Annotated in this window: 110 protein-coding genes, 3 tRNA genes and 1 pseudogene (2 of these 114 only partly in view); 62 read left to right on the top strand and 52 right to left on the bottom strand. The window is 69.6% G+C overall.

From position 1 onward, the window contains the following. From HDC37_RS14985 to HDC37_RS14955, 7 genes are all read left to right on the top strand, one after another. Positions 1 to 1884 carry the 3' portion of an APC family permease gene (locus HDC37_RS14985; protein WP_179561187.1) on the top strand. Its footprint begins 216 nt before the window's first position, so 1884 of the gene's 2100 nt are visible here — the last part of the coding sequence; its start codon lies off the left edge, out of view; its stop codon occupies positions 1882 to 1884. Between the two features lie 244 nt (positions 1885 to 2128). Further along, the gene (kdpF, locus tag HDC37_RS14980) at positions 2129 to 2218 is read left to right on the top strand and encodes a K(+)-transporting ATPase subunit F (protein ID WP_179561186.1); all 90 of its coding nucleotides are present in this window, start codon (positions 2129 to 2131) and stop codon (positions 2216 to 2218) included. After that, positions 2218 to 3900: a potassium-transporting ATPase subunit KdpA gene (gene kdpA / locus HDC37_RS14975; protein ID WP_179561185.1), complete on the top strand. Its 1683-nt coding sequence runs from the start codon at positions 2218 to 2220 to the stop codon at positions 3898 to 3900. The genes kdpF and kdpA overlap by 1 nt, the downstream gene beginning before the upstream one ends. Positions 3901 to 3903: 3 nt before the next feature. Next, a complete protein-coding gene (kdpB, locus tag HDC37_RS14970) occupies positions 3904 to 6066 on the top strand; it encodes a potassium-transporting ATPase subunit KdpB (protein WP_179561184.1) in 2163 nt (720 codons plus the stop codon). Between the two features lie 48 nt (positions 6067 to 6114). Then, entirely contained in the window at positions 6115 to 6729 is a 615-nt protein-coding gene (gene kdpC / locus HDC37_RS14965) for a potassium-transporting ATPase subunit KdpC (RefSeq protein WP_179561183.1), read from the top strand. Between the two features lie 75 nt (positions 6730 to 6804). Continuing rightward, a complete protein-coding gene (locus HDC37_RS14960) occupies positions 6805 to 9360 on the top strand; it encodes a DUF4118 domain-containing protein (protein WP_179561182.1) in 2556 nt (851 codons plus the stop codon). Beyond that, on the top strand, positions 9357 to 10037 hold the full coding sequence (locus tag HDC37_RS14955; RefSeq protein WP_179561181.1) for a response regulator: 681 nt from the start codon (positions 9357 to 9359) through the stop codon (positions 10035 to 10037). Before HDC37_RS14960 ends, HDC37_RS14955 begins: the two co-directional genes overlap by 4 nt. Here the strand turns inward: HDC37_RS14955 and HDC37_RS14950 are convergent. Then, positions 10010 to 10993, bottom strand: coding sequence for a DUF389 domain-containing protein (locus tag HDC37_RS14950; RefSeq protein ID WP_179561180.1), 984 nt, complete (start codon positions 10991 to 10993; stop codon positions 10010 to 10012). The genes HDC37_RS14955 and HDC37_RS14950 overlap by 28 nt on opposite strands. 112 nt (positions 10994 to 11105) lie before the next feature. Between HDC37_RS14950 and HDC37_RS14945 the strand changes: the two genes are divergently transcribed. Beyond that, positions 11106 to 11609 carry a DUF6611 family protein gene (locus HDC37_RS14945; RefSeq protein ID WP_179561179.1) on the top strand — a complete coding sequence of 168 codons (504 nt, stop codon included), beginning with the start codon at positions 11106 to 11108 and terminating at the stop codon, positions 11607 to 11609. Positions 11610 to 11839: 230 nt separating this feature from the next. Beyond that, positions 11840 to 12856 (top strand): magnesium and cobalt transport protein CorA, encoded by a 1017-nt coding sequence (locus HDC37_RS14940; RefSeq protein ID WP_179561178.1) that lies wholly within the window; start codon positions 11840 to 11842, stop codon positions 12854 to 12856. Between the two features lie 279 nt (positions 12857 to 13135). On the opposite strand, the gene HDC37_RS14935 is transcribed toward HDC37_RS14940, so the two are convergent. Further along, complete coding sequence (locus HDC37_RS14935; RefSeq protein ID WP_257021535.1) at positions 13136 to 14548, bottom strand: FAD-binding oxidoreductase; 1413 nt, start codon at positions 14546 to 14548, stop codon at positions 13136 to 13138. A 152-nt stretch (positions 14549 to 14700) separates the two neighbouring features. Here HDC37_RS14935 and HDC37_RS14930 point away from each other — a divergent pair, with 152 nt between their 5' ends. Beyond that, entirely contained in the window at positions 14701 to 15840 is a 1140-nt protein-coding gene (locus HDC37_RS14930; protein ID WP_179561177.1) for a LuxR C-terminal-related transcriptional regulator, read from the top strand. A 23-nt stretch (positions 15841 to 15863) separates the two neighbouring features. Here the strand turns inward: HDC37_RS14930 and HDC37_RS14925 are convergent, their stop codons facing one another. From HDC37_RS14925 to HDC37_RS14915, 3 genes are all read right to left on the bottom strand, one after another. After that, positions 15864 to 16766, bottom strand: coding sequence for a TerC family protein (locus HDC37_RS14925; RefSeq protein ID WP_179561176.1), 903 nt, complete (start codon positions 16764 to 16766; stop codon positions 15864 to 15866). A 73-nt stretch (positions 16767 to 16839) separates the two neighbouring features. Next, the gene (locus HDC37_RS14920) at positions 16840 to 17820 is read right to left on the bottom strand and encodes an SRPBCC family protein (RefSeq protein ID WP_179561175.1); all 981 of its coding nucleotides are present in this window, start codon (positions 17818 to 17820) and stop codon (positions 16840 to 16842) included. A 1-nt stretch (position 17821) separates the two neighbouring features. Beyond that, on the bottom strand, positions 17822 to 18196 hold the full coding sequence (locus HDC37_RS14915) for a metalloregulator ArsR/SmtB family transcription factor (RefSeq protein WP_179561174.1): 375 nt from the start codon (positions 18194 to 18196) through the stop codon (positions 17822 to 17824). 89 nt (positions 18197 to 18285) lie between these two features. On the opposite strand from HDC37_RS14915, the gene HDC37_RS14910 reads away from it, so the two are divergent. The 3 genes from HDC37_RS14910 (at position 18286) to HDC37_RS14900 (ending at position 20168) form a co-directional block, all read left to right on the top strand. Continuing rightward, entirely contained in the window at positions 18286 to 19158 is an 873-nt protein-coding gene (locus HDC37_RS14910; RefSeq protein WP_179561173.1) for a helix-turn-helix domain-containing protein, read from the top strand. 33 nt (positions 19159 to 19191) lie between these two features. Next, entirely contained in the window at positions 19192 to 19626 is a 435-nt protein-coding gene (locus HDC37_RS14905) for a DUF6855 family protein (RefSeq protein WP_179561172.1), read from the top strand. A 161-nt stretch (positions 19627 to 19787) separates the two neighbouring features. Next, entirely contained in the window at positions 19788 to 20168 is a 381-nt protein-coding gene (locus tag HDC37_RS14900) for a DUF1761 domain-containing protein (RefSeq protein WP_179561171.1), read from the top strand. Between the two features lie 63 nt (positions 20169 to 20231). Here HDC37_RS14900 and HDC37_RS14895 read toward each other — a convergent pair whose 3' ends face one another. From HDC37_RS14895 to HDC37_RS14885, 3 genes are all read right to left on the bottom strand, one after another. After that, a complete protein-coding gene (locus tag HDC37_RS14895) occupies positions 20232 to 21125 on the bottom strand; it encodes a DUF808 domain-containing protein (RefSeq protein WP_179561170.1) in 894 nt (297 codons plus the stop codon). A 103-nt stretch (positions 21126 to 21228) separates the two neighbouring features. After that, the gene (locus tag HDC37_RS14890; protein WP_179561169.1) at positions 21229 to 21828 is read right to left on the bottom strand and encodes a TetR/AcrR family transcriptional regulator; all 600 of its coding nucleotides are present in this window, start codon (positions 21826 to 21828) and stop codon (positions 21229 to 21231) included. A gap of 120 nt (positions 21829 to 21948) precedes the next feature. Beyond that, entirely contained in the window at positions 21949 to 22221 is a 273-nt protein-coding gene (locus HDC37_RS14885) for a hypothetical protein (RefSeq protein WP_179561168.1), read from the bottom strand. A 182-nt stretch (positions 22222 to 22403) separates the two neighbouring features. On the opposite strand from HDC37_RS14885, the gene HDC37_RS14880 reads away from it, so the two are divergent. Then, positions 22404 to 23018 (top strand): Atu4866 domain-containing protein, encoded by a 615-nt coding sequence (locus HDC37_RS14880; protein WP_218869844.1) that lies wholly within the window; start codon positions 22404 to 22406, stop codon positions 23016 to 23018. On the opposite strand, the gene HDC37_RS14875 is transcribed toward HDC37_RS14880, so the two are convergent. From HDC37_RS14875 to HDC37_RS14865, 3 genes are read right to left on the bottom strand one after another with little or no spacing between them, the layout of a single operon-like run. Further along, positions 22991 to 23371 carry a VOC family protein gene (locus HDC37_RS14875; RefSeq protein WP_179561166.1) on the bottom strand — a complete coding sequence of 127 codons (381 nt, stop codon included), beginning with the start codon at positions 23369 to 23371 and terminating at the stop codon, positions 22991 to 22993. The two genes, HDC37_RS14880 and HDC37_RS14875, sit on opposite strands and share 28 nt — an antisense overlap. 42 nt (positions 23372 to 23413) lie before the next feature. Further along, on the bottom strand, positions 23414 to 23917 hold the full coding sequence (locus HDC37_RS14870; protein ID WP_179561165.1) for a hypothetical protein: 504 nt from the start codon (positions 23915 to 23917) through the stop codon (positions 23414 to 23416). Then, positions 23914 to 24057 carry a hypothetical protein gene (locus HDC37_RS14865; RefSeq protein ID WP_179561164.1) on the bottom strand — a complete coding sequence of 48 codons (144 nt, stop codon included), beginning with the start codon at positions 24055 to 24057 and terminating at the stop codon, positions 23914 to 23916. The genes HDC37_RS14870 and HDC37_RS14865 overlap by 4 nt, the downstream gene beginning before the upstream one ends. A 170-nt stretch (positions 24058 to 24227) precedes the next feature. Here HDC37_RS14865 and purL point away from each other — a divergent pair, with 170 nt between their 5' ends. After that, positions 24228 to 26558 (top strand): phosphoribosylformylglycinamidine synthase subunit PurL, encoded by a 2331-nt coding sequence (purL, locus tag HDC37_RS14860; RefSeq protein WP_179561163.1) that lies wholly within the window; start codon positions 24228 to 24230, stop codon positions 26556 to 26558. 71 nt (positions 26559 to 26629) lie between these two features. Here the strand turns inward: purL and HDC37_RS14855 are convergent, their stop codons facing one another. Next, a complete protein-coding gene (locus tag HDC37_RS14855; protein ID WP_179561162.1) occupies positions 26630 to 27082 on the bottom strand; it encodes an SRPBCC family protein in 453 nt (150 codons plus the stop codon). Positions 27083 to 27270: 188 nt separating this feature from the next. On the opposite strand from HDC37_RS14855, the gene HDC37_RS17330 reads away from it, so the two are divergent. From HDC37_RS17330 to HDC37_RS14830, 6 genes are all read left to right on the top strand, one after another. Continuing rightward, positions 27271 to 27405, top strand: a complete 135-nt coding sequence (locus HDC37_RS17330) for a hypothetical protein (RefSeq protein ID WP_257021534.1) — start codon at positions 27271 to 27273, stop codon at positions 27403 to 27405. Positions 27406 to 27703: 298 nt separating this feature from the next. Then, entirely contained in the window at positions 27704 to 28720 is a 1017-nt protein-coding gene (locus HDC37_RS14850) for a hypothetical protein (RefSeq protein ID WP_179561161.1), read from the top strand. A 43-nt stretch (positions 28721 to 28763) separates the two neighbouring features. After that, complete coding sequence (locus HDC37_RS14845; RefSeq protein ID WP_374939196.1) at positions 28764 to 29528, top strand: hypothetical protein; 765 nt, start codon at positions 28764 to 28766, stop codon at positions 29526 to 29528. 339 nt (positions 29529 to 29867) lie between these two features. Continuing rightward, complete coding sequence (locus HDC37_RS14840; RefSeq protein WP_179561160.1) at positions 29868 to 30236, top strand: GntR family transcriptional regulator; 369 nt, start codon at positions 29868 to 29870, stop codon at positions 30234 to 30236. A gap of 28 nt (positions 30237 to 30264) precedes the next feature. Next, a complete protein-coding gene (locus tag HDC37_RS14835) occupies positions 30265 to 31185 on the top strand; it encodes an ABC transporter ATP-binding protein (protein ID WP_179561159.1) in 921 nt (306 codons plus the stop codon). Continuing rightward, positions 31182 to 31877 carry a hypothetical protein gene (locus tag HDC37_RS14830; protein WP_179561158.1) on the top strand — a complete coding sequence of 232 codons (696 nt, stop codon included), beginning with the start codon at positions 31182 to 31184 and terminating at the stop codon, positions 31875 to 31877. Before HDC37_RS14835 ends, HDC37_RS14830 begins: the two co-directional genes overlap by 4 nt. Before the next feature lie 37 nt (positions 31878 to 31914). Here the strand turns inward: HDC37_RS14830 and HDC37_RS14825 are convergent, their stop codons facing one another. The 3 genes from HDC37_RS14825 to HDC37_RS14815 form a co-directional block, all read right to left on the bottom strand. Then, positions 31915 to 32160 (bottom strand): DUF3072 domain-containing protein, encoded by a 246-nt coding sequence (locus HDC37_RS14825; RefSeq protein WP_179561157.1) that lies wholly within the window; start codon positions 32158 to 32160, stop codon positions 31915 to 31917. Positions 32161 to 32319: 159 nt separating this feature from the next. Next, complete coding sequence (locus HDC37_RS14820; RefSeq protein WP_179561156.1) at positions 32320 to 33408, bottom strand: ATP-binding protein; 1089 nt, start codon at positions 33406 to 33408, stop codon at positions 32320 to 32322. A gap of 1 nt (position 33409) precedes the next feature. Beyond that, entirely contained in the window at positions 33410 to 33715 is a 306-nt protein-coding gene (locus HDC37_RS14815) for a chorismate mutase (RefSeq protein WP_179561155.1), read from the bottom strand. Positions 33716 to 33800: 85 nt separating this feature from the next. Between HDC37_RS14815 and HDC37_RS14810 the strand changes: the two genes are divergently transcribed. Continuing rightward, on the top strand, positions 33801 to 34949 hold the full coding sequence (locus tag HDC37_RS14810) for an AI-2E family transporter (RefSeq protein ID WP_179561154.1): 1149 nt from the start codon (positions 33801 to 33803) through the stop codon (positions 34947 to 34949). Positions 34950 to 35268: 319 nt separating this feature from the next. On the opposite strand, the gene HDC37_RS17325 is transcribed toward HDC37_RS14810, so the two are convergent. Together HDC37_RS17325 and HDC37_RS14800 are read right to left on the bottom strand one after the other, a co-directional pair. Beyond that, positions 35269 to 36648 (bottom strand): lactonase family protein, encoded by a 1380-nt coding sequence (locus tag HDC37_RS17325; RefSeq protein WP_257021533.1) that lies wholly within the window; start codon positions 36646 to 36648, stop codon positions 35269 to 35271. Then, on the bottom strand, positions 36648 to 37934 hold the full coding sequence (locus HDC37_RS14800; RefSeq protein WP_179561153.1) for an adenylosuccinate synthase: 1287 nt from the start codon (positions 37932 to 37934) through the stop codon (positions 36648 to 36650). Before HDC37_RS14800 ends, HDC37_RS17325 begins: the two co-directional genes overlap by 1 nt. Before the next feature lie 85 nt (positions 37935 to 38019). Here HDC37_RS14800 and HDC37_RS14795 point away from each other — a divergent pair, with 85 nt between their 5' ends. Continuing rightward, on the top strand, positions 38020 to 38781 hold the full coding sequence (locus tag HDC37_RS14795) for a Pr6Pr family membrane protein (RefSeq protein ID WP_179561152.1): 762 nt from the start codon (positions 38020 to 38022) through the stop codon (positions 38779 to 38781). Here HDC37_RS14795 and HDC37_RS14790 read toward each other — a convergent pair. Next, positions 38733 to 39737 (bottom strand): DUF1214 domain-containing protein, encoded by a 1005-nt coding sequence (locus HDC37_RS14790; RefSeq protein ID WP_179561151.1) that lies wholly within the window; start codon positions 39735 to 39737, stop codon positions 38733 to 38735. The two genes, HDC37_RS14795 and HDC37_RS14790, sit on opposite strands and share 49 nt — an antisense overlap. 61 nt (positions 39738 to 39798) lie before the next feature. Here HDC37_RS14790 and argG point away from each other — a divergent pair, with 61 nt between their 5' ends. Together argG and HDC37_RS14780 are read left to right on the top strand one after the other, a co-directional pair. Then, the gene (gene argG / locus HDC37_RS14785) at positions 39799 to 41235 is read left to right on the top strand and encodes an argininosuccinate synthase (protein WP_179561150.1); all 1437 of its coding nucleotides are present in this window, start codon (positions 39799 to 39801) and stop codon (positions 41233 to 41235) included. Positions 41236 to 41337: 102 nt separating this feature from the next. Beyond that, the gene (locus tag HDC37_RS14780) at positions 41338 to 43965 is read left to right on the top strand and encodes a penicillin acylase family protein (RefSeq protein ID WP_179561149.1); all 2628 of its coding nucleotides are present in this window, start codon (positions 41338 to 41340) and stop codon (positions 43963 to 43965) included. A gap of 12 nt (positions 43966 to 43977) precedes the next feature. Here HDC37_RS14780 and mnhG read toward each other — a convergent pair whose 3' ends face one another. The 7 genes from mnhG to HDC37_RS14745 form a co-directional block, all read right to left on the bottom strand. After that, positions 43978 to 44334 (bottom strand): monovalent cation/H(+) antiporter subunit G, encoded by a 357-nt coding sequence (mnhG, locus tag HDC37_RS14775; protein WP_179561148.1) that lies wholly within the window; start codon positions 44332 to 44334, stop codon positions 43978 to 43980. After that, on the bottom strand, positions 44331 to 44603 hold the full coding sequence (locus tag HDC37_RS14770) for a monovalent cation/H+ antiporter complex subunit F (protein ID WP_179561147.1): 273 nt from the start codon (positions 44601 to 44603) through the stop codon (positions 44331 to 44333). Before HDC37_RS14770 ends, mnhG begins: the two co-directional genes overlap by 4 nt. Continuing rightward, a complete protein-coding gene (locus tag HDC37_RS14765) occupies positions 44600 to 45202 on the bottom strand; it encodes a Na+/H+ antiporter subunit E (RefSeq protein WP_179561146.1) in 603 nt (200 codons plus the stop codon). The genes HDC37_RS14770 and HDC37_RS14765 overlap by 4 nt, the downstream gene beginning before the upstream one ends. Beyond that, positions 45199 to 46755 (bottom strand): Na+/H+ antiporter subunit D, encoded by a 1557-nt coding sequence (locus HDC37_RS14760; protein ID WP_179561145.1) that lies wholly within the window; start codon positions 46753 to 46755, stop codon positions 45199 to 45201. The genes HDC37_RS14765 and HDC37_RS14760 overlap by 4 nt, the downstream gene beginning before the upstream one ends. Continuing rightward, complete coding sequence (locus HDC37_RS14755) at positions 46752 to 47321, bottom strand: Na(+)/H(+) antiporter subunit C (RefSeq protein WP_179561144.1); 570 nt, start codon at positions 47319 to 47321, stop codon at positions 46752 to 46754. Before HDC37_RS14755 ends, HDC37_RS14760 begins: the two co-directional genes overlap by 4 nt. Further along, positions 47318 to 50251: a Na+/H+ antiporter subunit A gene (locus tag HDC37_RS14750; protein ID WP_179561143.1), complete on the bottom strand. Its 2934-nt coding sequence runs from the start codon at positions 50249 to 50251 to the stop codon at positions 47318 to 47320. The genes HDC37_RS14755 and HDC37_RS14750 overlap by 4 nt, the downstream gene beginning before the upstream one ends. A gap of 691 nt (positions 50252 to 50942) precedes the next feature. Next, on the bottom strand, positions 50943 to 52007 hold the full coding sequence (locus tag HDC37_RS14745) for a LacI family DNA-binding transcriptional regulator (RefSeq protein WP_179561142.1): 1065 nt from the start codon (positions 52005 to 52007) through the stop codon (positions 50943 to 50945). A 58-nt stretch (positions 52008 to 52065) separates the two neighbouring features. On the opposite strand from HDC37_RS14745, the gene HDC37_RS14740 reads away from it, so the two are divergent. Then, complete coding sequence (locus tag HDC37_RS14740; protein ID WP_179561141.1) at positions 52066 to 53298, top strand: MFS transporter; 1233 nt, start codon at positions 52066 to 52068, stop codon at positions 53296 to 53298. Positions 53299 to 53338: 40 nt separating this feature from the next. Next, positions 53339 to 54034, top strand: coding sequence for an endonuclease NucS (gene nucS, locus HDC37_RS14735; protein ID WP_179561140.1), 696 nt, complete (start codon positions 53339 to 53341; stop codon positions 54032 to 54034). Between the two features lie 27 nt (positions 54035 to 54061). Here nucS and HDC37_RS14730 read toward each other — a convergent pair whose 3' ends face one another. Both HDC37_RS14730 and HDC37_RS14725 read right to left on the bottom strand, forming a co-directional pair. After that, positions 54062 to 54730, bottom strand: a complete 669-nt coding sequence (locus HDC37_RS14730) for a response regulator transcription factor (protein ID WP_308472237.1) — start codon at positions 54728 to 54730, stop codon at positions 54062 to 54064. After that, positions 54727 to 55917: a sensor histidine kinase gene (locus tag HDC37_RS14725; RefSeq protein ID WP_179561138.1), complete on the bottom strand. Its 1191-nt coding sequence runs from the start codon at positions 55915 to 55917 to the stop codon at positions 54727 to 54729. Before HDC37_RS14725 ends, HDC37_RS14730 begins: the two co-directional genes overlap by 4 nt. A gap of 118 nt (positions 55918 to 56035) precedes the next feature. Here HDC37_RS14725 and HDC37_RS14720 point away from each other — a divergent pair, with 118 nt between their 5' ends. Genes HDC37_RS14720 through HDC37_RS14705 form a run of 4 tightly spaced genes read left to right on the top strand, consistent with a single transcriptional unit; the run spans position 56036 to position 61005 of the window. Then, positions 56036 to 56821, top strand: a complete 786-nt coding sequence (locus HDC37_RS14720; RefSeq protein WP_179561137.1) for a GAP family protein — start codon at positions 56036 to 56038, stop codon at positions 56819 to 56821. Positions 56822 to 56864: 43 nt separating this feature from the next. Further along, positions 56865 to 57563 (top strand): HAD hydrolase-like protein, encoded by a 699-nt coding sequence (locus HDC37_RS14715; RefSeq protein WP_179561136.1) that lies wholly within the window; start codon positions 56865 to 56867, stop codon positions 57561 to 57563. Positions 57564 to 57575: 12 nt separating this feature from the next. Further along, a complete protein-coding gene (locus HDC37_RS14710) occupies positions 57576 to 58862 on the top strand; it encodes a hypothetical protein (RefSeq protein ID WP_179561135.1) in 1287 nt (428 codons plus the stop codon). A gap of 31 nt (positions 58863 to 58893) precedes the next feature. After that, positions 58894 to 61005: a bifunctional lysylphosphatidylglycerol flippase/synthetase MprF gene (locus tag HDC37_RS14705; protein ID WP_179561134.1), complete on the top strand. Its 2112-nt coding sequence runs from the start codon at positions 58894 to 58896 to the stop codon at positions 61003 to 61005. 175 nt (positions 61006 to 61180) lie between these two features. Here HDC37_RS14705 and HDC37_RS14700 read toward each other — a convergent pair whose 3' ends face one another. Then, positions 61181 to 61387 carry a cold-shock protein gene (locus HDC37_RS14700; RefSeq protein ID WP_179561133.1) on the bottom strand — a complete coding sequence of 69 codons (207 nt, stop codon included), beginning with the start codon at positions 61385 to 61387 and terminating at the stop codon, positions 61181 to 61183. A gap of 313 nt (positions 61388 to 61700) precedes the next feature. Here HDC37_RS14700 and HDC37_RS14695 point away from each other — a divergent pair, with 313 nt between their 5' ends. From HDC37_RS14695 to HDC37_RS14670, 6 genes are all read left to right on the top strand, one after another. Continuing rightward, positions 61701 to 62369 carry a GntR family transcriptional regulator gene (locus HDC37_RS14695; RefSeq protein WP_179561132.1) on the top strand — a complete coding sequence of 223 codons (669 nt, stop codon included), beginning with the start codon at positions 61701 to 61703 and terminating at the stop codon, positions 62367 to 62369. 9 nt (positions 62370 to 62378) lie between these two features. Beyond that, positions 62379 to 62870: a GNAT family N-acetyltransferase gene (locus HDC37_RS14690; protein WP_179561131.1), complete on the top strand. Its 492-nt coding sequence runs from the start codon at positions 62379 to 62381 to the stop codon at positions 62868 to 62870. 220 nt (positions 62871 to 63090) lie between these two features. Further along, positions 63091 to 63423 (top strand): PadR family transcriptional regulator, encoded by a 333-nt coding sequence (locus HDC37_RS14685; protein WP_179561130.1) that lies wholly within the window; start codon positions 63091 to 63093, stop codon positions 63421 to 63423. After that, positions 63420 to 63785, top strand: coding sequence for a DUF1048 domain-containing protein (locus HDC37_RS14680; protein WP_179561129.1), 366 nt, complete (start codon positions 63420 to 63422; stop codon positions 63783 to 63785). Before HDC37_RS14685 ends, HDC37_RS14680 begins: the two co-directional genes overlap by 4 nt. Continuing rightward, positions 63782 to 64564 carry an ABC transporter ATP-binding protein gene (locus HDC37_RS14675; RefSeq protein WP_374939195.1) on the top strand — a complete coding sequence of 261 codons (783 nt, stop codon included), beginning with the start codon at positions 63782 to 63784 and terminating at the stop codon, positions 64562 to 64564. The genes HDC37_RS14680 and HDC37_RS14675 overlap by 4 nt, the downstream gene beginning before the upstream one ends. Next, positions 64561 to 65322 carry an ABC transporter permease gene (locus HDC37_RS14670; protein ID WP_179561128.1) on the top strand — a complete coding sequence of 254 codons (762 nt, stop codon included), beginning with the start codon at positions 64561 to 64563 and terminating at the stop codon, positions 65320 to 65322. The genes HDC37_RS14675 and HDC37_RS14670 overlap by 4 nt, the downstream gene beginning before the upstream one ends. Here HDC37_RS14670 and HDC37_RS17610 read toward each other — a convergent pair. Continuing rightward, positions 65302 to 65421, bottom strand: a pseudogene (locus HDC37_RS17610) (formaldehyde dehydrogenase, glutathione-independent); the annotation flags it as partial. The gene HDC37_RS14670 and the pseudogene HDC37_RS17610 sit on opposite strands and share 21 nt — an antisense overlap. A gap of 78 nt (positions 65422 to 65499) precedes the next feature. Then, a tRNA-Leu gene (locus tag HDC37_RS14665) sits at positions 65500 to 65583 on the bottom strand. 194 nt (positions 65584 to 65777) lie between these two features. On the opposite strand from HDC37_RS14665, the gene HDC37_RS14660 reads away from it, so the two are divergent. From HDC37_RS14660 to pknB, 7 genes are all read left to right on the top strand, one after another. Then, positions 65778 to 66518, top strand: a complete 741-nt coding sequence (locus tag HDC37_RS14660; protein ID WP_179561127.1) for a DUF3662 and FHA domain-containing protein — start codon at positions 65778 to 65780, stop codon at positions 66516 to 66518. Continuing rightward, positions 66515 to 67066 carry an FHA domain-containing protein gene (locus HDC37_RS14655; RefSeq protein ID WP_179561126.1) on the top strand — a complete coding sequence of 184 codons (552 nt, stop codon included), beginning with the start codon at positions 66515 to 66517 and terminating at the stop codon, positions 67064 to 67066. Before HDC37_RS14660 ends, HDC37_RS14655 begins: the two co-directional genes overlap by 4 nt. Before the next feature lie 17 nt (positions 67067 to 67083). Next, positions 67084 to 68322: a PP2C family serine/threonine-protein phosphatase gene (locus HDC37_RS14650; RefSeq protein WP_179561125.1), complete on the top strand. Its 1239-nt coding sequence runs from the start codon at positions 67084 to 67086 to the stop codon at positions 68320 to 68322. Continuing rightward, on the top strand, positions 68319 to 69725 hold the full coding sequence (locus HDC37_RS14645) for an FtsW/RodA/SpoVE family cell cycle protein (protein ID WP_179561124.1): 1407 nt from the start codon (positions 68319 to 68321) through the stop codon (positions 69723 to 69725). Before HDC37_RS14650 ends, HDC37_RS14645 begins: the two co-directional genes overlap by 4 nt. Before the next feature lie 124 nt (positions 69726 to 69849). Next, entirely contained in the window at positions 69850 to 71307 is a 1458-nt protein-coding gene (locus tag HDC37_RS14640; protein WP_179561123.1) for a penicillin-binding protein 2, read from the top strand. Further along, a complete protein-coding gene (locus HDC37_RS14635) occupies positions 71304 to 73058 on the top strand; it encodes a serine/threonine-protein kinase (RefSeq protein ID WP_179561122.1) in 1755 nt (584 codons plus the stop codon). The genes HDC37_RS14640 and HDC37_RS14635 overlap by 4 nt, the downstream gene beginning before the upstream one ends. A gap of 79 nt (positions 73059 to 73137) precedes the next feature. Further along, positions 73138 to 74838, top strand: a complete 1701-nt coding sequence (gene pknB, locus HDC37_RS14630) for a Stk1 family PASTA domain-containing Ser/Thr kinase (RefSeq protein ID WP_179561121.1) — start codon at positions 73138 to 73140, stop codon at positions 74836 to 74838. 12 nt (positions 74839 to 74850) lie between these two features. Here the strand turns inward: pknB and HDC37_RS14625 are convergent, their stop codons facing one another. The 3 genes from HDC37_RS14625 to HDC37_RS14615 are packed head-to-tail and all read right to left on the bottom strand — an operon-like array spanning position 74851 to position 76489. After that, positions 74851 to 75483 carry a gamma-glutamyl-gamma-aminobutyrate hydrolase family protein gene (locus tag HDC37_RS14625; RefSeq protein ID WP_179561120.1) on the bottom strand — a complete coding sequence of 211 codons (633 nt, stop codon included), beginning with the start codon at positions 75481 to 75483 and terminating at the stop codon, positions 74851 to 74853. Then, positions 75480 to 75635 carry a hypothetical protein gene (locus HDC37_RS14620; RefSeq protein WP_164478133.1) on the bottom strand — a complete coding sequence of 52 codons (156 nt, stop codon included), beginning with the start codon at positions 75633 to 75635 and terminating at the stop codon, positions 75480 to 75482. The genes HDC37_RS14625 and HDC37_RS14620 overlap by 4 nt, the downstream gene beginning before the upstream one ends. Further along, the gene (locus HDC37_RS14615) at positions 75635 to 76489 is read right to left on the bottom strand and encodes a class E sortase (protein ID WP_308472236.1); all 855 of its coding nucleotides are present in this window, start codon (positions 76487 to 76489) and stop codon (positions 75635 to 75637) included. Before HDC37_RS14615 ends, HDC37_RS14620 begins: the two co-directional genes overlap by 1 nt. Before the next feature lie 55 nt (positions 76490 to 76544). Here HDC37_RS14615 and HDC37_RS14610 point away from each other — a divergent pair, with 55 nt between their 5' ends. After that, complete coding sequence (locus tag HDC37_RS14610) at positions 76545 to 76784, top strand: cell division protein CrgA (RefSeq protein ID WP_124292017.1); 240 nt, start codon at positions 76545 to 76547, stop codon at positions 76782 to 76784. Positions 76785 to 76842: 58 nt separating this feature from the next. Here the strand turns inward: HDC37_RS14610 and HDC37_RS14605 are convergent, their stop codons facing one another. Further along, positions 76843 to 77724 carry a rhomboid family intramembrane serine protease gene (locus HDC37_RS14605; protein ID WP_179561119.1) on the bottom strand — a complete coding sequence of 294 codons (882 nt, stop codon included), beginning with the start codon at positions 77722 to 77724 and terminating at the stop codon, positions 76843 to 76845. 23 nt (positions 77725 to 77747) lie between these two features. Then, entirely contained in the window at positions 77748 to 78305 is a 558-nt protein-coding gene (locus tag HDC37_RS14600; RefSeq protein ID WP_179561118.1) for a peptidylprolyl isomerase, read from the bottom strand. Between the two features lie 101 nt (positions 78306 to 78406). Between HDC37_RS14600 and HDC37_RS14595 the strand changes: the two genes are divergently transcribed. Then, a complete protein-coding gene (locus HDC37_RS14595; protein WP_179561117.1) occupies positions 78407 to 78991 on the top strand; it encodes a DNA helicase in 585 nt (194 codons plus the stop codon). Then, positions 78988 to 79467, top strand: coding sequence for a YbaK/EbsC family protein (locus tag HDC37_RS14590; RefSeq protein WP_308472235.1), 480 nt, complete (start codon positions 78988 to 78990; stop codon positions 79465 to 79467). The genes HDC37_RS14595 and HDC37_RS14590 overlap by 4 nt, the downstream gene beginning before the upstream one ends. Here the strand turns inward: HDC37_RS14590 and HDC37_RS14585 are convergent. From HDC37_RS14585 to dnaA, 10 genes are all read right to left on the bottom strand, one after another. After that, positions 79464 to 79922 carry an NUDIX hydrolase gene (locus HDC37_RS14585; protein ID WP_179561115.1) on the bottom strand — a complete coding sequence of 153 codons (459 nt, stop codon included), beginning with the start codon at positions 79920 to 79922 and terminating at the stop codon, positions 79464 to 79466. The two genes, HDC37_RS14590 and HDC37_RS14585, sit on opposite strands and share 4 nt — an antisense overlap. Positions 79923 to 80027: 105 nt before the next feature. After that, a tRNA-Ala gene (locus HDC37_RS14580) sits at positions 80028 to 80100 on the bottom strand. A gap of 10 nt (positions 80101 to 80110) precedes the next feature. Continuing rightward, positions 80111 to 80187, bottom strand: a tRNA-Ile gene (locus HDC37_RS14575). Between the two features lie 69 nt (positions 80188 to 80256). After that, entirely contained in the window at positions 80257 to 80661 is a 405-nt protein-coding gene (locus tag HDC37_RS14570) for a DUF3566 domain-containing protein (protein WP_179561114.1), read from the bottom strand. Then, a complete protein-coding gene (gene gyrA / locus HDC37_RS14565) occupies positions 80658 to 83282 on the bottom strand; it encodes a DNA gyrase subunit A (protein WP_179561113.1) in 2625 nt (874 codons plus the stop codon). The genes HDC37_RS14570 and gyrA overlap by 4 nt, the downstream gene beginning before the upstream one ends. A 61-nt stretch (positions 83283 to 83343) precedes the next feature. Further along, complete coding sequence (gyrB, locus tag HDC37_RS14560; RefSeq protein WP_179561112.1) at positions 83344 to 85392, bottom strand: DNA topoisomerase (ATP-hydrolyzing) subunit B; 2049 nt, start codon at positions 85390 to 85392, stop codon at positions 83344 to 83346. Positions 85393 to 85513: 121 nt separating this feature from the next. Then, positions 85514 to 86011 (bottom strand): DUF721 domain-containing protein, encoded by a 498-nt coding sequence (locus HDC37_RS14555; RefSeq protein ID WP_179561111.1) that lies wholly within the window; start codon positions 86009 to 86011, stop codon positions 85514 to 85516. Continuing rightward, positions 86004 to 87260: a DNA replication/repair protein RecF gene (gene recF / locus HDC37_RS14550; RefSeq protein ID WP_179561110.1), complete on the bottom strand. Its 1257-nt coding sequence runs from the start codon at positions 87258 to 87260 to the stop codon at positions 86004 to 86006. The genes HDC37_RS14555 and recF overlap by 8 nt, the downstream gene beginning before the upstream one ends. A 51-nt stretch (positions 87261 to 87311) precedes the next feature. Beyond that, positions 87312 to 88463, bottom strand: a complete 1152-nt coding sequence (dnaN, locus tag HDC37_RS14545) for a DNA polymerase III subunit beta (protein WP_179561109.1) — start codon at positions 88461 to 88463, stop codon at positions 87312 to 87314. Between the two features lie 472 nt (positions 88464 to 88935). Beyond that, positions 88936 to 90387 (bottom strand): chromosomal replication initiator protein DnaA, encoded by a 1452-nt coding sequence (gene dnaA, locus HDC37_RS14540; RefSeq protein WP_179561108.1) that lies wholly within the window; start codon positions 90385 to 90387, stop codon positions 88936 to 88938. Positions 90388 to 90713: 326 nt separating this feature from the next. Between dnaA and rpmH the strand changes: the two genes are divergently transcribed. The 10 genes from rpmH to HDC37_RS14495 all read left to right on the top strand — a co-directional run bounded on the left by rpmH (position 90714) and on the right by HDC37_RS14495 (position 98335). Next, positions 90714 to 90851 (top strand): 50S ribosomal protein L34, encoded by a 138-nt coding sequence (rpmH, locus tag HDC37_RS14535; RefSeq protein ID WP_124292004.1) that lies wholly within the window; start codon positions 90714 to 90716, stop codon positions 90849 to 90851. Between the two features lie 8 nt (positions 90852 to 90859). Next, positions 90860 to 91198, top strand: coding sequence for a ribonuclease P protein component (gene rnpA / locus HDC37_RS14530; protein ID WP_179561107.1), 339 nt, complete (start codon positions 90860 to 90862; stop codon positions 91196 to 91198). Next, positions 91195 to 91551 (top strand): membrane protein insertion efficiency factor YidD, encoded by a 357-nt coding sequence (yidD, locus tag HDC37_RS14525; protein WP_179561106.1) that lies wholly within the window; start codon positions 91195 to 91197, stop codon positions 91549 to 91551. The genes rnpA and yidD overlap by 4 nt, the downstream gene beginning before the upstream one ends. Positions 91552 to 91559: 8 nt before the next feature. Continuing rightward, positions 91560 to 92606, top strand: a complete 1047-nt coding sequence (gene yidC, locus HDC37_RS14520) for a membrane protein insertase YidC (protein WP_179561105.1) — start codon at positions 91560 to 91562, stop codon at positions 92604 to 92606. Between the two features lie 29 nt (positions 92607 to 92635). Then, on the top strand, positions 92636 to 93145 hold the full coding sequence (locus HDC37_RS17320; protein WP_257021532.1) for a R3H domain-containing nucleic acid-binding protein: 510 nt from the start codon (positions 92636 to 92638) through the stop codon (positions 93143 to 93145). Positions 93146 to 93176: 31 nt separating this feature from the next. Then, positions 93177 to 93809 (top strand): 16S rRNA (guanine(527)-N(7))-methyltransferase RsmG, encoded by a 633-nt coding sequence (gene rsmG / locus HDC37_RS14515; protein ID WP_308472234.1) that lies wholly within the window; start codon positions 93177 to 93179, stop codon positions 93807 to 93809. 239 nt (positions 93810 to 94048) lie between these two features. Further along, positions 94049 to 94336 carry a GIY-YIG nuclease family protein gene (locus HDC37_RS14510; protein WP_218869843.1) on the top strand — a complete coding sequence of 96 codons (288 nt, stop codon included), beginning with the start codon at positions 94049 to 94051 and terminating at the stop codon, positions 94334 to 94336. Positions 94337 to 95899: 1563 nt separating this feature from the next. Continuing rightward, positions 95900 to 96892: a ParA family protein gene (locus HDC37_RS14505; RefSeq protein WP_374939193.1), complete on the top strand. Its 993-nt coding sequence runs from the start codon at positions 95900 to 95902 to the stop codon at positions 96890 to 96892. Beyond that, positions 96892 to 97929 carry a ParB/RepB/Spo0J family partition protein gene (locus HDC37_RS14500; protein WP_179561103.1) on the top strand — a complete coding sequence of 346 codons (1038 nt, stop codon included), beginning with the start codon at positions 96892 to 96894 and terminating at the stop codon, positions 97927 to 97929. Before HDC37_RS14505 ends, HDC37_RS14500 begins: the two co-directional genes overlap by 1 nt. A 58-nt stretch (positions 97930 to 97987) precedes the next feature. Further along, positions 97988 to 98335, top strand: coding sequence for a tryptophan synthase subunit alpha (locus HDC37_RS14495; protein WP_179561102.1), 348 nt, complete (start codon positions 97988 to 97990; stop codon positions 98333 to 98335). 122 nt (positions 98336 to 98457) lie between these two features. Here HDC37_RS14495 and trxA read toward each other — a convergent pair whose 3' ends face one another. From trxA to HDC37_RS14475, 4 genes are all read right to left on the bottom strand, one after another. Beyond that, a complete protein-coding gene (gene trxA / locus HDC37_RS14490; RefSeq protein ID WP_124291993.1) occupies positions 98458 to 98781 on the bottom strand; it encodes a thioredoxin in 324 nt (107 codons plus the stop codon). 94 nt (positions 98782 to 98875) lie between these two features. Beyond that, positions 98876 to 99862: a thioredoxin-disulfide reductase gene (gene trxB, locus HDC37_RS14485; protein ID WP_179561101.1), complete on the bottom strand. Its 987-nt coding sequence runs from the start codon at positions 99860 to 99862 to the stop codon at positions 98876 to 98878. 100 nt (positions 99863 to 99962) lie between these two features. Next, complete coding sequence (gene murJ / locus HDC37_RS14480) at positions 99963 to 101582, bottom strand: murein biosynthesis integral membrane protein MurJ (RefSeq protein ID WP_179561100.1); 1620 nt, start codon at positions 101580 to 101582, stop codon at positions 99963 to 99965. Beyond that, positions 101579 to 103891: a DUF6049 family protein gene (locus HDC37_RS14475; RefSeq protein ID WP_179561099.1), complete on the bottom strand. Its 2313-nt coding sequence runs from the start codon at positions 103889 to 103891 to the stop codon at positions 101579 to 101581. Before HDC37_RS14475 ends, murJ begins: the two co-directional genes overlap by 4 nt. Before the next feature lie 175 nt (positions 103892 to 104066). On the opposite strand from HDC37_RS14475, the gene HDC37_RS14470 reads away from it, so the two are divergent. Both HDC37_RS14470 and HDC37_RS14465 read left to right on the top strand, forming a co-directional pair. Further along, positions 104067 to 105659: a methyltransferase gene (locus tag HDC37_RS14470; RefSeq protein WP_179561098.1), complete on the top strand. Its 1593-nt coding sequence runs from the start codon at positions 104067 to 104069 to the stop codon at positions 105657 to 105659. Between the two features lie 22 nt (positions 105660 to 105681). Beyond that, on the top strand, positions 105682 to 107112 hold the full coding sequence (locus HDC37_RS14465; RefSeq protein ID WP_179561097.1) for a CCA tRNA nucleotidyltransferase: 1431 nt from the start codon (positions 105682 to 105684) through the stop codon (positions 107110 to 107112). 120 nt (positions 107113 to 107232) lie between these two features. Here HDC37_RS14465 and HDC37_RS14460 read toward each other — a convergent pair whose 3' ends face one another. From HDC37_RS14460 to HDC37_RS14450, 3 genes are all read right to left on the bottom strand, one after another. After that, complete coding sequence (locus tag HDC37_RS14460; protein ID WP_179561096.1) at positions 107233 to 108357, bottom strand: DUF998 domain-containing protein; 1125 nt, start codon at positions 108355 to 108357, stop codon at positions 107233 to 107235. Beyond that, positions 108354 to 108710 carry a PadR family transcriptional regulator gene (locus tag HDC37_RS14455; protein ID WP_179561095.1) on the bottom strand — a complete coding sequence of 119 codons (357 nt, stop codon included), beginning with the start codon at positions 108708 to 108710 and terminating at the stop codon, positions 108354 to 108356. The genes HDC37_RS14460 and HDC37_RS14455 overlap by 4 nt, the downstream gene beginning before the upstream one ends. 161 nt (positions 108711 to 108871) lie before the next feature. Next, entirely contained in the window at positions 108872 to 109528 is a 657-nt protein-coding gene (locus tag HDC37_RS14450; protein ID WP_179561094.1) for an FMN-dependent NADH-azoreductase, read from the bottom strand. Positions 109529 to 109614: 86 nt separating this feature from the next. Here HDC37_RS14450 and HDC37_RS14445 point away from each other — a divergent pair, with 86 nt between their 5' ends. The 3 genes from HDC37_RS14445 to HDC37_RS14435 form a co-directional block, all read left to right on the top strand. Then, on the top strand, positions 109615 to 109953 hold the full coding sequence (locus HDC37_RS14445; protein ID WP_308472233.1) for a helix-turn-helix domain-containing protein: 339 nt from the start codon (positions 109615 to 109617) through the stop codon (positions 109951 to 109953). Positions 109954 to 110167: 214 nt separating this feature from the next. Beyond that, positions 110168 to 111505 carry a helix-turn-helix domain-containing protein gene (locus HDC37_RS14440; RefSeq protein WP_179561093.1) on the top strand — a complete coding sequence of 446 codons (1338 nt, stop codon included), beginning with the start codon at positions 110168 to 110170 and terminating at the stop codon, positions 111503 to 111505. A gap of 84 nt (positions 111506 to 111589) precedes the next feature. Further along, positions 111590 to 112243: the start of an aldehyde dehydrogenase family protein gene (locus HDC37_RS14435; protein WP_179561092.1), read on the top strand. The gene runs 897 nt beyond the window's last position; 654 of the gene's 1551 nt are visible here — the first part of the coding sequence; the start codon lies at positions 111590 to 111592; its stop codon lies off the right edge, out of view.

The raw sequence follows: 112243 nt of genomic DNA, 5'->3' as shown, positions 1-112243 counted from the left end.
TTCCTCGCCTTCAGCCCGGGGGTGGCGGTCGCGGTCGTCGTGCTCCTCATCGTGGTCGTGCTGAGCTACCGCCAGCTCATCAAGGCCTACCCCTCGGGCGGCGGCGACTACGAGGTGGCGCGCACGAACCTCGGTGAGGTGCCGGGAGTCGTCGTCGCCTCGGCGCTCCTCGTCGACTACGTCCTCACCGTGGCCGTGTCGATCGCCTCGGGCGTGGACAACATCATCTCGGCGATCCCCGAGCTCGCCCCCTTCCGCATCGAGTTCGCCGTCGGCTTCGTCATCCTGCTCGTCATCGTCAACCTCCGCGGGGTCCGCGAAGCCTCCTTCGCCTTCGCCATCCCCACCTACGTCTTCATCGGCTCGGTCGCCGTGATGGTGATCGTCGCGCTCATCCGCACCGCGCTCGGCGACCCGCCGATCGCCTCGAGCGCCGAGTACGCCGTGCAGGCCGAGGAGCTCACCCAGGCCGCGACGATCCTGCTGATCCTGCGGGCCTTCTCGAGCGGATGCTCCGCCCTCACCGGTGTCGAAGCGGTCTCGAACGGCGTGCCGGCCTTCCGTCGCCCGAAGGTCGAGAACGCCCAGTGGACCCTCGTCCTCATGGGCGGGGTCGCGATCACGCTCTTCGCCGGGCTCACCGCGGTCGGGCTCATCTCGCAGGTGCACTACGCCGAAGACCCCTGCAACCTCGTGGGCTTCGCCTGCGAGACCACCCCCCAGCCGAGCCTCATGGCGCAGATCGCCGCCGCCACGTTCGGGATGGGCTCGATCCCCTTCTTCATCGTGCAGGCCGCGACCGCCTGCGTGCTGCTGCTCGCCGCCAACACGGCGTTCAACGGCTTCCCGCTCCTCGGGTCGGTGCTCGCCCGCGACGGCTACGCACCGAAGGCGCTGAACACCCGCGGCGACCGACTCGTCTTCTCCAACGGCATGATCATCCTCGGCCTCGCCGCCATCGTGGTGCTCGTCGTCTACCAGGCGAACCTCACGACCCTCATCCAGCTCTACATCATCGGCGTCTTCGTGTCGTTCTCGCTCGGTCAGGTCGGCATGGTGCGGCACTGGCGACGCGAGCTCCGTCAGACGAGCCGCATCGAGGCGGCTCGCGACCCGCGGGCCGCCGCCGAACGTCGCGCGGCCCTGACAGGCCTGGCGATCAACTCCACCGGCGCCGCGATGACCGTCGCCGTGCTCGTCATCGTCACCGCGACGAAGTTCATCTACGGAGCGTGGCTGGTCTTCCTCGCGATCCCGGTCCTGGCGATTCTCATGATCGGCGTGAACCGCTACTACCGTGACGTCGAGCACGAGATCCGCATCGACGAGCCGGTGCAGTACGGCTCGTCGGGCGACGTCGCCCTCATCCTCGTCAGCAAGCTTCAGAAGCCCGTCGCGAAGGCCGTCGACTACGCCCTCGCCGCCAAGCACGACAAGACGCTCGCCTTGCACGTGGCGGTCGCCGGCGACGACGCCGAAGCCCTGCAGCAGGAATGGCAGGACCAGCGGATGCCGGTGCCCCTCGTCATCCTCGAGTCGCCCTACCGCTACTACGCCGGGCCCGTCGCGGAGTTCATCCGGCAGTACCGCGAGAAGCACGGGTCGGCCGTGGTCACGGTGTACCTGCCGCAGTACATCGTCGGGCACTGGTGGGAGACGCTCCTCCACAACCGCCGCGCGCGCCGCATCGCGCAGCAGCTCATGCTCATCCACGGCGTCACGATCACCCTCGTGCCGTGGCTGCTGGACTCCTCCGAGCTCATCTACGGGCGCCGCTCGCGCCCCCTTCCCGGCCAGGACCGCGCGGGCCGCCCGTTCGAGGCCGACCTCGAGGCGCCCCCGATCGCCGAGCGCTCGAGCCTGGAGGCGCGCCCCGACGAGTGACGCCGCGCCGCGGCATCCGCTCTGCCCCTCTTCGCGCCCGCTGCGGGCGCGCGGACTCCGGCCGAACGCCACCCGTGAGCAACCCGTGAGGAGGGCCCGGCAGGCCGTAGGGATTCCGTGAGGATGCCGCGCCCGCAGCGTCCACGGGTGTTGCATCGATCCTCGTGCTCGATCTCATCTATCTGCTGGCGACCCTCGCCCTGTTCGCCCTCGTCGGCCTCGCCGTGAAGGGGGTGGAGCGGCTGTGACCGCGATCGCCCTCATCTCCGCCGTCCTCGCGGTCGCGGCGGTCGTCTACCTCGTCGTCGCCCTCGTGAAGCCGGAGAAGTTTTGATGGACGCCTCTTCCGTCTGGACCGGCATTCTGCAGGTCGCCACCGTCGTCCTCCTCCTCGTCCTCCTCTACCGTCCCCTCGGCGACTACATCGCCCACATCTTCACCTCAGACCGCGACGTGCGCGTCGAACGGGGTCTGTTCCGCCTCATCGGCGTCGACTCGCGCTCTGAGCAGAGCTGGCAGGTCTACGCGCGGAGCGTCCTGATCTTCTCCGTCGTCGGGGTGCTCTTCGTCTACACCCTCCAGCGCGTGCAGCAGTTCCTGCCGTACTCGCTGGGCCTTCCCGCCGTGCCCGAGGCGCTGGCGTTCAACACCGCCGTCTCGTTCGTGACCAACACCAACTGGCAGTCGTACTCGCCCGAGCTCACCCTCGGCTACACGGTGCAGTTCGCCGGGCTCGCGGTGCAGAACTTCGTCTCCGCAGCCGTGGGCATCGCGGTGGCGGTCGCCCTTGTTCGCGGGTTCGCCCGCCGCGGCGCCGCGACGATCGGAAACTTCTGGGTCGATCTCGTCCGCGGCGTCGGCCGGCTGCTGCTGCCGATGTCGATCCTCGCGGCGATCGCCCTCCTCATCGCCGGTGTCGTGCAGAACGTCAACGGATTCACCGAGGTGACGACCCTGAGCGGCGCGACCCAGACGCTTCCGGGTGGCCCGGTCGCCTCGCAGGAGGCCATCAAGGAACTGGGCACGAACGGCGGCGGGTTCTTCAACGCCAACTCGGCGCATCCGTTCGAGAACCCGGCCCCGTGGACGAGCGTGCTGCAGATCCTGCTGCTCCTCGCCATCCCGGTCGCCATGCCCCGCGCGTTCGGCCGCATGGTCGGCGACAACCGCCAGGGCTACGCCATCCTCGCCGTCATGGCCTCGATCGCGATCGTCTCGATCACGACGATCAGCTGGCTCGAATCGCTCGCCCTCGGCACGGCACCGCAGCTCGCGGGTGGCGCGATGGAAGGGAAGGAGGTGCGCTACGGCATCTTCGGCTCGACCCTCTACGCCGCCGCGACGACCCTGACCTCGACCGGCGCGGTCAACTCGATGCACGACTCGTACACCGCCCTCGGCGGGATGATCCCGATGATCAACATGATGCTCGGCGAGGTCGCCCCCGGCGGCGTCGGCTCGGGACTGTACGGGATGCTGGTGCTCGCCGTCATCGCGGTGTTCGTGGGCGGTCTGCTGATCGGCCGAACCCCCGAGTATCTGGGGAAGAAGATCGGGCCGCGCGAGATCAAGCTCGCGAGCCTCTACATCCTCGTCACCCCGACCCTCGTGCTCGCAGGGACCGCGTTGAGCTTCGCCCTCCCCGGCATCCGCGAAGACGTCGAGGCGACCTCGATCTGGAACCCCGGGGTCCATGGCCTCAGCGAGGTGCTGTACGCCTTCACCTCGGCGTCGAACAACAACGGCTCCGCGTTCGCGGGACTCTCCGCCAACACACCGTGGCTGAACACCGCCCTCGGTGTGGCGATGCTCCTCGGCCGGTTCCTGCCGATGGTGCTCGTGCTGGCTCTCGCCGGATCGCTGGCGGCTCAGAAGCCTGTCCCCACGACGGTCGGCACCCTGCCGACGCACCGGCCGCAGTTCGTGGGTCTCCTCGCGATCCTCGCGGTCGTCGTCACTGCTCTCACCTATTTCCCCGTTCTCACGCTGGGTCCCCTGGCGGAAGGTCTCGTCTGACACATGTCCACCACCACCACCTCTCCTCGCACCGACGACGCTCCCGTGTCGTCGCCGACCGAGCCGCGCCCCGTGCGCGCCTTCGGGCCCGCCCAGCTCGCCCAGGCCCTTCCCGGGGCGCTGCGCAAGCTCAACCCCGCCGCACTGTGGCGGAACCCGGTCATGTTCCTGGTGTGGGTCGGCGCCGCCCTCACCACCGTCATCGCGATCGCCGAGCCGTTCCTCGGGGGCGCGGGCGAGTCGGGCGGCACCCCGGTTCCCGCCGGGTTCACCTGGGGGATCGCGGTGTGGCTCTGGCTCACCGTGGTCTTCGCGAACCTCGCCGAGTCGGTCGCCGAGGGCCGCGGCAAGGCGCAGGCGGCCACCCTTCGGAAGACCCGCACCTCGACCATGGCGAACCGGGTGTCGGGCTACGACGCCGCCGGCGACCCGGGCGCCGAGCGCGCCCAGACCTCGCCGGTCTCGTCGGCCGACCTCACGCTCGATGACGTGGTCGTCGTCTCGGCGGGCGAGCTGATCCCCGGCGACGGCGACATCGTGCACGGCATCGCGACCGTCGACGAATCGGCCATCACCGGGGAGTCCGCGCCGGTCGTGCGCGAATCCGGCGGTGACCGCAGCGCCGTCACCGGCGGCACCCGCGTGCTGTCCGACCGCATCGTCGTGCGCATCACCTCCAAGCCCGGAGAGACCTTCGTCGACCGCATGATCGCACTGGTCGAAGGCGCGAGCCGCCAGAAGACGCCCAACGAGATCGCGTTGAACATCCTTCTGGCGAGCCTGTCGATCGTCTTCGTGATCGTCGTGCTGACGCTGAACCCCATCGCCGACTACGCCGCTTCCCCCGCGAGCATCCCGGTGCTCATCGCCCTGCTGATCTGCCTCATCCCCACCACCATCGGGGCGCTGCTGTCGGCCATCGGCATCGCGGGCATGGACCGGCTCGTGCAGCGCAATGTGCTGGCGATGTCGGGACGCGCCGTCGAGGCCGCAGGCGATGTCACCACGCTGCTTCTGGACAAGACCGGCACCATCACCTACGGCAACCGTCGCGCGAGCGCATTCGTGCGGATGCCGGGGGTCGACGCCCGACAGGTGGCCGAGGCCGCCTCGCTGTCATCGCTGGCCGACCCCACTCCGGAGGGGACGTCGGTGGTCGAGCTCGCCGCCGCCGAGGGCGTCGTCGCCCGGATGCCCGCGGGCGCGGTCGCCGTGCCCTTCACCGCGCAGACCCGCATGAGCGGACTCGACCTGCCCGACGGCACCCAGGTGCGCAAGGGCGCCGGCTCGGCGGTGATGGCGTGGCTCGAGGCGGAGGGCGCAACGATTCCGACGCAGGTGCGCGCGCAGGTCGTCAGCGAGACCGACGCGATCGCGACCTCCGGCGGCACTCCGCTGGTCGTCGCGACGCTCTCCGGTGGCACCGGACGCATCATCGGCGTCATCCACCTGAAGGACATCGTCAAGGACGGCCTCCGCGAGCGGTTCGACGAACTGCGCGCGATGGGCATCCGCACCGTGATGATCACGGGCGACAACCCGCTGACGGCCAAGGCCATCGCCGCCGAGGCCGGCGTCGACGACTACCTGGCCGAAGCCACCCCCGAGGACAAGCTCGCCCTCATCCAGCGCGAGCAGGAGGGCGGACGCCTCGTCGCCATGACCGGTGACGGCACCAACGACGCCCCCGCGCTCGCGCAGGCCGACGTCGGGGTGGCGATGAACACCGGCACCTCGGCGGCCAAAGAGGCCGGCAACATGGTCGACCTCGACAGCGACCCGACGAAGCTCATCGACATCGTGCGCATCGGCAAGCAGCTCCTCATCACCCGTGGGGCGCTCACCACCTTCTCGCTGGCCAACGACATCGCGAAGTACTTCGCGATCATCCCGGCCATGTTCATGGGGGTCTTCCCGGGGCTCGCGGCGCTGAACATCATGGGCCTGTCCTCGCCGGCATCCGCGGTCACCAGCGCCATCATCTTCAACGCGATCGTGATCGTCTTCCTCATCCCGCTCGCGCTCCGCGGCGTCGCCTACCGGCCCGCCAGCGCCTCGCAGCTGCTGTCGCGCAACCTGCTGATCTACGGCCTGGGCGGCGTCATCGCCCCGTTCATCGGCATCAAGCTCATCGACCTCGTGGTGAGTCTCATCCCGGGCTTCTGACCCGTCACCCAGGCCCATCCCTTCAGATCCGCTCAAGGAGTCGACTCCATGTCCGCCACCCGCACCACCCTCCGCAGCGCCGGCGTCGCCGTCCGCGCGATGGTCGCCTTCACCGTCATCCTCGGCCTCGGCTACACCCTTCTCATCACCGGCATCGGCCAGCTGCTCCTCCCCTGGCAGGCGAACGGATCCCTTCAGCAGGACGCGTCCGGAAGCATCGTGGGTTCGGCCCTCATCGGGCAGAGCTTCACCGATGCCGACGGCGAGGCCCTGCCGGAGTACTTCCAGTCCCGGCCTTCGGCGGCCGGCGACGGCTACGACGGCGGCGCGTCGAGCGGCTCGAACTGGGGCCCCGAGAACGCCGACCTCATCGCCGCGATCGAGGAGCGCAAGGCCGTCATCGCCGAGCGCGAGGGGGTCTCGCCCGACGACATCCCCGCCGACGCCGTCACCGCGTCGGCCTCGGGGCTCGACCCGCACATCAGCCCCGCCTACGCCCTGCTCCAGGCGCCCCGCGTGGCCGAAGCCCGCGGCCTCGCCGAGCAGGACGTGCGCGACCTGGTGGAGTCTATGATCCAGTCGAGGGACCTCGGGATTCTCGGGGAACCCCGCGTCAACGTCCTCCAGCTGAACCTCGCGCTCGACGCGCAGAATCAGGACTGACGCCCTCGACAGACAAGGACCACCCGTCATGCACGCCGCCCTCGCTCACCGCGTCACCCGCTCGGGGGTGACGCGGTGAAGCGGGGGCGGTTGCGCGTCCTGCTCGGGGCGGCGCCCGGCGTCGGCAAGACCTACGAGATGCTCGAGGAAGGCCGACGCCTCGCGGGAGAGGGGCGCGACGTCGTCGTCGCGATCGTCGAGACCCACGGCCGGGCGGCCACGGCCGCGCAGGTCGAGGGCCTCGAGGTCATGCCCCGCCGCGTCGTGGAGCACCGCGGCGTGGAGCTGACCGAGCTCGACCTCGACGCCGTGCTCGCCCGGCACCCCGACGTCGCCCTCGTCGACGAACTCGCCCACACCAACGCGCCGGGGTCGCAGAACGACAAGCGGTGGAAAGACGTCGAGGCCCTCCGGGATGCCGGCATCGACGTGATCACCACGGTCAACGTGCAGCACATCGAGTCGCTGAACGGTGTGGTCGAGCAGATCACCGGCATCCCGCAGCGTGAGACGGTGCCCGACGCGGTGGTGCGCGGGGCCGACCAGATCGAGGTGGTCGACCTCGCCCCGCAGTCGCTCCGCGACCGTCTCTCGGCGGGCTTCGTCTACCCCGCGGAACGCATCGATGCCGCCCTATCGAACTACTTCCGCCTCGGCAATCTCACGGCGCTGCGCGAACTCGCCCTCCTGTGGCTGGCCGACGAGGTCGACAGCGCGCTGAAGTCCTACCGCGCCGAGCACGGCATCGAGGGAACGTGGCAGGCCCGCGAGCGCGTGGTCGTCGCCCTCACCGGGGGGCCCGAGGGCGAGACCCTGCTGCGACGCGGAGCGCGCATCGCCGCCCGCTCCGCAGGCGGCGAATTGCTCGCGGTGCACGTGTCCAGCCAGGACGGGTTGCGCACCTCGAGCCCGGCCGCGCTCGCCCAGCAGCGCGCCCTCGTCGAGTCGCTCGGCGGCACCTACCACCAGGTCGTCGGCGACGACATCCCCCGCGCCCTGGTCGAGTTCGCCCGATCGGTCAACGCGTCCCAGCTCGTGATCGGGGTGAGCCGTCGCGGCCGCCTGGCCGCAGCGATGACAGGCCCGGGCATCGGCGCGACCGTCATCCGCGAGTCGGGCGACATCGATGTCCACATCGTCACGCACGCCGCCGCCGGCGGCCGATTCGCGCTCCCCCGGGTGCGGGGCGGCGCGCTGAGCGTCAAGCGCCGCATCCTCGGCTTCGTCGCCGCCCTCGTCGGCGGCCCGCTCCTCTCCGCGGTGCTGTTCACCTTCCGGAGCGACGATTCCATCACCTCCGACGTGCTCTTCTACCAGCTGCTCGTCGTTGTGGTGGCCCTCATCGGCGGCATCTGGCCCGCGCTGTTCGCCGCGGTGCTGTCAGGGCTGACGCTGGATTACCTCTTCGTCGAACCCCTTTACACCGTCACCATCGCCGATCCGCTGCACGCCCTCGCCCTGGGCCTGTACGTCGTGATCGGCATCCTCGTGAGCTACATCGTCGATCAGGCCGCGCGCGCGACGCGCGTCGCGCGCCGCGCCGCCGCCGAGTCCGAGCTCCTGGCCACCGTCGCCGGAAGCGTGCTCCGTGGTGAGAGCGCTGTTCCCGCCCTCGTCACCCGCACGCGCGAAGCGCTCGGTCTCGCGGGGGTGCGCCTGGAGACCGCCGACGGCACGACGATCGCCACCGACGGCGAACCGGTCCGAGACGACCCGGGCGGCGGCGATCAGGTGACCTGGATGGACATCGGCCGCGCCCCCGACGGCTCCCCGCGGGGGCGCCTGGAGCTGCACGGCACGCTGGGCGCGCGCGAGCGCCGGCTCCTCGACGCCATCACCGCGCAGCTGGCGGCTGCGCTCGAGCACACCGACCTGACCGCGACCGCCCGGGCGGCCGATGCCCTCGCGGAGGCCGATCAGGTGCGCTCGGCCCTGCTGTCGGCGGTCAGTCACGATCTCCGCCGGCCCCTCGCCGCCGCCCTCGCGGCGATCGGGGGGTTGCGCGCCGCCGGCGACCAGCTGAGCGCGGAGGATCGGACGGAGCTGCTCGAGACCGCCGATGAGAGCCTGTCGACCCTGTCGCAGCTGGTCACCGATCTGCTGGACGTCAGCCGCGTGCAGGCCGGTGTGCTCGCGGTGTCGCTGCGCCCGGTCGACGCCGCCGGCGCCGTCCTCGCCGCCCTGGACGAGCTCGACCTCGGACCCGACGACGTCGAGCTGTCCCTCGATCCCGACCTTCCGCCGCTGTCGGCCGATCCGGTGCTCCTGCAGCGGGTCTTGGTCAATGTGCTCGCCAATGCGCGCCGGCACAGTCCCCCCGAGGCGCGCGTCCTCGTCACGACCAGCCGCCTCGGGCCGAACGCCGAGGTCCGGGTCATCGACCGCGGACCCGGGGTGAGCCCGGAGCGCCAGGAGGACATGTTCGCGCCGTTCCAGCGGCTGGGCGACGTCGACAACACCACCGGGCTCGGTCTGGGCCTCGCCCTGTCGAAGGGGTTCACCGAGGGCATGGGCGGCGCGCTCACACCCGAGAACACCCCCGGCGGGGGCCTGACGATGGTCATCGCGTTGCCGCTGGACGGCGACGCCCCCACCGAGACCCCCGCCCCCGTCGGAAGCGAGCGCGCATGAAGATCCTTCTCGCCGATGACGACCCGCAGCTCGTCCGGGCGCTCCGCATCACGTTGGCCGCTCACGGTTACGACGTCGTCGCCGCCCCCGACGGCGCCGCGGCCGTCGCCCTCGCCGCGCAGGCGCATCCCGACATCATCCTGCTGGATCTCGGGATGCCGCGGCTCGACGGCATGCAGGTGATCGAGGCCCTGCGGGGCTGGACCACCGCGCCCATCATCGTGGTGTCGGGGCGCACCGGATCGGCCGACAAGGTCGACGCGCTCGACGCCGGCGCCGACGACTACGTCACCAAGCCTTTTCAGATCGACGAGCTGCTCGCGCGGCTGCGCGCCCTCTCGCGCCGTCGCGGCGGCACCGCCGACGAGCCCCTCGTCGCCTTCGGCGACGTCACGGTCGACCTCGCCGCCCGCGCGGTGACCCGGGGCGGCGAGCGCGTGCACCTGACTCCGACCGAGTGGCGCATGCTCGAGTTCCTCGCGCGCAATCCCGGAGCCCTCGTCACGCGGCAGACCCTGCTGAAGGAGATCTGGGCGAGCGAGAACGTCCAGGACTCGGGCTACCTGCGCCTCTACATGTCGCAGCTGCGCAAGAAGCTCGAGCCCGACCCGTCGCATCCGGTGCACCTCATCACCGAATCGGGCATGGGTTATCGGCTTGTGCTCGACCCCGCCTGATCGGCCGCGGCCCGCGCCTCTCGGCGCGACTCGACACGGCGCGAGATCGCCCGCCCCGCGTGCAGCTGGACGAAGAGCGTCACCGTTCCCGCGACCAGGAGCCCAGCGAGGTTCAGCACCAGCTGCACGAGAGCGGCCCCCGCTTCGGCCCACGCCCCCACGGCGAGGGTCAGCCCGATCGTCCCGACCGCCGGCACGGTCGTGATCGAGATGAACACGCCCACGAGTGCCGACGACTTTGCCGTCGTCAGCGACAGCACACCGGCGATGCCTGCGAGGACCGCGATGACGAACGACCACGCATCGGGGCTGACGATGAACTGGGTCGCCTCGCCGGTCGTCGCCTGCGTGTAGGTGAAAACGCCGAACGCGTAGAGCACCGACCACACCCCCCAGGCGATCAGTGCGCACGCGGCGAATCCGCCGAACAGCGTGACCGACGCCGGCCCCACGATCCCCCGCCGCCGGCGCACCACGGCGTAGCAGATCGCCGCGATGGGGGCGAACTCCGGCCCCACGACCATCGCCCCGATGATGAGGATCGGCTGGTCCAGAAGACGCCCGATCCCGGCGATCATGGTCGCGAGCAGGAGGAACGCGAAGAAGCTCCACGACGGCCGGGAGTCCTCCGTGGAGCGGCCGGCCAACTGCGCCCACAGCACGCCGTCGGCGGGATGACCCGGTGCCGCGCGCTCCGCCGCGGCCGCGGCATCCGACACCACCGCCAGCGGCTCACTGACGACGATGGCGCCCTGCGCGGGGACCCCGGCGTGCCGGAGCAGCCGGACGATGTTGTTGACGTCTTCTCGGGCGACGTCGAACAGCAGCAGGTCGCCGCTCCCCGCGTCGCACGCGCCCGCCACCACGGCGAGGTCGATGACCGTGGGTTGGGCCCTCAGCTGCGGCACCAGCTCGCGGGCGAGATCGGCCGGTGCGGTGACGCGGATGGAGAGCATGCTGCCATCCTGCCGCGACGGACCGTCAGGATCTCGTGAGGATCGACCGCGCGATCGTAGGTGATTCGTCGGGGTCCACCGCCGGGTCCCGCCGCAGATCGAGGATCGTCTCATGTGGCATCGTCAAACGTCCCTGGTCACCCGCCCCTCGCGCGGTGACTGGGGATTCCTGGAAACCTCGATCGCACGATACGGCGAGACGCGCGTGCGGTTGCTCCTCCTCCCCCCTGATACCACCGACCAGCAGCGCCGCATGTGGCGTCTCATGCGGCTCTGGCCGCTGATTGGTCTCGTCATCGGCGGCGCCGCCACCCTCGCCACCGCCGACGTGCTGGGGCCTGCGGCGGCATTCGTGCTGGGTGTGGTGGTGTGGCTCGGGCCGGCGCTGGGCATGTGGACCGCGCTGTCGGGCTTCGTCTCCCGCATCCACGAGAGCTGGATCACCTGCGCACTGGGGTGCGAAGACTCAGACGCGGAGCGCGCCGAACTGCAGCGGATGGCGCGTGACCTCGCCGCCGCGGAGGGCGACTGGCGTCGCGGAACGGCGTCTCGGGGCGCCTTCGACGAGACCTGGGCGCGGGCCTACGCCGCCCTCGCTCCCCGCGTCGTGGCGTGATGGTCTATGGTGAATGCGGTTCCGACCCGAGAGGAGGTGGTGCGTGATGGCCGGTGATAGTCGCCACGCCACCGTCCTGCCGTCGGTGTCGGGCTCTCCGATCCGCTGATCCTGTTCCAGGGGCGCGGTCGTCTTCCCTGTCGGCCGTTCGATCCGCAGCAGCGCGGTGGCGTGTCATCCGCCCTTTGCTGTTCGCCGCGCACGCGGCACGACCGACCGGAGAAGAGATGATGGCGCTGATCGACAACGGCGTGTACGTCAAGGGGGTCCGCACCGAAGACCCCACCAACCTCGACGAGACCTTCGAGGTGATGCGCTCCCGCGGCGGGATGGCCTGGATCGGGCTGTACCGACCGAGCGAGGGGGAGGTGCGCCAGGTCGCCGAGGAGTTCTCGCTGCACCCCCTCGCGGTCGAAGACGCCCTCAGCGGCCACCAGCGCTCGAAGCTCGAGCGCTACGGCGACACCCTCTTCGTGGTGCTCCGACCCGCGCGCTACCTCGACGCCGAGGAGCGGGTCGAGTTCGGCGAGCTGCATCTGTTCGTCGGGCCCGACTTCGTCGTGACCATCCGCCACGCCGAGTCGCCGAACCTCGGGAGGGTGCGTCGGCGTCTGGAGGACGCGCCGGAGCTCCTGTCGATGGGCCCGGAGGCGGTGCTGTACGCCATCCTCGACGAGGTCGTCGACGAATACGAGCCGGTCATCGCGGGTCTCGAGAACGACATCGACGAGATCGAGGATCAGCTCTTCGACGAGGAGAGCAGCGTGTCGCGGCGCATCTACGAGCTCTCGCGTGAGGTCATCGACTTCCAGCGGGCATCGCGGCCGCTCGTCGGCATGCTCGAGGCGCTGCTGCGCGGCTCGGACAAGTACCGGGTCGACGTGGAGCTGCAGCGGAACCTGCGGGACGTGCTCGACCACGCGCTGCGCGTCGTCGAACGCTCGGCGGCGTTCCGCACCATCCTCGAAAACGCCCTCACCGTCGAGTCGACCCTCGTCGCCCAGCGGCAGAACGACGAGATGCGGCGGATGACGGAGTTCAACCTCGCGCAGAACGAGGAGCTGAAGAAGATCTCGGGCTGGGCGGCGATCATCTTCGCTCCCACCCTCGTCGGAACCGTGTACGGCATGAACTTCGAGAACATGCCCGAACTCGGCTGGGAGTGGGGCTATCCGTTCTCGCTGCTGCTCATGGTCGGCGTGGCTGCCAGCCTCTACGGGGTGTTCAAGCACAAGCGCTGGCTCTGACCGCGTCTTCGGGCTGCTCCGATCGCGGTGCCGTCGATCGTGACCTCGCTCGGCGGGGCCTCCCCGGACTCGTGGGCACGCCGCCGTCGTGAGATCAGGAGGTGAGCACCGGATCAGGACGATCCGACGCGCATCCTCCTGATCTCGCGCACACCTCCTGATCTGGCGCACGGAGCGCGCCGGGGAAGAGCGGATGCCGCGCGGACGGCGTCCTGACCGCCTCCGGCGCCGCGTCCGCACGCTCCCCCAGCGCGCGGGGCGGCGCCGCGGCGCACCAGGTCAGTGCACCGGCTGGGCAGCCGAGAACACCGCGCCGGGATCGAACCGGCGCTTGAGCTCGCTGAGCCGAGCGGCGGCCTCGCCGTAGCCGAGCGCCCGGTCGGCGCCTCCGTCGATGAAGGTGAGCGCGAGCGCGTCGATGTGCCAGGGGCGGAACAGCGCTACACCGGCACGCACCGCCGCCGCGGCGGCCTCCGCCACTTCGGGCGCCGGCACCACGGCGACGGTGTGGATGAGGTACTGCCCGGTCAGCGCCGAGATCGCCCCCCCCCCGGATGCCACGGGGCGCGCGACCGCGCCGCCGATGTGGCGCAGCTCCGTCATGAAGAGCCCGCGGTCCGACCCCGCCCGCAGGAACGCGTCGACGGCACCATCCGGAAGCTCGTCGAGCACCGCGTGCGCAGTGAAGGCGGGGGTCGGCTGCGGGGGATCCATGTGGACGGCGACCAGACCGGCGGCGGGGATGCGCGCGAATGTGTCGACCTCGGGGGCCAGGTGGCGCAGCGGCGCGAGAACAGCCGCCGCCGCGTCATCCGATTCCAGCACCGCGCCGTCGATGACCACGACCGACCGCCCGGAGAGGAACGGGGGCAGCTCGGGCAGCGGCGGGAGATGCAGGATGCGAAGCGTCGTCGTCGCGCTTTCGGGTGCCGTCGTCGTCCACGCCGCCCAGGCGCGAGCGACGTCCTCGGCGCGGGCGGCATCCCACAGCAGCATCCCGGCGAAGACATCCGCATAGGGGAGCAGGTCGATCTCGAGCGAGACGACCACTCCGAAGGCGCCCGAACCGCCGCGGACCGCCCAGAACAGGTCGGGGTTCTCCTGAGCGCTCGCTCGCACGAGGTTTCCCTCCGCGGTCACCACTTGAACGGCGCGGACGAAGTTCACGGCCAGACCGTGCGTCCGAGCGTAGAACGACAGACCGCCGCTCAGGCTGTACCCGGCAACGCTCACATCTCCGGCGCTTCCGTGGGGAGCGGTCAATCCGTGCGGCGCCGTCGCCTCGAGCACGTCGTTCCACAGCGATCCGCCCAGCACGCGTGCCGTGCGCGCGACCGGATCGACCGTGACGCCGCGCAGGCGCGCCAGCGAGATGATGACGGTGTCGGCGAGGCCGGTGTCGGCGAGAGCGGCGGCGGCGTGTCCGGTCGACTGCGGCGCGACCCGGAGTCCTGCCGCGGTGGCCGCGCGCACGATCTCGACGACGTCTTCGGCGGTCTCGGGACGCGCGACCGCGACCGGCCGCTGGTCGACGGCGACGTTCCAGGGCCTGCGCGCGTGGTCCCACTCGGCATCGTCGGGCAGCACGATCAGGCTTCCGAGGGCGGACCGCAGGCCCGCGCCCCGCGGGTCTGCGTCCGGACGGGCGGCGTCGGTCATGGTGTCGGACAGGGTCATGATGAGCTCCAGCATTCTGATGTCTATTCGGGTGGACGCCGCAGAAGGCGCCCGGTGGAGAGTCTGACGGCGCCCCACGTGCGGCCACCATCCCAGGGGAGAGGGGTCTTGCGGCATCCCAGATACCTGGGATGGTGGATCCGCGCCGGCAGGAGCACACTGTTCGCATGGCCACCGCACTGGCTCTGGGGCGTGCGCGGAGCGACATCGACGTGATGTCGCGCGCAGGCCTCCCCCTGCATCAGTTCATGGACGAGGCGGCGGCCGCCCTGGCGATGGTCGTCCCCTTCGTCGCCGCCTGCGTGTCGACGCTCGACCCGGCGACGGCGATGGTCTCGAGCGCGCGCAAGCTGGGAGCCCTCGACGGTCGGAACGAGCAGGATCTCTCGTGGTCCCAGCTCGAGTACGGCGGCGAGGAGCCGACGGCGATCCGGGGGATGCTGCAGGCCGGCCGGACCGCGGTGGGCATGCAGCGCGAGACCAGAGGCGACCTGGATCGATCCGCTCGCATGGCCGAGCTGCTCGTGCCCTACTTCGACTTCCACGACGAGGCGCGCGTGGTCTTCGCCGATCGCAGCGGAGGGTGGGGGCACGTCTCGCTCTTCCGCGGAAGCGACGATCAGGTCTTCGCAGCGGACGAGCTGGCGTTCCTCGCCGCCGTCGCACCGTCGTTCACCCGCGGCATCCGCACCGGGCTTCTCGCGCAGATCGCCGTGACGGACCCCGTCCCCGAAGCCGGCCCTGCCGTCGTCATCATCGATGCGCAGAACCGTATCGTCCAGTCCACTCCCGGGGCGCAGCTGCATCTGGAGCGGATGTCGGTGGTGCCGGGCATGGGCGACCCGCTCGTGTACGTGTACGCGCTCGTCGACGCCGCCCGGCGATTCGCCCGCGGCGAGACCGATCGCGTGCCTCGCGTGCGGGCGCGCACGGCGGACGGGCTCTGGCTGGTGCTGCACGCGGCGCCTCTCGGCGGGATCGGCGATCGCGGCGGCGACGTCGTCGTCACCATCGAGGAAGCCCGTCCACAGGAGGTGATCGACCTCGTCGCCGCGGCCTTCGGCCTCACCGCCCGCGAGCGGGACGTCGTCTCAATCGTGCTGAGGGGCGCCGACACCAAGGAGATCGCCGCCGCGATGCACGTCTCGCCCTACACCGTGCAAGACCACCTGAAGTCGATCTTCGACAAAGCAGGGGTCACCAGCCGCCGCGAACTCGTCGCCCGGGTCTACTTCGACCAGTACCTCTCCCGTGCCGGGTCCGAGCTCGCCCCCTCCGGGTGGTTCGCGGCCACCGACTCGCGGTGACGCAGGGGCCCCGAGGATCGCGTTCAGCCGAGGCCGGCGCGCTCCGCGTCGGCCGGTGCGTCACCGGCGACGGGCTTGCGTGACAGGCCGACGGCGCCGGCCGACGGGTCCTTCGACCGCGACAGCGCCGCGGCGACGGCGACCGACTCATCGACGTCGCGGTAGCGGGGGCGCAGCTGCACGGGGTGCTCAGGCTTCCTGGCGCGCTTCGCGCGCCGCGCGGCGTAGGTGAGGTTCAGCGCCTCGACGAAGATGGCGAAAGCCATCGGCCCGTAGATGAAGGCCTTGTCGATGTAGAACCCGAAGCCCTCGGCGATCAGGAACACACCGATGAGGAGGAGGAACGACAGCGCCAGCATCTTCACCGTCGGGTGCTTGTTGACGAACTCGAAGATGAATCGCGCGGCGAACAGCATGATGCCGAAGGAGAGCACCACGACGGTGACGATCACCACGAGGTTGGTCGTCATGCCGACCGCGGTGATGACCGAGTCGAGCGAGAAGACCAGGTCGAGCACGAGGATCTGGCCGATCACCGCGCCGAACGAGATCGCCTTCGACCCGCCCGCGCCGTGCTCATCCTCCGCACCCTCGAGTTTGTGGTGGATCTCGGTGACCGCTTTGTAGAGCAGGAACAACCCACCCGCGATGAGGATGATGTCCTTCCACGAGAAGCTGAGGTCCCCGACAGCGAAGACCTCCTCGGTCAGCGTGATGAGCCACCCCGCGAAGAACACCAGGATGACCCGCATCAGCATCGCCAGGGTGAGCCCGAGGTTCCGGGCCTTCGCCTGCTGCTCCTTGGGGAGCTTGGAGGCGAGGATCGAGATGAAGATGACGTTGTCGACGCCGAGGACGATCTCGAGCACGAACAGCGTGATGAACACCGCGATGAGGTCGGGCGTGAAAGCGAAGCTGAAGTCCACGGTCACATCGTAGGGGGGCAGCCGATCCGGCCACCCCCCCGTGATCTCCGCGTGGCCCTTCACGCCGCGTCCCTCAGACCGTCGTGAGCACACCCTCGAGTCGGGCGTAGCTGGCCTCCATGCCGTCGACCATGCCGGTCGCGAGGATCATGTCGCGCGTCTCGGCGTCGGGGTACTCGATGACGAGCGTCAGCAGCGTCAGCCCGTCCTCCTCGTAGAACGACAGGTCGTTGACCGTGCCGGGGCCGTCCATACCGATCATGCGCTCGGTCGACACCTCACGGCGCGGAGGATCGGTGAGAAGCAGTTCGCCTTCGAAGCCGAACTCCTCACCCTCGACCCCCGGGCCGGGCACCCAGACGTTCCGGAAGGTGTCGCCGACGGCCTCGGCCTGCTCGGCGACGGGCATCGTCCACCCGTCGGGTCCCAGCATCCACTTCTTCAGCAGGTCGGTGTCGTGATGGGCCTTCCAGACCAGCTCGCGCGGACCGCGGATGACGCGGGTGATGCGCACGTGCTGGTCGTCGAGGATCTCCAGTTCGGTGCCGCGCCCCGCGGCGTATTCGCGAAGGTCGTGCAGCACCAGGTCGAGCTGGTTGATCGCCATCGTCGAGCCCTCGACGGCACCGAACGCGACGACCTGCTCCAACGCCTCGGCGGAGGTGAAGTAGGTGGTGTTGACCATGCGCGATCCCGTCGCGGTCGGCTCGAAGGCGAAGACGACCCGCATGACGGGCATCCCCTCGAGCGGTGCGCCCTCCTCGTTGGCGAACGCGTCGAGCACGGTGAAGCCGCGCGGAGCGTCGATGGCGACGAACTCCCACGACCCCCACGACTGCTCGCCCTTCGGGCTGGTCATGACGTAGCGCGCGTGCCCGCCGACGGTGAAGTCGAACTGGGGGAAGCTCGCGGGCCAGCCGGGAGGTCCCCAGAACCGCTCGAGCTGCTGCGGATCGGTGAAGGCCTTCCAGAGGCGGTCGACGGATGCGTCGAACTCGGCTTCGAGCGTCATGGTGAGCGCCTCGGCGTCGGTGGTGACATCGGTGACGGGCATGTCAGTCTCCTTCGTTGGATGCTGCGGGTGTGGGTGTCGGTGGATCTTCGGCGAGCAGCTGGTCGAGCCGCGCGATGCGCGAGCGCCAGAGCTCCTCATAGGCGGCGAGCAACGCGCGGGCGCGGGCGATCATGGCCGGATCCGCTCGGACCAGCCGCTCCCGACCCTCGGCGCGCTTGACGATGAGGCCGGCCGCTTCGAGCACCGCGACGTGCTTCTGCACCGCGGCGAACGACATGTCGTACTCACGGGCCAGACCCGAGACCGAATGCTCGGCCTCGATGGCGCGCCGCAGGATGTCGCGGCGCGTCGCCGCGGCGAGCGCGTGGAACACGCGGTCGAGATCGTCATCGGTCAGCTCCGTTTGTGCAACCATTTGGTTGTACGTTAGACCCCCGCTCCACACCCGTCAAGGGGCAGCTGACGTGCTCGATCGGCGAGATCGCTCGTCCTTCAGCAGAGGTCATGCGATTCTGGGGTGTGTATCAGCTCGCCCACCCGGCTCCAGCGCTGCAGCCCTACATCGAGAACTACTGGTTCGTCTCGCACGGACCGGGCGAGGAGGTGGAGCTCCGCGTCGACGTCTTCGTCGACGCGCGCGCCGATCTGATCTTCAACTTCGAGGCACCCTACGTCCGCGAGGTCATCGGCGGGAAGAGCAGGCAGATCGCCGAATCCACCCTCGACCTTCAGCGTCTCGTGCCGATCCGGATACACCAGCAGGGCTTCGTCCGCATCGTCGGGGTTCGCTTCCGTCTGGGTGGACTGGCGCCGTTCGCGCGGGACGACCTGAAACGGTGGAACGGCGGAACGCCCGCACCGACGCTGGTGCTCGGCGACGCGGTCGCCGAGCTGGAGGACCGTCTCCGCAACGAGGAGGATACGGCGGGGTGCACGACGATGCTCGACGCTTTCTTCCTCGAACGGCTCGAGCGTGGCGGCTCGACGGCGGCATTCGAGCGCGCCCTTGCCGTCCTCGTCGACTCTGAGGGCCAAGCGACGACGGAAGTGATCGCTGCCTCCGCGACCATGACGCCGCGTCAGGTGCAGCGCCTGTTCGCCCGTCACCTCGGGTACTCGCCCCGGACGGTCGCCCGCGTCATCCGCTTCCAGAAGGCTTTGCGCAGCCTCATGGTCGACCCCCGTGTCTCCTTGGGTGACATCGCGGCCGATGCTCACTACTACGACCAGGCACATCTCGTCCGTGAGTTCCGTGCATTCACCGGCGGTGTTCCTCGTGGCTACCGCGGCTACTACCCCGTGTCCGGCCCCGACGACTTCGCACCCAACGTCGTTGCGTACGTACAAGACGACACGATCGACAGGCGGGCAGGCTGACGATGCCGGTTACGTCGACGAGGAGAAGACACCATGACTGAGCACTGGTCAGGCTCGGGAACGAAGGACGATCCGTGGCGGCTGAAGACCCCGCCCCTGACATCGGAGTACACCCTGTACCGCGACGATGACGCGGATCCGCCGCTCCTGGTCTGCCAGGTCGGGAGCACCCGCCTCTCCTACCTCGCCCGAGCGGTCGACGACCTCCACGCGATGCTCGGTGCGCACGGTGACTGGATGCCGCTCGGAGCGGCCGACGAGAAGAAGGACCCCGCACCTGGCACCGTCGAGGCGTGGGGTCGATCCGCCGACAACCCGGTCGGCGGCTGGTACGGGCAGCGGAAGGGGTATCGCGGCCGTTTCGGAATGTACCTCCCCCCACTCCTGGAAGCTCTCGGACTGGTGGAACTCGAGCACGGTGCGAGGAACAATCGGGTGAGAGTCCGCCCGGAAGCCCCGACCGAATGAGGTGAGTGCACGCCCCGTGGAGCCCGCCTACGTCGAACGCCCGGCCACTTCACGGACGCGATCGGTCGTCCAACGACTCTGGTGGCTGCACGCCCCCTCGCCGCGGCGCTTCGAGCGGATCGTGCCGCTTCCCGGCATCCACCTCATCGTCAGTTTCGCCGATGCGCCGTACCGCCTGCTCGCGCGGGGTCGCGACCTGCTGGGCGGGCGGCCTGTGGTACTCCCTCCTCTTCGCCAAACCCTGGCAGCGACTGGCCGGGGTGGACGATGAGCAGCTCACGACCGGAGCAGTGCGGATCTTCGTCGGGTCCGCTTTGCTCGCCGTCGTGATGGCCGCGAGCCTCGCGGCGTTCATCGGCGCCGCCGGACCGGGGTTCGGTCTCGCGGCGGGACTCGCCGTCGGCGTCACCTGGGTCGCGGCCGCGCTGGGCGTCAACTACCTCTTCGAGCGCAGATCGATCCGGCTCTGGGCGATCAACGCCGGGTACAACGTCGTTGCGTTCACGCTCATGGGCCTCATCATCGGCGCCATCCAGGGCTAGATCGCATTCGTGACGCCGCCGCTGTTCGACGGTCGGCCGAGGTCGTGGAGCCCGGGGACGAGTTCAGTGGTGTGCGGTCGCTCGCCTCGTTGAGGGCAGGAGCCGGCGGACACCCATCACCGCGCCCACGATGATCAACCCGGCGACGAAGCCGAAGACGGCGGAGACGGCGGCGTCGACGATCCAGACCACGACCGGGCCTGCGGCCTCCACCAGGTGCGTGATCGCGTGTAGGAGGTCGTACGGGCCGTGCCAGAACGTCTCGGCCAGGTTGGCGATGACGAGGTGACCGCCGACCCAGAGCATCGCGACCGTTCCGATCACGCTGATCACACGGAACACCGCGGGCATCGACGCCACGACCCGCACCCCGGTGCGACGGACGCGACGCGACGGACTCTTCATCAGGCGGAGCCCGATGTCGTCGATCTTGACCAGCAGCGCGACAGCGCCGTAGACGATCGCGGTCATGCCGAGCCCGATGACCGCGAGGGCGGCCAGGGTCATCCCCAGCCCGAGATCCGGATCGAGGCTCGTCAGGGCGATGAGCATGATCTCGGTGCTGAGGATGAGGTCGGTGCGGATCGCTCCGAACACGAGCTTCTTCTCATCCCGCGGCTCGTCATCCTCGGCCTCGTGGTGCGCCCCGAACCACTCGAGCACCTTCTCGGCTCCCTCGTAGCAGAGGAAGCCACCGCCGATGATCAGGAGGAACGGCAGCACCCAGGGCGCGAAGGCGGTGAGCAGGAGCGCGATCGGGATGATGATGACGAACTTGTTGACGAGGCTTCCGAGCGCGATCTTCCACACCACCGGGAGTTCGCGGGCGGGGGTGATGCCCTGCACGTACTGCGGCGTGACGGCCGCATCATCGATGACGACGCCCGCGGTCTTCGCGCTCGCCTTCAACGCTGCGGTGAGGATGTCATCGACGACGGCGAGCAGGCCTACCGACATGTGCGCTTCTCCTCTCGCCCGAGTAGTCGCGTCAGCCGCGGTGACTCGAGCACCGGCACTCACGCTATCCGCTCGCGCGGCCTCGGCCGACGGCATTGACAGGTCAGCTCGGCGGCCAGTGCAGAAGCGCCGCGTCGACAACCCGCTGAAGTTCGTTTGCCGAGGCCCCACCGGCCGCTTCGACGGACACCCCGTCGGCGATCGCCGTGAGATACCGGGCGATCAGGTCAGGATCGGCGTCGGCCGGGAGGTCACCCTCGGCGATGGCGCGTCGAAATCGATCGCTGAGGTCGGATCGAGTCCGAGCCCGCCACGCCGTGAGGATGTCCTGCGCCGTTCCCCCTGTCACGCCCACGGCGAGAGCGGCGCGAACCCCGAAGCATCCGGACGGCAGGTCGGGCTGCGTACCGGCCCGGACGGCCCCGTCGAGGAACGCACGAGCCACTTCTCTCGCGGTGGGCGCCGCGACCGACTCCCGCGCGTAGGAGCCCGGGCCCTTCTCATAGAGCTCTAGGACCTTCAGGAAGAGGTCCTCCTTGTTCCCATATGCGGCGTACATGCTCTTCCGCGAGATACCCATCGCCTCGGTGAGAAGCGCGAGGCTCGCGCCTTCGTATCCGTGCTCCCAGAACACGAAGAGGGCCTTCTCGAGGGCGGCGTCGGAGTCGAAGGATCGCGGGCGACCGCGCCTCAGCTGCTCCATGAGATCAACCTAATCCTCTCGCCCCAGGGAAGCCCCGGAGAGCGACGACGACGCTCGCCCTCGGGGATCAGTCCGAGCGCGAGCGTCATGCGTTACGTGTGGGCGTGATGCTCCGGGCGATCACTGCCAACCGAAGAGGTTGACGACTCCCAGTGCCGCAGCGGCGACGAGACCCGTCCACAGCACGATCGCCACAGCCTGCCAGAGAATCACCCACCCCTTTTTGACGCCCGACGCGACGAAGAACGCCGCGGTCAGTTGAGTGGGCAGCGCGAACGGCGCGATGATGCTCGCGCCCGGTACGCCGAATCGGACCAGCCACTGCTGGAGGCGTCGGCGACCCTTCGCCCGTCGGGAATCGCCTTCGGTGTCGGCCGCTGTCGACCGTTCCATCACCATCGTCGGCGTCGCACTCGTTCGCGAACCTGCCGCAGCGACCCGAGCCTTCGACGGGTCTATTTATGCACCGATCGATGCGTAATAACCCAGGGCTCCGAGATTCATTCCCTCGGCGATCACCGCGGCGCCGACACCGGTCGGCTCGCTGCGGAGGCGAGAGCCGTAGCATCCCTGGAATGACAGACCTCATCGTCGCCGGTGCCACCGTCCACCGGACACCCGCCGGCGCCGCCGTCGGCGACCTCTTCGTCCGCGGGACGACGATCGAGGATGAGGAGGACCACGCGCCCTCATCGACGGCCATCGACGGGCACGGCGCCTCGGTCGTGCCGCTGTTCGTCGACACCGTCTTCGCCGCGCCGGATCCGCCTGCGCGCGATGCGTTCGACCTGACGCCGGGAAACCCGGCGACGTTCGCCGTCATCGATGGCCGGGTGAGGCCCGACGAGATCCGGAGCATGCTCGTCGTCCGCCCCGAGCGACTCCGCGCCGTCGTCGTCGACGGGTCGGTGATCGTCCGGGACGGCCGGGCGGTGCGGCCGGCCGGCGCCGGGCTCGACGCCTCCGACCCGCGCCTCGCGGCGCGGACCGACCCGCGTCGCGATATGACGCAGTTCCTGACTCCCGACGGCCGGTACAGCGAGACCCGGGGCGGCCGGCGAGACGCCTGGACAGGACGGTTCTGGATCGACGGGGCGAGGATCACCTACCTCGACGACTCAGGGTTCTGGGCCTTCGGGCAGTTCCACGGCGACCAGCTGCATCACGCAGGCTTCGTGCTGGAGAGCTGATCCGCCGCGTCGATGACGCAGAACCGGACTCCCTCGGGATCTTCCATGATCACGAAGTCCGCGTCCTCCGGCATCCGGTCCCACGGCACGACCCTCGCGCCGAGCGCGGTGAGCCGTGCCACCTCAGCGGCCTGATCCTCCGCGTAGAGGTCGAGGTGGATCTTCGGCGGCAGCGCGCGGGGGGCCGGCACGGCGTCGAGAGAGACGTTCGGCCCCGGGCCGCTCCGCGGTCGCAGCAGCGCGAAGTCGACATCCCGGGGTTCCCGGACCTCGTAGTCCAGCGCCTGTGTCCAGAACGCGATCTGCGCGTCGAGGTCATCGACGCGGATGACGATGGATCCGACGGTCAGCATGCGGCGAACCCTACGCCGACCGCAGCCGAGGCGCGAGGTGGGTCAGAGCGACTGATTCTGGATCGCCGCCCTCAGGCCCCACTCGTCGGCGTCACGCCAGGTGACCGCCGTCGCCCCATCGGGCACGATCGGCGCGCCCTCCACGATGCACTGCCACACCCGGCGGGGCGAGGTGTCACGCGGAACCGCCAGCGCCGCGATCGCGAACGGCCGACCCTGAGCCCGTTCCACCCGGCTGTGGACGGAGTCGACTGCCGCCCCCAGTCCGCGGCAGACCCTCGACTCGTCGCAGTCCAGGGCCAGGCGCACCACGACGAGGACCCGCCTGGCCGCGGTGTCCCGCAGCAGCGCGAGCTGCAACATCGTCAGGCGCTGGTGGGCGAGGGCTCGGATGGCGCGCGGCCGCGACGCATGCGCGAGGTCGATGCCGTGGACCCTGACCGCCGGGGTCTGCTCCAGAACAGCCTCCACTCCCGCCGTCCACGCGCCGAGCGGGTCACCGCCGACCGTGCGTTCGACCCCGAAGCGCTGCTCGATCGTGCTCATCGGGTCACCCCGTCCGGTGACGGCGCTCCAGCGGCATCCTGTTCCTCGGCGAGGGTCGCGTCGACCGTCGCCTGCAGGAGCCCGCAGCGCCGCGGAATCATCCGGCCTCGCAGATGGGGAAGAAAGGACACGAAGATCATGCCCTCCGGTCTACGCGTCCGGCGCGGCCGGAACGGCGTCCCTCACGGAATCCGTACGTCGGTCGAACGAATCCTGACGCATCGCGCGTGGGACGGCCTCGCAAGGGATGTCGGGCGCGCAACTAGACTGATCGCGTCCGGCGCCCCGCGATTCTCAGGAGTTCAGCCGCGTGACCACTCCCTCCGCCTCCTTGGCCGATACCGTCTCGAACGCCCTCGCGACCCCGGAGAAGGAGCAGCCGTACGCCGCGCTGGGTCTGAAGCCCGACGAGTACGACCGCATCCGCGAGATCCTCGGACGTCGGCCCACGAGCGGTGAGCTGGCGATGTACTCCGTGATGTGGAGCGAGCACTGCTCCTACAAGTCCAGCAAGATCTACCTGCGCCAGTTCGGCCAAAAGGTCTCGGACGACATGAAGAAGCGCCTCATGGTCGGCATGGGCCAGAACGCCGGCGTCGTCGACATCGGCGAGGGCTGGGCGGTCACCTTCAAGGTCGAGTCGCACAATCACCCGAGCTACATCGAGCCCTTCCAGGGCGCTGCGACCGGAGTCGGCGGCATCGTCCGCGACATCATCTCCATGGGTGCGCGCCCCGTCGCCGTGATGGACCAGCTCCGTTTCGGTGCGATCGACGACCCCGACACCGCCCGCGTCGTCCACGGCGTGACGAGCGGCATCTCGTTCTACGCCAACTGCCTGGGCCTTCCGAACATCGGCGGCGAGACGGTCTTCGACCGCGTCTATCAGGGGAACCCCCTCGTCAACGCCCTCGCGGTCGGCGTCCTCCGCCACGAGCATCTGAAGCTCGCCAACGCCAGCGGCGCGGGCAACAAGGTGGTGCTGTTCGGCGCCCGCACCGGGGGAGACGGCATCGGCGGAGCATCCATCCTCGCCTCCGACTCCTTCGACGCCGCCGGCCCCACCAAGCGCCCCGCGGTGCAGGTCGGCGACCCGTTCGCCGAGAAGGTGCTCATCGAGTGCTGCCTGGAGCTGTACCGCGACGAGCTCGTCGAGGCGATCCAGGATCTCGGCGCCGCCGGCATCTCATGCGCGACGAGCGAGCTGGCCGCCAACGGCGGGTCGGGCATGCGCGTCGACCTCGAGAAGGTGCTGCTGCGCGATCCCACGCTCACGCCCGAGGAGATCCTCATGAGCGAGAGCCAGGAGCGGATGATGGCGATCGTCGCCCCCGACAAGCTCGATGCCTTCCTCGCGGTGACCGCGAAGTGGGATGTCGAGACGAGCGTCCTCGGCGAGGTCACCGGCGACGGCCGGCTGCAGATCTTCTGGCACGGCGAGGAGATCGTGAACGTCGACCCGTCCACCGTCGCCGTCGACGGTCCGGTGTACGAGCGCCCCGTCGCCTACCCGACGTGGATCGACGGCCTGCGGGACGACTCCGCCGAAGCCCTCCCCCGCCACAACGACCCGGCGAGCCTGCGCGAGCAGTTCCTCGCGCTCGTGGGCAGCCCGAATCTCGCCGACCCGTCGTGGGTGACCAATCAGTACGACTACTACGTCATGGGCAACACCGCGCTGTCGTTCCCCGACGACGCCGGGATGATCCGCGTCGACGAGCAGTCGGGCCTCGGTTTCGCGATCGCGACTGACTGCAACGGCCGGTACTGCCAGCTCGACCCCTACGAGGGCGCGAAGCTCGCCCTCGCCGAGGCGTACCGCAACGTCGCCGTCACCGGCGCCGAGCCCACCGCGGTGACCGACTGCCTGAACTTCGGCAGCCCCGAGAATCCCGAGGTGATGTGGCAGTTCTCCCGCGCGGTCGAGGGGCTGGCCGACGGCTGCCTCGAGCTCGGCGTCCCGGTCACGGGCGGCAACGTCTCGTTCTACAACCAGACCGGCGATCAGCCGATCCACCCCACCCCCGTGGTGGGCGTTCTCGGGATCATCGACGACGTCGCCCGCCGCATCCCGTCGGGCTGGCAGGACGCCGGGGAGAACATCTACCTCCTGGGCGTGACGTCGACCGAGCTGAGCGGGTCGGCGTGGGCCGAGACCGTGCACAACCACCTCGGCGGGCGCCCGCCGGCGGTCGACCTCGCGCAGGAGAAGCGCCTGGCCGAGCTGCTGCACGCGGCCTCGCAGCAGGGACTCGTCTCCAGCGCGCACGACCTGTCCACCGGTGGACTCGCGCAGGCCCTGGCCGATTCCGTGCTTCGGTTCGGAGTGGGAGCACGGGTGTGGCTGACGGAGATCATGGAGCGCGACAGTGTCGACGCGGCATCCGCTCTCTTCTCCGAGTCCACGGGACGCGTGCTGGTGTCGGTGCCCCGCGAGGATGACGTGAAGTTCCGAGGGCTGTGCGAGGGCCGGGGGTACCCGGTGCTGCGCATCGGCGTGACCGACGCGCCCGCCGACGGCGACGCCGAGCTGGAAGTGCAGGGACTGTTCTCGGTGCCGGTGCCGGAGCTCGCGATGATCTCTCGCGCGACGCTCCCCGACGCCTTCGGCCCGACGGTCAGCGAACCCGCCGCGCGCTGACGACCCGCGAACGTCGAAGAGCCGGGAGCATCTCGCCCCCGGCTCTTCCGGCCCCCGCCTGCAGTCCTGGATCAGGCCTGCACGTCACCGCGCCACGCGCCGGTTTCGGCGCCGCGCGACTCGATGAACGTCTTGAAGTTCGCCAGGTCCTTCTTGACCGAGCGATCGTCGATGCCGAGGACGTCCCCGACGTGCTCGACGAAGCCCTGCGGCTCCCAATCCAGCTGCACCGTGACGCGGGTCTCGGTGTCGCTCAGCTTGTGGAAGGTCACCACACCGGCGTGGTCCTCGCCCCCGGTGCTGCGCCATGCGACGCGCTCGTCGGGGTGCTGCTCGGTGATCTCGGCGTCGAACTCGCGCTCGACGGTGCCGATCTTCACGCGCCAGTGGTTGTGGGTGTCGTCCAGCTGGGTGATCGACTGGACGAAGCTGAGGAACTCGGGGAAGGTCTCGAACTGGGTCCACTGGTTGTAGGCCGTGGAGACCGGGACATCGACATCGACGGTTTCGATGATGCGCGCCATGTCGCACTCCTTTCGTCGGCAGAGCCGGGTTCGGCCCTGTCGCTGGGAAATCTATCGAGCGGCGTTCGATCCGACTGCGGCGTTGACGCCTGCCGGTCGGTCGGCTATCGTCGCGCGCTCGCGCTCTCGATGAGGACGGATGCCGCGGGGCGCTCTCTAGACTGGATGAGACCCCGGACGGAGAGCCGATGAGCAACGACGACGATTTCGCCATGTACAGCGACGCGCGCCAGCGCCGGATCAAGGTGGTGGCGTGGGTCGTCATCCTCTCGCTCATCCTCGTCGGCGGCGGGGCGACGGTGCTGTCGCTGCTGTTCGGCTGACGCGTCCCCCGGAACCTCTCTGCGCGGGCGGCGCGCGGCACGCGCCCGCTGCCTCTCGCTCCCTCCGCGCTCGGGCCCCCGCCCGCTACCCTCCTCCCGTGCGCGCTCGGGCGCTCGCCCGCCGCCCCTCCCTCCCTCCGCGCTCGGGCGCTCGCCCGCGCACACGGGAGGAGATCGACGCACGGGAGGACGCGGAGCGGCGTCTCGCCCTCCGGTGCGCCGATCTCCTCCCGTGTGCGCGCGGCGCGTGCCGCAGAACTCGTGGCCCGCGTCCAGCCACCGTGACTAGCATGGCCGGGTGGACCCGTTCACGGTCATCGCCGAATTCTGGTGGATCGGAGCGTCGGCAGCCGGCGCTGGAACCATCGGATGGTTCGGGCTGCGCCATCAGCGCACCAAGGGATCGCGACGGCTCGCCCTCCACGCTGCCCGCCACGAGCTGCGCGAAGCGCGCGACGTCGTCACCGCCTCGCGCGTCGAGGTGCGCGTCGCGCGGGCAGAGCTCGCCCGGGCACATGCCGATCGAGCGGCCGACCGCGTCCCGGCATCCGAGGTGACCCTCGCCCGGCAGCGACTGCAGCAGGCCCAGCGCGAGGTGCGCGCCGCACATGCCGAGATCCGCCTCCGCCGGATCCAGGTGTCGGCGGCACGGGCGACGATCCCCCGCGCGAAGGCGACCCCCGACACCCTGCCCCTGGCACGGTTGATGGCCGCTCACACCGCCATCGACGCCCGGTGGCTGGAGTACGAGACCGACCCCGCCAAGCGCATCGCGTTCCCCGCGATGAGCGATGTGCGTCAGCCGTCGACGGCGGCCTACCTCGCCGCCCGCGCCGAGGCCAGCCGACTCCGCCCGCCCACGGCCGTCACCCGCATGACGCCGGTCGAGTTCGCGCAGTACCGTGCGGCGGTCGAGCACCTCGGCAAGCTGTTCGAGCGCGCCGAGCGTGAGGCGTGGCGAGCGGCGGGAGCCGGCGACGGCCCCTCACGCCAGGATGATCCGCACTGGGCCGATCTCGCCCAGTCGGTCGCGCAGACCGTGATCGCCCGCGGGACCGAGGCGATCGCGCGCGTCGCGGAGTCGAACGCCCGGAACCGCGAACGTGCCGGCGGACGGACGGATGCCGGCGGACGGACGGATGCCGGCGGAAGGACCAATGCCGGCGGACGGACGGATGCCACGGGCACCGCGTCGCGGACCGACTCGGCGTCGCCCGGCTCCGCCGCCGATGCCAACGACAACCGCCCACCGCAGCCTCGAGGGGCTTCCGTGTGGCCCGTCCCCTCGCGCGGAGCGCGACGGCCGCAGGACTGACGCGCGCGGGGATGCGCCGATGACGATCGAGTGGGGATGACGGGTGGACTGGTCGAACATCTGGATGTTCTGGTGGCTGATCTTCCCGATCGGCGCCGCCATCGGCGGTGCCATCAAGTCCCTCGACCGCGCGTCGGAGCGTCGTCACCGGCGGCGCCTGGAGAAGATGCGGGCCAAGGCCGAACTGCGCTCCGGCGCGATCCCCGCGGTCATGGCGGGGGCCACGACGGCGGGTGGCTCCGGCGGCGACGCCGGCCGCGCGGCATCCGATTCGGCCGACGCCACTCTCACGCAACTGCTCGCCGTCCATGACGACGTCACGGCCCGCTGGCTCGACTACGAACTGGATGTCGCCAAACTGATCGCGTTCCCCGCGATGAGCGACGGACGCCAGCCGCTGACGGCGGCGTTCCTTCGCGCGAAGCGCGTCGCCGACCGGTTGCGGCCGCCGTCGGCGACGGCACGGATCAGTCCCGAGCAGCTGCGGGAGTACCGCGAGGCGGTGACCGACTACGAGGTCGCGTTCGACCTGGCCGAGCGCGACGCGCGCCGGTTGAAGGACGCGAACTTCAGCGCCGAGGAGCGAAAGCGCCTCGACACCGCCCAGCAGCTCCTCTCGGTCGCGATCGATGAGGCGGCGACCCCTGCCGAGCGGCAGCTCGCCTATCGCCGCGTGCGCGAGGAGCTCGACGGCCTCCTCCTGCTGTCGGATGACGCGATCGAGGTGCTGGAGAAGAAGGTCGCGCAGGAGCTGCCCGCACGCCCGTCGTCGGCGCCTCCCGCGGCGCCGCCCGCGCCGTCCGTCTGACCCGCGGCGGCCTTCGGCCTCGTGGCGCCTCCCGGCCTTTCGGGGTCGCGGCGCGTCTCGGGCTTGCCACCTCGCGGCCTCGCAGCCTCGCAGCCTCGCAGCCTCCTGGCCCTGCTCCCCTGTCACGATCTGCCCCTCGGCCCTGCTCCCCATCACGGCGCTCAGCGCCACCCTGCTCGCCGCACGGGAACGGCCGGGGCCTTCGCGGAGGATCGTGATAGACGGAGCACGACGGCGGCTGTCGACTCCGGCGAGAGAGGGTGGCCGCGCAGGGTTGACACAGACCCGGTCATTGTTGCATGGTTAGTTAGTCAACTAATTAACCAGTGAGGAGCCGACGTGGTCGAAGAAGGCAGAGCGCTCTTCCTCCAGATCGCCGAGAGCGTGGAGGACGCGATCATCGACGGCAGCCTCACCGAAGAGAGCCAGGCGCCGTCGACGAACGAGCTCGCCGCCTTCCACCGCATCAACCCCGCCACCGCCGCCAAAGGAGTGAACATGCTCGTCGACAAGGGCGTGCTGTACAAGCGGCGCGGAATCGGCATGTTCGTCGCCCCCGGCGCCCGCGAGCGCCTGCTCGACGAGCGCCGCACCGCCTTCGCCGACCGCTACGTCGAACCGCTGCTCGCCGAAGCCCGCAAGCTCGGCCTCGGCCCGGCCGACTTGACCGCCCTGATCAATGACCGCGCCGCGGTCACCGGACCCTGAGTTCCCCGAGCTTCGAAAGGACACCACGATGACACACGTGATCGAGGTGGAGCACCTGACCAAGCGCTACCGCGACACCGTCGCAGTCGACGACGTCAGCTTCTCCATCGAAAAGGACATCATCTACGGCCTCCTCGGCCGCAACGGCGCGGGCAAGACGACGGTGATGTCGATCCTCACCGCGCAGAACTTCGCCACGAGCGGCACCGTGCGCGTCTTCGGTCAACACCCCTACGAGAACGCGCGGGTGCTCGAGCGCATGTGCTTCGTTCGCGAGAGCCAGAAGTACCCGGATGACGCGACTCCGCGTCACGCGCTGCGAATGGCCCGACTCTTCTTCCCCCACTGGGACCAGGACCTCGCCGATCAGCTGGTCGACGACTTCCAGCTGCCGCTGAAGGGTCGGACGATCAAGAAGCTCTCGCGGGGTCAGCTCTCGGCGGTCGGCGTCATCATCGGCCTGGCCTCCCGCGCCGAGATCACCTTCTTCGACGAGCCCTACCTCGGGCTCGACGCGGTCGCCCGCCAGATCTTCTACGACCGGCTGCTCAGCGACTACGCCGAGCACCCGCGCACGATCATCCTCTCCAGTCATCTGATCGACGAGGTGTCGAACCTCCTCGGCCGGGTGCTGGTGATCGACCGGGGCCGCATCGTCATGGATGAGGAGACGGACGAGATCCGCGACCGCGCAGCGAACATCGTCGGCGACGCGGCGGCCGTGGAAGCCTTCACCGCCGGCCGCGAGATCATCCACCGGCAGAGCCTCGGCCGCACCACCTCGGTGACGGTGCTCGGGCGCCTCTCGGCCGACGATCGCACGCGCATGGCCGCTGCAGGACTGGATGTCGCTCCCGTCTCGCTGCAGCAGCTCATCGTCCGCACCACCCAGCACGCCGCCGGACTGAGCGGCTCGTCGACCTCGCTCGAGGAAGGAGCACTCCGATGAACCGCACGCTGCGCGTCGTCCGGATGCAGCTGATCAATCGTCAGACGTACGTCTGGGTGCCTCTCCTCGTGCTGGGCGGCGCCTTCATCTTGTCCGTCGCGATCTGGTGGATTCTCGCCGGGTCAGGCGTGACCGGGAACTTCTACGGCGGCGGCGCCCAGGCACCGCTGTGGTACCTCGCTGTGGTTGGCGTTCAGGCGCTCACCCTGACATTCCCCTTCTCGCAGGCCATGAGCGTCACGCGCCGCGAGTTCTTCTTCGGCACGTATCTCATCGCTGCGTTCAGCGCCGCGAGCCTCGCGGTGGTCTTCGTCATCGGCGGCTGGATCGAGACGCTCACCCAGGGATGGGGGCTGAACGGCTACTTCTTCTACTCCGCCGAGATCTGGCAGGGCGGTCCGCTCGGCGCCGCGTTCATCTTCTTCGCCATCGCGATGCTGATGTTCACGCTCGGCTTCACGGGGGCCACCGTCTACAAGCGCTTCGGCCCCACGGTCTTCACCGTGAGCCTCATCGGCCTGGGGGTCGTCCTCGTCGCGGCGATGTTCGTCGTCGGACGGCTGAACGCCTGGGGTCAGGTGTTCACGTGGATCGGCGAGCAGGGTCCGCTGGGGATGGCCGCCTGGGGCCTCGTCGCAGCCGCCGCCCTCGCCGCGGCCGCGTTCGCGACGCTGCGCCGCGCGACGCCCTGAGGCGTGCGCGGCGCGCGAAGCTCGCGGAGAAGGCGGGTCAGCTCGGAGAGCGGCCCGTCTTCTCCTGCAGCCGTTCGATGTGCTCCGAAGCCTCGGCCTTGTTGAGGTCGGCTGACAGCTCCTCCCCCGCCTCGCGGGCCAGAGTGTCGAGGTAGCTGCGCTGGGGAGCGGTCATGGGCTCATCGCCGGTGACCCAATCAGCCGGATCCTTCTCCGCGGGGTTGGTGGTGTCGTCGGACGATGTCGCACCGAGGGTCTCGGCGCCGGATGTGTTGTCGGACATGCGTTCGAGAGTACGTCGGGCCCCCGACATCCCTCCCGCCCTTGACATCGGCAGCGCCGGGTGTAAGCGAATGGGACCTGCACGCCGTCAGCGAATGGGTCCTCGACGCCGTCAGCGAATGGGTCTTGGACGCCTTCAGCGGATGGGACCTGGACGCCGTCAGCGTATAGGGACCCCCACGTCGCTGCCGCCCTCGACGGTCAGGCGCTCGCCCATCTGCACCAGCCCCGCCGTCTCGATGAAGCCGCCCGCGAAGAGTGCCTGGCCCTGCGCGAACAGCGGCGAGCGCTCGACAAGCGCCGCCGGCGCATACCCGAAGACCTCGCCGAGCTCGGCGAGATCGCGCGGCGAGCTCATCCGCATGAGGGCCAGGTTGTCGCACTGCGACAGGGCGTTGGGGTGCACCTTCGAGGGGCGCTGGGTGGACAGCAGCAACCACAGGCCGTATTTGCGGCCCTCGGCGGCGATCTGCACGATGCGCTCGGTGAGCTCGCGCTCCACCGGGGTCGTCGGATCCGGTTGGACGAGGTTGTGCGCCTCGTCGATGACGATCAGTCGGCCCACCCGGTCGGCCCGGTTCTCCCACAGGTGATCGAGCACCGCGAGCGCCGCGGCGAGCATCTCGGCGCGCGTGGGGAAGCCGCCGAGGTCGAGCACCGTCGCGTCGGGCTGTTCGCGGATGTCATCGGTGACGCTCCGGCCCCGCCACGCCCACAGGCCCCAGCCGCCGAGGCCGAGGTTTTCGAGCCTGGTCGCGAGGCGGTGACGGGCCGGGTCCTCACCCGAGCGCAGGTAGGTGACCAGGCTCCCCCGGCGGATGACGTCCATCTCGCCCTCGAGCTTGAGCAGAGCGTTGAAGTCCTCCGCGTCCCGCACCGGGTCGAGCTCAAGCAGCGCCGCGCGTGAGCGCCACGGCATGTCGAGGAATCGCGCCTGCAGGGCGTCGGGGCGATCGCGCCCCGGGCGGAACACGCGGATGTCGCGCTCGTCCCAGGCGGCGCGCACCGCGTCATCCACACCCTCCCGCACCGTGCCGAGGCCGACGAAATCCGAGTTCGGATCCAGGATGACCAGGGGCAGACGGGTGTGCAGGATGACGCGCTCGAGCAGTACACCGAGCGCATAGGTCTTCCCCGACCCGCTCTGCCCGCACCAGAAGGTGTGCCGATTGAGCTTCCGTGCGAGCACCTGCGCGGGGGTCGGGTCGGCCGCCTCGAGGAGGGTCCCGATCTCGAGCCGATCGACCATGTCAGCGCCCCTCGCTCACGGCGCCGGCGGCGGTGTGGTGGCGGATCACCTCGGCGACGACGAAATTGAACCACTTCTCGGCGAACTCGGGATCGAGGTCGGCCTCCTGGGCCAGCCGCTTGAGACGGGAGATCTGCTGCTCCTCGCGCCCGGGGTCGGACGCCGGCATCCCGTGCGCGGCCTTCAGCTCGCCCACCTGCTGCGTGCAGCGGAAGCGTTCGGCCAGGAGGAAGACCAACGCCGCGTCGACGTTGTCGATGCTCGCGCGCAACCTCAGCAGAGTGGTCGTCGGATCTTCAGTCGTCATGGGCTATCCCTCCCCGATCCACGACCATACCGCGAGGCTCCGAGTGCCGCCGAGGGTGCGCGGCACGCGCCCCTAGAGTGTGACCATGAACGACGCCAGCGCGCCCGCCTCGCCACCCGCGGACGACCCTGAGACCGACGCGTCCGAGTCCCCCGTCGAGTCGACCTACGTCCGACGGCGCACCCTCTTCACCAGCGTGAACAACCCGTTCGCGTTCGGCTTCTTCGTCACCCTGGGGGGACTCGTCGCGCTCGGACTGGGCGTCGCGTTCATCAACCTCTCCACAGTGCTGATCTACATCGCCTTCGCCCTGTTCGCGGCGCTCGGGCTCGACCCGATCGTGCGCTTCCTCGAGAGGCGCGGACTCGGACGAGGGTGGGCGATCCTCATCGTCTTCGCGGGGTTCGTCGTCATCGTCGTCGGGGTCGTGTCGCTCGTCGTCCCGACGCTGGTGCGACAGATCTCGCAGTTTCTCTCCGACCTGCCGTCGACGATCAACGCCTTCCAGACTTCAGACGTCTACGCCTGGCTGCAAGACACCTTCGGCGATCAGATCGGCAGCCTGCTGGGCGAGTTCGAGACCTTCATCACCAACCCCGCGAACATCGCCGCGATCGGCGGCGGGGTCCTGCAGGTCGGCGCGACCATCGCGACGACGGTCTCGGGCATCCTGATCGTGCTGGTGCTGAGCCTGTACTTCCTGGCATCCCTGGACACCATGAAGGTCGCCTTCGCCCGCCTGAGCCCTGCCCGCTACCGCCCGAAGGTGCGGTCGATGACCGATGAGATCACCGATTCGATCGGCGGATACCTCATGGGCATGGTGGTGCTGGCGTTCTTCAACTCGCTGGTGGCGTTCTTCCTCCACCTCTTCCTCGGCCTGCCCTTCCCGGCGCTGATGGCGGTCGCGGCGTTCGCGATCACGCTCATCCCCCTCGTCGGTCCGGTGCTGTACTGGATCTTCGCCAGCATCCTCGCGCTCTTCACGAACCCCCTCACCGCGCTGATCTTCGCCATCGCGTACCTGATCTACATCCAGATCGAGGCCTACGTGCTTACCCCGCGGGTGATGAGCCGCGCGATCGCCGTGCCCGGAGCGCTCGTCGTCATCGGCGCGCTCGTCGGGGGCACGCTGCTGGGCCTCCTCGGGGCGCTCGTGGCGATCCCGGTCACGGCGTCGATCCTGCTGATCATCAAGCAGGTCGTGATTCCGCGCCAGGACGCGAAGCTATAGCGGTCGGCGGCGCCGGGGCGCCGGGGACGCCGCGGAACGACCCGTATGCCGCGACGGATGCATGGCCGGTCGCCCGTTCGACGTCGCACCGGCCACACCCGGCCACACGGGCACCATCGGTCATGCATCCGTCGCGCCGCCGGGGCTCGGGCGGTGTCCCCGCGCACCACGACCCGTCCATGGGTGCGGCCGGCGGGCGGCCCAGGGTCGCGCGGGGGAACGGGTCGCGCGCACCACGACACATCCATGGGTGCGGCCGGCGGGCGGCCAGCGGGGCGCGCGGCCACGGGTCAGACGGGGAGCGGCGCGCGGGAAACGGTCAGACGAAGGGCGTGAGGCAGGTCGGCGACGGCGCCGGCGCGCGATGGCGCACCCGACCTGGGATCCCGGAGCGGATGTCGAGGGTCAGCGACACCACGTCGTCGGAGCGTTCCCCGGCGATAAGCAGGGTGTCGCGCACTACGCGATGGTGCCGCGGCCAGTCCACGCCCGCCTCGACGAGGGCCACGGGCGAAAGAGTCTCCCCCGCGCCGCGTACCGCGACGACGGCGATCGTGTTGCTGCCGCGCACTCCGGCGTACAGGAATCCGCTGTCGCGCGACGCCGCCAGCTCGGCGGCACTGTCGCCGGGAAGCGTGCCGGCACCGAGCGGCGTCCCCGACACCAGACGCCAGCGCCCGCTCGCATCGGGCGCGAGCACGAAGACCTCGCAGCTGTACTCCGTCACCACGTACAGGTGCCCGCTCGGGTGCCACACCATGTGCCGGGGGCCACTGCCGTACGGCAGGACGACATCGTGCAGCGGTCGCAGCTTTCCGTCGACGAGGCGCCAGAAGCGCACGAGGTCGAATCCCAGATCGGATGTCGCGACGAGACCGCCGGAGAGGAACACCGTCTGATGGGCCCGCGAGACGCGCTCCCGCTCCGCGCCGGGCCCCGGGAAGGCCGCCGCTTCGGCATCGCCGCCCGCGTCGCCCGTGCCGTCAACCCCGCCCACACCCCCACCACCGCGGACCCCGCCGAACAGCGCGCCGCCGCCGGCCCCGCCGAACAGCGCACCACCGCCGGCCCCACCGAACAGCGCGCCGCCGCCGACCCCGCCGACAGCGTCGGCGCCGGCGCCGCCGAACAGGTCGACCCCGCCCACACCGTCGAGTCCGCGCCCGCCGAAGAGCCCGGCATCCCCGCGCCCGCCGAGGCCGAGCGCCGCCAGGTCGATGCCGACCTCGGCCGCGGCCGCCTCAACACCTGACACCGCCTCGGTGGGAGCCCCCGGCGCCGCCGGATCCACGGCGGCCGGCGCGAACGACGGCCGGCCGATCCGGCCGTCGGCCGCAAGCGGGTAGCGCACCACGCGCCCGTCGCCCCAGCACGTGGCGACGAGGGTCGAGCCGTCGGGCGAGACCGCTGCGTGGCACACCGCCTCCCCCGCCTCGACGGGATCGCCGAGCGGGGCGAAACGCTCCGCTCCGACCCGGCGGAAGGCCTGCACGGTTCCCTCTGCCTCGAGGGTCGCGTAGGCGACATCCGTCCGCTCGTTCCAGGTGACCCACGACGGCGAGCTCGCCGAGACCGCCTCGCCGACGAGGGCGAGCGGCCCCCCGGCCGAACCTGACTCGGGCTCGCCCGCGATGAGGACCCCGATGCCGGTGGCGATCCCGCCGCTGTCGGCGGAGTACCCGCCGACGAGGAACCGCATCAGTCGACCAGGTCGTGCCGCACGATGACCGCGTCGCGAGCCGCGCCCACGCCGATCACCGAGATGCGGGTGCCGCTCATCTCCTCCAGCGCCAGCACGTAGTCCTGCGCCGCCAGCGGCAGGTCGTCGAAGGTGCGGGCGCCCGAGATGTCGTCCTTCCAGCCGGGGAACATCTCGTAGATCGGCCGGGCGTGATGGAAGTCGGTCTGGTTGACCGGCACCTCCTCGAACCGCTCGCCGTCGACGTCGTAGGCCACGCACACGGGGATCTCGTCGAGCCCGGTGAGGATGTCGAGCTTGGTGAGCACGAGGTCCGTGATGCCGTTGATGCGCGTGGCGTACCGGGTGATGGGGGCGTCGTACCAGCCGACGCGGCGCGGGCGGCCGGTCGTCGTGCCGAACTCGAACCCGCGCGAGCGCAGGAAGTCGCCGTGCTCATCGAACAGCTCGGTCGGGAAGGGCCCCGACCCCACCCGCGTCGTGTACGCCTTGACGATGCCGACGATGCGGTCCAAGCGCCGGGGGCCGACTCCGGACCCGGTCGCGGCACCACCCGCGGTCGCCGACGACGACGTGACGAAGGGGTAGGTGCCGTGGTCGACGTCCAGCATGGTCGCCTGGCCGCCCTCGAACACCACGACCTCGTTCCGGTCGAGCGCCTCATCGAGCAGCAGCGACGTGTCGGCGACCATCGGCCGCAGCCGCTCGGCGTAGGACAGGAGGTCTTCGACGACCTCTTCGACGGCGATCGCTCGCCGGTTGTACACCTTCAACAGGAGGTGGTTCTTCTGATCCAGCGCCCCCTCGACCTTCTGGCGCAGGATGTTCTCATCGAAGAGGTCCTGCACGCGGATGCCGACACGGTTGATCTTGTCGGCGTACGCGGGGCCGATCCCCCGGCCCGTGGTGCCGATCTGGCGCTTGCCGAGGAAGCGCTCGGTGACCTTGTCGAGCGTGCGGTGGTACTGCGTGATCACGTGCGCGTTGGCGCTGATCCGCAGCCGCGACGTGTCGAGCCCGCGCGCCTGCAGCGCCTTGAGCTCGGCGAAGAGCACCTCGAGGTCGATCACGACACCGTTGCCGATGACGGCGTTCACGCCCGGCGACAGGATGCCCGAGGGAAGCAGGTGCAGCGCGTACTTCTCGTCGCCGATGACGACGGTGTGTCCGGCGTTGTTGCCGCCGTTGAACTTCACGACCCAGTCGGTGCGTTCACCCAGGAGGTCGGTGGCCTTGCCCTTGCCCTCGTCACCCCACTGAACGCCGACGATCACAATGCCTGGCATGGCCCACTCCCCCGTTGTCGGACGGTTACACCCGATCCTATCGGGCGAGCCCCCCACGCCCCCGGACCGCCGCTAGAGTCGGCCCATGCTGGCATCCTCTCGCTGGGCCGCCGCGTGGAACGTCCTGCGCCTCCTCGCCGCGGTCGCGATCATCGTCGCCGTGATCGGACAGGCCGTCCGCACCATCGGCATCGGCATCGACGCCGGACAGCACCTGCCGACGGTGGTGACGAACTTCTTCAGCTTCTTCACGATCCTCTCCAACTGCGCCGCCGCCGTGGTGCTTCTGTGGGCCGGCGGGCGCTGGGCTGTGGTGCGGCGGAGGCGAACACCGGATGCCGCGCCCGCGGCCGATCCGGCTGCCGTGGCCGTGGCACTCGCGAGCGTCACGACCTACATGGTGATCACCGGCGTCGTCTACAACACCCTGCTGCGGAACGTGCCCCTCCCGCAGGGGGTGACGGTGCCCTGGTCGAACGAGATCCTGCACGTGATCGCGCCGCTCTTCCTGCTGCTCGATCTGTTCCTCGGCCCGGGACGCCGCGCGCTGCCGTGGCGCGACGTCGGCGTCATCCTGATCTTTCCGATCGCATGGGTGGTGTACACCCTCGTGCGCGGCCCGCTCATCACCAACCCGGCCTCAGGTCAGCCCTTCTGGTACCCCTACCCGTTCCTGAACCCGAACAACCCCGACCTCATCTTCGCCGGGTACACGGGCGTGGCCTTCTGGGTCGTCGTCATCGCCCTCGGGATCGTGGTCACCGCCGCGGTCGTCGTCGCCGTCGGGCGGCGCCGCGATCACGAGCGGGGGGTGTCCTCCGTGGAGGTCTCCGCCTCCGGCGCCTGAGCGTCGTCCACCGCCTCGCGCACGAGGTCGGGGACCTGCCACCGCCCCTCGAGGATCTCGGCGCGGGGGCGGTAGAGACGGACGAGGAAGTTCCATCCCTCCGGCAGCGGGATGTCGTTCGGCCCCTCGACCTGGCCCGGAGGCGTGAATCGCACGGTGATCGAGCCGTCCTCATCGCGGACGCCTGTGACGCTGTTCACCGAGTAGCGCCCCTCGGGGTTCGGCTCGAAGAAGCCGCGGGCGTTGTACACCGACACCGACCAGAAGCCGTCGACCGGCACTTCCCGCATCGTGAGCTCGTAGTGCCCGACGGGCAGCTGCGGATCGACCCCCAGGTAGGAGGCCTCCCACAGCGGCAGGCCGCCCCAGCCGGCCGCGGTGCCGATGAGATGGCGGACCGGATCGACCTCGTCCCGGTTGCCGAAGGTGCGGTCGAACGCGCGAAGGCCCCGCGCGAGCGTCAGCAGGGCGTCGCGGGTCGCATCCAGAGACTCCGTGTCCCAGTCGCCCGGCTCGAACTCCTGGGACGACCCGGCCTCGAGCAGGAGTCGATCCTGCAGGGCGGCGACCTCGGCGACATCCTGCGGGTCATCGGGGTCGACGAGCGTCCGCGCGGCGACGAGCACGTGATCGGCGCCGGGCGCAAGGGTCGCGAGGTCGTGCTCGCCGGGATCGTGCACCACCGCGCGGACGTAGTGATCGCGGTCGAGGACCATCACCGAGAGGTATCGGCCGGCGGCATCCGGAATCGTCACCCGGCCACCCCCGGACAGATCCACGATCGCGAAGCTGTAGAGGGTGTCGCGATTGAGCCGGATGACGGTCTGATGCGCGACGTCCGCGGGCTCGCGGCTGTGCTGGAACACGTTCACTCCGCCGGCATCGCGTTGGATGTCGGCGAACATCCGATCGGTCTCGGCACGCACGAACGTGTCGACGTTGACATGCATCGCCATGACAGAACCTTCCCGCACGACGGCGCGGGGCGCAAACCCCCCGCTCACTAGACTTGGTGGCATGTCGAAGGTCCTTCAGTCCCTGCCCGTCGGCGAGCGCGTCGGCATCGCCTTCTCGGGGGGACTGGACACCTCCGTCGCCGTCGCCTGGATGCGCGACAAGGGCGCCGTGCCCTGCACCTACACCGGCGACCTCGGCCAGTACGACGAGGACGACATCGCCTCGATCCCCGACCGCGCGCTGCAGTACGGCGCCGAGATCTCGCGCCTGGTCGACTGCAAGACCGCCCTCGTCGAGGAGGGCTTCGTGGCGCTGGCGTGCGGGGCGTTCCACATCCGCTCCGGCGGCCGCACCTACTTCAACACCACGCCCCTCGGACGGGCGGTGACCGGCACGCTGCTGGTGCGCGCCATGAAGGAGGACGGCGTCGACATCTGGGGCGACGGCTCGACCTACAAGGGCAACGACATCGAGCGGTTCTACCGCTACGGTCTGCTCGCCAACCCTGCGCTGCGCATCTACAAGCCGTGGCTCGACGCCGACTTCGTCACCGAGCTCGGCGGTCGCACCGAGATGAGCGAGTGGCTGATCGCCCACGGCTTCCCGTACCGCGACAGCGCCGAGAAGGCGTACTCGACCGACGCGAACATCTGGGGCGCCACCCACGAGGCCAAGACCCTCGAGCACCTCGACGTGTCGCTCGAGACCGTGCAGCCCATCATGGGCGTGCGATTCTGGGACGACGGCGTCGAGATCGCCCCCGAAGACGTCAGCATCACCTTCGACGCCGGCCGCCCGGTGGCCATCAACGGCGAGGAGTTCGGCGACCCGGTCGAACTCGTCCGCGCCGCCAATGCCGTCGGCGGCCGCCACGGCCTCGGCATGAGCGACCAGATCGAGAACCGCATCATCGAGGCCAAGTCGCGAGGCATCTACGAGGCGCCCGGGATGGCGCTGCTGTTCATCGCGTACGAACGCCTCGTCAACGGCATCCTCAACGAAGACACCCTCGCGACCTACCACGAGCAGGGTCGGCGCCTGGGCCGTCTGATGTACGAGGGGCGCTGGCTGGAGCCGCAGTCGCTCATGCTGCGCGAGTCGATCCAGAAGTGGGTCGGATCGTCGATCTCGGGCACGGTGACCCTGCGCCTGCGTCGCGGCGAGGACTACACGATCCTCGACACGGTGGCCTCGGGCCTGTCGTACGCGCCCGAGAAGCTCTCGATGGAGCGGGTGGGAGATGCCGCTTTCGGCCCCACCGACCGGATCGGGCAGCTGACGATGCGCAACCTCGACATCGCCGACTCGCGCGCGCGTCTCGAGCTGTTCGCCGGGATGGGCCTCATCGGCGGCGCCACCGGGGAGCTGGTCGGGAAGCTCGAGCGGGGCGGGGCCGACGAGATCATCGAACCGGCCGAGCCCGACGAGCGGGGTCGCCTGGCCGAAGCGACCGACGCCGCCTCGGAGGCCGCGGCCTTCGACGCCGGCACCGACTGACCGCGCGCCCCGACCGACGGGTTACGATTCTCCGGTGCCGCCCGAACGGCACCGAGGCCCACGCCGTCTGACACCGGGTCTCGCGACTGGAGGTCTCCTTCGATGACGAAGCCCGCAGGCGTGATCGACGACGTCGAGCCGTTCGACGAGCCCGAACCCCCCGCGAAGCGATCCCTCGGCCGCCGCATCGCGATCACCGCCTATGCCGTCTTCGTCGGCCTCGTCGTGCTCGCGCTCATCGCGGCGAGCGTCGTCGTCTACTCCGTGCAGCGGTCCTTCCCCCAGCTCGACGGCGAGAAGGCCCTCTCCGGCCTCACTGCCGAAGTGAGCGTGCAGCGCGATGCCCTCGGCATCCCGACCATCACCGCCGAGACCTCCCGCGATCTCTTCTACGCCCAGGGATACGTCCACGCGCAGGACCGGTTCTGGGAGATGGACTTCCGCCGTCACGTCACGAGCGGCAGACTGTCGGAGCTCTTCGGGGAATCCCAGCTGCAGACCGACATCTTCCTCCGGACCCTCGGATGGCGCGAGGTCGCCGCCCAGGAGGTGGCGGCGCTCGACCCGACCGTCCGCGCGTACTACGACGCCTACGCCGACGGGGTGAACGCCTACCTCGCCGACCATCAGGGTGCGGACGCCTCCTTCGAGTACGCCGTCCTTGGACTCCAGAACCCCGACTACGAGATCGAGCCGTGGACGCCGGAGGACTCCGTCGCGTGGCTGAAGGCGATGGCCTGGGACCTCCGCTCGAACATCGGCGACGAGACCACGCGCGCGGTCGCCGCGGCATCCTTCACTCCCGACGAACTCGCCGACCTGTATCCGACCTACCCGTTCGACCGGAACCCCGTGATCGTCCCCGTCCTCAACGAGGCGGGTACCCCCCTGCCGGCGAGCGCGAGCGGAACGGCCGAGAACGCACCGGTCGTCGAGGCTTCCGTCGACTGGGCCGAGGTCGGCGACGTCGTCGCGGCCGTGAGCACCCTCGTCGGGCCGATCGGCGAGGGCATCGGCTCCAACTCGTGGGTCGTGTCGGGGTCTCTCACCGACACCGGCATGCCGCTCCTGGCCAACGACCCGCACCTGGGCGCGTCGCTCCCGAGCGTCTGGCACCAGGTGCAGCTGAAGTGCGAACGCGTCCGGCAGAACTGCCCCTTCGACGTCGCCGGCTTCGGGTTCTCCGGGATGCCGGGCGTCATCATCGGCCACAACGCCGACATCGCGTGGGGCTTCACCAACCTCACCACCGACGTCACCGACCTGTACCTCGAGCGAGTGCAGGATGACGCCTACTGGCGCGACGGGCAGCTGCTGCCGCTCACGACGCGGCCGGAGACCATCGAGGTCGCCGGGGGCGACGATGTCGAGATCACGGTGCGCGCGACAGAGAACGGTCCGCTCATCTCCGACGCGAGCGACGAGTACGCCGGTATCGCCGACGCCCCGTTCGTCGGCACGGAGGGCGCCCCCGCCGCGCCGGGCGGTGCCCCCGACGGGGAGTACGCCGTGAGCCTCCGGTGGACGGCCCTCGAGCCCGGCACGACCGCGACCGCCATCTTCGCCCTCAACCAGGCGAGCGATTTCGACTCGTTCCGCACCGCCGCGTCGCTCTTCGACGTGCCGGCCCAGAATCTCGTCTACGCCGACACGGCGGGCAACATCGGCTACCAGACGCCGGGCAAGCTGCCGATCCGCGGTGCCGGCGACGGGTCGCTGCCGCAGCCGGGGTGGGAGTCCGCCTACGCCTGGCAGGGCTACATCCCCTTCGAGGAACTCCCGGTCTCGCTGAACCCGGAAGCCGGGTACATCGTCACCGCCAACAACGCCATCGTGGGCGAGGACTACTCCTATCAGCTCACTCGCGACTGGGACTACGGATGGCGCGCGGCGCGCATCACCGAGATGCTGGAGCGCCGGATCGCCCAAGGCCCGCTGACCGCGACCGACATGCGCGACATCCAGGCCGACAACGCGATGTGGGTGGGCCCGCGCCTCATCGCCGCCTACGCGGATGTGCGCACCGGTGACGAGGGAACCGATGCCGCGCTCGACCTCCTCGGCGGGTGGGACGGCCAGAACCACGCCGGCTCGGCTGCGGCCGCGTACGCCAACGTGCTGTGGGACGAACTGGTGCAGAACATCTTCGTACGCGAGCGCGAGTCGCCCGCGCCCACGGGCAACCAGGCCCGCATGTTCCTCGTCGTCGACACGCTCCTCGCCGATGCGTCGTCACCGTGGTGGCAGAACGAGGGGCTCGACGTGTCGACCCAGGCCGAGATGCTCGAGCGGAGCGCCACCGGCGCCTACGCGCGGCTCGTCGAGCTGCAGGGCGACAACCCCGCCATGTGGGAGTGGGGCGACCTCCACGCCCTCGACCTGAAGAACGACACCTTCGGAACCTCGGGCATCGCGCCGATCGAGATGCTGTTCAACCGCGGCCCCTACCCGGTCGGCGGAGGTTCTTCGGTGGCGAACGCGACCGGCTGGGTGCTCGGCCAGGGGTTCGAGACGGCGACCGTGCCCTCCATGCGCATGGTCGTCGACCTCGCCGACCTCGACCGGTCGAGCTGGCACCATCTCACCGGCGCGAGCGGCCACGCCTTCCATCCGAACTACGTCGATCAGACTCCGGCCTGGCAGCGCGCGGAGCTGCTCCCCTGGGCCTTCACGCCCGACGCCGTCGCGACGACGACCACGCACACGCTGCGGCTGACCCCGGCGGACTGACCGGGCGACCTCTCAGCCCCCTGCCGCGGGCGGGGTGCGCTCCTGCTCGGCCAGCTCGTCGACGAGCAGGACACGATCATCGATGGTCCCGTTGCGGTGCGCCTGCCGGGCGATCATGTGGGCCGACAGCGGTGCCGTGGCCATCTGCAGAAGCATGACCGGGACGAGGAACGCCACCACCGGCCACGCCTGGAGCGACAGCGCGATGGCGACGCAGATGAGCAGCAGCCCGAGCACCTGCGGCTTCGTCGCGGCGTGCAGGCGCGAGCCGACGTCTTTGAATCGGATCAGACCGATGGCGGCCGTGAGGCACAGCAGCGCCCCCGCGAGGATCAGCCCCAGCGCGATCAGGTCGAGGGTGTCGGTCATCGCTCCACCGTGTCCTTCCGGGCGACGAACCGGGCGATCGAGATGGAACCGAACACGCCGACCGCGGCGATGACGAGCAGGACGGGGAGCGTCCGGGTGTGCTGGTTGATCGCCATCTCGGCTCCCAGCACGCACAGCACCTCGGTCAGGAGGACATCGGATGCCACGGCGCGATCGAGGATCGAGGGGCCGACGACGATGCGCCACAGCGTCAGGAGCGCCGCCACGACGAAGATGACGAAGATCGCCACGAGGAGCACGGTGGTCATGTCGGGGTCCCTCCCTGCCGCGGTGTGGTGACGGTCGCGTTGCGGATGACCTCGAGCTGCGCCTTCGAGCCGACCGCGCGCACGATGCGCGCCTCCCAGCCCAGCACCGACTGTCTCTGCATCTCGATGTCGTCGTCGTCCTCGACGCCGATCACGTGCAGGTAGAGCATCCGCCGGTCGCGATCGGCTTCGAGCACGAGCGAACCGGGAATGAGTGAGGATGTGACGGCGGTGTGGGTCATGATCAGGTCGTCGTCGGTGCGCAGATGGACCGCGATGATCGCCGCGCCGGGCAGCTTGCCGGGCCGCACCGTCTGCCAGGCCACCAGCAGCGATCCGCGCACGAGCGCGACGAGGAACGTCGCCACGAAGACCAGACCGAACCAGATGTTCAGGCGGCCCGACAGCGACACGGGGGGAAGCCGGAACACCCGGGTGACGACGATCGCGGCGACGAGGCCGGTCAGGAACGCCAGCACGGTGAACTGCCCCCACAGCAGCATCCACAGGGCGATCAACCACAGGAAGAACGGCAGCTGCCGCCAGGTGACACCGAGCACCCCCCGGGCCGGAGGCGCGGGGGCGCGATCGCCGCTCATGATTCGGCCTCCTGCTCGAGCTGGACGAGCTGGATCGGTTCGAGCAGCGCGGCACCGATGCGCTCGCACACGCCGTACAGCGGCCCCGCGAAGATCGTGAGGGCGACGGTGACCGCCACCATCCCGGTCGTCGCCGCCGTCATGATGCGCGGGATCGCGCGCCGTTCGGTCTGGATGCCGGCGGCGGGCGCCTGGCCCAGGTACGAGATGCGGGCCTCGGTCTCGGCGGAGTCCTCATCCTCACGCCAGAACGACAGGTTCCACGCGCGCATCAGGGCGTACAGCGTGAGCAGGCTCGTCACGACGCCGCCGACGATGAGCACGAGCATGATCGGCGTGCCCACCTCGGCGGCGGCGTCGAACAGGGCGAATTTGCCGATGAACCCGGAGAAGGGCGGCAGCCCGCCGAGATTGACCGCGGGAATGAAATACAGCACCGCGATGACGGGGGCGGCGCGCATCAGCCCCTTCACGCGCAGGATCGAGGTGCTGCCCGCGCGGCGCTCGATGAGGCCCACCGCGAGGAAGAGGGTCGTCTGCACCACGATGTGGTGGACCGTGTAGTAGATCGTCGCGCCGATCGCCGCCGGGGTCGCGATCGCGAGCCCGAAGATCATGTACCCGATGTGGCTCACGAGGGTGAACGAGAGGATGCGCTTCAGCTCCGCCTGCGCGATCGCCCCGAGCACACCCACGATCATCGTCGCGAGCGCCACGCACATGAGGAGGAAGTTCAGGTCGTTGGCGTTGAACAGCTGTGTTTCGGTGCGGATGAGCGCGTATACGCCCACCTTGGTCAGCAGGCCCGCGAACACCGCCGTGACCGGCGCCGGCGCGGTCGGGTACGAGTCGGGCAGCCAGAACGACAGCGGGAAGACAGCGGCCTTGATGCTGAACGCCACGAGCAGGAGCAGGTGGAGCACCGTCTGCGTGTCCTGGGGGAGCTCCATCATCCGCTCGGAGATCTGAGCCATGTTCACGGTGCCGAGGGCCCCGTAGATCGCCGCGATGGCCGCGAGGAAGAGGATCGACGACACGAGGGACACCACGATGTAGACGACGCCGGTGCGGATGCGGTTCTCGGTGCTGCCCAGGGTGATCAGCACGTACGACGCGACGAGGAGGATCTCGAAACCGACGTAGAGGTTGAACAGGTCGCCGGCGATGAAGGCGGTGAAGATCCCGGCCGCCAGCAGCAGATACGAGGGGTGGAAGATCGACACCGGCGTCTCATCGTCGTTGTCTGCCGCGCCCTGGCCGACCGAGAAGAGGAGCACCGCCAGCAGAACGATGCTCGAGACGACGATGAGGAGGGCCGAGAGCCGGTCGACGTACAGCACGATGCCGAACGGGATCGGCCAGTCGCCGACCGAGACTGCGAGCGCCTCGCCCCCCTGGTCGACGACGACCAGCAGGACGGCGGCGATGACGGTGACGGTCGTGAGCGTGACGATCGAGATGGCGACCTGCGTGCGCCGGTGCCGACCGGCGACGAGGGCGAGGGCCGCGCCGAGGAGCGGGAGGGTCGCCAGAAGCGGGACGAGCGCGATCATGCGTCTCCCCCCGGCTCGGTCGAGTCGCCCCGCCGCGACCGACGCGACGACGCTTCGGGAAGGTTCACCGGGGCGTCATCCTGCACCCCGGAGATGTCTCGGCTGCCGAGCACGGTGATCGGCGCGGTGTCGAGGCCGACGAAGTCGGTGGTGGCGTCGTCATCGGTGTCTTCGATCTCGGTCTCGTCGTCGATCATGTCCTCGTCGGCGGCGCCGCGATCGCGCACCGCCAGGTCGGCCTCGTCATCGGTGACGGTGTCGGCCTGGCCCAGCTGCCAGGACCGGTAAATGAGGGCGAGGAGGAACGCCGACACCGCGAAGGTGATGACGATCGCCGTCAGGGTCAGCGCCATCGGAAGGGGATCGGACATCTCCTCGGGTTCGCCGGATCCGAAGAACGGGGCGATCCCCGGCTGGCCGATCACCACCAGGAGGAACAGGTTCGCGGCGTTGCCGAGCAGCAGGAAGCCGATGAGCACACGGGTGAGGCTGCGCTCGAGCATCGCGTAGACGCCGCAGGCGAAGAGCACGCCCATGATGAGGATCAGGGTGAGGGAGACGCTCACGACACGCTCACCCCCCGGGCCTTGCTGCGCTGCATCTGCCGGTCGACCTCGGCACCGAGCGAGCGCAGCACGTCGAGCACGAGGCCGACGACGACGAGGTAGACCCCGACGTCGAACAGCGTGGAGGTGACGAACTCCACGTGGCCGAGGATCGGGAGCTCGGCCTCGAACCAGGTGCTCGTCAGCGGCGGTGCTCCGAACAGGAGCGGCACGATGGCGCACCCGATCGCGATCGACATGCCGACCCCGAGCAGGCGCCCGGCGTCGGTCGGCGCGGCCACTCCGAGCTCGTACCGGCCGCCCGCGACGTACCGCATCACCAGAGCCATACCGGCGACGAGGCCGCCGGCGAAGCCGCCGCCGGGCAGGTTGTGGCCGGCGAAGAGCAGGTAGAGCGAGACGATGATGATCGAGTGGAAGAGGATCCGCACGATCACCTCGAGGAGGATCGAACGGTTCTCCGGCTGCACCTGCGGCCCACCCACGAGCCAGGCCATGCGCTGGCGCCCTCCCTCGGCGTTGCGGGGCTTCACGCCCGACGGGGTCTCGACGAGGAGTCGGCGGTCGCGGCCACCCACGCGTGGCAGAGCATTGGTCGCGGTCAGGTTGTCTTTGCGGTCGGTGACGAAGACGAGGGATGCGACGCCGGTCGCCGCGAGGATGAGGACGGCCAGCTCCCCCATCGTGTCCCACCCGCGGATGTCGACCAGGGCCACGTTGACCACGTTGCGTCCATGCCCCAGCTCGTAGGCGAGGTCGGGCCAGGCCACCGAGATCGGATCCTGCAGACGCGCACCGGTGGCGATGACGGCGACGGCCATCATCGTGATGCCGACGGCTCCGGCGACGAGGGCCCGCGGAATGGCGGCCACCGAGGCGTTGTGCTCCCCCATCCGTGACGGGATGCGGCGCAGCACCAGCGCGAAGGCGATGAGGGTGACCGTCTCGATGAGGATCTGGGTCAGCGCGAGGTCGGGGGCGCCGCTGATCGCGAACAGCGCGGCCATTCCCAGCCCTGTCACCGAGACGAGCACCACGCCGGTGTAGCGCTTCTTCGCGCGGACGGCGATCAGCCCGGCCACGATCATCACCGGCGCGATCGCCAACTGGGCCGGGTTCTGGAACAGGTCGACGTCTGCCCGCCAGTCGGGTCCGCCCATGATCAGGGCGGTCGCCTCGGCGACGACGAAGACGATGAAGATCGTGCCGATGTAGACCGGCAGCGAACCCCGCTGGGTGAAGGTGGTCGTGGCCACCGACAGGCGGGCGATGCCGCGGAGCACGGCGTTGTAGACGTCGAACGCCTCGAAGGGCAGGACGCGCTTTGCGGCATCCTTCTTCACTGTCGCCCAGAAGATCGCCGCGCCCAGCGCGATCGTGCCCAGCGAGATGAACAGCGCCGGCTCGAGACCGTGCCAGAGCGCCAGGTAGTACGGCTCGGGCTCGGCGACCCCCGGGGTGGCGAGGGGGGCCTCATCGGCGTAGGTGGCGAGGACCGCGTCCACCGCCGGGGCGGCGAGGCCAGCGACGAGCGTGAGGGCGGAGAGGATGAGCGGGGCAGCGAGGAATCCCACCGGCGCGCCGGGCCACTCGGTGCGCTTCGGCGCCGCGCCGTCGGGCCCGGTGCGCTTGGTCCAGAAGGCGCCCCAGACGAAGCGGATGCCGTAGGCCATCGTCAGCGCCGAACCCGCCGCGACCCCGAGCAAGCCCACGATCCCCCAGGCTCCGCCGCCCTCGGCCTCGTGGAGGAGTGCGGTGAGCGCGGTCTCTTTGGCGACGAAGCCGATCGTCGGCGGCAGTCCCGCCATCGAGGCGACGGCGACGATCGACAGGGTCGCGAGCACCGGGGCCTGCCGGCCGAGCCCCGACAGCTCTCCGATGTTGCGGGTGGCGAGCTGGCGGTCGATGATGCCGACGACGAGGAAGAGCGCCGACTTGAACAGCGCATGGCTGAGGAGGAGCGCGAGTCCCGCGAGTGCGGTGTCGCGGACGCCGTAGCCCAGGATGACGGTGAGGAAACCGAGCTGGCTGACGGTGCCGAACGCCAAGAGGCGCTTGAGGTCGGTCTCCCGAAGGGCTTGGAATCCGCCGAGCAGCATCGTGAAGACGCCCAGCGAGACGACGATCGGCCGCCACCCCGGTTCGTTCGCCTCGAACGGGGCGAACAGGGCGATGAGGTAGATGCCGGCTTTCACCATCGCCGCGGCGTGCAGATAGGCACTGACCGGCGTCGGCGCGGTCATGGCGCCGGGGAGCCAGAAGTGGAACGGGAAGATCGCCGACTTGCTGAGCGCGCCGACGAGCAGCAGCACGAGGGAGGCGACGACGACCGGGCCTTCGGGCCGGGCGGCGAGGATCTCCGAGATGCTCGAGGTTCCGGTGTCGACGACGAGCAGCACGACGCCGATCAGCATCACCAACCCACCCAGCGTCGTCACCAGCAGCGCCTGCAGGGCCGAGCGGCGACTCGCGCCGCGGCGGTGGTAGTAGCCGATGAGCAGGTACGACAGGACGCTGGTGACCTCCCAGAACATCACCAGCACGACGAGGTCGTCGGTGAGCACGAGTCCGTACATCGCCCCGGCGAACGCGAGCAGCACCGCGGCGAACTGCCCGAGTCCTTCGGCGTTGTCGCGGAAGTACCACCGGCAGTAGAGCAGGACGAGGGCGCCGACGCCCGTGACGACGAGCGCGAGGATCCACGACAGGGTCGTCATGCGCATCGACAGCTCGATGCCGAGCGGCGGGATCCAGTCGTATGACTCGAACGGAATGTTCCCGGCGAGGACGCCAGGTCCGAGGATGACGGTGTAGACGAAGGCGGCAGCCGACACCGCGGCCGCGAAGAAGAAGGCCCGTGCTCCCAGGCGATGGACCAGCCAGGGGAGGATCAGCGCGGCAGCCGCGAACACTCCGAGGAAGACCAACATGCGGCCTCCTCAGGGTCGTCGGTCGGCCGGGCAGCGCGACGCAGGCGATCGGGGTCGGGTCGATTCTATCGGGCGGCCGGCGCCGGGCCGGTCGTGTTCCCCTCGCGGAACGTGTCCCGCCGCCCCCTCCGCCGCCTCCGCCGCCTCCGCCGCCGGGCATGTCTCACAAGGTGCGCCCCACGCTCTCCGCAGATCGCCCGATCTGCGACATCCGGTTCGGGATGTCTCAGAAGCTGCGGCACCACGGCCGATCCCGTGCATCTGATGGGACACGCACGGGGGTGCAGGGCGCGGGGGCGCGGGGCGGCGGTGGCGCGGCGGGGGCGGAGGGCGGGCGGCGGGCGGGGCTTGGTCGCGCGGGGGGGTTCGGTGGCGCGGGGGCGCGGGGGCGCAGGAGCGCGGGGGCGCGGGAGGCTGCGCGGGGTGACGCGGGTGGCCGGCCGGTGGGATGTCTCACAAGCTGCAGCCCCGCGGGCGATCGCGTGCATCTTGTGAGACACGCGCGGAGGCGCGGAGGCCCGCCGGTGCGGGATGTCTCAGAAGCTGCGGCACCACGGCCGATGGCGTGCATCTAGTGGGACACGCCAGGGGTGCCGGCCGCGGCGCGGGGCGCCGGGGCGCGGGGGGAGCGGGGGCGCCGGGGCGCGGGGGCGCCGGGGCGCACGGGCGCAGGGGCGGGGGGCGCGGCGCGTCAGGCCTCGCGGCCGACGGCCGGGCCGGTCGTGTTCCCCTCGCGGAACGTGCAGGTGAAGTGCATCGACACGGGGCTGCCGCCCTCGATCATGCTGGCGACGGCGAGCCCGGCCGCGCGCCCTTTGTCGGCGGCCGGCTGCACGAGCGTGGTGAGCACATAGGGCGCAAGACCGTCGACGACGATGCCGTCGAAACCGGTCACGCTGAGGTCGTCGGGCACCCGCAGCCCCGCCTCCTCCGCCGCGCGGATGACGCCCGCGGCGAGAAGATCGCTCTGTGCGATCACCGCCGTGGGGCGATCCGGCCCAGCCAGGAGAACACGCCCCGCGGCCAATCCCTCGTCGATGAAGCTCCCCGCCGCGGCGTAGGCGGGCGCATCCGGATACACATCGCGGGCCCCGGCGAGCCGATCACGGGTGACGTCGACGGTGATCTCGGCGTCGGGTCCGAAGAACCCCCGCCGGCGGTCGGCGCCGATCGGCAGGGTGAGGATGACCACGTTCTCATGGCCGAACGCCCTCAGGTGCCGGGCTGCGTGACGCTGGGCCTCGCGGTTGTCGAGCACGATGCGGGGGATGCCGACTCCGGCATCTCCCTCGATGACGACGACCGGGATGCCACGGGCTCGCACCGTGTCGAGGGAGCGCCGCATCAGCGGGCTGCACCCGATGAGCACGGCCGCATCGATCGGAGCCGTGGTGAGCGAGGCTGCTGTCTCGGTGGTCTCATCGTCGCGGAGGAGCAGGAGCCCCGCCCCGAGACCGGCGACACCCTCGGTGAGACCGTCCATCATCTGCGTCTTCACCGGGTCGAGGAAGGCCGTGCCGAGGTGTTCTTCGAACACGACGCCGACGATGCCCGACCGACCCCGGCGCAGCGACGCCGCCCGCGGATCGGGTCCGGTGTACCCGAGAGCCGCCGCGGCCTCGAGCACGCGCGTCCGCGTGGCATCCGACACCGGTGTCTTCCCGCTGAAGACGACCGACGCCGTCGAGGCCGACACCCCCGCCTCGCGGGCGACATCGGCGATCGTCGCGCGGCGCCGTTCGTCGCTGCGTCTCATTCATCCAGCGTAACGCCGCGCCGTTCCGCGGATCGAAACGATTCGGTATCCTTCTCGGGTGGAACTCGTCCTGACCCGTCCTCAGCTGGTGCGCTGGCGCACCGCCGTCTTCGCGATCTTCCTGGCCAGCGGCCTGAGCATCGCGACGTGGGCCTCGCGAGTCCCCGCCATCAAGAGCGCGCTGGCCGTGGACAACGTCGAGATCGGCTTCCTCCTCCTCGGCGCCGGCGTAGCCTCGATTCTCGGGCTCTCGATCGCCTCGGCCGTGCTCGCGCGGTTCGGCGCGAAGCGCGGGATGCTCGGCGCGATGATCACCTTCGCCGTCGGCGTCGCCGTCGTCGGAGTGGGCACCGACGCCGTGCCCTCGTATGCGATCGTGCTGCTCGGCCTCTGCCTCTTCGGATTCGGCAACGGCGCGGTCGACGTCATGATGAACGTCGACGGCGCCGCGATCGAGAAGCAGTCCAACAAGACGATCCTCCCCCTCTTCCACGCGTTCTTCAGCTTCGGAACCGTCATCGGCGCGGGCGTCGGCGCCCTCGCCGCCGCGGCCGGCATCAACGTGCTCGCCCACACCGTGACGATGGCCGTCGTCGTCCTGGCCGTCGCCCTGGCCACGTACCCGAACGTCCCGGCTCGCGAGCTCGCCGAAGACCCGGCCCCGGGAGAGCGGACCGACTGGCGCGAGCGTCTGCGCACCAACCTGTCCGCCTGGCGTGAGCCGCGCACGTACGCGCTCGGTGTGATCATGCTCGGTATGGCCTTCGCCGAAGGCGGCGCCAACGATTGGCTGGCGCTCGGCATGGTCGAGGGACACGGTGCGAGCGAGGCGATCGGCGCCGCCGGGCTCACCGTCTTCTCGGTGAGCATGACCGTCGTCCGCGTGCTCGGCGGTCCCCTCGTCGACCGCTTCGGCCGCGTCAACACGCTCCGTATCCTCGCGGTGACCGCTGCGGTGGGCCTCCTCCTGTTCATCCTCGCGCCCAGCCTTCCGCTCGTGTTCGTCGGCGCTGCCCTCTGGGGCGCGGGTGCGTCGCTGGGGTTCCCCCTCGGCATGTCCGCCGCCGCCGACGACCCGGCCCGCGCGGCCGCCCGGGTGAGCGCCGCGGCCACCATCGGCTACGTCGCGTTCCTGTGCGGTCCGCCGATCCTCGGATTCATCAGCGAGCAGGTCGGACTGCTCAACACGCTGTTCATCCTGGTCGCCCTCATCGTGGCATCCGGCATCGCGTCTCCCGCCGCGCGTCCGATCGCCGGCTCGACGGTCGGCGCCGGGCACCCGCACCACTGATCCTCCGGCGGCACCGCGCTTCGGCGACTACGCTCGACGGGTGCGCCTGGTCATCGCTCGCTGTTCCGTGGACTACACGGGCCGCCTCACCGCTCATCTCCCGCTCGCGACGCGCCTGCTCGTCCACAAAGGCGATGGCAGTCTCCTCGTGCACTCCGACGGCGGCTCCTACAAGCCGCTGAACTGGATGAGTCCGCCGTGCACCCTGACGGTGCAGACGCCGGATGAGGATGCCGCTGCCGCCGGCGTCGTGGAGCAGTGGCGCGTCACGCACGCCAAGACCGGCGACGCGCTGCTGGTGCATCTGTATGAGGTGCTGCACGATTCATCGCACGACCTCGGCGTCGACCCGGGACTGCAGAAGGACGGCGTCGAGGCCGACCTGCAGCGGCTGCTGGCCGAGCAGGTGGCGATCGTGGGGGAGGGGGTCTCGCTCGTGCGGAGGGAGTTCCCCACGGCCATCGGCCCCGTCGACCTGCTGCTGCGCGATCCCGAGGGCGGCACGATCGCCATCGAGGTCAAGCGCCGCGGCGACATCGACGGCGTCGAACAGCTCACCCGCTACCTCGAGCTGCTCAACCGCGACCCGCACCTCGCGCCGGTGACCGGCGTCTTCGCCGCCCAGGAGATCAAACCGCAGGCGCGCGTGCTTGCCGCCGACCGCGGCATACGGTGCCTCACCCTCGACTACGAGGAGATGAAGGGCGTGGACTCGGGGCACCTGCGCCTCTTCTGAGCCGACCTCGCTCGCGGCCGCATCGGCTCAGTGCGGCGCGCGCGCCAACGCCGCCGCCTGCGCGCGACTGCGCGCGCCGAGCTTGGCCAGGACGTTGGACACGTGCGTCTTCACCGTCGCGAGGGAGATCCCCAGGCGCGAGGCGATCTCCGCGTTCGACAGGCCCTCGCCCAGTGCGGTGAGAACATCGTGCTCGCGATCGGTGAGTCCGGCGGCCGCAACGGCTCCCGTCCCCGGCAGCGCCTCGGAGCGCGCACCGCCGTCGCCGGTGTCTCTCGCACGCGGGAGCAGGCCGAGGGCCAGACGGGTCACGCGGGGGTCGAGCACGCCGTCCCCCTCCGCCACCGCATGGACCGCCGCGACGAGGGATGCGGCATCCACCGTCTTCAGGAGGAACCCGACGGCGCCGGCGGTGAGCGCTCCCGACACGAGTTCCTGCTCGTCGAAGCTCGTGAGGACGAGGACGTCGCCGCAGTTGTCCGCCACGATCTGCCGCGTGGCTTCCACGCCGTCCATCCCCGGCATCCGCAGGTCCATCAGGACGACGTCGGGTCGGAGGGCGCGGGCGTTTCGCACGGCGACGGCGCCGTCCGCCGCTTCTCCTACCACGTCCACACCATGCGACTCGAGCATGATCCGAAGACCCTCGCGGATCGCGCCGTGGTCGTCGACGAGGAGCACCCGGGGCGCCGTCACACCGCCACCTCCCGCGGAAGGAGAGCCCGCACCGACCATCCCGATGCCGTCGGGCCGGCGTCGAGAGTCCCCTCGAGAGCGCGGACGCGCTCGCGAAGCAGCTCGAGTCCCCAGCCGCTGCCGGGAAGCGCGGGCACGGTGATCGGCTCGCCGCCGCGCGAGACCACCCGGACGTCGACCCCGCGGGCGTCGGCGGTCAGATGAACGGTCGCCTCGCCACCCGCCGCATGACGCACGCAGTTGGCCAGCGCCTCCTGGACGATGCGGGCGGCGGCGTGATCCAGAGGTGCCGGCAGCGCGTCCGTGAGGTCGGCGCGAAGGGTCACCGTCACGCCCGAACGCTCAGCCTCGCGCACCATGGCGGGGATCGCGGCGGTGCCGGCGCTGATGACGAGGGGTTCGTCGCTCGTGCGCAGCACCGTGATCATCGACCGGAGAGCGTCATGGGCCTGCAGGCTGGAATCACGGACGGCGCGCAGCGCCGCGGCGTCCCGGTCGGACTGCGCCGGGTCGCTGAGGGCGGCCTCGGCACGGATGGCCACCGCCGACACGTGCCCGGCGACCAGATCGTGGAGTTCGCGCGCCATGGCCTCTCGCTCGCGTTCGACGGCTTCGCGACGGTCGCGGGCGGCCATTCGCTCGGCGTCCTCGGCTCGCTGACGGTGAAGCGCGACCAGCTCCTGCGACTGGGCGGTCGATGTCCCCCACCAGTACGAGACGCCGAGAAGCCCCGCGGTTTGGATGGCCATGAGGATTCCCGCGCGCGGCTCACCCGTGCCCAGCGTCATACCGAGCGCCGAGGCCGCGACGACGACGAGGAGCACGGCGAGGATGCGACGACGGATCCGTGCGGTCGCCCTCACGACCGCGGCGTAGAGCAGATCGAGCGCAACGAGGACCGGCACCACGCCGCTGACAGTGAGGACGTCTGCGACGAGCAGCACACCGGCCAGCGCCGACCCGAGAAGGGGCGCGCGGTCGCGGAGGAGCACGAGGGCTGCCGCCGGGAGTCCCGCGACGAGGCTCCACCACGGCGACACGGGATCGGGCAGGAGGGAGAGGGAGCTCCACAGGCCGGTGAACCCCACCGCTGCGCCGAGGAGGGCGCCCAACGCATACCCGATCGCATCGACGGCGGGTCGGCGGGCGCTGATCCACCGTCGCCACGGGATGGTCGTCGCCGGCATGGACCCATGCAATCACGAAGGAGCGTCCGCGGCCTCCGTCGAAAGGACGAGGGCGCGCGGCGCGGAATCGTCCCTTCTGCCGATGCCCTCGCCGGGCCGGGCGGTCGACGGTGGAACCATGGACCTCCTCCCCGGCGTGCCACTGCCCCTGGCCCTCCTCGTTCTCGCGCTCATCGACTCCCTCAGCATCGGCACCCTGCTCATTCCGCTCTTCCTCCTCGTGGCACCCGGCAGAGTGAGGGCGAGCAGGGTGCTGGTGTACCTCGCGACGATCGCCGCGTTCTACTGCGCCGTCGGCGCGCTGGTGCTCGTCGGTGCCGTCAATCTCGCCGAGGTCGCCCAGGAGGCACTGGCCTCGCCCGCCGGGCAGTGGGCGCGACTCATCCTCGGGGCGGCGCTGGTGATCGTCGCCTTCGCGATCCCCTCGAAGCGGGACGCCCGGGCCCCTGTCGCCGTCGCGACCGCGACCACCGGAGACGCTCGATCCGGAGTGGATGACCCGGCCCCGGCCCCCGGGCGTCTCACCCGATGGCGGGACCGCCTTCTGGACCCATCGACGAGACGCATCGGCATCATGGCCGTGGCGGTCGCAGCCGGCGTCATCGAGGTGGCCACGATGCTTCCCTACCTCCTCGCGATCTCGCTCCTCGCGTCATCCGGGATTCCTGTGATCTCGCAGGTGACGGCCCTTGTCGGGTACGGCGTGGTGATGATCCTTCCCGCTCTCATTCTGCTCCTGGTGCGCATGCTGGCGCACCGGGCGGTGGAGCGACCCCTTCAGCGGCTGACCGCCTGGCTCCAGCGCACCGCGGCGGAGAACACCGCCTGGATCGTCGGGATCGTCGGCTTCCTGGTCGCGCGCGGCGCGATCTCCGACCTGGGGGGCTTCGGTCTCCTGGGATGACCCGCGGTCCGCGCCCGCCCCGCGGACTTGTAGCGTGGAGGTCATGCCGACGCGCTCACCCTGGACCTGCATCCTGTGGGACGTCGACGGCACCATCATCGATGCCTCGGTCGGCATCCTCCGTCGCCTCACCATCACGCTCGAACACTTCGGCAAGCCCGCGCCCACCCGCGAAGAGCTCGCCCACTGGATCGGGCCGCCGATGTACGAGTCGTTCCAGGTCAACGTCGGCATGACGCCGGCCGAATCGAGCGAGGCCGTGGCGTTCTACCGGACGCTCGGCAAGCAGGACGGCTACACCACCGATGCGCGGCTCTTCCCCGGCATCGCCGAGATCATCCGGGATGCTTACGCCGCAGGCATCCCGCAGGCGACCGCGAGCTCGAAGCCGGAGGTGCAGGTGGTCGCCCTCATGGACCATTTCGACCTCTCGCCCCTCTTCACCGCGATCGCCGGGGCGACCCCAGACGAGAAGACGCTGAGCGCGAAGTCCGACATCGTCGCCGAGGCGCTGCGACGCCTGGAGGCCGCCGGTGTCGACACCGACAGGCCCGTGCTGATCGGCGACCGCCACCACGACATCGAGGGCGGAGCAGAGCACGAGGTGCCCGTGATCTTCGTGACGTGGGGCTTCAGCTGGCCCCACGAGGCCGAGGGCGCGCAGGCCGTGGTCTCGGATGCGGCGCAGCTGCGGAGGCTCTTGCTGGTCTCCGACGACGATCCCGCCGACGGCGACCGCTGAGCGAGGCGCCCGATGACCGAGCAGGCCGATGACCTCCTCCGCTGGGTGATCCCTGCCGCCGTCGTCTTCGGTGTGACGGCCCTCGCCGTCGTCGTCGGGCTCATCGCGCTTCGGCGCGCGCGACGCTCGCCCCGGGCGCGTGCCGCCGCCGAAGCGGCGCGGAACGAAGCCGGTCGCGCCCTCGTGCGGCTGGATGACGCGGTGGACGACCTCGACGTCGAAGTGAGCCTGTCGGGCGCGCTCTACGGCGGCGACGCCCCGACGACCCTGCGCCGCGCGCGGATGACCGCCCAGCACGTGCGCGACGACGGATTCGAAGAGTACCGGCGCCTCGCCGGGCGACTCGAAACCGGCGAGGAGGCAGCGCGGGTGCGTCGCGCCGCCGAGACCATCACCCGTCGCGTCGAGACGGCCCTCCGCACGGTCGACGGCGCGCGCACCGCGCACGCCGCATGGGTGACCGCGCACGTCTCGGCCGCCGACCAGGTCCGCTCCGCGCAGGCTCGGCTCGCCGAGGTGCGAGCAGGGATGGGAGATCCCGAGGCCCTCATCGCGCAGCTCGCCCGGTTCGACGAGCGCGAATGGCAGGATGCCGCGGCGGCGGCCCGCGCGGCCGTCACCGAGGCCGACGAGGCCGAGGAACGCCTCGCCGAGGCGTCGCGCTCGGCGGCCGACCCGAGCCGCAACGCCCTCGCCGAACTCGCCGCGGGTGAACGCGCCCTCCGCCGCGCCGAGGCCGACACCCGGACGCTCGAAGAGACCTACCGCCTCATCACGCAGGCGTCGCAGGCGCTCCCGGACGAGTTCGACGCGGCACGGGGCGCGCTGCGCGCCGCGACGGCGATCCGGGCCAAACTCGAACCCGCCGATGCGGAGCGCCTCGGCGACGAGATTCGTGCCGTCGCCGAGGCCCTCGACGCGCTCGAAGCAGGCGCGGCACGCCGCCCCACCTTCACGATCGGCGAGCTCGCGCGCCTGCGCGACCGCCTCGACCGGGCCCTCGGCGATGCGCGCACCGCGCAGCAGCGCCTCCGCGGGGCCCGGACGGCGCTGCCGGGCACCCTGGCCGCCGCACGCAACGGCGTCGCCCTCGCCGAAGCGGCGTTGTCGGGGGTGCGCGCCGGCGCCGATGCGCGGGCGCGCCTCATCTCCGCGCAGCGCGACCTCGCCGCCGCACGGCAGGCACAGGATCCGGTCGAAGCGCTCGACGCCGCCCGGCGCGCGCTCCGGCACGCCGAAGACGCTCAGGCGCTCGCCCAGTACGCCGCGAACCGCGGCGCGGCCATCGACCCCACCTAAGGCTCGCCGGCCGCTCGCTATGGTGAGTGCCATGGCGGGCGACGAGGCAGGCGGCACGACGACGAAGGATGCCGCGCGGGCGGCGCGGCGCACGCCGCCTCCGATCGTCCGGGTGATCGGCCGGATCCCCGCGACCCTGACCCTGGTCGCCCTGATCCTCGCGGCCGGCGTGATCTGGCAGGGTCTGTGGCGCCCGTTCGAGGACGCCGACCTCTACACCTCCGTCGCCTACGGTCTTCCCGCGCTCCTGGAGGGCAGGTGGTGGACGCCGGTCACCGGGACCTTCTTCGTGAACCAACCGTGGGTGTACCTCTTCACCATCGCCGGCTTCTGGGGCATGGCGTATCTGGAGTACCACCGGGGCACACGCGTGGCCCTGGCGTACTTCTGGATCGGGCAGCTCTTCGCCGTCTGCGCCACGGCGCTGCTGCTGTGGTTCGCCGCACTCCTGCCGTGGGAATGGGCCCAGACCGAGGCGGCCGCGCTGGATGTCGGAGCCTCGGGGGGCACGATGGCGTGCATCGCCGCCGCCGTCGGCCTGTTCCCGCCGCCGTGGCGGGTGCGTGCGTGGCTGGTGCTGCTCGGCTTCGTCTTCGTCGCGCTGCTCTTCTGGGGCGCGCTCCCCGACCTCGAACACGTCGTCGCCGTCGTGCTGATCCTCTTCGTCGACCGGTCGCTGCGCGTTCAGCGCATCACGGTGCGCGAGCAGCGACTGCTGGCTTTCGTGTCGATCGTCGTGCTCGGCGTCATCCAGATCGCTCTCATCATCGTCCCGACCGACGGCCCGTTCGGTCCCACCGAACCGATCTCGGGCGGGTTCTTCGACGTCGCTGTCGACACGATCATCATCGCCGTGATCGCCAACGGTCTGCGGGTCGGACGCCGGTGGGCGTGGGTGCTCGGCCTCATCCTCGCCGGCCTGAACGTTCTCGTCGGTGTGCTGATCGTCGTCGCGATCGTCCTCAGCAGCGAGGCGCAGGTCGAGGTCGTGATCGACGGCGAGACCGAGATCGGTCTCGTCTCGGCCGTGCTGTGGCTGATGCTCGGGATCTACCTGATCTGGGTGCGCGCCGCTTTCCGCGCCAAGCCCCGCCGCGGTCTCGGCGCGACGCCCGTCCCGACCGTGGCCGACGTGAAGGACATGATCCGTGCCGACGGCGGCGGCACCCTGTCGTGGATGGCGACATGGGAAGGAATGGCGTACGCCAGGACCACCGGGGGCGTCGTGCCCTATCAGCGGCACCTCGGCGCGGCCATCGCCCTCGGCGATCCACTCGGGCCCGAGGGCTCGCGGCCCGCCTCGGTGCGCGAGTTCGCCGACGCGGCCGAGCGGGCGGGGCTGATCCCCTGCTTCTTCAGCGCCGGCGAGGCGACCCGCGCGGCCGTCCCCGACGGATGGCGGAGCCTCGTCGTCGCCGACGACACGATCGTCGACCTCCCGGGACTGCAGTTCACCGGCAAGGCGTGGGGAGCGGTGCGCTCGTCGCTCAATCGCGCGGAGCGCGAGGGCATGACGTTCCGCATGACGCGACTCGGCGACGAGCCCTGGGGTGTTCACGCGCAGCTGCGCGCGATCTCGGAGTCGTGGGTGGGCGAGAAGGGCCTCCCCGAGATGCGCTTCACCCTCGGGACGCTCATCGAGGCGGAAGACCCCGAGGTGCGCCTGGCATTGGCGCTCTCTCCCGCCGGCGACGTCGACGGCTTCCTGTCGTGGCTGCCCGTCTACGGCGCGGGAGGCGAGGTGCGCGGGTGGACGCTCGATCTCATGCGTCGCCGCGAGGGCGGCTTCGGCCCTGTGATGGAGTTCCTCATCGGATCATCCGCACGCCACTTCGCCGACGAGGGAGCAGCCGTGCTGTCGCTCTCGGGCGCACCGCTCGCCCACGAGAACCCCGCCGACGCGGGGGTGATCGCCGACCTCACCGACCGCCTCGCCCAGATGCTCGAGCCGGTCTACGGATTCCGCTCGCTGCACCGCTTCAAGCAGAAGTTCAACCCGCGCTACGAGACGATGTACCTGCTCTACCGCGACGAGGGCGATCTGTCGCGGATCGCGGCCGGCCTCACCCGCGCGTTCCTGCCCGATGCGACCCTCCGGCAGTTCGCCGGTGCAGGGCTGGAGCTGGTGCGCGGGAAGAGCTGAGCGCCTCCGCCTCGCCGCGCACGCGTCACCGCGTCACCGCACTTCCGCCGAGAGTGCGACGGCGCGCCGAGAATCCGGGTCGACCCCGCATCCTCGGCGCCCCGATGCACTCTCGCGGGAGAGGCGGGCGGGAGAGGGGCGGGGCGGGAGAGAGGCGGGCCGGAGCGGCCCGGCGTCAGACCGGACGGATGTTCTCCGCCTGCAGGCCCTTCGGGCCCTGCGCCACGTCGAACTCCACGCGCTGGTTCTCCTCGAGCGACCGGTAGCCGCTCGCCTGGATGGCCGAGTAGTGCGCGAACACGTCTGCGCTCCCGTCATCCGGTGCGATGAATCCGAAGCCCTTCTCGGAGTTGAACCACTTGACCGTGCCCTGCGTGCTCATCTACTGCCTTCGTTCCACCCGCGAGCCCGGTGCCCGCGCGGCGTGAACCACGCTAACGAAGGCCGCTGTGTCGCCGGGAGATGGTGACACAAACGTTGCGAAAGGACGACGACGGATGCCGGAAAGCGGCGCATCCCGGTCCCATCGTCCGCCCGGGCCGAGCAGAGAGCTCGAGGCCCGGGCGTCGACGGATCCCCCCGGATGTGTCGCGGGCGCCGTCGCAGGGACGGCGCGTGATCGCGACACATCACACTGTACCGATATATCAGTGATGATGCGAACAAATGTGTCGGTTGAATACACTTGTGGCGCCATGGCCGACAACGACTTCGCTCCGCTGACGCCCCGTGAGGGTGCGGCCCTCGGCGACGACGTCTATGCGGTGCTCGGTGAGGCCATTCTGCGCGGCACGCTGCGACCCGGGGATCGACTGCGCGACGTCGAACTCGCCTCTCGTCTCGGCGTCTCACGCACCCCGGTGCGGGAAGCCCTCCAGCGTCTGGAGCGCCTCGGCCTCGTGGAGGTCGCCGCGAACAGGTACACCCGCGTGAAGGAGCCGCACCCCGACGCCTACCCGCACACCACCGAGTTCATGACCTATGTCGCCGGCGACGCAGCGATCCTCGGGCTGGCGCGAGCGACCCCCGAACAGCACGCCGACCTGATCGGGGCGGTGGACGCCCTCGTCGATTGCTCCGAGCGCGACGACGGTCTGGGGATCCTCGGCGGTACGACGGCCTTCTATCAGCTGCTGATCCGGGCGACGGCGAACCACGTGTTCATCACGATCATGCGCGAGGCCGGTCTTGCGATACAGCGCAACCTGCAGGCGTGGACGCCGCCGAACGAGGATGTCGAGCTGCGCACCGCCCGCTACCGGCGCCTCCGGGAGGCTGTCGTCGCACGGGACGGCCGCGCAGCGGAGAGCATCCTCATGGAGCTGAACCACCTGCCCTCGCCCTGCGGGGACGACCCTCGCTAGGTTGGCCTCGTGGGCCACATCGAACTGCGCGACCTCGACGACGACGATCTCGACGCCGTGTTCGAGATGATGCGCGACCCGGCGGCGGTCGAGCTCGCCGCGTTCACGGCCGACGACCCCGATGACCGGGACGCCTTCGACCGATGGATCGCCCGCATCCGGGGCGACGACGACGTGACCTACCGCATCGTGACCGAGGACGGCGCCTTCGCCGGTGCCGTCGGTTCCTTCACCGTCGACGGCGACCGGGAGGTCACCTACTGGATCGCCCGCCACGCGTGGGGGAGGGGCGTGGCGACGCGGGCCCTGCGCCTGCTCGTCTCGCGCGAGCCCGTCCGCCCGCTGTTCGCCCGCGTCGCCGTTCACAATGCCGCGTCCCGCGCCGTTCTCACCCGGTGCGGCTTCACCGAGGTCTCACGCACCACCTCCTTCGCGCCGGGCGTCGGTCGCGACGTGGAGGAGGCCGTCTACACGCTGCTGCCCGTCCTCGACGGCAACTGACGCCGCGCACGCGGCATCCCTCCTCCCTCAACCCCCCGTCCGCTCGCCTGCGCCCGCCTGCGCCCGTCCCCAGCTGTTGGGGGCGGATTGTGCCGGGCGGGGCGCGATTGCGGCGCCCCACCCGGAGGATCGCGCCCCGAATCGGGAGGGTGTTGCGCTCGAGCTAGTCAGCGCTACTATGTAGTGGTACTCACCAACACTGAGTACCGAGGGAGAGGCGATGGGCAGGCAGACGACCGAGATGCTCAAGGGCATCCTCGAGGGCATCGTGCTGGCGATTCTCGCCACGCGCCGCGCTTACGGCTACGAGATCACCACCTGGCTGCGTGACCAGGGATTCGCCGACATCGCGGAGGGCACCGTGTACGCCCTGCTCGTGCGCATCGAGCAGCGCGGCCTCGTCGATGTCGAGAAGGAGCCCTCGGAGAAGGGCCCGCCGCGCAAGGTCTACAGCCTGAACGCCGCGGGCCGCGACTACCTCGACGAGTTCTGGAGGACGTGGAGCTTCCTCTCCGAACGACTGCAACAGCTCCGCGAAGGGGGAGAGTCATGACCAACTGGATCGAATGGGTGACCGGGTCGCTCGCGGACAAGCGACGGTGGAAGGCATACCGAGCGCGGGTGGAGGCCTTGCCGGCCCCGTACCGGACCGCCGCCAGAGGCGTCGAGCGCTACCTGATGTACAACGGCGGCACCGACCAGGGCGAGCTGCTGCTGCAGATGTTCGACGATCTCGCCGATCTCTTCGAGCGAGCCGCCGCCGACGGGATGCCGGTGCGAGACGTCGTCGGCCACGACCCGGTCGAGTTCGTCGACACCTTCAAGGCCAACTACGGCATCGGCTCGTGGATCACCAAGGAGCAGAAGCGGCTCGCCGCTGCGATCGAGCAGGCGGAGAAGGAGGAGGCACCGTGAACGCCCCGACAGCCGTGACCGCTCGCCCCGCGGTGCACATCCGGGGGCTCGAGAAGGCGTTCGGCCACCTGTCGGTCCTGAAGGGCGTCGACCTCGAGGTGCCACCCGGCACCATCTACGCCCTCCTGGGTTCCAACGGTGCCGGCAAGACCACGGCGATCCGCATCATCGCGACTCTGCTTCGCGCCGACGCGGGCACAGTGGAGATCCAGGGTCGGGATGCGGCGGCCGAGCCTGCGCGCGTCAGGGAGGCGATCAGCCTCACCGGCCAGTTCGCCGCGGTGGACGAGGTGCTGACGGGTCGTGAGAACCTCGTACTCATCGGCCGACTCCGGCACGTGGCCGATCCCGGTGGGGTCGCCGACAGCCTGCTCGAGCGATTCTCCCTCACCGACGCCGGCGGTCGCCGCGTCGGAACCTACTCGGGCGGGATGCGTCGCCGGCTCGACATCGCCATGAGCCTCATCGGCGATCCGCCCGTCGTGCTGCTGGACGAACCGACGACGGGACTGGACCCCCAGGCGCGCATCGAGGTGTGGGACGCGGTGCGCGAACTGGCCCGCGGGGGCACGACCATCCTGCTGACCACGCAGTACCTCGACGAGGCCGAGCAGCTGGCGGACCGCATCGCGATCCTGCACGAGGGACGCATCATCGCCGAGGGCACGCTCGAGGACCTCAAGCGACGGTTCCCGCCCGCCCGCGTCGAGTACATCGAGAAGCAGCCGAGTCTCGAGGAGATCTTCCTCGCGATCGTCGGCGGAAAGGACGCACCATGACCGTGCACGTCGTCGGCGATACCGCCGCGCTCACCGGGCGGTCGCTGCGCCACATCCTGCGCAGCCCCGACACCATCGTCACCACCGCCGTGATGCCGATCGCCTTCCTGCTCCTGTTCGTCTTCGTCTTCGGCGGGGCGATCCAGACGGGAGGGGAGTCGTACGTGGATTACCTTCTGCCCGGCATCCTGCTCATCACCGTGGCGTCGGGGGTCGCGTACACGGCGTACCGGCTCTTCCTCGACCTGCAGGGCGGGATCTTCGAGCGCTTCCAGTCGATGCCGATCGCTCGGTCGTCCGGACTGTGGGCGCATGTCCTCACGTCCGTCGTGGCGAACGCGGTCTCGCTTGTCGTCGTCGTCGCCGTCGCCCTCGTCATCGGGTTCCGGAGTCCCGCGGGGGCCGGGGCTTGGCTCGCGGTGGGCGGCATCCTGCTCCTGTTCACGCTGGCGCTCACCTGGCTCGCCGTCATCGCCGGGCTCACGGCGAAGACCGTCGACGGCGCCAGCGCCTTCTCGTATCCGCTGATCTTCCTGCCGTTCCTGAGCTCGGCCTTCGTTCCGACCGAGACGATGCCCGGGCCGGTGCGGTGGTTCGCCGAGTATCAGCCGGTCACGTCGATCGTGAACGCGATGCGAGCGCTGCTGGCAGGCGAGGCGCCCGGCGCCGACCTCTGGGTCGCCCTCGCCTGGTGCGCGGGGATCCTCGTGGTGGCCTACCTCGGGGCCGCGATGGCGTATCGACGCCGGTTCCGCTGAGGCGAGACCCGACGTCGCACCGGCGATGTACACCGTCGAGCCCGGGCCGACCCCGGCGGTGCAGGCACCGTGGAAGCCGGTCGGGAAGATGCCGGACAGCATGCGCGCCCCGGACGGGCCCCCGAACGGCGAAGCCCCCGCCCTGGTCATCCCAGGTCGGGGGCTTCTTCGTCGCTGTGCGCGAGGGGGGAGTTGAACCCCCACGCCCTTTCGGGCACTGGCACCTGAAGCCAGCGCGTCTGCCTATTCCGCCACTCGCGCGAGCCGCGGATCATCGACCCGCGTCACTCAACTTCCCGAGGATATCACGGCTCCTGGGCGGCCCCCGGCGCCGTGGGTCGCCACAGCCGACCCTCCGCTGACACCCGTGCACGGCGGGTCGAACGCGGTGTGGATCGCCTGTCCAGGCTGGACAACTAACATGTACCGACTGGATCGCCTGCCTGAGGAGCCCCGTGGGACTACTAGACAGCTTCGAGAAGGGACTCGAACGTGCCGTCAACAGCGCGTTCGCCAAGACCTTCCGTAGCGGGATCCAGCCTGTCGAGATCGCGTCCGCGCTCCGCAGCGAACTGGACAAGAAGGCCGCCGTCGTCAGCCGCGACCGCATCCTCACCCCGCACACCTTCACCGTGCGACTCGCCCCGAGCGACGACGAGCGCATGCGCGCGATCGGCCCCGCCCTGGGCGAGGAGCTCCGGTCGCTCGTCGAGAAGCATGCCCGCGCGCAGGGCTACAGCTTCGCCGGCCCCGTCACCATCACCCTCGAGCGCGACGACCAGCTCTCCACCGGAACCCTCCGCGTGGACAGCTCCAGCGCCGAGGGCTCGGTCTCGTGGCGCGGTGTGATCGATGTCGAAGGCAAGCGGCACCCGCTGCTGAAGGGCCGCACCGTCATCGGTCGCGGCAGCGACGCCGACGTCACCATCTCGGATGCCGGGACGAGCCGCAAGCACGTCGAGGTGCTGTGGGACGGCGAGCGCGCGATGGTCCGTGACCTGGGGTCGACCAACGGCACCCTTCTGAACGGCAGCAGGGTGAGCGAAGCCCCTCTCTCGCCGGATTCCACCATCACGATCGGGCGAACGGATATCGTCTTCCGCGTGGTGGCGCAGGCGGTACCTCCGCGGCCGTCCCGGCCGGCTCCCGACGCCACGCGCGCCTTCGACGTCCGGGAACAGGGGCCGCTGCCGTGAGCGAACTGACCCTCCTCCTGCTGCGCATCGGCTTCCTGGTGCTGCTGTGGTTCTTCGTCTTCGCCGTCGTGTACTCGCTGCGCGCCGATCTGTTCGGCATGAAGGCCCGGAAGATGCCCGAGCCGGCCGCCGCAGCCGCCGCACCGGCGGGCCCCGCCGTCACGAAGTCGCCCTCGTCACCCTCGGCGCTCACGGAGCCCGTCGCCCGCGCGCGCCCCGCCGCCGCGCCGCAGAAGGGCGGACCGGCGACCCCCTCCACCGTCTCTCGCATCGTCATCACCAGCGGCCCGAAGGCCGGTCTCGAGCTGCCGCTCGGCAGCGAACCGCTCACCATCGGACGGTCCAGCGAGTCAGGCCTGGTCATCCGCGACGACTACACCTCCAGCCACCACGCGCGCATCATGCTGTGGGGCAATCAGTGGATGCTGCAGGACCTCGATTCCACCAACGGCACCTGGCACGACGGCGCCCGCGTGTCGGCGCCGGTCGCCATCACCGTCGGTGCGCCCATCCGCGTGGGGGCGACCACCTTCGAGCTCCGGAAGTAGCGGGCGGACCCCTCTTCATGGTCTTCCAGGGCTCGAGCGCCGCGATCTCGCACACCGGCAAGGTGCGCTCCAACAATCAGGACTCCGGATACGCCGGGTCGAACCTCTTCGTCGTCGCCGACGGCATGGGTGGCCACGCCGGTGGCGACGTCGCGTCGAGCCTGGCCATCGAGAGACTGCGCGACCTGGATGACTCGTTCTCGTCGACGGCGACAGCCGAACGAGCGCTGCGCGACGCCATCGCCGAGACCGCGCAGCACCTCATCGACACCGTCGGCGTCAAACCCGAGCTCGCCGGCATGGGCACGACCGTCAGCGCGCTGCTGATGGTCGACGACTACGCCGTCATCGCCCACATCGGCGACTCGCGCATCTACCTGTACCGCGACGGTGCGCTGACCCAGATCACCACCGATCACACCTTCGTGCAGCGGCTCGTGGACTCCGGGCGCATCACCCCCGAAGAGGCGCGGTACCACCCGCGCCGATCGGTGCTCATGCGGGTGCTCGGCGACATGGACCCCGACCCCGAGCTCGACACGTTCATCATGCCGACGCAGCCGGGCGACCGGTGGCTGCTGTGCTCCGACGGGCTGTCAGGGGTCGTCGACGACCCGCACACCGCCAAAGCCCTCGGGCTGGGCCTCGCCCCGGGCCGCACCGCCGATGCGCTGCTCAAGCAGGCCCTCGACGGCGGTGCCCCCGACAACGTCACCATCGTCCTGGTCGACGTCGGCGGGCAGCATCCGGTCTTCCTCGGCACCCCCACGGTCGTCGGCTCCGCCTCCAACCCCATCGGCGTGGAGGTGCCCGCCGCACGCCCCGGACGCAGCAGCTGGCTGCACCCGAACCGGGGGGCGGCGAACGAACCCACGCACTTCGAACCCGACGCCGAGTTCCTCGAGGAGCTGATCGAAGAAGACCGGCGCCGCGCCCGCCGCCGCCGCATCGCGTGGTTCGCTGGGCTCATCCTCGTGATCGCGGCACTCGCGACGACGCTGATCCTCGCGTACCAGTGGACGCAGACCCGCTACTTCGTCGGCGCCGACGACGACACCGTCGTCATCTACCGCGGCGTGCAGCAGGACATCGGCCCGCTGTCCCTGTCGACCCCCTTCGAGGACACGGGCATCGACCTGTCCGATCTTCCCCCCTTCTCGCGCACCACTGTCCAACGGACGATCTCCGCGCAGACCCTCGATGACGCCCGGACGATCGTGGATCGGCTGCGCATCGCCGCGGAGGCGAACTCATGACCGCAGCCCCTCCCGGCGTCACCCGCCCCGACGCCCCCTCGACCGACACGGCGGTGATCCGCGCCCTCAAGCGCATCCGCGTGCCGCAGACCCAGCGCAACCGCGAGCTGTTCCTGCTGCTGTTCGCCTGCGCGCTGACGTGGGCGGCCGTGGCCCTCGTGCAGCTCGGCGCCATCGGCGCGATCGAGCCGACCTTCCTCTACTACTGCGGTGGACTCACCGTGCTGGTGCTTGCGCTGCACATCGTGCTGCGCTTCCGCGCGCGCGACGCCGACCCGTTCGTCGTGCCGATCGCGACGATCCTCACCGGCCTCGGCATCGCGATGATCTACCGGATCGACATCGCCATCCGCGACGAGGGCTGGGATGCCGCGTCGACACGCCAGATGGCATGGGCGGCGATCGCGGTGGTCGCCGCGGTAGTCGTGGTGATCTTCCTCCGCAACTACCGGGTCCTCTTCCGCTACACCTATGTCTCCGGCTTCGCGGGCATCGCGCTGCTGCTTCTGCCGATCGTGCCGGGCCTGGGCACCAACGCCAACGCCGATGTCTGGGTCTCGCTCGGATTCGTGTCGTTCCAGCCGGGCGAGCTGGCGAAGATCGCCCTCGCGATCTTCTTCGCCGGCTACCTCGTGCGTACCCGGGAGAGCCTGACCTCCACCGGCACGCGGTTCCTCGGCATGACCTGGCCGCGCGCCCGCGAGCTGGGCCCGCTGCTGGTGATCTGGCTCGTCTCCCTCGGCATCATCGTCATGCAGCGCGACCTCGGCACCGGCACGCTCATCTTCGGCATGTTCGTGGCGATGCTCTACGTCGCCACCGGCAAGACCAGCTGGGTGCTGATCGGTGTGGCCCTCGCCGCCTCGGGAGCCTTCCTCGCCTCGCGGGTGCTGCCCTACGTCGGCGGGCGCTTCGCCAACTGGCTGAACGCGTTCGACCCCGAGATCATCGAGCGCTCCGGCGGCAGCTACCAGCTCGTGCAGGGCATCTTCGGGCTCGCCCACGGCGGGCTGATCGGCACCGGTCTCGGTCAGGGACGCCCGTACATCACCCCGCTGTCGCAGAGCGACTACATCCTGCCGAGCCTCGGCGAGGAGCTCGGTCTCGTGGGCGTCTTCGCCATCCTGTGCCTGTACATGGTCTTCGTCAGCCGCGGCATCCGCATCGGGCTTGCGGGGCAAGACGACTTCGGCAAGCTCCTGGCCACGGGCCTGGCGTTCACCATCGCGCTGCAGGTGTTCATCATGGTCGGCGGCGTCACCCGCCTCATCCCCCTCACCGGCCTCACGACACCCTTCCTCGCCGCAGGCGGATCGTCGCTCGTGGCGAACTGGATCATCGTCGCCCTGCTCCTGCGCATCTCCGACGCCGTCCGCTCCCGACCGCGGGTGGTGATCGGATGACGCATCTCGCCGAGCGCTCTGCGATGCCGGTTTCGGCGACGCATGCCCCCGCCGGACCCGATGCCAGCGTCGCCGAAACCGACATCGCTTCGCTCGCCCCGCGCATCCTGGGGGGTGGAGGGAGATGACGAAAGAACTGCGCCGGCTCAGCATCATCGTGCTGCTGATGTTCCTCGCCCTGTTCGGGTCGACGAGCATCATCCAGGTGATCCAGGCCGAGAGCCTCGCGGCGAACTCCGCGAACACGCGCTCGCTCTACGACTCGTACGAGGTGCAGCGCGGCTCGATCGTCGCGAGCGGCATCGCGATCGCGTCATCCGTCCCCTCCGACGACGTCTACAGCTGGCAGCGGGTCTATCAGAACGGCGACATGTGGGCGCCGGTGACCGGCTACATCAACCCCGCACTCGGCGCATCGACCGCCATCGAGCAGGCGATGAACGCGGAACTCAGCGGCACGTCGAACTCGCAGTTCCTCTCGCGCATCGAGCGCATCTTCACCGGGCAGCCGCCGCGCGGCTCGAACGTGGAATTGAGCCTGGATGCCACGGTGCAGCAGGCCGCCTACGACGCCCTCGGAGATCTGCAGGGTGCCGTCATCGCGATCGAGCCTGACACCGGCCGCGTGCTCGCGCTCGTGACGAGCCCGAGTTACGACACCAACATGCTGGCGATCCACGACCCCGAGCAGGTGAACGCCGCGTACGAGCAGCTGCTGGCAGACCCCACCGATCCGCTCGTCGACCGGGCGATCGGTGGAGACCTGAACCCTCCGGGCTCGACTTTCAAGCTCGTCGTCGCCTCGGCTGCGCTCGCCTCGGGCGAGTACACCCCTGAGTCGGAGCTGCCCAACCCGGCCGTCTACCAGCTGCCGCAGTCGAGCAACGTCGTCTTCAACGCCAGCCGCGGCGCCTGCGGCCCCGGCGAGACGGTGACCCTCGCCGACGCACTGCGGCTCAGCTGCAACATCCCCTTCGCCGAGCTCGCCGTCGAGCTCGGCGACACCGCGATCCGCGAAGAGGCGGAGAAGTACGGCTTCAACCGCAGCTTCGACATCCCGCTCACCTCGACCGCCTCGCCCTACCCCCGGGCCCTGGATGACCCGCAGACCGCCCTCACCGGGTTCGGCCAGGGTCAGGTCGACGCGACACCGCTGCAGATCGCCATGGTCTCGGCCGGGATCGCCAACGGCGGCGTGGTGATGAACCCCCGCATGGTCGATCAGGTCATCGGGCCGGATCTCTCCGTGCAGCAGACCTTCGAGGACACCGAGTTCGGTCGCGCGCTGGACGAGGATCTCGCCGAGGAGATGGTGACGATGATGGTGGCCAATGTCCGGGACGGCGCGGCGAGCGGTGCAAGAATAGACGGGGTCGACGTGGCCGGGAAGACCGGCACGGCGGAGAACGGATCCGAGGATCCGTACACGCTCTGGTTCACCGGCTTCGCACCCGCCGACGACCCCCAGGTCGCCGTCGCGGTGGTCATCGAAGACGGTGGCGGACAGGGCCAGTCCGGCAGCGGGAACACAATCGCGGCGCCCATCGCGAAGACGGTCATGGAGGCGGTGTTGGGAAGATGAGACCGACGCAGGGAGTGACCTTCGGAGGACGCTACGAGCTGGACTCGCGCATCGCCATCGGCGGTATGGGCGAGGTCTGGGAGGCGACCGACCACGTCATCGGACGGACGGTCGCGATCAAGATCCTCAAGGACGAGTACATGGGGGACCCCGGGTTCCTCGAGCGCTTCCGCGCCGAGGCGCGGCACGCGGCCCTTGTGAACCACGAGGGCATCGCCAGCGTCTTCGACTACGGCGAGGAGGCGGGTTCGGCTTTCCTCGTCATGGAGCTCGTGCCCGGAGAGGCGCTGTCGACAATCCTCGAGCGCGACGGGGCACTGTCGACCGACAAGACCCTCGACGTCGTGGCGCAGACCGCCGCGGCGCTGCAGGCCGCGCACGCGGCGGGCCTGGTGCACCGCGACATCAAGCCCGGGAACCTCCTCATCACCCCCGACGGCCGAGTGAAGATCACCGACTTCGGCATCGCCCGCATCGCCGATCAGGTGCCGCTGACCGCGACCGGTCAGGTCATGGGAACCGTGCAGTACCTCTCGCCCGAGCAGGCATCGGGTCACCCCGCGTCGCCGGCGACCGACACCTACTCGCTCGGCATCGTCGCCTATGAGTCCCTCGCCGGCAAGCGCCCCTTCACCGGCGAGTCGCAGGTCGCGATCGCCATGGCGCAGATCAACGAGCAGCCTCCGCCGCTTCCCCCGACGGTCGCGCAGCCGGTGCAGAACCTCGTGATGGCGATGATCGCGAAGAAGCCCGAAGACCGACCGGCCTCCGCCGCCGCAGTCGCGCGGGCGGCATCCGCGCTCCGCCGGGGCGACCTTGCCGCAGCGGCCGCCGCCGTACCGGCCGTCGCCGGGGCCGCGGCGCTGGCCGACGACGCCACCCAGCTCCTCGCCCCGGCGGCGGCGACGGCGACCGCGACGCAGATCCTCGCCGCGCCGCTACCCGACTACGCCGAGCCGCAGGAGCCCGAGAAGAAGAAGCGGAGCCGCTGGACCTGGCCGCTCGTCGCCCTCATCGTCATCCTGCTCCTGGTCCTCGGCGGAACGCTGTGGGCCCTGTTCGCCAACCAGGGCGGCGCCTCGCCCGACCCGTCCGGGTCGACCTCGTCGTCTCGCCCCTCGCCGTCACAGACGACCCCGTCGGCGACGCCCACCCAGGACCGCATCGACCTCGACGCGCTGGGTCTCGTCGGCGTCGACTGCGACACCGCGCGTGCCGCGGCGCTGGATGCCGGTGTGCTCACCGTCAACTGCCAGCAGGGCAACGCCGCGCCCACGGCCGACGAGGTTTCGCTTGTGTACGACTACGAGCCGCAGGGATCCATCACCCCCGACCAGGTGCTGACGCTGTCGTTCTACGGCCCGCAGACCGAGCTGCCGCAGCCGACCGCTCCGACCCTCAGCTCGGGCACGGTGGCCCCCGGCGGCACCCTCACCGTCAACTGGCAGGGCTACTCGTGCCCGGCCGGCGAGGGGTCGCCCGGCGCGTACACCCTCACCGCGGTGAACGGCACGTTCTCGAACGGACAGAACACCATGCCGTTCGACACCAACACGCGCCAGGCGCAGCTGTCGGTGCCGAACAATGCCAGTGGCACGGTCCTGGTCACCTACACCGTCACCTGCACCGGCGGGCCGTCGGGGGAGCGCACGTCGGGCAACTCGCCCGAGGCGCAGGCGTCCATCCAGGCCGCGCCGTCGCCCTCCCCGACCGACGACGACGGTGGCGAAGGCGGCGGCGACGACGGCTGAGCCGCGTCATCCGAACCGGTCCCCAGCTCGACCCCGGTGACCGTCCGTTAGGCTGTACCCGTTCCACCAGGGGGTGACTGTGACCACTGAGACGCGCGTGCTTTCAGGGCGATACCGCGTCGATGAGATCATCGGTCGCGGGGGAATGGCCACGGTGTACCGTGGCGAAGACCTGACGCTCGGCCGGCAGGTCGCGATCAAGATCCTCGACCGCGATCTCGCGAGCGACAACGCCTTCCGCACCCGGTTCCGGCTCGAGGCGCAGGCGGCCAGTCGCATGGCGAACCCGGCGATCGTGCGCGTGTACGACGCCGGCGAAGACTCCGAGTCCGGCGTCGACGGCGTGACACGACCGGTGCCCTTCATCGTCATGGAACTCGTGCGCGGGCGTCTGCTGAAAGACATCATCGCGGCCGGCCCGGTACCGGTCCCCGATGCGGTGCGCTACGTCGACGGCATCCTCGAAGCCCTCGAATACTCGCACCGCGCCGGAGTGGTGCACCGCGACATCAAGCCCGGCAACGTCATGGTCACCGACGCCGGCCAGGTGAAGGTCATGGACTTCGGCATCGCCCGTGCGGTGTCCGACTCGTCGTCGACGGTCGCCGAGACCACCCAGATCCTCGGCACCGCCGCCTATTTCTCCCCCGAGCAGGCCAAGGGCGAGCCGGTCGACGCGCGCGCCGATCTCTACTCCACGGGCGTGGTGCTGTACGAGCTGCTGACCGGTCGTCAGCCGTTCCGGGGCGAATCCCCGGTGGCGGTGGCCTATCAGCACGTCAGCGAGACCCCACTCACCCCGTCGGAGGTCGTCGAGACCGTGCCTCGCGCTCTCGACACCGTCGTGCTGCGGGCGCTGGCGAAGGACCCTTTCCAGCGGTACCAGGATGCCGCGGGCTTCCGCGAGGCGCTCGATGCCACCCTCGACGGCAAGGCACCGTCCAAGCGTCAGGTGGGCGCCCTCACCAGCGAGCTCTACGGCCCGAACCCGCGCGCCGCCGCCGAGACCGCCCGGTCACTGCGTCAGCTCAGCACCGACACCACGATGAAGCGCACCCAGTCGGGCCCGCCGGTGGCGTGGATCTGGGCGGGTGTCGCGCTTCTGGCGGTTCTGCTGATCTCGGTGCTGTTCTGGGCGGTGACGATCCAGCCCGCGAACGAGGTGCCCTCGAGCGCGCGGATCGTTCCCGACGTCTCGGGCATGACCTACGAGCGCGCCGTGGTGGAGCTGGAGGGACAGGACCTCGTTCCGTCCCAGATCACCGAACCCAGCGTCGACGTGCCCGAGGGCGCGGTCATCCGCACCGATCCCGCCTCCGGCGTCTCGGTCTCCCCCGGGCAGGACGTGCTCGTCGTGGTCTCGGCGGGTCAGGACCTCGCGGCGGTGCCCACTCTCGAGGGACTGACGCGGGATGCCGCGGCGCAAGCCCTCACCGATGCGGGACTGCGGGTGGGAACCATCCGCACCGAGAATGATCCCGGCCGCGAGGCGGGTGTGGTCCTCTCGGCCGATCGCGACGCGGGAGCCGAGGTGCCCGTGGGCACGGTGGTGAACCTCGTCGTCGCCACAGGCAACGTCACGATCCTCGATTACCGCGGTTACACCGTCGATGCCGCGACACGCGAGCTGCAGTCCGAGGAGCTCGGCCTCACGGTCGAGACCGCCGAAGACCCCGGCTGCCCGGGGACGGATCCGACGACCGTTTCGCAGCAGTCGCTCGCCCCGGGTGATGTGCCCGTGCGTTCGACGATCACGCTGACGTACTGCACCGGCAGCTGAGACCGGCGTCGGTCAGCGGCGTGGGCTGAGGCGGGCGCCGCGATCGGCCGCGCCGTCGACACCGAACGTCTCGAGCCAGTTGCCCAGGAGTCGGTGGCCCCCCTCGGTGAGCACGCTCTCGGGGTGGAACTGCACGCCCAGCACCGGCGCTGAGCGATGGGCGATTCCCATGACCACGCCGCTGTCGGTCTCGGCCGTCACCGCGAGCTCGGGCGGGAGCGTCGGGCGCTCGATGGCCAGCGAGTGGTACCGGGTGGCCGTGAACGGGTCGGCGAGCCCGGTGAACAGCGCGCTGCCGTCGTGACGCACCTCCGAGGTCATCCCGTGCATCAGCTCGGGCGCATGACCGACCCGGGCACCGAATGCCTCAGCAATGGCCTGGTGGCCCAGACACACACCCAGAACAGGGATGCCGCGGGCCGACGCCGCGCGCACGACATCGATCGACGCTCCGGCATCGGCGGGCGTGCCGGGACCGGGAGAGATCAGGATGCCGCGGTGTCCGTCGAGAGTCTCGTCGAGATTCCGCGGATCCAGCGCGTCGGCCTCCACCATCCGGGTGGTGACGCCGAGCTGATGGAGGTACCCGACGAGGGTGTGGACGAAGCTGTCGTGGTTGTCGACGACGAGCACATCGGCCGTCACTCGACCGTCACTTCCTGCGGATTGACGAACTGACTCACCCAGGGGAAGGCGTAGAAGAACAGTCCGTAGAGGATCGCCGCGACCAGGACGATGACGATGAAGAGCCGCACCCACCAGGGCCCGGGGAGAACGCGCCAGAACGCCGCGTACATCAGACCCCCTCGGTCAGGGAGGCCGGCGGTCCGTCGGCGTAGGGCTGGAACGACTCGAAGACGCCGTAGGCGACGATGCGCTCTGCGAGGGAGAACATCGGGCTGCAGCTGGTCATCGTGATGTAGCGGCCGTTGGCCGGCACATCGGGCATCTGCGGCACGGGGAGCAGCACCTCGACTTCATCGGGGGTGACGTACTCGAGAGTGCGGAACCGGTAGGTGTACCACCCCGCGGGCGTCTCGATCACGATGGCGTCGCCGACGTGCAGTTCCGCGATGCGGTTGAACGGCGCACCGTAGGTCGTGCGGTGCCCGGCGACGGCGAAGTTGCCCACTTCGCCGGGCATCTTGCTGCCGGGGTAATGGCCGATGCGGAAGTTGTCGAGGGTCCCCGCGCGTGTGACACCGCCCGCCATGGTCCAGGCGTAATCCGCACCGAACCGCGGGATGCGCATGATGGCGAAGTCTTCGGTGCCGGTGGGCGCGGGGAGGATCACCGGCTCGACGGCCGCCGGCTCAGCCTCGGCCGGTTGATCGGAGGGGGTCGGCACGGACTCCGGCGGGTTCTCGCCGTACTGCTCAGCCCACTGCTCCGACAGCTCCCGTCCGGCGGCGTTGGCCTGCGCGCCGAAGATGAGGTCGCCGAGGTACATCTGCCAGCCGACGTACAGCAGGGTCACAAGCCCGGCGGTGATGAGCAGCTCGCCGAAGACCCCGACGATCGACACGCGCGGTCGCGGCTTCGCGTGGCGCGGTGCTTCTGCGGCCCGGGATGCCTGTGGCGGCGCCGCGCGGGCGGTGCGATCACGGCGCAACGCCGGCTCGGTCATCCGCTCATCGCGCTCGTCACCCACGGGGCGATTGTAGCCATCTCTCGCTGGGATCCCGCTGGCGGATAGAATGGGGTTCATGGCACGCTCAGGCAGGGACGACGACACACTCATCGAGCGCGCGGAGGGCGAAGCCGCCCCCAACCCGGTGTGGTTCAAGCCGATCATGATCGGCCTCATGCTGATCGGACTCGTCTGGGTCCTCGTCTTCTACATCAGCGGCATGCAGTGGCCGATCCCCGGCATCGGCGCCTGGAACCTCGCGATCGGCTTCGGCATCGCGTTCATCGGGTTCCTGATGACCACACGCTGGCGTTGAGCTAATTACACCGGTGTGATTCATCCCCAACTGGGGATGGATCTGTGGATAAGTCGGCTCAGAAGTACAGCACGGGCGGCACCAGCAGGAGCGCGAGCAGTCCGACGGTCAGCGTGATCAGCAGGGCGATCTGCAGCGGCCGGCGCGAGCGCGCTCGCGTCTGAGTGAGGATGACCGCGACGAGAAGTCCCGCGATCAACCCGCCGACATGCGCCTGCCAGGAGATGTTGAACCCCGGGATGAACCCGATGACCAGGTTGATGCCGAGGACGATCGCGATGCCCGTCACCGGTGCCCCGAGGTGCCGGCCGATGATGAGCAGGGCCCCGAAGAGGCCGAACACCGCGCCCGAGGCTCCGACGACGGGCGTACCGAACGACAGCAGCGCCACCGCCACCGAGCCGCCGAGCGTGCTGATGAGGTAGAGCGCGATGAATCGCCATCGGCCGAGGAGCGGCTCGAGACTGCGACCGATGAGCCACAGCGCCAGCATGTTCAAGCCGATGTGCCAGAAGCCCGAGTGCACGAGCGAGACCGTCAGCAGGCGCCACGGCTGGAAGACGCCGAAGGCCTCGGGGTAGAGCGTCGGCGCCCAGAACGACAGCGTGTCGGTCACGGCGCCCCCGAACCCGGGGATGAGCGAGATGAGGTACACCAGCGCGGTGATGCCGATGATCGCGTACGTCGCGAGGGGACGGGTGTCACCGACGGCGACCGCCGCGGGGCGGCGCGCCCACCGGCGCTCGGCCTTCTTCTGCGCGGGCGTCCGTGAGGCCTGCTGCTGGGCGAGGCACTCGGGGCAGATCACCCCGACCGGAGCCTGGATCTGGCACTCGGGACAGATGGTGCGCAGGCACCGCTGACACAGGACGAAGCTCTGCCGGTCGGGATGCCGGTAGCAGAAGTTGTCGCTGTTGCGACGAAGGTCGTCGGAGCTCACGTACGTGTCAGCGGCGCCGCCGCTCAGGCGGTGACGACGTCGATCGACTCGATGACGACCGGCTCGACCGGGCGGTCGCCGGCCGCCGTGGGCACCTTCGCGATCGCGTCGACCACGGCGCGCGAGTCATCGTCGGCGACCTCGCCGAAGATGGTGTGCTTGCCCTGCAGCCACGGGGTGGGATCGGTGGTGATGAAGAACTGCGATCCGTTCGTGCCCTCGGGCTTGCCGGTGAGGCCGTTGCGACGAAGCCCGGCGTTGGCCATGGCCAGCTTGTAGGGGGCGTTAAAGTCCAGCTCGGGGCTGATCTCGTCGTTGAAGGTGTAGCCGGGGCCGCCGGTCCCCTGACCGAGCGGGTCGCCGCCCTGGATCATGAAGCCGGGAATGATGCGGTGGAAGATGACGCCGTTGTAGAGCGCGCCTTCGCCGGGCTTGCCGGTGGCGGGGTCGGTCCAGGAGCCCGAACCGTCGGCAAGACCGACGAAGTTCTGAACCGTGCGGGGGGCCTGGTCGCCGAAGAGGTTGACCACGATGTCTCCGTGGTTGGTGTGGATGGTGGCGACAGCAGTGTGAATGGGCATGAGTACATTCTTTCAGAGTCCCGTGCAAGCCCTGGCGGTCGGAGGGCAGTCTGGCAAGATGGACGAAACGTCCGATCACGCCTGTCCAGAGGGAGGGCCCCGTGAGCCTCAGCCGTAAGCGCAAGAAGGAACTCCGCAAGCTTCAGCGTGAAGCCAACAATCTGTGGGAGTCGCAGCAGGTGCTCGTCGGCCAGGCCGCGAACGTCGCCCGCGAGGCCGGCCGCCAGCTCGGCAAGTACAGTCGCGAAGACCTCGGCCCCCAGGTGCAGGCGACCTACGGCAAGTACGCGCAGCCCTACCTCAGCAAGGGCGTCGATGTCACCCGCGACGTCCTGACCCACCGCGTCATCCCCGCCACGGGCGCCGTGGTCGGTTCGGCCATGTCTGTGTGGGATGCGGCCAACGACACCCGTGCGAAGCTCGCCAAGGGCAAGGGTCTGTCGCTTCCCGACTCGAAGACCTACTCCAAGAAGGCCGAGAAGTACGGCAAGGATGCTACGAAGGCGCTGTCGAAGAAATTCTCGGTGCTCGAGCCCAAGAAGCAGGGCATGGGTGCCGGCGGTGTCATCGCCATCATCCTCGGTGTCGCCGCAGCTGCCGGCGTGCTCTATGCCGCATGGCAGACGCTGCGCGCCGACGACGAGCTCTGGGTGGCCGACGACCCCCTGCGTGCACCCGACGCGTGAGCGAAGCGCTCACACGTGTTGAAGAGGCCGCGCGGGAGCGCGGCCTCTTCGTCGAGTTCCGCGAGCGCCCGGCGGCGAAGAGCCTTCCCGAGGCGGCCGGGCTCCTCGGCATCCGTCCCGCGGGCATCGTCAAGACGCTGGTGGTGAAGAGAGCGGACGACTCGTACCTCTTCGCCCTCGTGCCGGGCGACCGGGCGATCTCGTGGCCGAAGCTGCGCGCCGTCGTCGGCGTCAACCGTCTGAAGCTACCCGACCCGGATGCCGCGCTGGCGGCCACCGGCTACGAGCGAGGGACGATCGTCCCCATCGGGAGCAGCACGGACTGGCCGATCTACGCGGACGAGCGGATCGTGGGCGAGAGGATCGCGATGGGTGCGGGCGCACACGGCTACAGCCTCTTCGTCGACGCCGACGCGCTGATCGCGGCGTACGGGGCCACGGTTGCCGACATCTCGCAGCCGGCGGAGGGGAACTAGCCCGACGCAGCGGCGAGGCTCGGTCCTTCGTCGGTGAGCCCCGCCAGACCGAGGGCGACGTCCACCAGTCGCACGTGCTGCAGCTGAGCCACCTCATCGAGGGCGAACCATCCCGCCCTGTCGGTACTGCCGCCGATCTCGTGGCGCAGCCGTCCCCCGGTGACGTGCGCGCGGTAGACGATCTGCAGGGTGTGAAGAGGCTCGGTCGCTCCCGGAGTGATGCGGCGGTTCCCGGGAATGACGCGGGAGTTGATGCCCAGCAGCTCGTCGAGTTCCACGTCGAAACCGGTCTCCTCCCGCACTTCGCGGCGTGCCGCCGACGCCGGGTCCTCGCCGGGCTCGAGGCCCCCGCCGGGAAGTGTCCAGGCCGCGCGTCGCCCCTCATTCCAGTGTGCGAGGAGAAGGCGATCCGCGGCATCGACGACGACCGCGTACGCGGCGACGCGCAGGTCCATACGCACGACCCTAATCGCCTCCGCTGCGCTCCGGCTCCTCCTCGAATCACAGCGCCCGATGAACGCACGAAGGGCCGACCCTTCGGGCCGGCCCTTCGTGCGTTGTGGAGCCTAGGAGATTCGAACTCCTGACATCCTGCTTGCAAAGCAGGCGCTCTACCAACTGAGCTAAGGCCCCGGGGCAGGGATGGTGGGGCTACCAGGACTTGAACCTGGGACCTCTTCATTATCAGTGAAGCGCTCTAACCGCCTGAGCTATAGCCCCGATCGTGTCGGCGACTCGCGCCGCCAACCTCCAAGAGATTACCGGACGCGACCGGTTTTCTCGAATCGGTCAGTTCGAGGTGAAGCCCACCAGCAGGCCGCCGGTGACCTTGACCGCGAGGTTGTAGATCCCGGCCACGACCGCACCGAGCACCGTGACCACCACGAGGTTCAGGATGCTCACGACTGCGGCGAACGCGAGCACCTGAGGGAGCCCGAGGAACTGCGCCAGCACGAAGCCGCCGTCGGTGAAGCTCGCCAGGAGCTCATCGACTTCGGCGATGAGCCCGGTCGTGGACACGACGAGGTAGATCATCACCAGCGAGACGACCGTGACGATCGCCACCGCCACCGCCGCCAGGAACGACAGCTTCACCGCCGACCAGAAGTCGACGTACACCAGCCGCAGGCGCACCTGCTTGGCGCTGGTCTTGCTGCTGGATTTCCGGGCGAGCTTGTCGGCTACCGTGCTCATGCGTCAGTACTTCCTTCGGGCGTCTCGGGGGTGTCGGGTGCATCCGCCTCCTGCGGCACCGCACCGGCCGGGAGATCTGGGTCGGCCGCCAGACTCGAGTCTGCCTCGGGTGCCTCGCCGTTCTCTGTGAGATTGCGCTCGGAGTTCCTGGCGATCGCGATGATCCGATCATCGTCGCCGGCACGGGCGAACACGACACCCATCGTGTCGCGTCCCTTGGCAGGCACCTCGGCCACCGCAGAGCGTACCACCTTGCCGCTGGCAAGGACCACCAAGACCTCGTCGTCCTCCGAGGCGATGAGGCCGCCCGCGAGCACGCCCCGATCCTCGGTCAGACGCGCCACTTTGATGCCCAGGCCGCCGCGCGTCTGACCGCGGTACTGGTCGACGGAGGTGCGCTTGGCATAGCCGCCCTCCGTGACGACGAAGACGAATCCGTCCTCCGAGACCACCGACGCCGACAGCAGGGAGTCATCGCCGCGGAACGACATGCCCTTCACGCCCTCCGTGGCGCGCCCCATCGGGCGGAGGGCCTCGTCGGTGGCGGTGAAGCGCAGCGACATCCCGTGCCGACTGATGAGGAGGAGGTCGTCGCCGTCGTTCACCAGCATCGCGCTGACGAGCTCGTCGCCGTTCTCCTCATCGGCGCCGCGCAGCTTGATGGCGATGACTCCGCCCTGACGATTCGTGTCGTACTCGGTGAGACGGGTCTTCTTGACCAACCCGCTGCGCGTTGCGAGCACCAGGTGGGTTGCGACGCTGTAGTCGCGGATGTCGAGGATCTGCGCGATCTCCTCACCCGGCTGCAGCGCGAGCAGGTTCGCGACGTGCTGACCCTTCGCATCGCGCCCGGCCTCGGGCACTTCGTACGCTTTGGCCCGGTACACGCGACCCTTCGTCGTGAAGAAGAGGAGCCAGTGATGGGTGGTCGTGACGAAGAAGTGCTCCACCACGTCGTCGGCGCGCAGCTGCGCGCCCTTCACGCCGCGCCCGCCACGGTGCTGCGAGCGGTAGTTGTCGCTGCGGGTGCGCTTGATGTATCCGTCACGCGTGACGGTGACGACCATCTCCTCCTCGGGGATGAGGTCTTCGACCGACATGTCGCCGTCGTATCCGGGCAGGATCTCGGTCCGACGGTCGTCGCCGAACTTGTCCACGATGGCGGTGAGCTCGTCACGGATGATCTCGCGCTGACGCGCCGGATCGGCGAGGATCGCGTTGAACTCGGCGATCTGCGCCTCGATCTCGCGCGCCTCGTCGACGATCTTCTGTCGCTCGAGGGCCGCCAGGCGACGCAGCTGCATCGTCAGGATCGCATCGGCCTGGAGGTCGTCGATGTCGAGCAGCGCCTTCAGGCCTTCGCGCGCGTCGTCGACCGTCGGCGACCGTCGGATGAGCGCGATGACCTCGTCGAGCGCGTCGAGCGCCTTGAGGTACCCGCGGAGGATGTGCATCCGCTCCTCGGCCTTGCGCAGGCGGAAGCGGGTGCGGCGGACGATCACATCGACCTGGTGGCTGATCCAGTAGGAGATGAACTGGTCGAGCGAGAGCGTGCGGGGCACGCCGTCGACGATCGCCAGCATGTTGGCGCCGAAGTTCTCCTGCAGCTGCGTGTGCTTGTACAGGTTGTTCAGCACGACCTTGGCGACCGCATCGCGCTTGAGGACGATGACCAGGCGCTGACCGGTACGGCCCGAGGTTTCGTCTCGGATGTCGGCGATGCCGGTGATCTTGCCGTCACGGGCGAGGTCGCCGATCTTCACGGCGACGTTGTCGGGGTTCACCTGATAGGGCAGCTCGGTGATCACCAGGCACGTCCGGCCCTGGATCTCCTCGACGTTGACCACCGCACGCATGGTGATGGAACCGCGACCGGTGCGGTAGGCCTCTTTGATCCCTCGGGTGCCGAGGATCTGTGCGGCGGTCGGGAAATCAGGCCCGGGGATGCGCTCCATCAGCGCCTCGAGCAGTTCCTCGCGCGTGGCTTCGGGATTCTCGAGCGCCCACAGCGCACCGGAGGCCACCTCCCGCAGGTTGTGGGGAGGGATGTTGGTGGCCATGCCGACCGCGATGCCGACCGATCCGTTGACGAGCAGGTTGGGGAACCGAGCGGGGAGGACGACGGGCTCCTGGGTGCGTCCGTCGTAGTTCGGCTCGAAATCGACGGTCTCCTCTTCGATGTCGCGCACCATCTCCAGCGCGAGAGGAGCCATCTTCGTCTCGGTGTACCGAGGCGCGGCAGCACCCTGGTTGCCGGGCGAGCCGAAGTTGCCCTGACCGAGCGCGAGCGGGTACCGCAGCGCCCACGGCTGGACGAGGCGGACCAGCGTGTCGTAGATCGGTGCATCGCCGTGCGGGTGGAACTGACCCATCACTTCACCCACGACACGGGTGCACTTGGAGAAGGCCTTGTCGGGACGGTAACCCCCGTCGTACATGCCGTAGATCACGCGACGGTGAACGGGCTTGAGCCCGTCTTCGACGCGGGGGAGCGCTCGACCCACGATGACGCTCATCGCGTAGTCGAGGTAGCTGCGCTGCATCTCCAGCTGCAGGTCGACCTGGTCGATGCGTCCGTGGTTGTGTCCGGCGTTCGCGTCAGGACGCTCGTCGTCAGCCATCAAATGTCTCTACTTTCTTCGTTTCGTCTCGCGAGAGACGGAACGCGCATGGATCGCGTCGTCAGATGTCGAGGAAGCGCACGTCTTTGGCGTTGCGCTGGATGAAGCCGCGCCGCGACTCGACGTCTTCGCCCATCAGAACCGAGAAGATCTCATCGGCCGCCGCGGCGTCGTCGATGGTCACCTGGCGGAGGATGCGGGTCTCGGGATTCATCGTGGTCTCCCACAGCTCGTGATCATTCATCTCGCCGAGACCCTTGTAGCGCTGGATGCCGCCGTCGTTGGCCTTGGGCAGTCGATTGCCCCGGGCCTGCCCCTCGACGAGCATCGCGTCGCGCTCCCGGTCGCTGAAGGCGTACTCGTGATCGGCGTTCGACCACTTCAACCGGAACAGCGGCGGCTGTGCGAGGTAGACGTAACCCGCCTCGATGAGTCCGCGCATGTAACGGAAAAGGAGAGTGAGGAGAAGCGTCGTGATGTGCTGGCCGTCGACGTCGGCATCGGCCATCAGCACGATCTTGTGATACCGCGCCTTGGTGATGTCGAAGTCCTCGCCGATCCCCGTGCCGAAAGCCTGGATCATCGCCTGGACCTCTTTGTTGCCGAGGGCACGGTCCAGACGCGCGCGCTCGACGTTGAGGATCTTCCCTCGGAGCGCGAGGATCGCCTGCGTCCGAGGGTCGCGACCCTGCACGGCCGAACCGCCGGCGGAGTCGCCCTCGACGAGGAAGATCTCGCTGATGGAGGGATCCTTGCTCGTGCAGTCCTTCAGCTTGTCGGGCATCGCGGCCGACTCGAACACGCTCTTGCGGCGCGCGGTCTCACGGGCCTTCCGGGCGGCGAGGCGCGCGGTCGCCGCGTCGATGGCCTTCCGGATGATGTTCTTGGCCTGCACCGGGTTGCGGTCGAACCAGTCGCCCAGTCGATCGCCGACGACCTTCTGCACGAACGCCTTGGCCTCGGTGTTGCCGAGCTTCGTCTTGGTCTGCCCCTCGAACTGCGGCTCGGAGAGCTTGACCGAGATGACAGCGGTGAGCCCCTCGCGGACATCCTCGCCGGAGAGGTTCTCGTCCTTCTCCTTCAACAGGTTGTTGGCCCGGGCATACCGGTTCACCAGCGCTGTCAGCGCCGCACGGAAGCCCTCTTCGTGGGTTCCGCCCTCATGGGTGTTGATCGTGTTGGCGAAGGTGAAGACGTTCTCGGTGTAGCTCGTGGTCCACTGCATCGCCATCTCGAGGGCGATCTTGCGCTCGGTGTCCTCGGACTCGAACGCGATGACCTCTTCGTTGACGATCTCGGCACGGCGCACCTTGTTGAGGTACTCGACGTAGTCGACGAGACCGCGCTCGTAGAGGAAGCTGTCACGCGGATGGTGCGGCTTCTCCTCGCCGGTCTCGTCGGCCTCGACCGACACGGCGCTCTCGCGCTCGTCGCTCAGCGTGATGCGCAGCCCCTTGTTGAGGAACGCCATCTGCTGGAAGCGGGTGCGCAGCGTCTCGTAGTCGAAGTCGACGGTGTCGAAGATCCCGGCGTCCGGCCAGAAGGTGACGGTCGTTCCGGTCTGGTCGCTCGCTTCGTCCTTCGACAGCGGGGCCTGCGGCACACCGCCGTCGCGATACGACTGCCGCCAGACGTGGCCCTGGCGGCGCACCTCGACCTCGAGCCGGGAGGACAGGGCGTTCACGACGGACGAACCGACGCCGTGGAGCCCGCCCGAGACCGCATACCCGCCGCCGCCGAACTTCCCGCCGGCGTGAAGAACCGTCAGGACGACCTCGACGGTCGACTTCCCCTCGGTGCGGTGCATGTCGACGGGGATGCCGCGGCCGTTGTCGATCACACGGATGCCGCCGTCTTCGAGGATCGTGACCTCGATCGCGTCGCAGTAGCCCGCGAGCGCCTCATCGACGGCGTTGTCGACGATCTCGTAAACGAGGTGGTGCAAGCCGCGTTCGCCGGTCGAGCCGATGTACATGCCCGGTCGCTTGCGGACCGCTTCGAGGCCCTCGAGCACCTGGATGGCGTCGGCTCCGTAATCGCCGGCCACCCGATTGTCCGCCGAGCGCGGGTCGGTGCCTTCGGGAACGCTTTCAGGGGTCACAGACGTCATAGATTTCCAGCGCTCCACATCGGGTTCACGAACCTTCCCAGTCTATCAAGCGGGCGACTCGTTTCACGCCTCTACGCCGCTGTGGCGGCATGAAAAGCGTCGCGACAGGATCGGACGTGGCTCACCCGTAGGTATCGCGCGGACCGCGCCCTGGAATGGCTCTGGGGCCCCATTTCCAGGAGGGGACGTCCGGTCCGATGAAACGGATGGACTCCACGCCCGCCTCGGGGTAGCGGCGAACGATCTCCGACAGGATGTGCGCACGCATCAGCTGCAGCTGCTTCGCCCAGGCTGTGGAGTCGGCCTGGACGGTGAGGATGCCGCGATCGAAGGCGACCGGACGGGTGTGCTGAGCGGTGTTCTCCCCGGCCACCTCGTTCCACGTGCGCACGACGTCTTCGCGGGCCAGCTGAGGCTCCCACCCCGCCTGGCGGCTGAGATCGGCGAGCACCTCGGCCACCCCCTGGGGATCGCGCCCCGGCGCGAACGGCTGATGCGCCTCATCGACGTCGCGCGTGCGACGGCGGCGACGCAGTGCACGAGGAGAAGGGTCGAGGCCGCGCAGGCGCAGATAGGTGGCGATCGTCTCGGGGACGGCGTCGGCGTCTGCCTCAGTCATCTCCGCCACCCTCGTAGGCCGCCGCGGCGCCGACGACCGGCGACACCAGCGGCTCGGGATCTTCCGGCTCCAGGATCTCGCCCGCCTCGACCCGGAGCGTGTGCGCGCGCAGCGCGCCCGGCACATCGGCGCCGACCGCGGCCGTCACGATCACCTGCTCGAACCCCGAGGTGAGCTCGGCCAGACGCCCGCGGCGCCCGCTGTCGAGTTCGGCGAAGACGTCGTCCAGGATCACGATCGGGTCGCCGAGCTGCGAGTCGGCCCGCAGCAGCTCGGCCGACGCGAGCCGCAGCGACAGCGCGACCGACCATGACTCGCCGTGGGAGGCGTAGCCCTTCACGGGCAGTCCGCGCACGCGCAGAACGAGGTCGTCCCGGTGCGGACCCACGAGGGTGACGCCCCGGTCGAGTTCTGCGGGACGCCGCGCGGCCAGCGCGGCGCGGAACTGAGCGATCACGTCGGCGGTAGCGGGTACGGTCGGGTCAGCGGCATCCGTCCTCGACCCCATCGAAGTGCCGGCGTCATCTTCGTCGGAATCGGGATCGGAATCACGGGAGAACGACAGTGCCCATTCGAGCTCGGGACGGTGATCCTCGCCGGCGATCGCGCGATACGCCGCTGCGACGGGTGGGGTGAGATCAGCCGCGAGCGCGATCCGCGCACGGATGATCTCGGTTCCGAGGGTCACGAGCTTGTCGTCCCACACATCCAGCGTGGAGAGCGCCTCGCCTTTGAGGCCCCGCGCGCGCGCCGATTTCAGCAGCGCGGTGCGCTGCTTGAGCACACGGTCGTAGTCCGCGAGGACCCCCGCCATGCGCGGCGCCCGCTGGACCAGAAGCTGATCGGCGAAGCGTCGTCGTGCCGACGGGTCACCCCGAACGATCTGAAGGTCCTCGGGGGCGAACAGCACGACCTGCGCGTAGCGCGGCAGTTCCGCCGTGCGCACGGGGGCGCCGTTGACGCGGGCCCTGTTGGATCCCTGTCGGTTGACCTGCGCCTCGAGCTGCACCCGACGCTCGCCGTGGGCGAGACGCGCGCGCACAATCGCGTGCTCCGCGCCGTCGCGCACCATGGGCGCATCGCTCGAGACCCGGTGCGATCCCAGCGTGGCGAAGAAGGCGATCGCCTCGACGAGATTCGTCTTCCCCTGGCCGTTCTTGCCGACGAAGACGTTCGGACCGGGGAGCAGCGCAAGGTCGACGGCCGCGTAGTTGCGGAAGTCGACGAGGCTTAGGTGCTCCACGATCACCGTGACAGCCTAATTCGGCGCTCCGACGTCGATCCGGTGAACCGGATCGACTCAGCGCAGCAGCAGATTGGGCTGCAGCAGGTACTTGAACGTCTCGGCGCCGCCCTTGTCGACCGACGTCTGCGGAGTGATGAGCACCGGGCTGAGCTTGTTGGCGTTCTCGCTCGAGGTGAAGGTGATGCGCGCGAACTCGCTGCGCACCGCCCCGAGGGACTCCAGAAGGTACTGCGGGTTCAGGCCGAGGGTGACGTCGTCGCCGACCAGGGTCGCATCCACCGACTCCGTGGCGCGGGCCTGCTCGGTGCCCGATGCGTCCATCGCCACCCCGTCGGATGTGAAGGTGAACCGAAGCGGCGCCGAGCGATCGAGCACCAGCGACACACGCCGCACGGCCTCGGCCAGCTCGGCGGTGTTGACCACCGCGTGGTGCTCGGTCTGCTCGGGGAACAGCCGTCGCACGGGCGGGAAGTTGCCCTTGATCAGCAGCGAGGTCACCGTCTTGTTGCCGGCCGTGAACGCGATGATCTCGCGGTCTCCGGCGCCGGAGAAGGCGATCGAGATGTCGCCGCCGTGGGCGAAGGTCTTCCCCACTTCGGTCAGAGTGCGTGCCGGAACGAGCGCGGTCGTGGTGTCATCGGATGCGGCCGAGCCACCGTCCCACGGGATCTCACGCAGCGCCACGCGGTACCGGTCGGTCGCGACGAGGCTGAGCCGCTCGTCGGTGACCTCGAGCTGCACGCCCGTGAGCACGGGGGTGACATCGTCACGGGATGCCGCGAAGGCGACCTGGGCGATGGCCGTCGCGAAGTCCTCCGCGGGAACGAGACCGGATTCGCCGGTGACCTCGGGAATCGCCGGGTACTCCTGCACGGGCATCGACGACAGGGTGAAGCGCGCCGAGCCGCAGGTGAGGAGGATTCCTCCGTCATCCTCCACCGCGATCTGAATCGGAGCATTCGGCAGACGGCTGGCGATCTCGGACAGCAGGCGGCCGTGCACGAGGATCGTGCCGGGCTCGTCGACCGTCGCCTCGATGGTCGTGCGCGCCGACGCCTCGTAGTCGAAGGCCGACAGTGACAGCCCTGAGTCGCTCGCCTCTATGAGCACCCCCGCCAGGATCGGCTGCGGATTGCGCTGCGGAAGGAGCTTCACCACGAATGACACGGCTTCGCTGAACACATCGCGATTGACGTGGAACTTCACGGGTGCTCCCTCGACGTCGGGCTGGGCCTTCTCATGCTAGTAGTCGGCCTCGCCCATGCTAGTGCCCGCATCGTGCGGCATCCGGACGCGGCATCCGCGCCGACGGAGCCTGTGGAGGTGATCGGAGGAGCTTTCTTCAGATCTATCTCTGTCATCTTGTTAACAGCTGTGGAAACTGTGGAGAACCACGCGGATGCCACTGTGCACACGGGAACTACACGCGTGTGAGATGTGGAGCAGCTGCGGACGGGTGGGTGAACAGTTCGAGCGCCGATGCCGTGTCATCCACAGTTCTCCACAGGCACGGTCGGCGCGTGCACAGTGATTCCGTAGGCCTGGGGAGTTATCCACATGTTTTCCACACTGTGAGGAAACGGATAATGGCGTCGCCCCAGGGCTCGTGTCAAGCACGAATTCCGGCATACGACGACGCACGACGCCGCATCGCATGCGGCCTGAGGGATCGACCGACTCAGCGCCCGCTGCGACCGAGCTGCGTGGTGATCTCCGTCACCTGGTTGTAGATGGAGCGACGCTCTTTCATGAGGTCGCTGATCTTCTTGTAGGCGTACATCACCGTCGTGTGATCACGGTTGCCGAACAGCTGGCCGATCTTCGGCAGGGATAGATTCGTGCGCTCGCGGCAGAGGTACATCGCGATCTGCCGGGCCGTCGCCACAGCCTGCGATCTGCTCGAGCCGTAGAGATCGTCGACGGTGAGTTTGAAGTACTGCGCCGTCGCCGTGATGATGTCGGTCGGCGAGATGATGTTCGCGTCGTCCTGATCGACGATGTCTCGAAGCACGGTCTGTGCCAGCGACATGTCGAGGCTCGACCGGTTGAGGCTCGCGAACGCCGAGACGCGGATGAGGGCGCCCTCGAGCTCGCGGATGTTGCTGGAGACGACCGTGGCGATGTACTCCAGCACCTCGTCGGGGATGTGGAGCCGCTCGGACTGCGCCTTCTTGCGGAGGATCGCGATACGCGTTTCGAGGTCGGGCGCCTGCACGTCGGTGATCAGACCCCACTCGAACCGACTGCGCATGCGGTCTTCGAAGCCGGTGAGGTGCTTGGGCGGCACATCGCTGGTGATCACGACCTGCTTGTCGTGGTCGTGGAGCGTGTTGAAGGTGTGGAAGAACGCCTCCTGCGTCTCGGCGCGCCCCTGCAGGAACTGGATGTCGTCGATGAGGAGGATGTCGACATCGCGGTACCTGGCCTGGAACGCCGATCCGCGGTTGTTCGCGATCGAGTTGATGAAGTCGTTCGTGAATTCTTCGCTGGAGACGTACCGGACCTTGATGCCGGCGTAGAGGCTGATCGCATAGTCGCCGATGGCGTGCAGCAGATGGGTCTTCCCCAACCCGGAGTCACCGTAGATGAACAGCGGGTTATAGGCCTTCGCCGGAGCTTCGGCCACGGCGACCGCTGCGGCATGGGCGAACCGGTTGGACTGACCGATGACGAAGTTGTCGAAGGTGTACTTGGGATTCAGTCGCGTATCGGTGCGGGATCCGGATGCCGGCTCCACGGGCTCTTCACGCGGAGACCTGATGGGCGTGAGGGTGGCGGTGGCCGCCGGCGCGGAGCCGTTGTTCTCGGCAGACGTCATCGGGGCGGAGGGCGCCGACATCGGAGCGTCCACCAGGTCGGGGTTGACCACGACGCGAAAGGCGCTGGCTGCCGGGTTTCCATCGACATCGACACGGGACAGCGCTTCGAGCAGAGGCGCGCGCATGCGCTTGTTCACCTGCGCGGCGGTGAGGTCGTTGGGGACGTCGAGGTACAGCGTCCCGCCGATGACACCCTGGGGCACGGCGAGGTTCAGGAAACCGTGGAGCTGGGGGGTGACCCGCTCGTCCGACGCCAGAATCTCCATGACGGCAGGCCAGAACGGTACATCTGGTGCGTCCTGCTCGGCCATATGCCCCCCGGGTGAGATTCGCGGTCCCAGGCCGCGCGGAGTCGACACGCCGGGCCTGTGGATAACTGCCGGAGCCACGCTAGTCAGCGCGGGTCGCGGGAGCAAACTCCACTGTATGGCCCGGCGGCGTGTCGTGCCAGCGCCGAAGTACGTCACACTGGTAATGCGACGAGAGGTCCAGAGAGCGCGTCGGTTTGAGTTCTCGAGCGTCTCGACGTAGCCTTAGTCGGTTGACTTATGCCCTCGTGGCAGTCCCCGTAACGTCGTCCCCGGTCCTCCAAGGGTAGAACCCCGTCCCGGTGACACCTGATCCGGAGTTGATCTCTATGAGCAAGCGCACCTACCAGCCCAACAACCGTCGCCGGGCCAAGAAGCACGGCTTCCGTGCCCGCATGCGCACCCGCGCCGGCCGCGCCATTCTCTCGGCTCGTCGCTCCAAGGGGCGCACCGAGCTCTCCGCCTGATCTGACCGGTGCTCGCGCGGTCGCATCGGCTCACCCGCGGTTCGGACTATAAAGCTGTCGTCCGCCGGGGGCGCCGTTGTGCAGGCGCTCACACGGTGACGTACGCATTGCGCGCTGCCGACTCCGCTGCGCCCCGGTTCGGGTTCATCGTGAGCCGGCAGGTCGGCGGTGCCGTCGTGCGCAACACCGTTCGACGACGGCTGAAGGCGGTGTGCGCAGAAGCGCTCGCCGATGTCGGCGACGGGCGTGACGTCGTCATCCGTGCCCTTCCCAGTGCCGCAAGCGCGACGTTCGCAGACCTTCGCGCCGATGTCACACGATGCCTGTCGCGGAGGATGACCTCATGAGCGTCCTGCCGGCCTATGCCCGTGGCGAAGCGCGCTTCGACGCATCCGCTGTTCTGTCCTCTGTGCCGCTGCTTCCCCGCAACGCACTTCTCGGGCTTCTCCATGCCTACCGTGCGACGATCTCCCACACGTACGGTGATGTGTGCAAGTACTACCCGTCCTGCTCGGCCTACGCGGTCGGTGCGGTGCAGCAGCACGGCGCCATCGTCGGGACCGCGATGACGGCGGCGCGACTTGCACGCTGCCATCCGTGGGCGAAGGGCGGCGTCGATGACGTCCCTCTCCGCTCCGGCTTCCGTCACGGCATCACCCCTCACGGCTTCGTCGTGCCTGCCACCCCTGGAAAGGACTGATCCGCCACATGGATCTCATCGGCATCATCCTCTGGCCCCTGAAATGGGTGGTCGAGCTCGTGCTCGTCGCATGGCACGCCCTCTTCACCGCGGTGGGGCTTCCGCCCGCTGACGGCATCACCTGGGTGCTGTCGATCGTCGGTCTGGTCATCGTCGTGCGCGCGGCACTGATCCCGCTCTTCGTCCGGCAGATCAAGAGCCAGCGCAAGATGATGGAAATCGCTCCTGAACTGCGGAAAGTTCAGGAGAAGTATCGCGGTAAGCGCGACCAGCTCTCTCGCGAGGCGATGAGCCGCGAGACGATGGCGCTGTACAAGAAGCACGGCACCACCCCGGTGTCGAGCTGCCTGCCGCTCCTCGTGCAGATGCCGATCTTCTTCGCGCTGTTCAGCGTGCTCAACGACGTCACCCGGCACGTCCAGGAGGGCATCGGCGGTGTGGGCCTGCTCAACGCCGAGCTCACGCAGCAGTTCTACGACGCCAAGCTTTTCGGCGTCGCTTCGCTCCACGAGACGCTGATCAACGCCTTCGAATCGAACAACGTCACGGCGATCATCATCCTGCTGACGCTCGTCGTGCTGATGATCGTGTCGCAGTTCTTCACGCAGCTGCAGATCATCTCGAAGAACCTGTCCCCCGAGGCCAAGACCGGCCAGGCGTACCAGATGCAGAAGATCATGCTCTACGTCCTGCCCTTCGCCTTCGTGTTCTCGGGCGTCTTCTTCCCGCTCGGAGTGGTCATCTACTGGTTCGTGTCGAACCTGTGGACGATGGGTCAGCAGTTCCTCGTCATCCGTGAAATGCCGACGCCGGGTTCGGATGCCGCGAAAGCGCGTGAGGAGCGACTCGCGCGCAAGGGCAAGGCCATCGACTCGTCGGGCAAGGTCGTCCCGATCGAGAAGTTCCAGGCCGAGCAGCAGCGCCTGCTCGAGGAGGCGGAACGTGCGAAGGCGACGCAGCCGAAGCGTCAGCAGCCGATGAGCAAGCAGCGAGCCAAGAAGCAGCAGCGCCCGAATCCTCAGCCGGGCCAGAAGCCCGATCCCGCGGCAAGCTGACCCCCGACCCTCCCCCGCGAAGGAAACCCATGTCTGACGTCGCGCCCGCTGACGCACGCCCACGCCGCGATGAGCCCTCTGTCGAGCAGCTCGAGGAAGAGGGTGATGTTGCCGCCGACTTCATCGAGGGTCTCCTTGACATCGCCGACGTCGACGGTGATCTGACCCTGGATGTCCGCGGCGGTCGGCCGTACGTGTCAGTCGAGGGCGACATCGGGGAATCGCTTTCCCTTCTGTCGGACCCTGACACCGTTCAGGCGCTGCAGGAGTTGACGCGCATCGCGGTGCAGAATCGCACAGGCCGGCTGTCGCGCGTGATCCTCGACATCGGTGGTTCGCGTGATGCGCGCCAGCGGGAGCTCGAGAAGCTGGTGGACCGCGCGATCGCGCGGTTGGACGACGGTGCGACGCAGGCCTCGCTGCCGGCGATGTCGAGCTACGAGCGCAAGCTCATCCACGACATCGTTGCGGAGCGAGGACTCGTGTCGGAGTCATACGGCGAGGGTGCTGACCGCCACACCGTCATCCGCCGTGGCTGACGAACCCTTTTCACGTGAAACGACGGCGGGTGTGGAAGCGGAGCCTGAGGTCGCAGCGACGCTGTTCGGCGGTGGTGTCGCGATCGAACAGGCACGGCGATTCACCCGTGCCCTCGCGGAGCATGGTGAGGAGCGCGGTCTGATCGGCCCGCTCGAGCTCCCCCGTCTGTGGACACGTCACGTTCTGAACAGCGTTATCGCCGCCCCGCTGTTTCCCGTCGGCCGAGTGGGCGACGTCGGATCGGGTGCAGGACTCCCGGGCATCGTGCTGGCCATCGCGCGTCCCGATGTGCAGTGGGTGCTCATCGAGCCCATGGAGCGACGGGTCGCCTGGTTGTCCGAACAGGTTGATGCGCTCGCTCTGTCGAACGTCGAAGTGGTGCGGGCACGGGCCGAAGAGTGGTCCGAGGGTCCGGTTCTCGATGCCGTGACCGCGCGCGCGGTCAGCGCTCTTCGTACCCTGCTGCCGTTGACCGCGCCCCTCGTGCGTGACGGAGGCGAGCTGATCTTCCTCAAAGGCCAGAACGCTCAGGCGGAGATCGACGCCGCAGCGAAGCAGCTGCGGAAGTTCCATGTCGTCGACGCGCGTGTCGAGCTTCTGGGTGAGGGTGTCCTGGCCGAGCCCACGCGCGCCCTGCTCGGTTGCGTCTCCCGGCCGAGCTGATCGAGCAGCGCCGCAGCCGCCTCCGCGGTGACTCGTCGTTCCGGGTCGGTGTTGTGCGTCCATGGTGGTCCACCGCCTTCGGTGATCGAGTAGCGCCGCAGGCGCGTATCGAGATCACGCACCTGCTGCAGAGTCCGGCGGACCACGATCCTTCCTGCACACAAGCGGTGAACCGGTGACTTATCCACGTCTGCGCGTACACGCCGGCTTCTACACGTCACGCAGCGGACCATTGTCCGATGGCCTACATGTACATCCTCGAGTGCAGTGACCGCTCGACCTACGTCGGCAGCACACGCAACCTCAATCGGCGTCTCCTACAGCACAACGAAGGGTGGGGCTCGTTGTACACCCGGACGCGGCTCCCCGTCCGTCTCCTCTACTTCGAGGAGTTCGAGAGCGTCGCCGAGGCCTTCCGACGCGAGAAGCAGGTGCAGGGTTGGGGTCGAGCGAAACGGCTCGCGCTTGTTCATGGGCGGCTGGAGCAGTTGAACGAACTGAGTCGCAAGGCCCGGCGTCCGGAATGACGTCTGCGGACGGGGAATCAGCAGATCGAGCACCCACGCGGGCTTCGTGGCCGTCTACGACTCCATGAATCTTCTGGCCGGCAGATCTTCTGAACGTGTCGTGTCGGCGAGTGAGGAGCAGTTTGCTCAGCCGCCGTCTGCGCGACGCTGGCTCGAGGGGGTCAAATGCGTTTCACGTGAAACGGGGTGGTCCAGCGCGCGGCCGCTCATACGTTTCACGTGAAACGAAGATGAACGGATCACGCCGACCGAAGCACTCGTTTGGTGGCCGGGTTCGATCCATCACGTAGGCGGTGCCCGCTGTCCACCTGGGTGACCCTCCGTGCGTCGGCGGGGAACTGCGCGCGGGGGTTCGCGCTCTCTCTGGGAGTGCGATTCTGTGTTTCACGTGAAACATCGGAAAGGACCGACCATGAGACTGGGCGGCGCTCTGGGTCGGTACAGTGGTTGCACTGCCTACGGGGTTGGCGACGGTCTGCGGCACGGGGACGCCGATCCGTCACCGCCACGAGCGCGGGCCGGCCAGTCATCAAATATCCACCGGTTCACGTGAAACGCCGCACTTCGCGCTTTGTCACGAGAGCGTGATTATGGGCCCGGACTCGACACGGGCGCTGTGGCGCCGCATCGACCAAAGAGCTGCGGGTGTTTCGCGTGGAACAAAGTGACGCGAATCCGTAGGAGCTGTGCGTGAGGCACCTCGGTCTCGAAATAGCGGGTACGCCGCCTACTCAAGCGCCGGACAGGCCACACGGTCATGTCGAGATCATCTAGGGAACTTGGTGTCGATGCGGCGGCTGCGCCACCTACCTGGCCTCCCGACGCGGGACGCGTTCATCAGAACTGTGCGTGAGGCACCTTGGTCTCGATACGGCGGCTGGGCTGCCTACTCGACCATCGGGGGTGAGTTGGTGTTTCACGTGAAACGGCGACGACAATCTAGCGCGGCAGCCGGAACGCTATGGTGGTCCCGCTACGCGACTGCGCCACCTACCCCACCACCGGATGGGCGACGCGTCGATCGGGGCTGTCCGTGAGACGCTCTGGCTCGATACGGCGCTAGGCCGCCTACTCGACCACCGAATGTGGGCCGGTGTTTCACGTGAAACGGCGTCGAGAATTGAAGCGCGACAGCTGGAGCGGGACGTTGGTCTCGATACGGCGGCTGGGCCGCCTACTCGACCACCGGACGTAGGGCGCATCCATCGGATCTGGGCGAGAGGCACCTCGGTCTCGATACGGCGGCTGGGCCGCCTACTCGACCACGGGCCGGTTGATGCGTCGATCGGACCTGGGCGTGAGGTGTTCCGGTCTCGATACGGCGGCTGCGCCGCCTACTCGACCACCGGGCCGCGGCATAGGCAGGTCATCTGGGGAACCTGGTCTCGGTAGGTGGTGCAGCCGCCTACTCGACCACCGAAGCCGCGGCATAGGTACGTCGTCTGGGGAACTTGGTCTCGGTACGGCGGCGATGCCGCCTACTCGACCACCGGATGAGTGAACGATTCTATGGCGAAAATGCCAGAACACCGGGGGCGCGGTGCGCCGGAGAGGCGTCAGGGGATGTCCGCGCGGGCGATTAGAGTGGAACAAGTGACGAACGAAGCGAGCGGAGCGTTTCACGTGGAACACGCCGAAGACCGGGCGCCCGCAGCATCCGTCACGTTCGACGACACTCCTCTCGCCCGCGAACTCGCCGATCTGTCGGCCCGCCGCCGCCGGCTCGAGGGCGTCGACGTTCAGTTCTCAGGCAAGACCCGCGTGTTGACTGTCGCGAACCAGAAGGGCGGCGTCGGAAAGACGACGACGACGGTCAACCTCGCAGCCGCGCTGGCCTCGCTCGGCGCCCGTGTCCTCGTCATCGACCTGGATCCGCAGGGCAACGCCTCGACGGCGCTCGGTGTCCCTCATGATGCGGACACGCCGAGCATCTATGACGTCCTCATCGATGACTTCCCGCTCGCGGACATCATCCAGACGAGTCCGGAGTCTGACAACCTTCTCTGCGCGCCGAGCACCATCCATCTCGCCGGAGCCGAGATCGAGCTGGTCTCCCAGGTCGCACGGGAACATCGGCTTCGCACCGCCGTCGACGACTTCCTCGCCACGACGCCCGAGCGTCTCGACTTCGTCCTCATCGACTGCCCGCCCTCTCTAGGGCTGCTCACGATCAACGCCTTCGCGGCTGGTCACGAGCTCTTGATCCCCATCCAGTGCGAGTACTACGCGCTGGAGGGACTGAGCCAGCTGCTCGGCACGGTGAGGATGATCCAGAAGCACCTTAACCCGCGTCTGCACCTTTCGACCATCATGCTGACGATGTACGACGGGCGTACCCGTCTCGCGCAGCAGGTCGCCGAAGAGGTGCGCCAGCACTTCCCGAAAGAGGTGCTGCAGACGGTGATCCCGCGATCCGTGCGCGTGTCCGAGGCGCCGAGCTTCGGACAGACGGTCATCGCCTACGACGGTCAGTCCGCCGGGGCCGTCGCGTACCGCGAAGCAGCGGTGGAGGTACTCCGCCGCGAGAGCAACACCCAGCATGAAGGAGACGCCTGATGGCGAAGCGCACAGGACTCGGACGCGGCATCGGCGCGCTGATCCCCACCAGTGAACCCAGCGAGTCCCGGCCCGCCGACGTTTTCTTCGCGCGCAGCGCGGTCGCCGTCGAAGAGCGCCCGGACACATCATCGCCCGCCGCCCCGAACGCCGGTTCTGCAGCGCCCGATCCCACCGACGGGAATTCGCCGGCCGCCCCGGACGACGACACCGTCGACCTCGTGGCCGTGCCCGGAGCACGACTCGTGCAGGTCGACCCGCACGCCATCGTCCCGAACCCGCGTCAGCCGCGTACCCACTTCGACGCCGATGACCTCGCAGAGCTCGTGCACAGCGTCCGCGAGTTCGGCGTCCTGCAGCCGGTCGTCGTCCGCGACCTCGGAGACGGCTCGTACGAGCTCATCATGGGGGAGCGGCGAACCCGTGCCGCCCGCGAGGCCGGCCTCGCGACCATCCCCGCGGTGGTCCGCGACACCTCCGACGAGCACCTGCTCCGTGACGCGCTTCTGGAGAACCTTCACCGATCGCAGCTGAACCCACTGGAAGAAGCGTCCGCCTACCAGCAGCTTCTCGAGGACTTCGGCATCACCCAGGAAGAGCTGGCCGCGCGGATCGGTCGCTCGCGGCCGCAGATCAGCAACACCATCCGCCTGCTGAAGCTCCCTGTTCCCGTCCAGCAGCGCGTGGCCGCAGGAGTGTTGAGTGCCGGGCATGCGCGTGCCATCCTGTCGCTCCCCGACGACGACGCCATGCAGCGCCTGGCCGACAAAATCGTGAACGAGGACCTTTCCGTCCGCGCGGCTGAGTCCGCGGCCAAGCTCACGGATGCCGGGCTGATCCGCTCGTCGCGCCCGAAGGCCGGCGCGCGCCGCGGCCACCTCGACGAGCTCGCAGAACGCCTCGGTGATCGCCTCAACACGCGCGTGAAGATCTCGCTGACCGCTCGAAAAGGCCAGATCAGCATAGATTTCGCCAGCATCCAGGACCTCAATCGCATCCTCGCCGAGTTGGGCGAGAACGGCTACGGCGACGGTTGAATCCACAGCTCCCGACGGCGGAGAGCCGAGTGTCAGCGAGGGCACGTAGGCTGGACAGGTGACTCCTCAGGACCGCTCTCCACGCCGACGCGCCAGTCTCGAACTGCTGCGCGCGGAGGCCTCGGATGAGCTTTCCGTGATCGTCACCGAGCGGCTTCGCGGCGGCGAGGATCCCTGGGATTTCATGGAAGACCTCCCGACCGTCGATGAACTCGTGGTCTTCACCCTGCGCGCCGAGCACATCGAGGCCAACGGCGGAGTCCGCCTGAATGCCGCGCGCCACTACCGCGTTCTGCGGCAGATCGCCCTCGACTATCCGCCGCTGACGCGCGCGGTCTGGCGCCTGCTGGGCACCGACACGCCCTATCGGCGATGGGACGCCGCGGTCCAGGCAGACGCGTCCTGACTCGCATCCCCGGGTCCTGCGCCGCGTCCATGCCCGGCGCGGCATGAAAGCCCGCACGCGCCGTCAACGACGAGAGCCCCGGTCCGCGGCGAACGCGGGACCGGGGCTCTCGAGCGAGGAGCTCAGGACAGGTAGGACGCCAGGTCCTGCTCGAGCGCGAACTTCGGCTTGGCGCCGATGATCGTCTTCTCGACCTCTCCCTTGTTGAAGACCTTCATCGCCGGGATCGACGTGATCTGGTACTTCATCGCGAGATCGGGGTTCTCGTCGACATTGAGCTTCAGAACCGTGATCTTCTCGGGGTTCTCGGCCTGGATCTGATCCAGGACGGGCGAGACCATGCGACACGGTCCGCACCACTCGGCCCAGAAGTCGACGAGCACCGGGCCGTCGGCCTTCAGGACATCCTGCTCGAACGTGGCGGAGGTGGTGGCCTTCGCAGTCATAGGTGTCTCCTTCGTTTCGAGTCCAACTGTGTGATCAACGTTCACGGGCGCCGTGATGTTCCCGAGCGACCCGCGTACCCGAGGGTTCGGCGCCTCAGGCAGCGTCAGCATCCGGCAGGCCGTCGATCTCCGCGACGTCGGGTGCGGGCGCGCCGGCCTCGCCGAGGGCTGCGAGGTAGTGCTCCACATCCAGTGCTGCTACCGTGCCGCTCCCGGCGGCCGTGACGGCCTGACGGTAGGTCGGGTCGATGACGTCGCCGGCGGCGAAGACGCCCGGCACGGATGTGCGAGACGTGCGCCCGTCGACCCACACGGTCCCGGCGTCGGTGAGGTCGAGCTTGCCGTGCACGAGATGCACGCGCGGGTCGTAGCCGATGGCGACGAAGATGCCCTCGAGGGCGAGCTCACGACGCGACCCGTCGACGGTCGACTCGAGCACGAGACCGGTCACGGCCTCCTCACCGAGGATGTCGACGACCTCGCTGTTCCACACGAACTCGATCTTGTCGTTCTTGAACGCCCGCTCCTGCATGATCTTCGAGGCGCGCAGCTCGTCGCGGCGGTGGATGACGTACACCTTCGAGGCGAACTTCGTCAGGAACGTCGCCTCTTCCATCGCCGAGTCGCCGCCGCCGACGACGGCGATGGTGCGCTCGCGGAAGAAGAAGCCGTCGCAGGTGGCGCAGTACGAGACGCCGCGTCCTGACAGGCGCGATTCGCCCTCGATGCCGATCTTGCGCGGGGCAGAGCCCGTCGCGAAGACGATCGACTCGGCCTCGTGCGATGCGCCGCTGCCCAGGGTGACGCGCTTGACGTCACCGTCGAGGTCGAGCGATACGACGTCGTCGTAGACGACCTCGGCGCCGAACTTCTCTGCCTGCTCCTGCATCTTGGCCATGAGCTCCGGGCCCTGGATGCCCTCGGGGAACCCGGGGAAATTCTCCACCTCAGTGGTGTTCATCAGCTCGCCGCCGGCCTCGACCGAGCTGGCGATGACGAGGGGTTCGAGGTTGGCCCGGGCCGCGTAGATGGCCGCCGTGTAGCCGGCAGGACCCGATCCGATGATGATGACGTGACGCACGACGCGCCCCTTTCGATTGCTTCCGGGGTTCTCAACACATGCTAGACGCCCGACATTCCACGCCACCGGTGTCTTCCACCCCGTGGAGAGGCGCGGCGACTCAGCCCTTCCCGGGCAGGAGGCGCTTGACCATCCCGATCGCGGGCGTCAGCTCCGGCGCGCGCACGAGCGCCAGCATCCCGATGTACACACCGAGCACCACGACGCCGATCACGACAGTGCCGACCGCGCCGAGGAACCGGTCTGAGACGGTCCACCCGTCCACCCCGCCCAGGAGCAGGAACACGCCCCACCCGGCGGCGGCCGCGGGAAGGGCGGCGAGAGCGAACCGGCCGAGCGACAGCATCCATCCCCGGACGTGGATGTCGCCGATCCGCCGGTGCAGCAACCACGTGGCGATGATGACCTGCACGAGGCTCGCGAACGACTGCCCGAGGGCCACGGCGGCGGCAAGACTCTCGAGGGGAAGGACGCCGGCTTCGTACGCAGCGCGCGCCGCCCACGCCGTCGCGACCACGACGCCGCACTGGAACAGGGTGAAGAAGAACGGCGTGCGGGTGTCGTTGTAGGCGTAGAAGGTGCGCTGCACGGTGAAGAGCACGGCGAGGGGGACGAGCCCGACGAGGTAGGCCAGCAGCACCCAGGCCGCCTCGACGGCGTCGTCGGCCGAGTTGGTGAAGATGCGCGAGGCCGGCACGGCGGCGACGGCGACCGCGGCGGTCGCGGCGACGATGAAGAAGCCGAGGGTGCGGATGCTGCGCCCGACGTCGGCACGCACCTCGGCCTCGCGTCCTGCGGCCGCGTGCTCACTGAGCTGGGTGAAGTAGGGCGTCCCGATCGAGATGACGATGATCGAGTACGGGAGCATGAAGATCAGCCACGCGTTGGCCATCACCGTCAGCGATGCGCCGGCACCCGATGCCTCGGACACCACTCGGGTTTGGACGAGGCCGGCGAGCTGACCCGCGACCACCATGAGGAACGTCCAGCCCGCGAGACGTCCGACCTGACCGAGACCGACACCGCGCCACACGAAGTCGGGTCGGACCCGGATGCCGGTGCGACGCCAGAACAGCAGCAGCAGCGCCGCCTGCACGACGATGCCCAGGGTGGCGGTGCCGCCGAGGACGGCCACGCGCGTGGCATCCCACTCGTTCACCAACTCGAGGTTGGAGCCGAAGACGGCGATGAACACACCGAAGCCGATGATGGAGATGACGTTGTTGACGATGGGCGCCCAGGTGAACGGCCCGAACACGCGGCGGGCGTTGAGGGTCTCGCCGACGAGCGCGTACAGGCCGTAGAAGAAGATCTGCGGCAGACACCAGTAGGCGAAGGCTGTGGCGAGGGCGAGCTGGTCGGCGTTGAAGCCGTCGGCGTAGAGGGCGATCAGCCACGGCGCGATGAGCAGGGCGATCGCCGTGGTGGCGAGCAGCACGACGGTGCCGAGCGTGAACAGCTTGGAGATGAAGCGCTGCCCGCCGTCGGTGTCGGCGCTGGCACGGACGATCTGCGGCACGATCACCGCGGTGAGGATGCCGGTGGAGATGATCGCGTAGATGTTGTTCGGCAGCTGGTTGGCGATCGTGAACGCGTCGGCTGCCTTACTGCCGACCGAACCGATCGCGGCGACCAGCACGATGGTGCGGAGGAGCCCCGTCACCCGCGAGACGATCGTGCCGGCGCCGATGAGGACGCTCGCGCGCCCGATGCCGCTCACGGGGCCACGCTCGCGTCATCTGCCGTCGAGCGCCGGCGCAGACGCCGGATCGTGCGGATGACCCCGATCAGGAGGAAGAGCCCGACGAGGGTGGCGAGCACGATCAGGCCGATCGACTCCCACTCGGCGCTGACGACGACCTCGACCGATTGCGTCTGCCCGATCGGTTCGAGCGTGGGGCTTCGCAGCTGCAGGTCGACCCGAACCTCGCCGTTGCCGAGGCGCGCCTGGACGGGAATCTCGACGCGAGCGTTCGACCCGGCGGGGACGGTGAAGGCCGTCACCTCCTGCACGTCGAGGCGGACGTCGTCGGGGGCGGCGCGCAGCTCGAGATTCACCGGCCACGGGAGGTCGTTGCGCACCCAGGGCCGGAGGGCCGAGTCGGCACTGATGAGCTGCGTGGTGCTCGGCGGCAGCATCTCCACCGCCGAGAGGGTCTCCTGGGTCTCGGTGCGGTGCTCGGTGAGCGCGAGGGTGCGGGCAGCGGGGGTGGCGAGCCATGACACCCCGAGCAGCTGCAGCAGCTCAGCGCGCTCGGGTCCGGTGAGCAGCTGAGGGTCGTCCATGATGCTGGAGAAGCGACCGATCCGGGCCTCGTCGTCGATGAGGGCGGATGTCGCGGCCGCGCGTTCCGCCTCGAGGGCACCCTCATCGTCGGTGAGCGCCGCGATTTCGACGGGTGCCGGCGGCACGGCGACGAGCCCCGGGAGGGAGAGCGGGGTCACGCCCGGCGCCTCGAGGGCGGCGGCGATGGCCGTGTCGAGGGCGACGTAGGAGCGAGCCGACGACCGGTCGAAGGCCACCAGGAGCGCCGCCCCCGGGGCGTCGGCCTTGGCGAAGGCGAGCTCGGCGCTCGCCGTGGCGAGCTCAGCCCCGCGCAGGACCGCGTCATCGAGAAGGGAGGCGGTCTGCAGGGCGTCGGAGAGGCGGCTGTCGTAGACGAGGACGCCCGCGCCCGCCGCGTCGCCGCGGGCCGGAACAGCGGCCCCGTCGGAGCCGGAGGCGGTGCGGTCGGACGGCACGAGTGTGAGCGCCGGCGAGCTCTCGGTGCCGAGCGGGGCGAGACCGGCGACGGTGTCGGGCGCGACCGCATCCCCGGCGGGCCAGTACACGGCCTCGCGGGCAGCGCCGATCGACAGCAGCTCGGCGAGGCCGGGGTAGACGGGGGCCGAGGGGTCGACGGGCGCCGATGGGGTGGCGGACGGGGTGGCGGAGCCCGCTCCGGGGGTGTTCGCACCCGGGGTGGGTGAGGCGTCGGTGCGGGGCGCGCCCGATGGTTGGCCGGCATCGTCCGCGCTGTTCTCGCCATCCGCGCCGTCCTGCGGGGGGAAGTCGCCGGCGTCCATGTACGACAGCAGCGACGTCGGCTGGAGGGGCACGGTCAGCCCGGCGCGCAGCTGCGTGGCCACGTCGGCGTCGCCGAACTGGGTCGCGAACCGCGAGTTCGGCAGGGAGAGGAGGCGGTCGAGCCACTCCACGGCCTGCTCGGGGGCGCTGTCGCCCAGGACGCGGATGCTGGCGGGGATCGCCGGATCGATCGCGAGGATGGCCGCTGTGCCTTCGACCCCGGTGAGCTGGGCGTCGAGGTCGCCGCCGGGGGCGGTGAGGGCGGCGAGCTCATCGGCAGTGAGCAGCCCCGCCGAGAGCGCCGGGGCGGTGATCGGCACCATGGCGGCCACGGCCGCGGTGGCCGCGGGATCGGGCACGACGATGACGCTGCGCGCCTCGAGTTCGCCATCAGCGCCGGCGAGCTGCGCGGTGATCGGATAGACGCCGGGGGCTCTGCCGGTGAGGACGGGGTCATCGGCGGCGACCGTGACGGCGACCGTCTGCCGCGCGCCGGACGCGACCGGCTCGACCGGTGCCCTTCCGGCCTCCTGCACCGCAGCGCCGTCACTGCCGGCGAGCCACGCGTCGAGGGCCCGGCGATCGGCCAGCGACTCGAGGCCGACCGAGAGCACGGCCTCGGCCCCGGCGGTCGGCAGCTCGGTGCCGTTGTCGACGGTCACGGAGGCGATGAGCGCCTGACCGGCGGTGACGACACCTCCGCCGATGGGGGCGACGAGCAGCGCCACCTCTCCCGAGAGCGCGGGCACGCCGTCGGAGGGCGTCGGACTCGGACTCGGGCTGGCCGCAGCCGGCCGCTCCTGCGTCGCGACGACCGGTGGGCTTCCGGGTACGGCGGCTGCTGCGCCCGCCGGTGACCCTGCCAGGGTCAGGAGGGTCGCGAACGCGGCGACCGTCGCGCTCCAGCGGGCGCGCGTGCCGCGTCGGGATCTCGCCCGCGGGTCGGAGGGGCTCTGCGTCATAGATGGGCGGCCCCGGGAGTCGCTGTGTGCGACCGAAGACCCGCGGCCGGGTGCGATTCTACGGTCCGGGCCTCCGAGGTTGCCGATGCCCTTCCGCGCAGCGGCTGATCGGCTTCCGCGCCGCGGTCGGATCACCCGACCCGATCCGGACCGGGCGATCGGCTTGAATGGACAGATGCCCCCCGCCCCCCGCCCGACCGTCGCGCCGCTTCCCGAGCCCGATCCGGTGCGTTGCCGGGCGCTCGCCGATGACCTGCGGGCCGCCGACTTCACCTCCGAGGCGCTTCGGGCCGCCTGGGGGCCTGTGGCCGACACCGCCATCGCCCGGGGTCTGCGCGGTCCGGCCAGGGCCGCCCTCGGCGACCGGGCCGATCCTCTCGCCGTTCTCGGGCGCCTCTTCGTGCTCGGCGTCACCGAGCCCGCGGGTCCCGTGGCGGAATCCGTCCCCCACGCCGGAATCGAGGGACTCCTCGCCCTCGGGCTGGTGGAGAGGACGGCCGACCCGGATGCCGCGGTGCGGCCGCTGGCGATCATCCGCCCCCAGTCGTTCGTCGACGAGCAGGGCGAGGGCGAATGGCAGGTCGCCAGCGACCTCGACGAAGCAGCGCTCGCCGGGCCTCTCGCCGAGGGCCATGTCCTGGGAGTCGGCGGTGCGTCGCAGACCCTCGCGCGGTTGCAGCTGCCGGGCGGCGGGGCGGACCGCGGTCTGGACCTCGGCACCGGCTGCGGCATCCAGGCCCTGCGGCTCCGACGCGGGGTGCGGCGGGTGGTGGCGACGGACATCTCCGAGCGCGCACTGCGGTTCACTCGTCTCAACGCGCTGCTGAACGGCGTCGACGACATCCACACCCGGCACGGGAGCCTGTTCGACCCGCTCGAGCCGGGCGAGAAGTTCGACCGGATCGTCTCGAACCCGCCGTTCGTCATCACCCCGCGCGTCGACGGGGTGCCGGCCTATGAGTACCGCGACGGCGGGCTCGTCGGCGACGCGCTCGTCGCCGAGGTGGTCACCGGGCTCGGGGTGCATCTCGCCCCCGGTGGCGTGGCGCAGCTGCTCGGCAACTGGGAGTACCGCGAGGGTGCGGACGGTGCCGAAGAGGACGGCCTCGATCGCGTGCGCAGCTGGGTCGCCGACGCACCGGTCGCCCTCGACGCCTGGGTGATCGAGCGCGAGCGTCTCGACCCGCTGGCGTACGCGGAGCTGTGGATCCGCGACGGCGGAACGGCGCCCGGCACGCCGGAGTACGCCCGACTCATCGAGGCGTGGCTCGACGACTTCGCCCGCCGCGGCGTCACCGGGGTGGGGTTCGGGTACATCCTGCTGCACCGCCCGCCGTCCTGGCGGGTGACGCTCGAGCGATACGAGCGCGTGCGCGGCACCGCCGAGGCCACCGGCGCCGACCTCGCCGCCTCGCTCGCCGCGCACGCCCGGCTGGTGTCGCTCGGGGAGGGTCCGGCCGGGCACGCGGCGCTCGCGGCATCCGTCCTCCGGGTCGCGCCCGATGTGACCGAGGCCCGCCATCACCGTCCCGGCGAAGAGGCGCCGACCGTCATCGAGCTGCACCAGGGCGGCGCCTTCGGCCGGGTCGTGGCCGTCGATCCGGCACTCGCCGCGCTCGTCGGCGCGAGCGACGGCGACCTCGCCGTCGGGCCTCTCGTCGACGCGATCGCGCAGCTGCTCGAGGTCGACCCCGAGGCGCTACGCGCCGACCTGCTGCCGCGGGTGCGGGAGCTGCTGTTCACCGGCTTCCTCCTCTTCGCCGACTGAGCCGGCGGATATCGTGGAAGCCATGCCCAACATGGCCGAAGGCCTCGCGCGCCTGAGCGCGCTCGCCGCATCGCCGGTCGTGTCGACCCTCGCCGCCGCGTTCGACGCCGCCGGACGCGAGCTGTCGATCGTGGGGGGCCCGGTGCGCGATGCGTTCCTCGGACGGCGCACGAACGACCTCGACTTCACCACCGATGCGTCGCCCGACGACATCCTGCGGATCGTCACCCCTATCAGCTCGACCCAGTGGGACATCGGCCGCGCGTTCGGCACGATCGGCGCGCGGGTGCAGGGCGAAAGCGTAGAGATCACGACCTACCGCGCCGACAGCTACGACGGCGTCACCCGCAAGCCCACCGTCGAGTTCGGCGACACTCTCGACGGCGATCTCGCCCGGCGCGATTTCACCGTGAACGCCATGGCCCTGCGGGTACCCTCGTGCACTCTCGTCGACCCGACCGGTGGTGTCGAAGACCTCGTCGGGCAGCGGCTGCGCACCCCCGGCGTCCCACGGGTGAGTTTCGGTGATGATCCGCTCCGGATGCTGCGGGCCGCGCGTTTCGCCTCGCAGTTGGAGTTCGACGTCGACGCCGACACGGTCGCGGCGATGACCGAGCTGCGTGAGACCCTGTCGATCGTCAGCCCCGAACGGATCCAGGGCGAGCTGGTGAAACTGCTGCAGACCGCCGACCCGGCGCGTGGCATCCGACTGCTCGTCGAGACGGGGCTGATCGACCTCTTCCTCCCCGAGGTGCCGGCGCTGCGCCTCGAGATCGATGAGCACCACCACCACAAAGACGTCTACGAGCACTCGCTGACCGTGCTGCGCCAGACGATCCAGCTCGAGAAGGAGCGCTTCCCGGATGCTCCTCCCGATGTTCCGCTGCGCCTGGCGGCCCTGCTGCACGACATCGGCAAGCCCGCGACGCGGCGGCTCGAGCCGGGCGGCGGAGTCACCTTCCACCATCACGACGTCAAGGGTGCGCGCATGGCGCGCAAGCGTCTCCAGGCGCTGCGGTTCGACAGCGACACGATCGGCACGGTGACCCGGCTGATCGAGCTGCATCTGCGGTTCTTCGGCTATGCAGAAGGCGCGTGGACCGACTCGGCGGTGCGGCGGTACGTGCGCGACGCCGATGCGGAGCTGGAGCGCCTGCACATCCTCACCCGCGCCGATGTGACGACGCGGAACCGCCGCAAGGCGGCGCGACTGGCGTCGGCCTATGACGACATCGAGAACCGCATCGCCGCCCTGCGGGAGCAGGAGCAGATCGACGCGGTGCGCCCCGAGCTCGACGGCAACCGCATCCAGGAGGTGCTCGGCATCCGCCCCGGCCGCGAGGTCGGCGAGGCCTACCGGTTCCTCCTCGACCTGCGCCTGGACGAGGGGGTGCTCGGCGAGGAGGAGGCCGAGCGGCGCCTGCGCGCCTGGTGGGCGGCGCGCTCGGCCTGAGGTCGGGGCGCGTCTGCGTCGCGGGTCGCCGGTTGCCGGAGACTCACGGCGTTGCCTGGTCAGCGTCGCGCATTACCGGACAACCGCGGCATTCCCCGACGACCGTCAGCATCGTGAGAACTACGGAGTGGGCACCTCCGTTGGCGAGTCGCCGGGCATAGAGGGCGAGGGGTGGGGTGCGGGTGACGCCGTCGGGGTCGGAGTCGCCGTCGGGGTCGGAGTCGCCGTCGTCGGCTCGTCATCGCGCGCAGCGACTGTCGGAACCTGGGCGAAGGGGAAGGTCGGTGTCGTCGCCTCTCGCGGGTCGGGCTCACCGACGAGAAAGGCGTCGGCCGGAACCTCGCGAAGCGGGAAGACGTTCCACACCGGCTGTCGGCCGATCTCCCGCTCTGCCACGGGTGCCGGCCCGCCGCCACCCCAGAAGTAGGGGTCGATCGGCTCCGTCTGTCCGCTCGGTCCTACCGTGGTGAGTGGCTGACCCGACTGATCGAACAACTGCACCTGTTCGATGGGGTTCCCCTGGGCGTCATAGGCGAAGATGTTGCGTACTCGCTCACTGTCCACGGCGAGGCCGGGGGTGAAGTTCTCGTATCCCGCTGACCGGATGTACGACATCGCGCCACTGACCTGCCCGATCGCCGAGAAAGCAAGGAGCGGGACGGCGATCGCGCTCACCACGCTCAGCGCCGTTCGTGTCCCACGCAGCCATCGGGTGGGCGCCCACCTGCCCCGACCCCACTGCACACTGAGGATGACGCAGGCGAGGAGGAGCGACAAGTAGACGATGTTGACGGTGGGGGAGATCAGACGTGCGAGGACGTCACCGGTGATGCCGAACGGGTCCGAGATCGGCAGTAATCCGATCACGATCATGTAGAGCGCCCAGCCACGAAGCAGCCACCAGACCGGCCGGAGGGCGACGAGGAAGTCGCGGATCGTCTGCGTCGCAGGATGCGACCGGAACCACTGAGCGACGGCCGCGTCGGCGTCATCCAGTCGTTTCCTGAAAGGGCGCGACGCGGTCGCCTCGCGTTCGGGCAGCCCGGCGGCCGATCGCAGCTCGGCGGCGTATGCCGCCGGATCGGGAAGGACGAAGTCGTCCCCGGCCTCGGCGGCTTGATCGGACAGATCTCCCTCGAGGCCGTCGAGGATTTCGTCGACGTCGTCCGCCGGCAGGTCGGAGAGTTCGGCGCGGACCGCAGAAGCGAAGGAGCTGATGTCGCCGGCGGCGATTGTCGTGGTCATCGTGCGTCTCCGATCGTGCGCAGTGCAGGAGTGGCGGGAGTCTCGAGCAGGGACGTCATGGCTGCGGCGAAGCTCAGCCAGCTCTCGCGCTGAGCGGCGAGCTGGTCGCGACCCTGCGCATTGATGGCGTAGTACTTCCGGTGAGGGCCGCCGTCCGACGGCACGACATAGCTCGACAGCGAGCCCTGGGAGTACAGCCGTCGCAGCGTGCCGTAGACCGAAGCATCTCCTACTTCGCCGAGTCCCGCCTCACGGAGACGTCGGACGATGTCGTAGCCGTATCCATCGTCGTGCTGCACGACCGCGAGCACCGCGGCGTCGAGCACTCCCTTCAAGAGCTGTGTCGAGTCCATGAAGACGCTCCTCTCCCGTGAACGGTACCACGCATTGCGCGGTACCACGCAAGAGACAGTTCGCCCCCGCCGATGTACACCTGCGCGCCGGGAACCCGGGTGGCGCACGTATTCTCGGCGCGCAGATGCCCTCTCGCGGTGATACGCGCGGGTTTGGAGCCTCAGGCCACGCGCGCGCGATGCGCTTCGGCGATCTCGCGGCCAGACCGCCGGGCACCCTCCTCGGCCTCCACGCGCAGCTCGGCGGCGGTGTCGGCGAAGGCGTCGAGCGCCGGATTCACCCCGACGAGGGTGAAGGGACGCTGCACGACGCGAAGGTCGAGCCCCCAGACGTCCTGGAGCACGCGGCGCAGCCAGCCGGTCGAGTGGTCCCAGCCCTCCTTCGGAGTGCCCGGCGCGTAGTTGCCGCCGAGAACGGTCACGAGTGTCGCGGGCTTCCCGTTCAGCGCCGTGCCCTGCGGATCGATGCGCGGGTCGGTGTAGGCGACGTCGAACCACGACTTGAAGTGCTGCGAGACGCCGTAGTTGTAGAGAGGGACGGCGAAGAGCAGGGCATCCGCGCCGATCATCTCGTCGGCGAAGGTGCGGGCGAGCGCGACAGCTTCCCGCTGGCCCGGCGTTCGCTCATCCTCCGACGTCATGCCGCCGGTCACGGCGTCGACCCACGCGGTGGCGGGGACGGGGTTCGCGGCGATGTCTCGTCGAGTGACCGTCGAGTCGAGGTGAGCGGCCAGCCACTCGGCCTCGACGAGGTCGGCGAGCTCGCGGCTGGCGGACCGGGCAGGGAAGACGCTGGCGTCCAAACGGAAGAGGGACATGTCGATCCAATCTGCAGCTACCAAACGATGAGTCACTAAGAAAAGGATAGCGACTTCGCAGAGCGTAGCACGCGTAGAATGGTGGCGTGGACGGGCAGGCAGCGGAGGCGCATCAGTGCGACGCCGCTGTCACCTTGGCGTTCTCGATCCTCGGCAAGCGCTGGAACGGCATGATCATCGACGCTCTGGGTGGCGGCGAGCTGTCCTTCGTCGCGCTGCGGCGAACGGTGAGCGGAATCAGCGATGCCGTGCTGTCGGATCGGCTGACCGAGTTGGCCGACGCAGGCCTCGTCATCCGGGAGGTCGACACGGGTCCGCCTGTCGCGGTGACCTACCGGCTTTCGGACGCCGGACGTGAACTGGTGCCGGTGCTCGCACAGCTCGGCGACTGGGCCCGGGTGAACCTCATCGCCGCCCCGCGCTGACGCGCAAGGCGCCCCTCGCTCCCACCCGACCCCGCGAGAATGCAACGGGGCGCCGAGAATTCGTGGTTCACCCGCATTCTCGGCGCGCAGATGCACTCTCGCCAAGGGGGCGGGAGAGGGCGGGAGAGGGCGGGGGAGGACGCGCCGACCCGCCCGACCGGGCCACGCGCGGACGTACACTGGCGGCAACCGCTCGCTGAGGAACGGAGCCGGCGTGGCATCGTCGTGGTCGTCGCGCCGCGAGGTCTCGCCCGAGACCACGCGGCTGCTGATCGAGCGCGCACACGAGGAACTGCTCGCCGGCAACGCCGCCGACCGGCGGTTGGATGACGTGCGGCCCCTGGTCCGCGACTCGTGGCGCCGGTCGCTTCAGGGCCTCGTGGGTGCCGAAGACCTCCCCCCGCTCGACCTCGACGCCGATGCACTCGAGCAGTACCGGCGCAACCACCCTCTCGGGTCGGTCATCGACATGGTGCGAGGCCTGCTGCTTCCCGGCGGAGCCGCCGAGTCGGGCGTCATCGTCGCGGTGGGCGACGCCGCCGGGCGGCTCATCTGGGTCGACGGCGATCGTCGCATCCGCACACTCACCGGGGACATGGGTTTCGTCGCGGGCGCGAACTGGTCGGAAGACGCGGTCGGCACCTCCGCCCCCGGCACCGCGCTAGCCCTCGACCGCTCGGTGCAGATCCACGGCGCCGAGCACTTCAACCGCCTCGTGCAGCCGTGGTCATGCACCGCGGCGCCGGTGCACGACCCCGAGACGCGCCGCCTCCTGGGCGTCATCGACGTCACCGGGGGCCCCGAGGCGGCAACCCCGCAGGCGCAGCTGCTGGTGGATGCTGCGGCGCGGGCCATCGAGGGCGAGTTGCTCATCGCACGGCTGCGCCAGAGGGCGGCGCCGTCGCATCCGTCCCGTCCGCCGCGCCCGCGCTCGCGCGCGGCGGACCCGCAACCCGCCCGCGCGACCCTGCGCGTGCTCGGACGTGATCGGGCGCTGCTCGACGTCGGCACGGGCGACAGTGAGAGGGTCGTCGAGGTCAGCGGCCGACACGCCGAGCTGCTGCTCCTTCTCGCCGTCCACCGCCAGGGCCTCTCGGCCGAGAGACTGAGTGAGCTCGTCTACGGCGATCCGGAAGCAGTCGTGACGCTGCGCGCGGAGATGGTGCGCCTGCGCAAGGTGCTCGAACAGACCTCGCCCGACCTCGTTCCCGCATCACGCCCCTACCGGCTGACGACGGCGGTCGAGACCGATGCGCAGCAACTCCTCTCCCTGCTCGACCGCGGCGCGCACCGGGTCGCCCTCTCGGCGTACCGCGGTGAGGTGCTGCCCGACTCGGTCGCGCCCGGTGTGGAGCAGTTCCGCGCGACGGTGGCCGCAACTCTGCGTGAGGCGCTCCTCGCCGAGGCATCGGTCGACGTCCTCCTCGCCTACGCCGACACCGCCGCCGGCGCCGAGGATGTCGAGGTGCTGCGCCTGTGCCTGTCGATGCTGCCGCCGCGCTCTCCGAAGCGGGCGGCTCTGGTCGCGCGGGTCGCGCAGCTCGAGGACTGACCTCGCAACCGGATGCAACCTCCGCTCGCCTAGCGTCGGGGCACGCGACGACGACCTGTCGCGAACCTGTCGAAGGAGACATCCATGACCATCGTCGAAGAAGGCGTGTCGAGCATCTACGCCGCCCCCGGCCAGCGCGGTTCCCTGGCCGACTACCGTGCCCGCTACGGCCACTACATCGGGGGCGAGTTCGTCGAGCCGATCAAAGGCCAGTACTTCGAGAACATCTCCCCCGTCAACGGCAAGCCCTTCTGCGAGGTGGGGCGCGGAACCTCCGAAGACATCGATCGAGCCGTGGATGTCGCGTGGCGCGCCTTCGAGTCGTGGAAGCGCACGACTCCGGCCGAGCGTGCGGTGATCCTCAACAAGATCGCCGACCGTATCGAGGAGAACCTCGAGAAGATCGCCGTCGCCGAGACGTGGGAGAACGGCAAGCCCGTCCGCGAGACGCTCGCCGCCGACATCCCGCTCGCCGTCGACCACTTCCGCTACTTCGCCGGGGTGCTGCGCGCGCAGGAGGGCTCGCTCAGCCAGCTCGACGAAGACACCGTCGCCTACCACTTCCACGAGCCGCTGGGCGTGGTGGGCCAGATCATCCCCTGGAACTTCCCGATCCTCATGGCGACGTGGAAGCTCGCCCCTGCCCTCGCGGCGGGCAACTGCGTCGTGCTGAAGCCGGCGGAGCAGACGCCGGCATCCCTGCTCTTCCTCTTCGAGATCATCGGCGACCTGCTGCCG

This window comes from Microbacterium sp. AK009 (assembly GCF_013410955.1).
Taxonomy (GTDB): Bacteria; Actinomycetota; Actinomycetes; order Actinomycetales; family Microbacteriaceae; genus Microbacterium.
The sequence above is the reverse complement of the archived record's forward strand: the minus strand, read 5'-3'. Positions and strand labels throughout refer to the sequence as shown.

Excerpts from the sequence above, each read along its gene's own strand:
- kdpA (WP_179561185.1), top strand. The coding sequence starts at position 2,218 with ATGGACGCCTCTTCCGTCTGGACCGGCATTCTGCAGGTCGCCACCGTC.
- kdpB (WP_179561184.1), top strand. The coding sequence starts at position 3,904 with ATGTCCACCACCACCACCTCTCCTCGCACCGACGACGCTCCCGTGTCG.
- kdpC (WP_179561183.1), top strand. The coding sequence starts at position 6,115 with ATGTCCGCCACCCGCACCACCCTCCGCAGCGCCGGCGTCGCCGTCCGC.
- HDC37_RS14955 (WP_179561181.1), top strand. The coding sequence starts at position 9,357 with ATGAAGATCCTTCTCGCCGATGACGACCCGCAGCTCGTCCGGGCGCTC.
- HDC37_RS14950 (WP_179561180.1), bottom strand. The coding sequence starts at position 10,993 with ATGCTCTCCATCCGCGTCACCGCACCGGCCGATCTCGCCCGCGAGCTG.
- HDC37_RS14945 (WP_179561179.1), top strand. The coding sequence starts at position 11,106 with ATGTGGCATCGTCAAACGTCCCTGGTCACCCGCCCCTCGCGCGGTGAC.
- HDC37_RS14940 (WP_179561178.1), top strand. The coding sequence starts at position 11,840 with ATGGCGCTGATCGACAACGGCGTGTACGTCAAGGGGGTCCGCACCGAA.
- HDC37_RS14935 (WP_257021535.1), bottom strand. The coding sequence starts at position 14,548 with ATGCTGGAGCTCATCATGACCCTGTCCGACACCATGACCGACGCCGCC.
- HDC37_RS14930 (WP_179561177.1), top strand. The coding sequence starts at position 14,701 with ATGGCCACCGCACTGGCTCTGGGGCGTGCGCGGAGCGACATCGACGTG.
- HDC37_RS14920 (WP_179561175.1), bottom strand. The coding sequence starts at position 17,820 with ATGCCCGTCACCGATGTCACCACCGACGCCGAGGCGCTCACCATGACG.
- HDC37_RS14915 (WP_179561174.1), bottom strand. The coding sequence starts at position 18,196 with ATGGTTGCACAAACGGAGCTGACCGATGACGATCTCGACCGCGTGTTC.
- HDC37_RS14910 (WP_179561173.1), top strand. The coding sequence starts at position 18,286 with ATGCGATTCTGGGGTGTGTATCAGCTCGCCCACCCGGCTCCAGCGCTG.
- HDC37_RS14905 (WP_179561172.1), top strand. The coding sequence starts at position 19,192 with ATGACTGAGCACTGGTCAGGCTCGGGAACGAAGGACGATCCGTGGCGG.
- HDC37_RS14900 (WP_179561171.1), top strand. The coding sequence starts at position 19,788 with ATGCGCCGTACCGCCTGCTCGCGCGGGGTCGCGACCTGCTGGGCGGGC.
- HDC37_RS14895 (WP_179561170.1), bottom strand. The coding sequence starts at position 21,125 with ATGTCGGTAGGCCTGCTCGCCGTCGTCGATGACATCCTCACCGCAGCG.
- HDC37_RS14890 (WP_179561169.1), bottom strand. The coding sequence starts at position 21,828 with ATGGAGCAGCTGAGGCGCGGTCGCCCGCGATCCTTCGACTCCGACGCC.
- HDC37_RS14885 (WP_179561168.1), bottom strand. The coding sequence starts at position 22,221 with ATGGAACGGTCGACAGCGGCCGACACCGAAGGCGATTCCCGACGGGCG.
- HDC37_RS14880 (WP_218869844.1), top strand. The coding sequence starts at position 22,404 with ATGACAGACCTCATCGTCGCCGGTGCCACCGTCCACCGGACACCCGCC.
- HDC37_RS14875 (WP_179561166.1), bottom strand. The coding sequence starts at position 23,371 with ATGCTGACCGTCGGATCCATCGTCATCCGCGTCGATGACCTCGACGCG.
- HDC37_RS14870 (WP_179561165.1), bottom strand. The coding sequence starts at position 23,917 with ATGAGCACGATCGAGCAGCGCTTCGGGGTCGAACGCACGGTCGGCGGT.
- HDC37_RS14865 (WP_179561164.1), bottom strand. The coding sequence starts at position 24,057 with ATGATCTTCGTGTCCTTTCTTCCCCATCTGCGAGGCCGGATGATTCCG.
- HDC37_RS14855 (WP_179561162.1), bottom strand. The coding sequence starts at position 27,082 with ATGGCGCGCATCATCGAAACCGTCGATGTCGATGTCCCGGTCTCCACG.
- HDC37_RS17330 (WP_257021534.1), top strand. The coding sequence starts at position 27,271 with ATGAGCAACGACGACGATTTCGCCATGTACAGCGACGCGCGCCAGCGC.
- HDC37_RS14835 (WP_179561159.1), top strand. The coding sequence starts at position 30,265 with ATGACACACGTGATCGAGGTGGAGCACCTGACCAAGCGCTACCGCGAC.
- HDC37_RS14830 (WP_179561158.1), top strand. The coding sequence starts at position 31,182 with ATGAACCGCACGCTGCGCGTCGTCCGGATGCAGCTGATCAATCGTCAG.
- HDC37_RS14825 (WP_179561157.1), bottom strand. The coding sequence starts at position 32,160 with ATGTCCGACAACACATCCGGCGCCGAGACCCTCGGTGCGACATCGTCC.
- HDC37_RS14820 (WP_179561156.1), bottom strand. The coding sequence starts at position 33,408 with ATGGTCGATCGGCTCGAGATCGGGACCCTCCTCGAGGCGGCCGACCCG.
- HDC37_RS14815 (WP_179561155.1), bottom strand. The coding sequence starts at position 33,715 with ATGACGACTGAAGATCCGACGACCACTCTGCTGAGGTTGCGCGCGAGC.
- HDC37_RS14810 (WP_179561154.1), top strand. The coding sequence starts at position 33,801 with ATGAACGACGCCAGCGCGCCCGCCTCGCCACCCGCGGACGACCCTGAG.
- HDC37_RS17325 (WP_257021533.1), bottom strand. The coding sequence starts at position 36,648 with ATGCGGTTCCTCGTCGGCGGGTACTCCGCCGACAGCGGCGGGATCGCC.
- HDC37_RS14800 (WP_179561153.1), bottom strand. The coding sequence starts at position 37,934 with ATGCCAGGCATTGTGATCGTCGGCGTTCAGTGGGGTGACGAGGGCAAG.
- HDC37_RS14795 (WP_179561152.1), top strand. The coding sequence starts at position 38,020 with ATGCTGGCATCCTCTCGCTGGGCCGCCGCGTGGAACGTCCTGCGCCTC.
- HDC37_RS14790 (WP_179561151.1), bottom strand. The coding sequence starts at position 39,737 with ATGGCGATGCATGTCAACGTCGACACGTTCGTGCGTGCCGAGACCGAT.
- argG (WP_179561150.1), top strand. The coding sequence starts at position 39,799 with ATGTCGAAGGTCCTTCAGTCCCTGCCCGTCGGCGAGCGCGTCGGCATC.
- HDC37_RS14780 (WP_179561149.1), top strand. The coding sequence starts at position 41,338 with ATGACGAAGCCCGCAGGCGTGATCGACGACGTCGAGCCGTTCGACGAG.
- mnhG (WP_179561148.1), bottom strand. The coding sequence starts at position 44,334 with ATGACCGACACCCTCGACCTGATCGCGCTGGGGCTGATCCTCGCGGGG.
- HDC37_RS14770 (WP_179561147.1), bottom strand. The coding sequence starts at position 44,603 with ATGACCACCGTGCTCCTCGTGGCGATCTTCGTCATCTTCGTCGTGGCG.
- HDC37_RS14765 (WP_179561146.1), bottom strand. The coding sequence starts at position 45,202 with ATGAGCGGCGATCGCGCCCCCGCGCCTCCGGCCCGGGGGGTGCTCGGT.
- HDC37_RS14760 (WP_179561145.1), bottom strand. The coding sequence starts at position 46,755 with ATGATCGCGCTCGTCCCGCTTCTGGCGACCCTCCCGCTCCTCGGCGCG.
- HDC37_RS14750 (WP_179561143.1), bottom strand. The coding sequence starts at position 50,251 with ATGTTGGTCTTCCTCGGAGTGTTCGCGGCTGCCGCGCTGATCCTCCCC.
- HDC37_RS14745 (WP_179561142.1), bottom strand. The coding sequence starts at position 52,007 with ATGAGACGCAGCGACGAACGGCGCCGCGCGACGATCGCCGATGTCGCC.
- HDC37_RS14725 (WP_179561138.1), bottom strand. The coding sequence starts at position 55,917 with ATGCCGGCGACGACCATCCCGTGGCGACGGTGGATCAGCGCCCGCCGA.
- HDC37_RS14720 (WP_179561137.1), top strand. The coding sequence starts at position 56,036 with ATGGACCTCCTCCCCGGCGTGCCACTGCCCCTGGCCCTCCTCGTTCTC.
- HDC37_RS14715 (WP_179561136.1), top strand. The coding sequence starts at position 56,865 with ATGCCGACGCGCTCACCCTGGACCTGCATCCTGTGGGACGTCGACGGC.
- HDC37_RS14710 (WP_179561135.1), top strand. The coding sequence starts at position 57,576 with ATGACCGAGCAGGCCGATGACCTCCTCCGCTGGGTGATCCCTGCCGCC.
- HDC37_RS14705 (WP_179561134.1), top strand. The coding sequence starts at position 58,894 with ATGGCGGGCGACGAGGCAGGCGGCACGACGACGAAGGATGCCGCGCGG.
- HDC37_RS14700 (WP_179561133.1), bottom strand. The coding sequence starts at position 61,387 with ATGAGCACGCAGGGCACGGTCAAGTGGTTCAACTCCGAGAAGGGCTTC.
- HDC37_RS14695 (WP_179561132.1), top strand. The coding sequence starts at position 61,701 with ATGGCCGACAACGACTTCGCTCCGCTGACGCCCCGTGAGGGTGCGGCC.
- HDC37_RS14685 (WP_179561130.1), top strand. The coding sequence starts at position 63,091 with ATGGGCAGGCAGACGACCGAGATGCTCAAGGGCATCCTCGAGGGCATC.
- HDC37_RS14680 (WP_179561129.1), top strand. The coding sequence starts at position 63,420 with ATGACCAACTGGATCGAATGGGTGACCGGGTCGCTCGCGGACAAGCGA.
- HDC37_RS14670 (WP_179561128.1), top strand. The coding sequence starts at position 64,561 with ATGACCGTGCACGTCGTCGGCGATACCGCCGCGCTCACCGGGCGGTCG.
- HDC37_RS14650 (WP_179561125.1), top strand. The coding sequence starts at position 67,084 with ATGGTCTTCCAGGGCTCGAGCGCCGCGATCTCGCACACCGGCAAGGTG.
- HDC37_RS14645 (WP_179561124.1), top strand. The coding sequence starts at position 68,319 with ATGACCGCAGCCCCTCCCGGCGTCACCCGCCCCGACGCCCCCTCGACC.
- HDC37_RS14640 (WP_179561123.1), top strand. The coding sequence starts at position 69,850 with ATGACGAAAGAACTGCGCCGGCTCAGCATCATCGTGCTGCTGATGTTC.
- HDC37_RS14635 (WP_179561122.1), top strand. The coding sequence starts at position 71,304 with ATGAGACCGACGCAGGGAGTGACCTTCGGAGGACGCTACGAGCTGGAC.
- HDC37_RS14620 (WP_164478133.1), bottom strand. The coding sequence starts at position 75,635 with ATGTACGCGGCGTTCTGGCGCGTTCTCCCCGGGCCCTGGTGGGTGCGG.
- HDC37_RS14610 (WP_124292017.1), top strand. The coding sequence starts at position 76,545 with ATGGCACGCTCAGGCAGGGACGACGACACACTCATCGAGCGCGCGGAG.
- HDC37_RS14600 (WP_179561118.1), bottom strand. The coding sequence starts at position 78,305 with ATGCCCATTCACACTGCTGTCGCCACCATCCACACCAACCACGGAGAC.
- HDC37_RS14585 (WP_179561115.1), bottom strand. The coding sequence starts at position 79,922 with ATGGACCTGCGCGTCGCCGCGTACGCGGTCGTCGTCGATGCCGCGGAT.
- HDC37_RS14570 (WP_179561114.1), bottom strand. The coding sequence starts at position 80,661 with ATGAGCACGGTAGCCGACAAGCTCGCCCGGAAATCCAGCAGCAAGACC.
- gyrA (WP_179561113.1), bottom strand. The coding sequence starts at position 83,282 with ATGGCTGACGACGAGCGTCCTGACGCGAACGCCGGACACAACCACGGA.
- gyrB (WP_179561112.1), bottom strand. The coding sequence starts at position 85,392 with ATGACGTCTGTGACCCCTGAAAGCGTTCCCGAAGGCACCGACCCGCGC.
- HDC37_RS14555 (WP_179561111.1), bottom strand. The coding sequence starts at position 86,011 with ATGACTGAGGCAGACGCCGACGCCGTCCCCGAGACGATCGCCACCTAT.
- dnaA (WP_179561108.1), bottom strand. The coding sequence starts at position 90,387 with ATGGCCGAGCAGGACGCACCAGATGTACCGTTCTGGCCTGCCGTCATG.
- rpmH (WP_124292004.1), top strand. The coding sequence starts at position 90,714 with ATGAGCAAGCGCACCTACCAGCCCAACAACCGTCGCCGGGCCAAGAAG.
- yidD (WP_179561106.1), top strand. The coding sequence starts at position 91,195 with ATGAGCGTCCTGCCGGCCTATGCCCGTGGCGAAGCGCGCTTCGACGCA.
- yidC (WP_179561105.1), top strand. The coding sequence starts at position 91,560 with ATGGATCTCATCGGCATCATCCTCTGGCCCCTGAAATGGGTGGTCGAG.
- HDC37_RS17320 (WP_257021532.1), top strand. The coding sequence starts at position 92,636 with ATGTCTGACGTCGCGCCCGCTGACGCACGCCCACGCCGCGATGAGCCC.
- HDC37_RS14510 (WP_218869843.1), top strand. The coding sequence starts at position 94,049 with ATGGCCTACATGTACATCCTCGAGTGCAGTGACCGCTCGACCTACGTC.
- HDC37_RS14505 (WP_374939193.1), top strand. The coding sequence starts at position 95,900 with ATGTCCGCGCGGGCGATTAGAGTGGAACAAGTGACGAACGAAGCGAGC.
- HDC37_RS14500 (WP_179561103.1), top strand. The coding sequence starts at position 96,892 with ATGGCGAAGCGCACAGGACTCGGACGCGGCATCGGCGCGCTGATCCCC.
- trxA (WP_124291993.1), bottom strand. The coding sequence starts at position 98,781 with ATGACTGCGAAGGCCACCACCTCCGCCACGTTCGAGCAGGATGTCCTG.
- HDC37_RS14475 (WP_179561099.1), bottom strand. The coding sequence starts at position 103,891 with ATGACGCAGAGCCCCTCCGACCCGCGGGCGAGATCCCGACGCGGCACG.
- HDC37_RS14470 (WP_179561098.1), top strand. The coding sequence starts at position 104,067 with ATGCCCCCCGCCCCCCGCCCGACCGTCGCGCCGCTTCCCGAGCCCGAT.
- HDC37_RS14465 (WP_179561097.1), top strand. The coding sequence starts at position 105,682 with ATGCCCAACATGGCCGAAGGCCTCGCGCGCCTGAGCGCGCTCGCCGCA.
- HDC37_RS14460 (WP_179561096.1), bottom strand. The coding sequence starts at position 108,357 with ATGACCACGACAATCGCCGCCGGCGACATCAGCTCCTTCGCTTCTGCG.
- HDC37_RS14455 (WP_179561095.1), bottom strand. The coding sequence starts at position 108,710 with ATGGACTCGACACAGCTCTTGAAGGGAGTGCTCGACGCCGCGGTGCTC.
- HDC37_RS14450 (WP_179561094.1), bottom strand. The coding sequence starts at position 109,528 with ATGTCCCTCTTCCGTTTGGACGCCAGCGTCTTCCCTGCCCGGTCCGCC.